Below are 110627 nucleotides of genomic sequence, written 5' to 3' on the forward strand. Positions count from 1 at the left end.
CGGGATGGTAGGAAGCCATCAGATATTGGTCGTCATCGCCGTCAAGCGGCGCGCGGCCGACATATTCGACCTTCACCTGAGCGGTGCCGGTGTTGGCATAGTCAAGCATCTGGGCAGCGCGCTCCGACACATCGATGATGCGGCCTTCGTGATATGGGCCGCGATCGTTGACGCGAACGATGACCGAACTGCCGGTCTTGAGGTTGGTGACGCGGGCATAGCTTGGCAGCGGCATGGTCGGGTGCGCTGCGGTCAGGTGGGTCATGTCGTAGACTTCGCCATTGGCGGTAAGCCGGCCATGGAAGGCGTCGCCATACCAGGAGGCCAGGCCGACCTTGGCGTAGCGCTTGTCTTCCTTCGGGTAATACCACTTGCCGCGGACCTGATAAGGTTTGCCGAGCTGATCCCTGCCGCCGCCACGTTGGATGCGCCCATTCTGGGAGATCACGCGCGGGCTTGCCTTCACGCCATATTCGGATTCGGCGAAATATTCCTTGGAGCGGGTCTTCTTGTAGACCATCGCTTTCGGCTCGGGCTGCGACGCACAAGCCGCCAGCAAGGCGGCCGACATGGCGAACAACGCGACTGCAGCAGCGCGACGAAGACGCGGTTGCGTCACAGCCTGCATTTTCCTGATGTCCCCTTCAGTCTTGCCTAGACGTCGTATCCAACCGTCGAAGAAGCCGAAACACTCACCCGACCAATACCAGCGACGCCTTCGAACCCCGATCCTTTGTGCGCAGGAATTGCTTATCACGGTATTAACCGATTGTGGCCGCAACCGGGCAAGATTGTGGCGTCTCCACCGCGAGAGCCCTCTGAAAAGTAACGATTTTCGCGCTTCCCGCGAGAGATGTGATGCCCTCTGCCACAGAGAGCCTGGCTTCGCTCCTGCCGGCGATACCTGCCCGTTGACAGGCTTTGTCGGGCAGCGGACCGACAGTCCGGAACAAAGAAATGCGCCGCTAGTTTCATCCGCAGGGCACTCGAACAGAAGGATGAGCATGATGAAAATGGCTTCATTGACAATCGCGATCGCAATGTCACTTTCTGCCGGGTCTGCGATCGCCGCATGCCCGGACAAGTCGGCTTCCAATGCCGGGACGGATGCCGAGCAGACCGCCGGCATTTCGAAAGATGGAACTCACGCGCCCTTAGAGGCCCCGAAAGCCACGGACAGCGCGGGCAAGCCAGCCGCCAAGGATGGCGCCACAATGCCATTGGCGGGCGCTGAAGGCGGCGGCGACAAGAATCTCGCAACCTCGCAGCAGGACATTGAGGCGCAGCAGCATGGTGATAAGGCCGCGGCGGCAAAGGCCGATGAAAGCTGCAAAGACTGAGGACCGCTCAGGCCGGAGCCAAATTGCAGCTTCGGCCTTCTTCACCAGCAGCTGTTCCCTTGGCGAACTAAACTTTTGGGGAAATACCGCAGCCGTCCCAAGAGGTTGGCCCTGTGAGGATTAACCCGCTCGCCCGGCTGCTTGGTGGTTCCGGTCGATAGCCGGATCGCGCCCTTGCCTGGGCCCCTGCATGCAAGCACTGCAGCGCCTCACATCTCGGGCAACGCGCGCGGCGGGCTTCTTCTTCATGCACCATTGGACCGCGCTAGTCCCGGCGCTCGATCCCGACACGCTCAGAGTCTGCCCAGGACAGCACGAAGCGACGCAGCGGTGGTTGACGCAGCCCACAATGCCGCTCTACAGGAATGAAGCGCGAACCAGCCGGGAACGCCTTCGGTGCCAATCCGGTGCCAACAGGCCAAACGAGTTGGCCCCGCGCTGCCCAAGTGGTTGATAAACCACGTTGGAGGAATGGCCGAGCGGTTTAAGGCACCGGTCTTGAAAACCGGCGTGGGTGCAAGCTCACCGTGGGTTCGAATCCCACTTCCTCCGCCAGACGTCGAATTATCCAGCCCGGAGACATGGGTAGCAGTTTGTACCTAAGACGCGATGACAACCTCGTGCTTGGTTGCAAGGTCCTCTGTTCCAAGTCGATATATCCGAACTGCGAGTCATCGTCTCGATCAGAGCGCCCGGTGCGTCAGGCTCACTTTGAAGTTCGGATGGATGACTGTCATTTCCTCTCGGGAGCGCTCCGCCGAACATCTCCATGGTCCTTTCAATGAGGCGATAGATAGTCAGGCTGCGCCGGCTGCAAGTCGCGGTCAATGGCTGGAGGAAGTGATCGTTGATGACACCGGCCGCCCCTGCATTCAGGCATGGGCGGCCGTCTTGTGGGGCGGGATGACGCGGCTCGATAAGCAGCCAGCCTGTTGGCGCTGGATCGCTCCAGCTTTCGTCACCTCCCCCAGTTCAGCCCGCGGTGCTTGGCACAGGCGTGTTGAGCAGCTGCTGTTCCCAGAGGTACGCGATGCCGCTGCCAGCGACGTGCTGCTTGAGCACTTCCGTCAGCTCCCCGACGTGCTCAGTCCGCGCCCAGTCGCGCTGCCATTCCGAGGCCAGCGCCAGCCAGGTCATCATGTTCGCACCGGCCGCGATCATGCGCTGGATGGCGACCTCGTGCGCTTCGACCGACGTGCCGCCCGAGGCGTCGGCGATGACCGTGACGTCCCAGCCTTCGCCCAACGCCTGGATAACCGGCATGGCGACGCAGATCTCGGTCCACAGGCCAGCGATGATGAGCTGCTTGCGGCCGGTCGCCTTGACCGCGTCCACGACCTTCCTGTCTTCCCAGGTATTGATGAACGTCCGGTCGATGACCTCCTGGCCGGGAAATACGTCGGTGATGTGGGGGAAGATCAGGCCGCCCCGATCGGCAACGACGCTCGTCAGGATGGTGGGAACGCCGAAGGCCTTCGCGGCCTTTGCCAAGGCCGTTGAGTTGTTGACCACTGCATGCGGATCGTGGCTGTTCAGGTTCGAGAGCTGGTAGGGCTGGTGGTCGATAAGAACGAGTACCGAATCTTCGGGACGAAGAAGCGAAGCAAGGCCGTTACGAGGGGTCATCAAGACTTCCTTTCTCTGCCGTCTGGACGGCATGGTTTTCGGGAGACATGCGCCAGCGGGCGACGTTGCCGAAACGCAATTTGCTGTTCCTTTTGGTGATGCGATAGTGCCATACTCAGGCAAGCTGTGTCGCGAAACGAGGAACGCCGATTGGACATCGAAGATCTGCAGACATTCGTCGTAGTGGCCGATGCCGGGGGCGTATCGGCCGCCGCCCGCCGACTCGGCGTCTCCAAGTCGATCGTCAGTCGGCGGCTCTTTCGGGTTGAGGCGGAGCTTGGCGTCCAGCTTCTTGCACGAACGACCCGCGGCGCCGCGCTCACGGAGGCGGGAATTACTTTCAGAGATCATGCGGCCCGAGCCAGCGCCGAGATTGATACGGCCAGGGAAGCGATCTTCCCCACCGGCGAGCTACGCGGCCGCCTGAGGGTTGCCATGCCGCTTACTTTCGGCGCGACCCATTTTGCCCCCGTGCTCGCGGAAATGGCGCGTCTGCACCCGAATCTTCACATCCATACTTCATACAGCGATCGCTTCGTCGATCTCATCGCAGAGGGTTTCGATTGCGCGATCCGGGGCGCCTACCTTCAGGACTCCAACCTGATCGCGAAGCGCGTCGGGCCTATCCATGGAAAGCTTGTCGCGAGCCCGGACTACATCAAAGCGCACGCATCACCCGAGACTCCGGACGAACTCGTCACCCATCAGGCCCTCATGCAGGGAACGGAAGCCTGGCAGTTCATGGATGGCGGCAAGATTGTTACGGTCCAGCCGCAGGGAAGATTCAAGGCCGACAGCGCCACGGCGCTTGCCGCGGCGGCGGCGGCGGGTCTCGGCATCGCCTGGCTCCCCGATTGCATTACACATGAACATGTGGCCTCCGGCGCGCTGGTCCCGATCATGACACGCTATCCGATACCTCCGGGAGCTGCGTATGTCGTACGCCCGCCGGGGCAGCATCCTACGCGGAAAGTGCGCGTGCTCACCGAGATGCTGATTGAGTATTTCAAACGCAACCCGGATCTTTGGGGTCTTGACGGCTAGGACACGAACGGTTCGAAGCCGTGTCAAACAACCGCGTTCGACGGTCCCATTGCTCCGAGCCGTTGCGTTCGGCGACATTGCTTGCACGTTCCGTGCGTTAGCGCCCTTACAGAGCCTTTAGCCTTTGGAAAGGGAGATGTGGTTCCTCTCGGAGGCGCAGACGACGCGCAGAGGCGAATCGATGGATATCTTTGGCATCAAGGCACTGTTGATCTGCGCGCTGATCTTCATTCCGTTCGAACATCTGTTTGCCGAGCGGCCGCAGAAGATCTTCCGCAAGGGGTTTGCTGTCGATCTGATTTATCTGCTGTTCAACGGCTTCATCATAAAGCTGGCCATCGTCATGATGGCGGCAGGCGCGCTCGGTGCCGCTGCGCTCCTTGTCCCGCCGGCGATAACGCAGGCCGTCAGCGGCCAGCCCGTCTGGCTGCAGGTTGCCGAAATCATCGTGATTACCGATATCGGCGTCTACTGGACACATCGGGCCTTCCACAAAATCCCCGCGCTTTGGAAGTTCCATGCCGTTCACCACGGCATTGAGGAACTCGACTGGCTCGGGGCCTTCCACAATCACCCCGTCGACGCCATCGTCACAAAGGCGATATCGCTGACGCCGATCTTTTTCCTCGGCTTCTCGGAAGCCTCGATCGCTGTCTTTTCGACCATCTACCTTGGACACACGCTGCTTGTGCATTCAAACGTGCGGATTCCGTTCGGCCCTTTGAAGTGGCTGATCGCCAGCCCGCAGTTCCATCGCTGGCACCATGCCAACCAGCGCGAAGCCTATGACAAGAACTTCGCCGGGCAGTTGCCTTTCCTCGACATGCTGTTCGGCACCTACAATCCCACCGGCGACAAGGTGCCGGAAAAGTACGGCGTCGACGATCCGATCCCTTCCACCTATTTCGGTCAGATCGGCTATCCCCTCCTGCGCCGCAGGAAGCTGCCGAACCGGGCAGTGCCGAACACCGAAGCCTGACAGCCCGACGGTGCGGTATCCACCCGATCCGCTTTCGGGCCGTGGAACGCCGAACCCCGGGAAGGCTTTTCGCTTCGAATCGGCTAAACCTTGAGGCATGAACGAAACCTCACTCTATGCGCCGGTGAAGCGGTTCCTCGAAAGCCTCGACTTCGTCGTCAAAGGCGAGATCGGCGGCTGCGATGTCGTTGCGTTGCGCGAGGGGGAGCCGCCGGTTGTCGTCATCTGCGAGTTGAAGCTGCAGTTCAATCTCGAACTGGTGCTGCAAGGTGTCGATCGCGCGGCGGCCTGCGACGAGGTGTGGCTGGCCGCGCGCATGTCGGCCCGCGGCAAGGGCCGCGAAAGCGATGCCAGGTTCCGCAATCTCTGCCGCCGTCTTGGCTTCGGCCTGCTCGGTGTGACCGCGACGGACCGGGTCGAGGTGCTTCTCAGCCCGATCGCGCCGGCGCCGCGCAAGAATGCCCGCCGGCGCTCTCGTCTGGTCGACGAGCACCAGCGCCGTCGCGGCGATCCGGTTGCCGGAGGAGGATCGCGCAATCCGATCATGACGGCCTATCGCCAAAGCGCCCTCGCCTGCGCTGCCGCCATGGTGGACGGACCCAGGCGGCCGCGAGATCTGAAGGCGGTGACGCCGATCGCGCCGAAAATCCTGCAGCACAATGTCTATGGCTGGTTCGCGCGCGTCGACCGCGGCCTTTACGATCTCACCGATGCCGGCCGTGCGTCTTTGGTCCGTTGGCCGCAGGCATCGCACGACGAATCCCGACACGCAATTTTGAACGCACCGGCCATATGATTGAAGATTCCCGCGGCGTCCGAGGCGGTTCGCTCGGTTGATTTCTCCGACAAAATATGTTGGTTGTCCCGCCCATGAAGAAGCTCTGCATGACCGCCTTGGCGTCAGTGACACTGAGTTTTCCAGCCAGCGCAATGGACAATGCATTGCGCGCCGGTCTGATGAAACTCGATCCCCAAACCCGTCTTGAACAGCGTTGCGACGCCGAAGTGCTCGACCGCATCACCCATGACGATCGCAAGTTCAAAGCCGATCGCGTCGTCGCCTACGCCTTCGCCACGCCCGAGATGGACGCCGATGCAATCAAGAGCTCGGGTGCTGCGTTTCGCAGCAAGGGGCAGTGGTACCGGCTGAAATTCAAGTGCCAGACCGCGCCGGACCATATGGAAGTTCTGCAGCTCCGTTACCGGATCGGGGACGAGATTCCAGAAGCCGACTGGGCAAAGTACAATCTCTACGATTGATTTGTGATCGGCCATGGTTTTGCCCGGCTGCCGGCGCTTGACGCAACGCTGCTTCGGTGATGCAGCCCCGCGTGATCCCTTGACGCCAGGGGACCACCAAGTTAGGGCCTCTGGATAATCGACGAACACTAGGCAAAATCAGCAAGGGCTTCCTGTCGATGGACATTTTTTTCAGCGCTGCCAGTCTGACCGCCCTGCTCCAGGTCATCGCCATCGACCTCGTGCTGGCTGGCGACAATGCGATCGTCATCGGCCTCGCCGCGGCCGGCCTGCCAGCCGAACAACGCAAGAAGGCGATTCTTCTCGGCGTGGTGGCGGCAACGGTGCTGCGCATCGGGTTTGCCGCAATTACCGTCAAGCTGCTGGCGATCGTCGGCCTGCTGCTCGCCGGCGGCATCCTGCTGCTGTGGGTCTGCTGGAAGATGTATCGCGAGTTGCGTACGTCGCATGCCGATGAATTGGAAGCGACCGAGGCACTGTCGAATTCGGACCTCAACAACGACCAGGCGGTCGCCGGCAAGACGAAGCGCAAGACCCTTGGCCAGGCTGCCTTGCAGATTGTCGTCGCCGATGTGTCGATGTCGCTCGACAACGTGCTGGCGGTGGCTGGAGCGGCGCGTGATCATTTTCCGGTACTGATCATCGGCCTGGTGCTGTCGATCGCCCTGATGGGGCTGGCCGCGACTTTCATTGCCAAGCTTCTGCATCGCCACCGCTGGATTGCCTATGTCGGCCTGCTGATCATTTTCTATGTGGCTGTGGACATGATCTATCGTGGCGCGGTGGAGGTTTGGCCGCATGTAAACGGTGCGGTCGGCTGAGGCTGGCGGACATCGGCATCTTCACTCCGTGGAAGCAAGACCGCCGTGCGTTTTGCCGCATCGCGGGCGTGCCCATACCAATGCCGCAATAAGTGTGGTACTGCGCCGGCAATCCTGAAAAGCCCGGAAACGCTCTATGTCCGCTCCACGCGTGAGTTTTGTCAGTCTTGGATGCCCGAAGGCCCTTGTGGATTCGGAGCGCATCATCACGCGCCTGCGCGCCGAAGGTTACGAAATCGCCCGCAAGCATGACGGCGCCGACCTTGTCGTCGTCAACACTTGCGGCTTTCTCGATTCCGCTCGCGACGAGTCGCTCAACGCCATCGGCTCCGCGCTTTCGGAAAACGGCCGGGTGATCGTCACCGGTTGCCTGGGCGCAGAGCCGGACGTCATTCGCGAAAAGCACCCCAATGTGCTGGCGATCACCGGGCCGCAGGCCTATGAGAGCGTGATGGCTGCCGTGCATGAGGCCGCGCCGCCTTCGCACGACCCTTATGTCGATCTTTTGCCGCCGCAGGGTGTCAAGCTGACGCCGCGCCACTACGCCTATCTGAAAATTTCCGAAGGCTGCAACAACCGCTGTACCTTTTGCATCATTCCGGCACTGCGTGGCGACCTCGTCTCGCGGCCGGCGGCCGATGTGCTGCGCGAGGCCGAGAAACTGGCCAAGGCTGGGGTCAAGGAACTTCTGGTGATCTCACAGGACACCAGCGCCTACGGCATCGACATCAAGTATCAGACGTCGATGTTCGGCGACCGTGAGGTGCGCGCAAAATTCCTCGATCTGTCCGAGGAACTGGGCAAGCTCGGCATCTGGGTGCGCATGCACTATGTCTACCCCTACCCGCATGTCGCCGACGTCATCCCGTTGATGGCAGAGGGCAAGATCCTTCCTTACCTGGATATCCCCTTCCAGCACGCTTCGCCGCAGGTATTGAAGAACATGCGCCGGCCGGCACACGGCGAAAAGACGCTCGAGCGCATTCGCGGCTGGCGTGAGGTCTGCCCGGATCTGGCCATTCGCTCCACCTTCATCGTCGGCTTTCCCGGCGAGACGGACGATGATTTCGAGATGCTGCTCGACTGGCTCGACGAGGCCAAGATCGATCGCGCCGGCTGCTTCAAATACGAGCCGGTCCGCGGCGCCCGCTCCAACGATCTCGGTCTCGAACAGGTTCCCCAGGAGATCAAGGAGGCGCGCTGGCACCGTTTCATGCAGCGCCAGCAGAAGATTTCGGCAACGCAGCTGGCCAAGAAGGTCGGCAAGCGCCTGCCGGTGCTGATCGACGAGGCGCATGGCACGTCGGCAAAGGGCCGCACCAAATACGACGCGCCCGAGATCGATGGCTCGGTGCATATCCAGTCGCGCCGCCCTTTGCGCCAGGGCGATATCGTCACCGTCAAGATCGACCGCGCCGACGCCTATGACCTTTATGGTTCGGCGGTCTGAGGGCCGTATTTACTACATCTGGCGATAGTTCAGCCTTTTAACCCGCTCAGCCGCGATCCGCTCTATGGTTTGCGGACCGGAGATGCGGGGGAATGCGGATGAACACCAGATCTGCGGAACAAAATTACATCGCGACGCTGGATTTGCTCAGGCTGGCGGCAGCACTTGCTGTCGTGTTCTTTCACTATTTCTTTCGCGGCGCGGCCGCCGAAGGCTACCTCGCGCAGGGCTATCCGCTTGCCGCACCGTTCGCCCTCTACGGCTATCTCGGCGTCAATCTGTTCTTCCTGATCAGCGGTTTCGTCATTGCCTGGTCGGCGGAAAACCGGAGCTGGGATCAGTTTGCGATCGCGCGGTTCGTTCGCCTCTATCCGGGTTTTCTGTTCTGCATGACGATCACCTTCGCAGTTCTCACCCTTGCCGGCACGCCGTTGCTTCCAGCCTCTTTCAGCCAGTATGTCGCCAACCTGTCGATGTTCGCGCCGGTCTTCGGCCAACCCTTCATGGACGGCGTCTACTGGTCGATCGTGCTTGAACTGGTGTTCTACGGATGGATCACGCTGGCCCTGTTCACCGGGCTCTTCCAGAAACGCAAGCTGGAGCTGATCTTCATCTGGCTGGCGATCTCGGCCTTGAACGAGTTCTTCATCGGCAGCGGCGGAGCCAGGCTGCTGTTCCTCACCGAGTTCGGCCCGTTCTTCGCCGCCGGCGTGCTGGTCCACCACATCCATTCGCATGGCCGTTCTGTGCCGGCCCTGCTGCTGCTCGCCGCCGCGTTCCTGATCTCCTGCGGAACGCTGTCGGTGACGCAGCGCTGGATGCTCGGCCACTACGGCATTGCCGTCTCCTCGGCCAATCTTGTCCTCGCCAACGCCGTCATGCACGCGGCCCTGATCGGCGCGGTGCTGCTGCGCCACCGTGTGAGGGCATCGGCGCTCACCCTGGCGCTGGGCGGGCTGACCTATCCGCTCTATCTGCTGCATCAGGAGATCGGCTATCTCGCCATCAATGCGGCAACGCCCATTGTCGGCAAATGGATTGCCGCCCGTGGTTGCGTCGTGCTCATGCTTTTCATTTCGTGGGCGATCTGGCGCACCTGCGAACGACCGGTACAGCGGTTGCTCAGGTTTTGGCTCGGCCGTGTGGTCGATGCCGGACGAACGCGGTTTCATCGCCCCTCTGCCGGCGCACAGCCCGCCGAATGAAGAAGGGCGCCTCGCGGCGCCCCTCCGTCTCATGTCTCGCGCTGGTTATTTCGGCAGCTTGTCGTCGACGCCCTTCACATAAAAATTCATGCCGAGCAGCGTGCCGTCGTCGGCGACTTCGCCATCCTTCAGCCATGGCGTGCCGTCCTGCTTGGCGATCGGCCCGGTGAAGGGATTCCAGCCGTCGGCGATCTTCTTTTCGGTGGCTTCGGCCATCGCCTTCACGTCGTCGGGCATGTTGGTATAAGGAGCGAGCTTGACGGCGCCGTCCTTGATGCCGAGCCAGACATTGCCCGGCTTCCAGGTGCCGTCGAGGGCTGCCTGGACCCGGCTGATGTAATAGGGACCCCAATCATCGGTGAGCGAAGTCAGCTGCGCCTTGGGCGCGAACTTGATCATGTCCGATGACTGCCCAAAGCCCTTCAGGCCCCGCTCCTCGGCCACTTGCAGGGCAGCGGTCGAATCGGTGTGCTGGACGATGATGTCGGCACCCTGGTCGAACAGCGCCTTGGCGGCGTCGGCTTCCTTGCCCGGATCGAACCAGGAATTCACCCAAACGATTTTGGCTTTGAAGTTCGGGTTGATCGACTGTGCGCCGAGCATGAAGGAGTTGATGCCCATCACCACTTCGGGAATCGGGAAGGAAACGATGTAGCCGGCAACGCCGGCCTTCGATTCCTTGGCGGCGATCTGGCCGAGCACGTAGCGGCCTTCGTAGAAACGCGCATTGTAGATGCCGAGATTGTCAGCGGTCTTGTAGCCGGTGGCGTGCTCGAACATCACCTTGGGGAATTTCTTGGCGACCTTCACTTCCGGGTCCATGAAGCCGAAGGAGGTGCCGAAGATGAGCTTGCAGCCTTCGCGCGCCAGGCGCTCGAAAGCGCGGTCGGCGTCGGGACCTTCCGAGACGTTTTCGAGATAGGCTGTTTCGACCTTGTCACCGAGCGCCTTCTCCACATCGAGACGGCCCTGGTCGTGCTGGTAGGAGTAGCCGAAGTCGCCGATCGGGCCGGTGTAGACCCAGCATGCCTTCAGCTTGTCCGCAGCTTCCGCCGTCACTGCCAGCGACATGGCGGCGGTCGTGGTCATCAGGGCAATAAGCAGTTTTTTCATTGTGTTACCTCTCTGAGTTAAGCCTTGGAGCTTCCCGTTTGTTTTTATTGTCAACGATCCGGAACGAATGGCTGCCCCAAGGAAGCCGGCGTGTTCATCATCGTCAGACGCTTGTTGCGCGAGATTAGAACGAGAACCACGATGGTTGCCAGATAGGGCAGCGAAGAAAGGAACTGTGAAGGCACCGGAATGCCAAAAGCCTGTGCATGAAGCTGGCCGATCCACACCGCGCCGAAGATGTAGGCGCCGGCCAGCACCCGCCATGGCCGCCAGGAGGCGAACACCACCAGCGCCAGCGCGATCCAGCCGCGGCCGGCGCTCATGTTCTCGACCCATTGCGGCGTGTAGACCAGCGACAGATGGCCGCCGGCAAGCCCGGCACAGGCGCCGCCGAAGATCACCGCGAGATAGCGATAGCGGATGACCTGGATGCCAAGCGCATGGGCCGAGGTGTGGCTGTCGCCGATCGAGCGCAGCGTCAGGCCGGTCCTTGTCTTGAACAGGAACCACATGACGGCCGCGGTGAGCGCGATCGAAATGTAGAAGATCGGGTCCTGACCGAACAGCAGCCTGCCGACGACAGGCATTTCCGTCAGGCCGGGAATGTAGAGGTTGGGCAGCCTTTCGCCGGGTTGGCCGACAAAGCTGGTGCCCATCATGCCGGACAGGCCAAGGCCGAGCAGCGTCAGCGACAGGCCGGTCGCCACCTGGTTGGTGGCCAGCGACAGCGTCATGACGGCAAACAGCAGCGAGAACACCGCGCCCATGGCGATTGCCGCCAAAAGGCCGATCCAGGGCGAGCCGGTGAGATAGGTCGCGCCGAATCCGCCGACAGCGCCCATGATCATCATGCCCTCGACGCCGAGATTGAGCACGCCGGAGCGTTCGACCACCAGTTCGCCGATTGCCGCGATCAACAGGGGCGTTGCCGCCGTGGCGATGGTCAGAAGGATGTTTACGGTGATGTCCATCAACGGGCTTCCTTTAACTTTGGCGCGGCTTCGAGTTTCGCGGCACCTTCCGGCTTGGTCAGCGCCAGGCCGACCAGGCGAATGCGGTAGTGGATGAGCGTGTCGCAGCCGAGCACGAAGAACAGCAGCATGCCCTGGAACACCCGCGCCACCTTGTCGGAGATGCCGAGCGCGCTCTGCACCGCTTCGCCGCCGAGATAGGTCAGCGCCAGCACCAGACCGGCGGCAACGATGCCGAGCGGGTTGAGGCGGCCAAGGAAAGCCACGATGATGGCGGTGAAGCCATAGCCGGGCGAAATGACAGGCTGCAGTTGCCCGATGGCGCCCGAGACCTCGGAGATGCCGGCGAGTCCCGCCAGAGCGCCTGACAGCAGGAAAGCAAAAAAGACCATGCGGTTGAGGCCGAAGCCGGCGAAGCGCCCTGCCCGCGGGCTTGAGCCTAGAACGCGCACCTCAAAACCTTTCAGCATGCGGCTCATCAGGATCCAGACCAGCACCGCGGCGACCAATGCGAAGACAAAACCCCAGTTTGCTCGCCCGGCATCCGGCATCAGCTCCGGCAACACGGCCGAATCGTTGAACTGGATAGTCTGCGGGAAACCATGGCCCTGCGGATCGCGCCAGGGTCCGCGCACCAGCCAGTCAAGGAAAAGCTGCGCGACATAGACCAGCATCAGGCTGGTCAGGATTTCGTTGGTGCCGAAGCGTGTCTTGAGCAGAGCCGGGATCGCGGCATAGGCCGCGCCGCCGACCATGCCGAGCAACAGCATCAGCGGCAGCACCAGCGGACCTTCGAACTGCGGAAATAGCACGGGAATCATCGAACCGGCAATGCCGCCGAGGATGAACTGGCCTTCGGCGCCGATGTTCCAGATGTTGGCCTTGTAGCAGACCGACAGGCCGACGGCGATCAGGATGAGCGGCGCTGCCTTGATCGCCAGCTCATGTAGCTGCCAGACCTGGCTGATCGGCTCGATAAAATAGATATTGAACGCGGTCAGCGGATTGACGCCGAGCAGCGCGAACATGACGGCGCCGGCAATGATGGTCAGCGCGAAGGCGATGAACGGCGACAGGGCCGAAAACAGCATGGAACGCTGCGGGCGTTTGACGAGTTCGAGGCGCATCATGCCGTCTCCAGCGAGTGTTCGGCGTGGCCTGGTTCGGCGCCGCCCATCAGCAAACCTACCTTTTCGAAGGTTGCCTCGGCGATCGGCATAGGCTTCGACAGCTCGCCATTGTGCATGACCGCGATCGCGTCCGATATCTCGAACAGCTCGTCGAGATCCTGGCTGATCACCAGCACCGCCGATCCGCTGCGCGACAACTCGATCAAGGCCTGGCGGATATGAGCGGCAGCGCCCGCATCCACGCCCCAGGTCGGCTGGTTCACCACCATGACGCTTGGCCGGCGGTCGAGTTCACGGCCGACGATGAATTTCTGCAGATTGCCGCCCGAAAGGGCCGCGGCCTCCGGATCCGGCGCACTCTTGCGTACATCCATCGCCTCGATGATGCGTTGGGACGCGGCTTGGATGGCACCGCTCTTCACCATCCCGCCGGAACCGACGAACGCCTTGCCGTCGGTGGCATGGCGCGACAGCAGCAGGTTTTCGGAAAGCTTCATGCGCGGTGCCGCACCGTGGCCGAGGCGCTCCTCCGGCACGAAGGCAGCGCCCAGCAGTCGGCGCCCGGTGATGGTGAGGCCGCCTGCGTCCTTGCCGCGAATGCGCACCGAGGATGCATCCTGCTGCGGCACTTCGCCGGAGACGGATTCGAAGAACTCGCCCTGGCCGTTGCCGGCGACGCCAGCGATGCCGATCACCTCGCCCGCCCGGACGTTCAGGCTGATGCCCTTGAGCGGGATCGAGAACGGCGTTGCCGGTTTGCGGCTGAGATTGCGGATTTCGAGCAGCGGCTGCGCCTTGTCGATGCCCTCGACCGGCGCGCGCACCACGGCCTGCACCTCGTTGCCGACCATCATGCGAGCCAGCGAAGAGGCGGTTTCCTCGCGCGGATTGCAGTGGCCGACAACCTTGCCGTGGCGCAACACGGTGGCGCGGTCGCAGATGCGTTTGACCTCTTCGAGCCGGTGCGAAATGTAGAGGATGGATTTGCCTTCCGAACGCAGGCGCTCCAGCGTCTCGAACAGCTTGTCGGCTTCCTGCGGCGTCAGCACCGAGGTCGGCTCGTCCAGAATGATGAGCTGAGGCGTTTGCAACAGGCAACGGATGATTTCGATGCGTTGGCGTTCGCCTACCGACAGGTCGCCGACCAGCGATTCAGGATCGAGCGGCAGGCCGTAGCTGAAGGAAAGCGCCCTCGCCTTCGCAGCGATGCTGTTGATCGGCGAGCCGTCGTCCAGCGACAGGGCAATGTTTTCGGCCGCGGTCAGCGCCTCGAACAGCGAGAAGTGCTGGAATACCATACCGATGCCGAGTTTTTTCGCGACGCCGGGACTGGAAATCCTGACGGCCTGCCCGTTCCAGAAGATCTCGCCGGCATTGGGCTCCAGCGAACCGAACAGCATCTTGACCAGCGTCGACTTGCCGGCGCCGTTTTCGCCAAGCAGGGCGTGGATCTCACCCCTGGCGATGTCGAGATCGATATGATCGCACGCCGTCAGCGTGCCGAATATCTTGGTGAGGCCACGAACCCCAAGCAGGTTCGTGCCGTCGTGATTTGCACTCACAGTGCCTCCCATCTGGTTAGCCAGACATGTTCTGTGTTCCCGCAGGCATGGTAGGCGCGGCCGGCTCTCATCGGAAAGCGGCACGCGTCTTGAAAGAGCTTCAAGAATTTCAGCGGAAATTCAAGGGATAGCAAGGCAGAACGAACTAAGGGATGAGAATGGTCGTCCCTGTGGTCCTGCGGCCCTCGAGGTCGGAATGCGCCTTGCCGGCGTCCTTGAGCGCGTAGCGCTGGTTGATCTTGATCTCGACCGCGCCGCTGAGCACGACCTCGAACAGGGCGGCGGCAGAAGCGTCGAGGTCCTCGCGTCTTGCGTTGTAGACGAACAGTGTCGGCCTCGTTGCGAACAGTGAGCCCTTCTGTGCCAGCAATGACATGCTGAATGGCGGTATGGGTCCCGAGGACTGGCCAAAGCTGACGAACATGCCAAGCGGCCGCAGGCAGTCGAGCGAAGCCGGAAATGTGTCGTTGCCGACCGAATCGTAGACGACGTCGCATTTTTTGCCACCGGTGATGGCGGCGACGCCGGCAACGAAATCCTGTTCCTTGTAGTTGATGACATGGTCGAAACCATGCGCCCTGGCGAGCTCGATCTTGTCGGACGAGCTGGCGGTGCCGATGACGGTGGCGCCGAGGTGTTTTGCCCATTGGCCGAGGATCAGCCCGACGCCGCCTGCCGCGGCATGGAACAGGATCGTGTCGCCGGCCTTCACCTTGAACGTCCGGCGCAGCAGATATTCCGCGGTCATGCCCTTCAGCATCATCGCTGCGGCCTGTTCGTCGCTGATGCCATCCGGCACCTTGACGACGCGGCTGGCATCGATGACGCGCTGTTGCGCGTAAGCGCCCGTCGTCACGGCATAGGCGATGCGATCGCCCGGATTCAGCCAGTCGACGCCCTGGCCGACCTCCAGCACCACGCCGGCGGCTTCGCTGCCTGGCACGAGCGGGAAGCCGCCAGGCGGCGGGTAGAGGCCAGAGCGATGGTAGACATCGATGAAATTGAGGCCGATCGCGGTGTGCCGGACCAGGATCTGCCCGGATCCCGGCTGGCCGGGGTCAGCGTCCTCATAGGTCAGAACTTCCGGGCCGCCATTGGCGTGAATGCGGATCGCTTTCGACATTGCTAGGCTTCCTGTGGGCTAGGCTTCCTGTGGGAGCGGCTGATCAAGCCTTTTTGGCACCGAGATTGGGAAAGAACTGCATGATGCCACCGATGCAGGCAAGGTAAAGCCCGGTGATGGTAATGCCGATCTTGGTGAAGGTGCTGACCTGTTCGCCCAGCACGCCGATCTGATCGTAGAAGGCAGCGAGTGCCGCCTGGGCCAGGGCGAGCGCGCCGAAAGCGCACCATAAGAGGGTCATCCCAAGGTTGATGCGCCGCAGCCGCACCACCCGCACCGGGTGGATGAAGTTGATCGGCACGAAAGTCAGGACGCCGGCCACCACCACCACAGCGAACGAAACCCATTGCCCGGGCTCGATGACGAACAGGGTGAACACCACCATGTTCCAGACCACGGGGAATCCCTTGAAGAAATTCTCCTTCGTCTTCATGCCGGTGTCGGCATAGTAGATGGCGCTGGACACGACGATGATCGCCGCCGACAGGAAAGACAGGCCCTCGCCCATGAAGCCGCGCTGATAGAGCGCGAAGGCCGGGATCAGCACGTAGGTCACGTAGTCGATGATGTTGTCGAGCAGTTCGCCCGACCATGTCGGCAGGATCTCCTTGACCTCGAGCTTTCTGGCGATCGGTCCATCGATGCCGTCGACGAACAATGCCAGCCCGAGCCACCAGAACATTGCGGTCCAGCGCTCTTCGCTCGCCGCCACAAGCGAGAGGAAGGCCAGGAACGAGCCTGATGCGGTCAAGAGATGGACGGAGAACGCCCGCGCCTGTGGCCAGGTGACCTTCTTCTTCGGCCTGGGAATCCGGTCCGTGATCTTTTTGGCGGCTTTTCGGGCCGTTGTGTTCTTGCTCACGGGCCCCGCCAATCCAGCTTGCAGATTTCGGCCGAACGGCCGGCGAAATTCCAGTTGCGGCCGAAAGCCCGCATCTTGCTCTTGTCAGACCTTGCCACGATAATCTCGGGCGCGATCCAGTATTCCGAATTGCTGATCACCGTATCCTTGCCGCGATCCTTGCCGGGGATGGGTGTCACCGCCCCGTCGATGATCTTCGGTATCTGGAAGATACGCGTCTTGTCACGCGTCTCATAGGTGATTGGCACCTGCTCGACGCCAAGGAATTTGCCGACGAGGATGGAGAGCAGCGATGTGGTTCCGCCTGCCTTGCCCGTGAAGATCTTGGTCAGCGCCTTGACCGCGTAGACCGAGGCTCGGCTGTCGATGAACAGGCCGGCGGTCCAGTTGCCGCGGCTCATGTAGCCGGGGATTTCCATGATCAGCCCGAGATTGAGGCCGGACAGATCGACCTCACCGAAATGGCCTGCATCGATACGAAACCCCGCCCAGGTCTGGCAATAGCCTTCGGTCGGCGGATGATTGCCAAGCGATAGCACGCAGGGGCAAAAAACCGTGCAATTGCAGGAGAGTACGAGCTCTCCCTTCATCGCCCAGCTCTGGTCTGCCATCGATTTTCCCCCACTCATAGCGAGACTACTAGCAGCGCGGCTGCCCAGACAAGCAGTATCGCACCGGCCAGCCGGGTTGGAACCCTGCTGGCTGTTTGTTTTTCGATCAGGGTGAACAGCCCGATCAACGCCATCCAGAAAATGTTCATGACGCCAACGGCGAACATCACCAGCATCAAGGCCCAGCAGCAGCCGAGACACCACAGACCTTGCGCGACACCGAGCCGAAAGATGTTAAGGGGCCTTGCGCTCCAGTTCGAAAACAGGACCGAGAACGGGTTCTTGCATTTCTTCAGGCAAGCTTCCTTGAGGCCGCTGAACTGGTAGAGGCCGGCAATCACGAGAGCGAGCGCACCGGCAAGGCCGGCGACCGGATCGAGCATCCCGGCTGATAAGGCGAATGCATGGGCGGCCAAGGTCAGCGCCGCGAACATCATTGAAGCGGCGAGCCAGACGCTTAGGTAACCGGCGACCAGCACCAGCGGGTGAACGACCGGTTCGCCCTTGATGCGAGCCGTGTCAGTGATTTCGCAATAGGTGCGGATCATCGGCGCCGCCGAAGGCAGCATCATCGCGACCGCCATCAGGAGCCACATGAAAACGAGCGCGCCGGCCTGCAAGCCGAGATCTGCGTCCAAGGGCACCGGTGAGAGGCACAGCACAAAGAACCGTTCCAGGAAATCGGGCAGCGGCAGTTGCGGCAGGCTGCGCAGGATCGTGTCGCCAGGGGCGCCGACGCCCGCAATCCCTGTTTCAGCCCCGCGGATTGCCATCGCCGCAAGAGACAGCCAGGCAAGCAGGATGCAAGCGGCGACAACGACGTTTACCGTGACGCGAGGATTGCGCGCGATGCCGGCCATGGCGCGGCCGGCGCGGTCGAGATGGCTGAAGTCGTCCTGCTGGCCGGTCATGACATCCGAATGGGCCGAATCGCCGCGTTGATCAAGCGGCATGATCTGACCTATATGCTCATCGAACGGCAGGTCGGGTGGACCGGCCTCGCATTGCAAGCCGGAAGCCGATCTTGGAGCATCAGCAAACTGCGCGGATACTGGTTGCCGGCACGGGGCCGGCAGGGCTGATCGCGGCGCTCGGTTTTGCCGCCGAAGGTTTCCCGGTGACGCTGGTCGGGCCGGAGCCCACTGCCCCCGACGGCCGCACGACGGCCCTGATGAACCCTGCCTTGAAAGTGCTCGACCGGCTTGGCGTGCTCGAAACCGTCAAATCCAAGGCGGCGCCCCTGAAAGTGATGCGCATCGTCGACGCCACCAGCCGGCTGATCCGCAGCCCGGTCGTCACCTTCCGTGCCAGCGAAATCGACGAGGACCAATTCGGGCTGAACCTTCCCAACAGCGTCCTCAACCCGGCACTCGCCAGCGCCGTTGCCGCGCATGCCGGCATCGACCGGCTGATGTCGATAGTGGCGAACTGGCGTCTCGATGCCGAGCACGCCCGTGCCGTCCTGGCCGACGGCAGCACGGTCGACGCATCGCTTGCGGTCGCCGCCGATGGGCGGTTGTCACCGGCGCGCCAGGCGGCCGGCATCTCGACCTCGGCCCGGTCCTACCCGCAGGCAGCTCTCGTCCTCAATTTCGGCCATAGCGGCGACCACGCCTTCACCTCGACCGAATTCCACACCGAGACCGGTCCGTTCACGCAGGTCCCATTGCCCGGCAATCGCTCCAGCCTGGTCTGGGTGGTCAAGCCCGAGACCGCGACCGACCTCGCCGCACTGGACGATACGACGCTTTCTCAGCGGGTTGAACAGCAGATGCAGTCGATGCTGGGCCGGGTGACGGTCGAGCCGGGCCGGCAGATCTATCCGCTTTCGGCGGTGACGCCACTGCGTTTCGCCCGAGATCGGGTGGCGCTGGTCGGCGAAGCCGCCCATGTGTTTCCGCCGATTGGTGCGCAAGGCCTCAATCTCGGCATCAGGGACGTCGATGATCTGGTTGGAATCGCTTGCGAAAATCGAGCCGACCCGGGTGCAGCCAAGGCGCTTGCGGCTTACGATTTCAAGCGCCGCCCCGATATTCTGGCGCGTAGCGGCGCGGTCAACCTGCTCAACATGTCGCTGCTTTCCGACATGCTGCCGGCCCAGATGGCCCGCGTGGCCGGGCTCGGCGTGCTCGGTGGCTTCGCGCCGCTTCGGGCTTTTTTCATGCGCGAGGGGCTTCGTCCCGGCAGCGGTTTTGCCGCGCTTGCCGGCGGGTTAGGGAAACAGGTCCGGCGCTAGGATATCGTGCCGGATCAGGTAGAGCAGCCCGGTGACGGTCACGACCGACAGGCAGGTTGTGATCAGCACACTGGCCGACGCGCGCTGTACCCAGACGCCATACTGCTGGGCGATGACGAAGACGTTGGTGGCGGTCGGCAACGCCGCCAGAAGCACCGCCGAGAAGACCCATGTCTCAGAGAAATTGCCGATCCAGCTCAGCACGACATAGCAGAGCAACGGGTGCAGGATCAGTTTCAGCGCCGCAATCGGAACCATCTCGTGCGGGACGCGATTGAGCGGCCTGAGCGCCAGCGTGACGCCCATGGCGAACAGCGCGCAAGGTGCGGCCGCCCGGGAAAGATATTCCAGAAATCGCTCCACCGGCACGGGCGGTCGAAAGCCGATATAGGCGGCGCCGACGCCCAGGGCGGTTGCGATGATGAACGGGTGCAGCACGATCTTGCGCACGACACCGAGCGCAAGCCGGAGAGGCGTGGTCTTGTCGTCGCCCGACAGCGCCATCATCATGGGCGCGATGGCGAAATGCATGATGTTCTCGAAACAGAAGATCAAGGCGACCGGCACAGCCGCCTCCTCGCCGAAGGCCAGCAATGCCAGCCCCGGTCCCATGTAGCCGATATTGCCATAGGCGGCCGCGAGCGCCTTGATGGTCGATTGCGCTATCTCGCCGCGCGAGGTCAGGATCGACCCCATGAACATCAAGGAAAATATCATGAAGGTCGAGACGACCGAACCGAAGATGAAGCGCCATTCCGTCAGGTCTTCGAACGGCGTCTTGGCAAGCAGTTGGAAGAAAAGTGCCGGCAGCGCGACATAGACGATGAACGTGTTCATCCAGCCGAGCGCCTCCAGCGGCTGCCTGGTGATGCGCGCCACCAGAAACCCGACAAAAATCAAGCCGAAGAACGGAAGAACAAGACCGATGACGTCAGACATTTTTATGCTGGTCCGAAACCCTGGCGCCGGGCTAGCCCGTTGCTTAATAGGGCGTCAAGCGCCTCGGGATTGAATTGATGCGCGGTCTGCGCCAAATAAGCCCAAGGAATTCAGTGGTGAGTACGATGAAAACAGCCAAATTCGCAATCGGACAGGTGGTTCGCCACCGGCTGTTTCCATTCAGGGGCATCATTTTCGATGTCGATCCGCAATTCGCCAACACCGACGAATGGTACGAAGCCATCCCCGCCGACGTGCGGCCGCACAAGGATCAGCCTTTCTATCATCTGCTCGCCGAAAATTCGGAGACCGAGTACATCGCCTACGTCTCCGAGCAGAATTTGCTTGAGGATCAGTCGGGGGAGCCGGTCCGGCATCCGCAGATCAAGGAGATGTTCGACAAGAAGCCGGACGGGCGCTACCAGCCGAAACGGCAGTCGAGGCATTAACCCGCGGAGAGATGGGCGCAAAAAAAGCGGGGCATGACCCCGCTTTTTTGTGGCTCGGCGATATCGGCCGATCAGTTGGCGGTCTTCGCCTTGTCCTGCTCTTCCTTGAGCTTCTTGGCGAAATCCTGGTTGTTCTTGGCGACGAAGTCCTGAAGCTTCTTCTGCCGGTCCTCGATGTCCGACTGCTGCAGCGCCGGTCCGTCATAGGCGCCGCTGAAGCCCTGCAGGGCGACCTTGATCGGATTGGGCTGGTTCTGGAAATTGACGGAGGTCAGAGTGATCGCCTGGCCCTTCTTGAACGCGGCGACGAGCTGATCGGTCAGCGGCACTTCCGCCACGCAACGATCCGGGAAGCAGATCACATAGTCGAGCTTCTGCGCCTTGCCGGTGTCGATCTGCAGGCCGATGCCGGGAGGCACCAGACGGCCGGTCGGGACCGTCACTTGGAACACCTTGCGGTTCACCTTGCCCTTCAGCTCGATCAGGCTGACGCCGGTGACCAGCTGGCCGTTGCCGGCGGTGGTGATGTTCTGGACATTGCAGATGTCGACGTCTTCCTGCTTGGTGCAGGCCTTGAACCAGCCTTGCGGAATCTGCTGTTGCTGCTGTGCGGAAGCAGCGGGAAGTCCTGCGCCGAGAAAGCCGACCACGCCAGCGGCCATGACCGACAGGCGGTACGCGTTGCTGTTCAGGCTCGTCATGTCGTGCACTTCCTCTCAAATGATCCCGGGACCGGCTTCTTCGTGCCGTGTGGTCCAGCTACCTGTTGCCGAAATGAGGCAACAGAATGACTTCGGAGGGCGTGTTACACTGCAAGCGAGGCCGAATCCAGCCCGGCGTCAGCAATTGTTGAACGCGCGGTTGGCCGGCGCGCAGCCGCCTCATGCTAGGGTGCACACCGAATCATCAAGCCGACCCAGTAAGGAGACGGTCATGGGCCGCGTTGTTGTTTGGCTGATCACCGGGATATCGTTTCTCGCCCTTTCGCATCAGCCGGCCGCATCGGAGCCGAAGCACGCTATCGCCATGCAGGGCGAGCCGGCGCTACCGCCCGGCTATACGCATTTCGATTACGTCAATCCCGACGCGCCGAAGGGTGGCTCGATCACCTATTGCGTCGTCGGCAGCTTCGACAATCTGAACCCTTTCATCCTCAAGAGCCTGCGCACGACGGCGCGCGGCATGATGGATACGATCTTCGGCAATCTGGTCTTCGAGCCGTTGATGCAGCGCAATGCCGACGAGGCTTTCACGCTCTACGGTTTGTTGGCCGACAGCGCCGACATGGACCCGGAGCGCAAGAGCATCGAATTCCATCTCAATCCGAAGGCCAAATGGTCGGACGGTCAGCCGGTGACGCCGGAGGACGTGCTGTTCAGCTATGACGTCTACACCGAGAAAGGCCGCCCGCCTTACAGCGATCGCATGGCCAGGGTCGCCAAGCTCGAAAAGACCGGCGATCACAGCGTGCGCTTCACCTTCAACGACAAGGCCGATCGCGAATTCCCGCTGATCATCGCGCTGACCCCGATCATCCCGAAGCACGCCTTCGACAAGGAGACTTTCGACAGGACGACGCTCAAGCCGGTGATCGGCAGCGGCCCTTATAGGATCGCGCAGGTGCAGCCCGGCCAGCGCATCGTGTTCAAGCGCAACCCGGACTACTGGGGCAAGGACGTCCCGGCCAAGCGCGGTTTCGACAATTACGACCAGATCACCATCGAGTATTTCCTCAACGCCAACGCCAAGCTCGAAGCGTTCAAGAAAGGCCTTTGCGCCATCGACGACGACAGTGATCCGGTGAAGCGCGAGCGCGATCTCGATTTTCCGGCCTTCCACAAGGGCGACGTCGTCGCCGAAACCTTCGACACCGGCATTCCGCCCGTGGTGACCGGTTTCCTGTTCAACACGCGGTTGCCGAAATTCGCCAACCCTGTCGTGCGGCGCGCGCTCGGCATGCTCTACGACTTTGAATGGGCCAACAAGAACCTGTTCGGCGGCAAATACACGCGCACGATGAGTTACTGGCAGAATTCCGAGCTTTCCGCGATCGGCCATCCGGCCGACGACAGGGAGAAAGCGCTTCTGGCGCCCTACCCCGGCCGCGTCCCGGCCGATGTCATGGACGGTACATGGCGGCCGCCGGTGACCGACGGATCGGGCCAGGACCGCCGCGTGCTGAAGGCAGCCTTCGATCTTTTGAAAAGTGTCGGCTACCACGTGCAGAATGGAACGATGCTCGATCCCGAAGGCAAACCCTTCAGCTTCGAAATCCTGACCGCATCGCAGGACGAGGAGCGCCTTGCCGGCATCTACCAGCGCACGCTGGAGAAGATCGGTATCGATCTCACCATTCGCAGCCTCGACGGCGACCAGATCCAGTCGCGCAAGCAGCGCTTCGATTTCGAGGTCCTGATCGGATCGAGCGGCTTCAACAATTCGTTGTCGCCCGGCATCGAGCAGAGCGGGCGCTGGAGTTCCGCCGCGGCCAGGACGGAAGGCTCGTTCAATCTCGCAGGCGTCGCCGATCCGGCTGTGGACGCGGCGATCGAGGCGATGCTGCGCGCCCGCTCCAAGGAGGATTATGTTGCCGCCGTTCGCGTTCTCGACCGGCTGCTGATCTCCGGCAACTACATGGTGCCGATGCAGCACAACACGCAGCAATGGATTGCCTACTGGAACTACCTGGAACATCCGCAAAAGACGCCCATATTCGGGTATCAACTGCCAACATGGTGGCGCAAACCCAACTGAGGGATCAGGAGATCGAGATGAGCGAATTGAACGCCATCACCGTCGATGTGGTGTCCGATGTCGTCTGCCCCTGGTGCTTCATCGGCCAGAAGCGGCTCGACAGGGCGATTGCCGCCGTCGGCGATGTCGACGTGCATGTCCGCTGGCGGCCGTTCCAGCTCGATCCGACCATTCCGCCTGAAGGCAAGGACCGCCGCGAATACATGCTGGCAAAATTCGGCAGTGATGAGCGCATCCGCGAGATTCACACCCGCATCGAGCCGCTGGGCGAAGCGGAAGACATTTCCTTTGTCTTCGACGCCATCAAGGTGGCGCCGAACACGCTCGATGCGCACCGGCTGATCCGCTGGGCAGGTGCCGCCGGCGAAGCCATTCAGAACAGGCTTGTGCGCCGGCTGTTCCAGCTGAATTTCGAGGAAGGCGCCAACATTGGCGATCATGCCGTGCTGGTCGAGGCGGCGCGAGAGGCCGGCATGGATGCGTCCGTGGTCGCCACGCTTTTGCCGACCGAGGCCGATGTCGAGGCGGTGCGCACCGAGATCGCCACCGCGTCGCGCATGGGCATTTCTGGCGTGCCGTGCTTCCTGCTCGAGGACAAGTACGCGGTCATGGGCGCACAGGATGCCGACACGCTGGCCGATGCCATTCGCCAGGTGGCCGCCGCCAAGGCGCGCGGCGAACTGGACAAGGCCGGCTGAGCCGACCGCCCTCTCCTCTCCGCGACAGCAGCAAACGTTACTTCACCGTCGCCTTGGCCTTGCTGATGAAAAATCCATGGCCGTTCGTGGCCGTGCAGGTCAGTCCCTTGGTTGACGACTGGCACGAGAACGGCCCGGCGCTCCAGCTGTTGCCGTAGCCAAGCTTGTCGACATCGCTGCAGCAGCCCTGCTCGCCTGGGTTTTTGATCAGAGTGGCTGGCCCCTTCGGACCCAGGATAATCGTGACGTAGCTCGGCTCGACGCGCGAGCAACTCAGCTCCGGGCCGCCATCCTTTGGCTCATAGGTGCCGGTGCCGCCTTTGGGCGTGTAGATGCAGCCGATGTTGCCGGACGGCGTGTTGAACTCGATCTGGCCTTCGGCGCTGGCCGGGATGCTCTGCGCGCCGGCATGCGCCAAAGGTACGAGGGGCAGCCAGGCGAAGTGGGACAGGATTGCGGCCGCGCGTGCAAGCATTGGGAGCTTCCTTGTTGGAGAACCGAATATGCATGAATGTCGACGATGCCGGGCAAGGTTCAATCCCAGGTGGATGAATTGTCAAACGCAGTCCCTCAGCTGACCGGACAAGACGGAACGCGCCGCTCGATCGATTCTCCCGTCACTTCCTGCCCCTGGCAAGGACGACCACGGCATTCCTGGCGAGTCACGAACCGCAAATTTTCGAGCTCTCTGGGCCGTCCGCAGTGAGAAAACCGATCGCTCGACACGACTTCGAGTTCACGAAACCGTGTGAAAGCCTTCCCCAGGGGAAGCTCCATCGACGGCATTTTATTGAAGATCAAGTATCTGAAATCAATATCGATATTCTGATTATTGCCGACCGTTGTCGCTAAATTTCAGCGTGTAATCTGTTGCCTCACGGCAACGGCTGCCGGGGCAATCCGGTCGGGCCGGTTTTAAATTAATGGAAAATGATCAATTGGTGTTACCATCCGTAACAAAAGAAAAAAGGTTTGGGCGGGATCGTGATTCGGGTCGGTAGACCATCGCAAGAGTCAGTACCGGAAAAAACACCTCGCGATGCCGCAGGGCGATCGCTTCTGACGCCGGTGTCGTCGATGCGCAGCTTCTGGGGCCTGATGCGGGCCTACTGGGTTTCCGACCGCTGGAAGGAAGCCTGGACGCTGACGCTGGTGATCGCGGTGCTCACGGCGCTGTCCAGCAAGGCCGGTGTCTGGTTCGCCGAAGCCTCCGGCGAACTGGTCAATTCGATCGCCTTCTTCCATGACGCCGCCAACACCACGCCGCTTCGCTCGCTGCTGATCAATGCCGGCGTCCTCGTGCTGCTGGTGGTACTCAAGGACGCTGGCTTTACCGGCGTCCGCAATCTTGTCTCGGCGACATTGCACCGCAAATGGCGCGGTTGGTTGGACAGCCGCTTCAATGAAGCGCTGCTGGATGGCAACCATACGCATTTCCATGCCCAGCATGCATCGACCGGCAGCGGCGCACCGGCCCCCGACAACATCGACCAGCGTGTCCAGGAATCCATCAAGGACATGACCGGGGGCGCCATCGGGCTCGCCATGGGCGTACTGGCCGTCGCCACCTCGCTCTTCTTCGTCGGCCAGAAGCTGCTCGAAAACTCCGTCGAGGTGAAGGGGCTGGAGTTCCTCGGCAGCTATGGCAGCGCCATCCTGGCCTTCCTGGCCGTCGCCACCTATGTGCCGCTGAACACATGGATCGCCGTCAAGCTCGGCGGCCTGCTCGAGCGCCTCAACGTCAGGATGCAGAAGGCCGAAGGCAGCTATCGCGGCGAACTGACGACGTTCCTGCGCCGCTCCTTCCATGTCGCGGCGTCTCAGGGCGAAGGCGTGCAAAGGACCATGCATGGCCGGCTCTATGTCGATATCGACGGCACCTGGACGCGGCTGAACATCGTCAACACCGTCTATATGTCGTTCGAGCTGATCTACAATTTCATCGGCGCCCGCATTGTCGCCTATGGACCGGGCCTCGTGCCGTTCATCCACAACCGCCTCGATCTGAAGGGCTATATAACCGGCTCCGAGCTGGTCAATTCTCTGATCGGCCAGTGTTCGTGGTTCATCCACGTCATGCCCGCCATCGCCACGCTGCGCGCCAACAGCCAGCGTGTCACCGAGTTGGCCAACGCGATCGAGAATGTCCAGCATCCGCAGGAATTCTACAGCCAGACCGGCCGCTCCGATTTCCACTACACCAGCCAGAACCCGGTTTTCGGCCTGACCATCCAGAAGCTCGAACTGGCGCATCAAGGCGAGGATGCGACGCCCTTCCTCAGCGCCGCCAATTTGCGCTTCCGGCGCGGCGAATGGACTTTCCTGAAGGGCGAGTCCGGCTGCGGCAAGACCTCGCTGATCAAGGCGATCAACGGCCTGTGGCCCTATGGCCGCGGCACCATCGTCTTCCCCGAAGGCGTGAAGAGTTTCTATGCCGCCCAGGAGGTCAAGCTGCAGCCTGTGTCGCTGAAGCAACTGGTCTGCCTGCCGGGCTCCGAGCACGACCATGGCGACGCGCAGGTGGCGTCGGCGCTGCACAAGGCCGGGCTTGGCGACTTCATCGAGCACATGGCCGACGAAAGCCGCGAAGGCAAAAGCTGGGACCAGGTGCTGTCGGGCGGCCAGAAGCAGAAGCTGGTGGTGGCTCGCATCGTGCTGCAGCAGCCGGGGCTGCTGTTCCTTGACGAGGCGACCGGCGCGCTCGACCCCGACGGCAAGGTCGCCTTCCACCAGGCCATCAAGGACAACTGCCCCGATGTCACGGTGATCAGCGTCATGCACGAAGCGGTTGCGCCGAGATCGATCAGCGGCAGCGAATTCTATCACAGCATCGTCGCGATCGCCGACGGCGTCGCCACCAAGAAGCCGCTGGTTCCGACCCTGCCCGCCGAACTCACCACCATTCTGGTGCAGCCCAGGCCGGTCCCAAGGCCGGTCGAAGACAAGTGGCTGCGTTTCTCGCGCCGGCTGAAGCAGAAATAACGGTTATTCCACCCCGGTCTGCCGAGGCGAACGGCGGCCGGCGATCACAGTCTCGCGATCTTGGCCGCTCGTCGGCATTTTCCCTCCTCACCGCGATTGACACGGCAAGGCGCGCTCCTATGTTGCGCCCGCTTGTAGATAGTAAAAACGCGAACCCGCAAGCGGAAAGGTCACCGCGCCATGCCTGGCGACAGTCACAGTCGAACGCAACAGCCGTCCGCCCTGACGTGACCTCACATGGTTCATGTCCTGCCGGACGGCAAGGAGTGAGCCATGAACGAATTTACCACGGTGGCAAGCGACGAAGCCGTCGCGATTGCCCGTATCCTAGCCAATGATCACGTCGCCGACATTGTCGAGGCCCTGAACAGGGAGCCTCGAGAGAACGCGACGGAACTGCTCTATGAAGTGACGTTCGAACGTCTGGTCGAGATCTTCGACCAGCCGGAACTCGACGGCGCGTCCGAACTCATGGAGGCGCTGCCGCGCGCCAAGGCGGGCAAGCTGCTCATCGCCATGTCGGTCGACCGCGCCGCCGACATCCTGCGCGAGCTGGAAGAGCCGGCCCGTTCCGAGCTGCTTGGCGGGCTTGCGCCGCCGCTGCGCGCAACGCTGCTCTCCATCCTCGGCTATCCCGAAGGCAGCGCCGCATCGATCATGACGACGGAGTTCGTCAGCGTGCCGTCGGACTGGACCGTCGGGCAGACGCTCGACTACATCCGCAAGGTCGAGCGGACGCGCGAGACCGTCTACGCGATCTATATCGTCGATCCGCAGACGCACCTGCTTGTGCGCTCGACGGGCCTGCGCCGGCTGATCACCGGTGAGCCTGACGATCCGATCATGACGGTGGCGCCGGATCACCTTCCGGTGACGGTCGGCCCGCTGACCGATCGCGAAACCCTGGCGCAGACGATTTCCAAATACGATCTGCTCGCCCTTCCGGTCGTCGACCATGGCAAGATCCTAGGCATCGTCACCATCGACGACATCATCGACACGATGGTCGCGGAGACGACCGAGGACGCGCACCGTTTCGGCGGCATGGAGGCGCTGGACGAGCCGTACATGAAGATGAGCTTCCGCGCCATGATCAGGAAACGCGGCGGCTGGCTGTGCGCGCTGTTCATCTCGGAGATGCTGACGGCCAACGCCATGCAGAGCTATGAGGGCGAGCTGGAGAAGGCGATCGTGCTGACGCTGTTCATCCCGCTGATCATGAGCTCCGGCGGCAATTCCGGCTCGCAGGCGACCTCGCTGGTCATCCGCGCGCTGGCGCTGCGCGAGATCGGTCTTGGCGACTGGTGGCGGGTGGCGCTGCGTGAGCTGCCCACCGGCCTGGTGCTGGGCGCCATGCTCGGCGTGGTCGGCGTCTGCCGCATCGCGCTGTGGCAATATATGGGCTTCTACGATTATGGCCCGCACTGGCCGCTGATTGCCACCACGGTGGGTGCTGCACTGGTCGGCATCGTCACCTTCGGTTCGCTGTCGGGGTCGATGCTGCCGTTCGCCTTGAAACGTATCGGCTTCGACCCTGCCAGCGCATCGGCGCCGTTGGTCGCCACGCTGGTCGATGTCACCGGGCTGGTGATCTACTTTTCGGTGGCGCTGGTGATCCTGCGCGGCACGCTGCTGTAGCGACTATCTCCGCCGTGGCATGACCTTGCCGCGGCGGAGTTCCTCAACCCGGATTTGCCGTCAATCGACGCGCGCGCCGTCCTTCACGCGATAGGTCGGCTTGTACATGGTGACCAGTTCTTCCGCCGCTGTCGGATGCACGGCCATCGTACGGTCGAAATCGTCCTTGGTGAGGCCGGCCTTCAGCGGGATGCCGAGCAGCTGCGCCATCTCGCCGGCGTCCGGCCCCAATATGTGGGCGCCAAGCACTTTCTTCGACGCGCCATCGACCACCAGCTTTATCAGCATCTTCTCGTCGCGCCCGGACAGCGTGTGCCGCATCGGCCGGAATGTCGCGCGGTAAATCTCGATGTCGGGGAAGCGCTTGACGGCGTCGTCCTCCGACAATCCGACAGTGCCGATCTCCGGCTGTGAAAAGACAGCGGTCGCGATCGTCTCGTGATCGGGCGCGGTCGGATTTCCCTTGAAGGCGGTTTCGATGAAGCACATCGCCTCATGGATCGCCACCGGCGTCAGCTGCACGCGGTTGGTGACGTCGCCGATCGCCCAGACGTTGTCGATGTTGGTGCGGGAATATTGGTCGACGGCGATGGCGCCGGTCTTGGTCATCTCCAGTCCGATGCCTTCCAGGCCCATATTCTCGGTGTTGGGAATGCGGCCGATGGCCAGCATCACCTGGTCGACGGTCAGCACCTCGCCGCCGCTGACGAGCGCGTCGAGCCGGCCGTCCGGCCGCTTGCGGATCCATTCGGACACGGAATGGCAGAGGATCCTTATCCCCTTTTTTTCCATCGTCTCGTGCAGCATGCGCCGCAGGTCCATGTCGAACCGGCTCAGGATCTCCTTGCCGCGATAGACCAGCGTGGTGTCGACGCCGAGACCGTGAAAGATGTTGGCGAACTCGACGGCGATATAACCGCCGCCCTCGATCATGATCGCCTTGGGCAATTCCGTGAGGTCGAAAGCCTCGTTGGAAAAGATGCAATGTTCATGGCCGGGCAGCGCCGGATGCGCCGCCGGGCGGCCGCCGGTGGCGATCAGGATCTGGTCTGCCGTGATGGTGCGATCCTCACCCAGAAGATGCACGACATGCGGATCGACGATCATGGCGCGCGAGTGGAAGGTCTCGCCGCCGGCGCCCTCGACGTTCCTGACGTAGATGGCCTCCAGCCGGCTGATCTCGCGATCCTTGTTGGCGACCAGCGTCTGCCAGTCGAAACTGGCTTCCGGCACCGTCCAGCCATAGCCGGCGGCGTCGGCGAAATGCTCGGGAAATTGCGAGGCATAGACATAGAGCTTTTTTGGCACGCAGCCGCGGATGACGCAGGTGCCGCCATAGCGATATTCCTCGGCGATGCCGACTCGCTTGCCGAGAGCCGCGGCGACACGCGCCGCCCTTACCCCGCCCGAACCGCCGCCGATGACGAAAAGATCGTAGTCGTAACCAGCCATGACGCGGCTCCCAGGCTTCAGAAATGTGTCAGACAGGTAGGCCGCAAACCGTCAAAAGAAAAGCCCGGACAGGCCGGGCTTCGCGGGAGGCCGCAAGGCCATTTGAAAATGCGGGGTCAGTTGTTGTCCGCGGGGGCCGCGCCATCGGCGGGCGCTGCGCCATCGGCCGGAGCGGCGGCTCCGGCGGCGGGCGCGGCAGGTGCAGCCTGCGCCTTTGCCTTGGCGGCTGCGGCCAGCGTTTCGCCGACCTGCTGGGCGAGATCGCGGCCGAGGCCGTTCTGCCAGATGTCGGCTGCCTTGACCAGTTCGCGGGTCACCGTCGGGCCGCTATCGAGCAGCTTCTTGCCCGAATCGGAATTGTAGAAGGCGGCGATGTCGGTCAGTTCCTTTTCGGAGAACACTTTTGCGTAGGCAAGTGCGGCTTCCTTCTCGAGGTCGGCGCGGCGCGAGGCCAGCGCCAGCGCCTTCTCGCTGATCGTCTTGCCGATCAGTTCCTGCATGTCCGGGTTCTTCTGGATCAGCTGCGATTCGAGCGCTGCGGCTGCCTGCGGCAGGATGTTGTCGAACGGGTCGGTCGCGTGGATCGCAGCGACCGCCGCGCGGGCGGCCTTCAGGTGCGATTCCGTGACATCCTGCGAAAACGCCGGCGAAGAAAAGGCGAAAACGGCCGAGGCCGCCAGAAGGACGGAAAGGCTGCGAACCCGGTTATGCAACGTCATGATCGGTAGAACTCCCTGGTTTTCGGGCGGCATGGACGGTTTGGATGCCGTCGCCGCCGGCGATGATGGCCGCTGAAGCCAGCCCGATGAAAAGACCATGCTCGACCACGCCCGGAATGGCGTGCAGAGCATTCGAAAGCGCTCTTGTATCCGGAATGCGGCCAAAAGATGCATCGAGGATAAAATGGCCGCCGTCTGTAACAAAAGCCTGGCCGCCCGTCATCCTCAATGTGACCGGCCCGGAAAGACCGAGCTTTTCAGCCGCTGCGGCAACCGCGATTTCAGTGGCGCGCAGGCCGAACGGATTGACTTCGATCGGCAGCGGAAAACGGCCGAGCGTCTCGACCATCTTGGAGCGGTCGGCGATGACGATCATGCGCTGGGACGCCGCGGCGACGATCTTCTCGCGCAGCAGCGCGCCGCCGCCGCCCTTGACCAGGGTCAGTTCCGGGTCGACTTCGTCGGCGCCGTCGACGGTGAGATCGAGCTCTGGCGTTTCCTCCAGCGTCGACAGCGGCACGCCAAGCTCGCGGCACAGCAACGCGGTGCGCTCCGAAGTCGGCACGCCGATGACGGTCATGCCGGTGGCGACCTTTTCGGCGAGCAGCCGCACGAACTCCTCGGCCGTTGTGCCGGTGCCGATGCCGAGCCGCATGCCGTCACTCACATGGGCAAGTGCTGCCCGCGCGGCTTCGACCTTCAACTGCCTTGCATCCATGTCGGTTATTGCCCCGGAAATTCGCTGCCGGGCTCGTAGCATTTTTGCCGGTCCGGTCAAAGCCCCAGGCGGCGGGTCCCCTAGGCGATGCCATTATAGGAATTATTTCCTTGACCGGTGAGTGCAGCTATGCTACATTTTTGCCCATGGTGCTGATTTGCGCCAACAACCGTCGAGCTGATCGTGCCGATCGCCATGGAAGAGAAGCTGCGCTTCGCTATCCGTGAAGGCGGCCGCACCGTCGGTGCCGGCATCGTCGTCACCATCAAGGAATAATCGAGCCCGGCATTCGCCGGATCGACAAGAAAAGGGCGGTCTTCGGGCCGCCCTTTTCTTTTGCGGGGCTATCGGTTGCGGCCCAGTCGGCCGAACCCTGTTGCAAGGCTCCGGGCCTCGACTAGTATAGGTTGCATCGAGGGGCTTTTTTCAAATGGTTCCAAGGCGGTTTTTCCATCGTCGGGCATTGTGGCCGCTGGCTCTGACCTGGCTGCTCGCATTGCTTGCCGCAGGCCCGGCAGCCTTTGCGGCGGATGCGGCGCCGGATCTTGGGCCGACGATGCGGTTCGGCATCGTTCGCAGCAACGCACCGGGGTGCGAGCCGATCTGCCCGGAATGGATATCGGCCGAGGGCTCGATAGAAGCCGGCACGCCGGCACTCTTCAAACGCATGCTGAAGACGCTTGGCGGCCGGAAACTGCCTGTTGTCGTCGATTCTCCCGGCGGCAATGTCGAGGCGGCGCTGACGCTTGGCCGGCTGATCCGCAAGAACAAGTTCGATATCGCCATCGGCAAGACGGTGTTTTCCAGCTGCCAGCCCGGTGCGAAGGGGTGCCAGGACCGTGACGCCCGCTACTTCGGCGATGTCATCGACTATGGCGCCATGTGCAATTCCGCCTGCCCTCTGATGTTTGCCGGCGGTATCAGGCGGGTGGCCGGCGAATGGGCCTATCTCGGCGTCCATCAGATCACCACGACCTACATTCGTACGAAATTGCAATACCGGACCACCTATCGCGTCGTGGGGGGCAAGAAGAAGATCCTCAACACAAAGATCGTCAGCCGCAAGAACGCCGGCAGCTACAAGACCTACGAGATGAGCAAGGCGGTTGAGAAAAAGCTGGCGGCCTACCTGAAACAGATGGGCATCGAACAAAGCATGCTCGAAACGATGAAGGGCACCCCGGCCAGCGAAATCCACCAGATCGCCCTCGACGACATGCTGGCGATGAAGCTGGTCACCAGCACGGACGCTGTGGGCCTGTTGACAGCGGCAAGCCTGTGCGAGCCCGGCCGCCTGGCCGCGAATTGCCGGGAGGTGCCGGGCAACAAGCCTGATGGCCTGACGGCGACCGCGGCCAAGCCAACGCCGCCGGCGATCGAACCCGAGGCGGCGCGGCGCGATGAAGACATGCGCTTCGTCGTCGTTCGCGGCACCAATCCACTCTGCAATCCAGACTGCCCGGAATGGATTTCGGCGGAAGGTGCGATCACCCCCCCGGACCCCGCAGAAGCTGCGCCAGCTGCTCGCCATGCTCGGCAAACGGCAACTGCCTGTCGTGATCAGTTCGAGGGGAGGCGACCTGCTCAGCGCCCTGGCGGCAGGACGGCTTATCCATGAAAAGAAGCTCGACGTCGCCGTTGGCCGCACCGATTTCGTCGGCTGTGACCCAGGAGCGTGGAATTGCCTGGCCAAAGAGGGCGCCTATGCCGGGCTGAGCATCGATGCCGGCGTGGAGTGCGATTCGGCCTGCGCGCTGATGCTTGCCGGCGGCATCAGGCGGTTTGTCGGTCCCCAGGCGCGGCTTAGCCTTTACCCGATGGGGCAAAAGCAGATGGTCAAGGCCTATCTCGAGGAGATGGCGATCGGTCCCGCCCTGTTCGCGGCGATCGAGCGGCGCTCGGTCGAGCGCCGGCTGGAACCCGGCATGATGCTGAAGGTCGGCCTGACGACCGGCCTGCAATCGGTCGACGCGCTGACCGGTGCCACCATTTGCGAGGCGGTGCCAAGACCCGAGAATTGCCGGATCCGGCCTTCCGCCAATGCCGAGGCTGATGCGCCGGCCAAATTGTAGACCGCGGCGAAGTCACGAACTGGCCATCGAGGCAGGTTGAGACACTTCCGATTGTTCCGCTATCGTCGCTGCTGGCGGCGCCAGGCAGCGGAGGATCGAGAATGAGCCAGGATATCCCGACACTCTACGAATGGGCCGGCGGCAGCGAGGCCCTGAACCGGCTGACCCAGACTTTCTACGACAAGGTGGCGCAGGATTCGATCGTCGGGCCGGTGTTCAAGACCATGTCGCCGGATCACCCCGCCCACGTCGCGGCCTTCATCGGCGAGGTTTTCGGCGGACCGAAAACCTACAGCGAGCAGTTCGGCGGCCACCGCGAGATGGTCATGCACCATCTGGGCAAGCATCTGAGCGAGGAGCAGCGCCGCCGCTGGATCAGCCTCCTGGCCGATGCAGCCGACGCGGTCGGCCTGCCCGACGATCCGGAATTCCGTTCGGCCTTCATGGGCTATGTCGAATGGGGATCGCGTCTGGCCAAGATGAACTCCAATCTCGGCGAGACCTGCGATCCGCAGACGGAACCGATGCCGGCCTGGGGCTGGGGCGTGCCGGGCGGCCCCTATCGGCCACCGGGTACGAAGTAGCTTCGGCTGCTATGTCGTTGCGAACGGACTGGTTGTCAGCCATCCCGATTTCTGGCGCAGGGGATTAAGGCGCGTTTGCTTGCAAACCGCTCTTTACAGAGCGTGCGGAAGCTTTTAGGAAGCGCCTTCTGCGCCGACATGCGCACGATACGGGCATAGCTCAGTTGGTAGAGCGGCGGTCTCCAAAACCGCAGGTCGTAGGTTCGAGCCCTGCTGCCCGTGCCATTTCCTGGAATGGCATTCAACGCAATGTTTCGCCATTTCGAAATGGCGTTTCAAAGCGATATTTCCATGGTCTGGCCTTTGAAAATCGGCGACCCGCTTGCCATATAGGGTCGATTGGGGCATAAGAGCGCCATAGCCGGGACGGAACGACTGGATGGTTCCGAGGCGGTGTTTGGTCATAAAGCGGAGACTTGCCACTTGCGTGGATCAAGAATCGGTTTTATGTAGACGAAACAGACACGCGACGCGTGGAGCTGGGAAACCGGCTTTACGCGTCTGATTTGCATGGGCGAAATGATTGCGCTGATTCGGCGCGAGATTGGGCTCAGGCGGCACGTCCCGGCCAGCGGGATCATCCAGGAGACCCGGCCAACGGGTCTTGAAGACAGAGCGGCATATGGCTTCGAAAACCACAAATCCTTTCGTCTTTCTCCAGCAGGTTCGCGCGGAGACCGCCAAGGTGACTTGGCCGTCGCGACGCGAAACGATGATCTCGACGGTGATGGTTCTGGCCTTCGCAGTGATCGCGATGATCTTTTTCTTCACCGCCGATCAGCTCATGGGCCTTGCGGTCGAACAGATTCTGGGCATCGGACGCTAAGTCCGGCGATTACGGAGAAGTCTTGAAATGACCGCGCGCTGGTACATCGTCCACGCTTATTCGAACTTTGAAAAGAAGGTCGCCGAGGATATCGAGAACAAGGCCAAGCAGAAGGGCCTGTCCGCCGACATCCACCAGATCGTGGTTCCGACCGAGAAGGTCGTCGAAGTTCGCCGCGGCCGCAAGGTCGATGCCGAGCGCAAGTTCTTCCCGGGCTATGTGCTGCTGAAGGCCAATCTGACCGATGCGGTGTTCTCGCTGGTCAAGAACACACCCAAGGTCACCGGGTTCCTGGGCGACTCCAAGCCGGTGCCGATCACCGAGGCGGAAGCCCAGCGCATCCTCAACCAGGTCCAGGAAGGCGTCGAGCGGCCCAAGCCCTCGGTCACGTTCGAGATCGGCGAAGCGATCCGCGTTTCGGATGGTCCCTTCGCGTCGTTCAACGGCTTCGTCCAGGAAGTGGATGAGGAGCGTGCGCGGCTCAAGGTGGAAGTTTCGATCTTCGGGCGCGCCGTGCCCGTCGATCTGGAATTCGGACAGGTCGAAAAGGGCTGATCCGAAATCCCTGACGCCGGTTTGGCGATCAGGGGAGGCGGCGCGGAAGCGCGCGGCCTGAGACGGTGGGAGGCGAGTGCGGCTTTAGCCGGCTGCGCGAACCGCACCACCAGACTGCAACCGCCGGCATGACCGGCATAGACAAAGGCAGGAAAAGAGATGGCTAAGAAAATTGCAGGCCAGCTCAAGCTCCAGGTGAAAGCGGGATCGGCGACGCCGTCTCCCCCGATCGGCCCGGCGCTTGGTCAGCGTGGCATCAACATCATGGAATTCTGCAAGGCGTTCAACGCGCAGACCCAGGAAATGGAAAAGGGATCGCCGGTTCCGGTCGTCATCACCTACTATCAGGACAAGTCCTTCACCTTCGTCATGAAGACGGCGCCGGTGAGCTACTTCCTGAAGAAGGCGGCGAACCTGACGTCCGGTTCCAAGGAGCCGGGCAAGGTCAAGGCCGGTACGGTTTCGCGTGACAAGGTCCGCGAGATTGCCACCGCGAAGATGAAAGACCTGAACGCAAACGACGTCGAAGCGGCCATGCGCATGGTCGAGGGCTCCGCCCGCTCGATGGGTCTGGAAGTGGTGGGCTAAGATCATGGCAAAGATTGCAAAGCGCGTATCGAAGACCCGCGAAGGCATCGATCCCAACAAGGCTTATGCCCTGGGCGATGCGCTGAAGCTGCTCAAGGACCGTTCCTCGGTGAAGTTCGATGAGACCATCGAAGTCGCCATGAACCTCGGCGTCGACCCGCGCCATGCCGACCAGATGGTCCGCGGCGTGGTCAACCTGCCGAACGGCACCGGCCGCTCGGTGCGTGTCGCCGTGTTCGCCCGTGGCGACAAGGCCGACGAAGCGCGCGCCGCCGGCGCCGACATCGTCGGTGCCGAGGATCTGGTCGACATCGTCCAGAAGGGCACGATCGATTTTGATCGCTGCATCGCCACGCCGGACATGATGCCGCTCGTCGGTCGTCTGGGCAAAGTGCTCGGCCCGCGCGGCATGATGCCGAACCCGAAGGTCGGCACCGTCACCACCGACGTTGCCGCCGCCGTCAAGGCATCCAAGGGCGGCGCCGTCGAGTTCCGTGTCGAGAAGGCTGGCATCGTCCATGCCGGCGTCGGCAAGGTCTCGTTCGACGTCAAGGCCCTGGAAGAGAACATCCGCGCCTTCGCCGATGCGGTGACCAAGGCAAAGCCGACTGGCGCCAAGGGCAACTACGTCAAGAAGGTGTCGGTCACCTCGACGATGGGCCCGGGCCTCAAGCTCGACGTCGCGACGCTCAACGCGTCCTGATAAGTTTTGATCGAGATCGGCCGGTAAACGGCTGATCTGCAAAGAATTCCGGGCCTCCGACCTAGTTGGCGGCCCGGTACCGGAAGCCGAGAGGTTTCCGGACATCCTGTCCGAGATTGCAGGCGGCCCAGAAGCCTTAATTCGATTTGGGCCTGCATGAGACGGGTGAAGACCGGACAACGGAGCGATTGCTCCAATGAAAGGTTCGAACCGTGTTTGCCTTTTGTCTGCGCATCGCCGGCTTGACTGTCGATGTGGCGAAAGGGGGCAGGATCCTCGAGCGTCGTTCGGGAGATCCGTTACTGGATGGCCCGGCCGACAAAAGGCAACCCGACGCCTGTCCTCGTCAATGGGATGTTCCCGTTAACAGGATTGGGGTCAACTGGAGATAGGCAGTGGACAGAGCGGAAAAACGCGAACTCGTCACGGGCCTGAACGGTGCGTTCTCGAACGCAGGTTCAGTGGTCGTGGCCCACTACGCCGGTATCACCGTCGCGCAAATGAACGACCTTCGGTCGAAAATGCGCGCCGCCGGTGGCACCGTCAAAGTCGCGAAGAACCGTCTCGCCAAAATCGCTCTTCAGGGCACGGACTCCGCATCGATCATCGAGCTGTTCAAGGGACAGACGCTGATTGCTTATTCGGAGGATCCGATTGCGGCGCCGAAGGTCGCGTCCGATTTCGCCAAGGGAAATGACAAGCTCGTCATTCTCGGCGGCGCAATGGGCACCACCTCGCTCAATGCCGACGGTGTGAAGGCACTCGCCACACTTCCGTCGCTCGATGAGCTGCGCGCCAGGCTGGTTGGCATGATCGCCACGCCGGCAACCCGGATCGCCCAGATCGTCAATGCGCCAGCGGCCTCGGTCGCGCGCGTCATCGGCGCTTACGCCCGGAAGGACGAGGCGGCATGAGGCCGTTCCTCGCTATCACAAACACACGTTCGAACCTTATGAAGGAACACAACAATGGCTGATCTCGCAAAGATCGTAGACGACCTTTCGAAGCTGACCGTCCTCGAGGCGGCCGAGCTGTCGAAGCTTCTGGAAGAAAAGTGGGGCGTTTCCGCCGCTGCTCCGGTGGCTGTTGCCGCCGCTGGCGGTGGTGCGGCCGCTGCTGCTCCGGTCGAGGAAAAGACGGAATTCGACGTCGTCCTCACCGAGGCAGGCGCTCAGAAGATCAACGTCATCAAGGAAGTCCGCGCCATCACCGGTCTTGGCCTCAAGGAAGCCAAGGATCTGGTCGAAGCGGCTCCGAAGCCGGTCAAGGAAGGCGTTTCCAAGGCCGACGCTGACAAGTTCAAGGCCCAGCTGGAAGCAGCCGGCGCCAAGGTCGACCTGAAGTAATCGTGAAAGCGGCGGGCGGCCTCGCGCCGTCCGCCACTCCCTTCGCCCGGAGGGAGCACGCGTAACGCGAGATCTACGAGAACCTCTTTCCTGAGGGCCGAAAACCGGCCCTCAGGAAACGGGTTTTCTCCCGTTCTAGCCGGCCGCCGACAGGCGCCGGGAAAACAGACAGAGGGTTGCCGCCAAGGTGGCCCAGAATGCAAGGCGAGCCGCGGCGAGGCTCGTCCCGAGTTTAGAGCTAAGGAGCGACGATGGCCCAGACCCAGACTTTCAATGGCCGCAGACGCGTACGCAAGTTCTTCGGAAAGATCCCGGAAGTTGCGGAGATGCCGAACCTCATCGAGGTTCAGAAGGCATCCTATGATCAATTCCTGATGGTGGCGGAGCCCAAGGGCGGGCGTCCGGACGAGGGACTGCAGGCTGTTTTCAAGTCGGTTTTCCCGATCTCCGATTTTTCCGGCTCCTCGATGCTGGAGTTCGTGAAGTACGAGTTCGAAGGACCGAAATTTGACGTTGACGAATGCCGTCAGCGCGACCTCACCTATGCCGCGCCGCTGAAGGTGACGCTGCGCCTCATCGTGTTCGATATCGACGAGGATACCGGCGCCAAGTCCATCAAGGACATCAAGGAGCAGGACGTCTACATGGGCGACATGCCGCTCATGACCTTGAACGGCACCTTCATCGTCAACGGCACCGAGCGCGTCATCGTCTCGCAGATGCACCGCTCGCCGGGCGTCTTCTTCGACCATGACAAGGGCAAGTCGCACTCGTCGGGCAAGCTTCTGTTTGCCGCGCGCGTCATCCCCTATCGCGGCTCGTGGCTCGACATCGAGTTCGATTCCAAGGACGTCGTGCACGCCCGCATCGATCGCCGCCGCAAGATTCCGGTGACGTCGCTGCTGATGGCGCTCGGTATGGACGGCGAAGAGATCCTGTCGACCTTCTACAACAAGATCACCTACAAGCGCGCCGGCGACCATTGGCGCATTCCGTTCAACGTCGAGCGTTTCCGCGGCCTCAAGGCCGTCGGCGATCTGGTCGATGCCGATACCGGCGAAGTCGTCGTCGAAGCCGGCAAGAAGATCACCGCCCGCCAGGCGAGGGCGCTTGGCGAAAAGGGTCTGAAGGCGATCAAGGCCACCGACGAGGACCTGCTCGGTAACTATCTGGCCGAGGACATCGTCAACTACGCCACCGGCGAGATCTTCCTCGAGGCCGGCGACGAGATCGACGAGAAGACGCTGAAGGTTCTGCTCGGCACCGGCGAAGACGAGATCAAGGTTCTCGACATCGACCACGTCAATGTCGGCGCCTATATCCGCAACACGCTCAACGTCGACAAGAACGAGAGCCGCCAGGACGCGCTGTTCGACATCTATCGTGTCATGCGCCCCGGCGAGCCGCCGACGCTCGAAACCGCCGAAGCCATGTTCAACTCGCTGTTCTTCGACAGTGAGCGCTACGATCTGTCGGCCGTCGGCCGCGTCAAGATGAACATGCGTCTCGAGCTCAAGGCCGAGGACACCGTGCGCGTGCTGCGCAAGGACGACATCCTGGCCGTGGTCAGGACGCTGGTCGAGCTGCGCGACGGCAAGGGCGAGATCGACGACATCGACAATCTCGGCAACCGCCGCGTGCGTTCGGTCGGCGAGCTGATGGAAAACCAGTACCGCGTCGGCCTGCTGCGCATGGAGCGCGCGATCAAGGAGCGTATGTCCTCGATCGAGATCGACACGGTCATGCCGCAGGACCTGATCAACGCCAAGCCGGCGGCTGCCGCCGTGCGCGAGTTCTTCGGTTCCTCGCAGCTGTCGCAGTTCATGGACCAGACCAACCCGCTGTCGGAGATCACCCACAAGCGCCGCCTCTCGGCGCTTGGACCGGGCGGTCTGACCCGCGAGCGCGCCGGCTTCGAAGTGCGCGACGTGCACCCGACGCATTACGGCCGCATCTGCCCGATCGAGACGCCGGAAGGCCCGAATATCGGTCTGATCAACTCGCTGGCCACCTTCGCACGCGTCAACAAGTACGGCTTCATCGAGAGCCCGTACCGTAAGATCGTCGACGGCAAGCTGACCAATGACGTCGTCTATCTCTCGGCGATGGAAGAGGCCAAGCACCATGTCGCGCAGGCCAACGCCGAGCTCGACAAGAACGGTGGTTTCGTCGACGAATTCGTCATTTGCCGCAGCGCCGGCGAAGTGATGATGGCGCCGCGCGAAAACGTCGATCTGATGGACGTGTCGCCCAAGCAGATGGTGTCGGTGGCCGCGGCCCTGATCCCGTTCCTGGAAAACGACGACGCCAACCGCGCTCTGATGGGCTCGAACATGCAGCGTCAGGCCGTGCCGCTGGTGCGCGCCGAGGCGCCGTTCGTCGGCACCGGCATGGAGCCGATCGTCGCCCGTGACTCGGGTGCCGCCATCGGCGCCCGCCGCGGCGGCATCGTCGACCAGGTGGACGCGACGCGTATCGTTATCCGCGCCACCGAAGATCTCGATCCGGGCAAGTCCGGCGTCGATATCTACCGGCTGATGAAGTTCCAGCGTTCGAACCAGAACACCTGCATCAACCAGCGTCCGCTGGTTCGTATGGGTGACCGGGTCAACAAGGGCGACATCATCGCCGACGGTCCGTCGACCGAGCTCGGTGATCTGGCGCTCGGCCGCAACGTGCTGGTCGCGTTCATGCCGTGGAACGGCTACAACTACGAGGACTCGATCCTCCTGTCCGAACGCATCGTCGCCGATGACGTCTTCACCTCGATCCATATCGAGGAGTTCGAGGTCATGGCGCGCGATACCAAGCTCGGACCGGAGGAAATCACGCGCGATATTCCAAACGTCTCGGAAGAAGCGCTGAAGAACCTCGACGAAGCCGGCATCGTCTATATCGGTGCGGAAGTTCAGCCGGGCGACATCCTGGTCGGCAAGATCACGCCGAAGGGCGAAAGCCCGATGACGCCGGAAGAGAAGCTTCTGCGCGCCATCTTCGGCGAAAAGGCATCCGATGTGCGCGACACCTCGATGCGCATGCCTCCGGGCACCTTCGGCACGGTCGTCGAGGTGCGCGTCTTCAATCGCCACGGTGTGGAGAAGGACGAGCGCGCCATGGCGATCGAGCGCGAGGAGATCGAACGCCTCGCCAAGGACCGCGACGACGAACAGGCCATTCTGGACCGTAACGTCTACGCGCGTCTTTCCGACGTGCTCGTCGGCAAGGAAGCGATCGCCGGACCGAAGGGCTTCAAGAAGGGCTCGACGCTGTCCAAGGATACGCTCGACGAGTATCCGCGTTCGCAGTGGTGGCAGTTTGCCGTGGAGAACGAAAAGCTCCAGAGCGAACTGGAAGCCCTGCGTGGCCAGTACGACGATTCCAAGAAGGCGCTCGAACAGCGTTTCATGGACAAGGTCGAGAAGGTCCAGCGCGGCGACGAAATGCCTCCGGGCGTCATGAAGATGGTCAAGGTCTTCGTGGCCGTGAAGCGCAAGATGCAGCCCGGCGACAAGATGGCCGGCCGTCACGGCAACAAGGGTGTCGTGTCGCGGATCGTTCCGGTCGAGGACATGCCTTTCCTCGAGGACGGCACGCATGCCGATATCGTGCTCAACCCGCTGGGTGTGCCGAGCCGCATGAATGTCGGCCAGATCCTGGAAACGCATCTGGGCTGGGCATGCGCGGGCATGGGCAGGAAGATCGGCGAGCTGATCGACACGTACAAGGCAGCCGGCGACATCAAGCCGCTGCGCAAGACGCTCGAGAGCTTCATCCCGGCCAACGACCGCAACGAGCCGGTTCGTGACTATGACGACGAGAGCATCGTTCGCCTCAGCGAGCAGATGCGCCGCGGCGTCTCGATCGCGACCCCGGTGTTCGACGGCGCGCATGAGGCTGACATCAACATCATGCTGGAGCAGGCGGGCCTGCACACATCAGGTCAGTCGCAGCTCTATGACGGACGCACGGGCGAGCCGTTCGATCGCAAGGTGACGATGGGCTACATCTACATGCTCAAGCTTCACCACCTCGTGGACGACAAGATCCACGCGCGTTCGATCGGTCCGTATTCGCTCGTCACGCAGCAGCCGCTGGGCGGCAAGGCGCAGTTCGGTGGCCAGCGCTTCGGCGAGATGGAGGTCTGGGCACTGGAAGCATACGGCGCCGCCTACACGCTGCAGGAAATGCTGACGGTGAAGTCCGATGACGTCGCCGGTCGTACCAAGGTCTACGAGGCGATCGTGCGTGGCGACGATACCTTCGAGGCCGGCATCCCCGAGAGCTTCAACGTTCTCGTCAAGGAAATGCGGTCTCTCGGCCTCAATGTCGAGCTGGAGAACACCAAGCTCGACGACAACCCTGTCCGGCTGCCCGATGCTGCCGAATAGGGGCGCGGCCGAGTAAACAAGACGTTCGGTCGCGGAAATCGCGACCGAACGCACCAAATTCTTCGGCCGGTGGCCGACACACGACGGCGGGCGTTTGGCCCGCGCTAGATGCAAGGGGTTTTCGAGGACCCCGAAAAGGAGAACGGCATGAACCAAGAGGTCATGAATCTCTTCAATCCGCAGGCGCCTGCGCAGGTGTTCGATTCCATTCGGATATCGCTTGCCAGCCCTGAGAAGATTCTGTCCTGGTCTTTCGGCGAGATCAAGAAGCCGGAGACCATCAACTACCGCACCTTCAAGCCGGAGCGTGACGGTCTGTTCTGCGCGCGCATTTTTGGCCCGATCAAGGACTATGAGTGCCTGTGCGGCAAGTACAAGCGCATGAAGTACAAGGGCGTCATCTGCGAAAAGTGCGGCGTTGAAGTCACGCTGTCGCGCGTTCGCCGCGAGCGCATGGGCCATATCGAGCTGGCGGCACCGGTCGCCCATATCTGGTTCCTGAAGTCGCTGCCGTCGCGCATCGGCACGCTGCTCGACATGACCCTGAAGGACATCGAGCGCGTCCTCTACTTTGAGAACTACATCGTCACCGAACCTGGCCTCACCGCGCTGAAGGAGCACCAGCTGCTCAGCGAGGAAGAGTACATGATCGCCGTCGACGAGTATGGCGAGGATAGTTTCACCGCCATGATCGGCGCCGAGGCCATTCATGACCTCCTGGCCGGCATGGACCTGGAGAAGATCGCCGGCGACCTGCGTTCGGAACTGGCTTCGACCACCTCCGAGCTGAAGCAGAAGAAGTATCTGAAGCGGCTCAAGGTCGTCGAGAACTTCATGGAATCCGGCAACCGCCCGGAATGGATGATCATGAAGGTGGTTCCGGTGATCCCGCCGGACCTGCGTCCGCTGGTTCCTCTGGACGGCGGCCGCTTCGCCACGTCGGATCTGAACGATCTCTATCGCCGCGTCATCAACCGCAACAATCGTCTGAAGCGGCTGATCGAACTGCGGGCGCCGGGCATCATCGTGCGCAATGAAAAGCGCATGCTGCAGGAAGCCGTCGATGCGCTGTTCGACAACGGCCGTCGCGGCCGCGTCATCACCGGCGCTAACAAGCGCCCGCTGAAGTCGCTGTCCGACATGCTCAAGGGCAAGCAGGGCCGGTTCCGTCAGAACCTGCTCGGCAAGCGCGTCGACTATTCCGGCCGCTCGGTCATCGTGACCGGTCCGGAGCTCAAGCTGCATCAGTGCGGCCTGCCCAAGAAGATGGCGCTCGAACTGTTCAAGCCCTTCATCTACGCCCGTCTCGACGCCAAGGGTTACTCCTCGACCGTCAAGCAGGCGAAGAAGCTGGTCGAAAAGGAGCGTCCGGAAGTCTGGGATATCCTCGACGAGGTCATCCGCGAGCATCCGGTGCTGCTGAACCGTGCGCCGACGCTGCACCGTCTCGGCATCCAGGCGTTCGAGCCGATCCTGATCGAAGGCAAGGCGATCCAGCTGCACCCGCTGGTCTGCACGGCCTTCAACGCCGACTTCGACGGCGACCAGATGGCCGTTCACGTGCCGCTGTCGCTGGAAGCGCAGCTTGAAGCCCGCGTGCTGATGATGTCGACCAACAACATCCTGCACCCGGCTTCCGGCGCGCCGATCATCGTGCCGTCGCAGGACATGGTTCTGGGTCTCTATTATCTCTCGATCGTCAACCAGAATGAGCCGGGCGAGGGCATGGTGTTTGCCGACATGGGCGAACTCCAGCACGCGCTCGAGACCAAGGCGGTGACGCTGCACTCCAAGATCAAGGGTCGTTTCCGTACGGTCGACGCCGAAGGCAAGGTCGTGTCGAAGATCCATGACACGACGCCTGGCCGCATGATCATCGGCGAGCTTCTGCCGAAGAACGTCAACGTGCCTTACGAGACCGCCAACCAGGAGATGACCAAGAAGAACATCTCCAAGATGATCGACACCGTCTACCGCCATTGCGGTCAGAAGGAGACGGTCATTTTCTGCGATCGCATCATGGCGCTCGGCTTCAGCCATGCCTGCCGTGCCGGCATTTCCTTCGGCAAGGACGACATGCTGATCCCGGATGCCAAGATCAAGCTGGTCTCCGACACCGAGGCTTTGGCCAAGGAATACGAGCAGCAGTACAATGACGGTCTGATCACGCAGGGCGAGAAGTACAACAAGGTCGTCGACGCCTGGGCCAAGTGCTCGGAAAAGGTCGCCGACGAAATGATGGCCCGCATCAAGGCGGTCGAGTTCGAGGACAATGGCCGTCAAAAGCCGATGAACTCGATCTACATGATGTCGCACTCCGGTGCGCGTGGCTCGCCCACCCAGATGCGCCAGCTTGCCGGCATGCGCGGCCTCATGGCCAAGCCGTCGGGTGAAATCATCGAGACGCCGATCATCTCGAACTTCAAGGAAGGCCTGACCGTGCTCGAGTACTTCAACTCGACCCACGGCGCCCGCAAGGGTCTGGCCGACACCGCCTTGAAGACGGCGAACTCGGGTTACCTCACCCGTCGTCTGGTCGACGTGGCGCAGGATTGCATCGTCAACTCCGTCGACTGCGGCACCGACAAGGGCCTCACCATGCAGCCGATCGTCGATGCCGGTCAGGTCGTCGCTTCGGTCGGCCAGCGCGTGCTGGGCCGTACGTCGCTCGACGACATCACCCATCCGGTGTCGGGCGAGATCCTGGTCAAGGCCGGAACGCTGATGGACGAGCGTGACGTGGAACAGATCGAAAAGGCCGGCGTCCAGTCGGTCCGCATCCGCTCGGCACTGACTTGCGAAGTCAGGGTTGGCGTCTGCGCGGTCTGCTACGGTCGCGATCTGGCCCGCGGCACCCCGGTCAACCAGGGCGAAGCCGTCGGCGTCATCGCGGCGCAGTCGATCGGCGAGCCGGGCACGCAGCTCACCATGCGTACCTTCCACATGGGCGGTACCGCGCAGGTGGTGGACAGCTCGTTCCTTGAAGCCTCGTATGAGGGCAAGGTCGAGATCCGCAACCGCAACGTGGTGCGCAACTCCGACGGCCAGCAGATGGTCATGGGCCGCAACATGGCGGTGCTGATCCTCGACGAAGCCGGCAAGGAGCGCGCCTCGCACCGCCTCACCTATGGTTCGCGCATCTTCGTGGACGATGGTGACAAGGTGAAGCGCGGCCAGCGTATCGCCGAGTGGGATCCCTACACACGTCCGGTCCTCACCGAAATCGAGGGCAGGGTGTCGTACGAGGATCTGGTCGACGGCATTTCCGTTCAGGAAACAGCCGACGAGTCGACCGGCATCACCAAGCGTGAGGTCATCGACTGGCGCTCGACGCCACGCGGCAACGACCTGAAGCCGGCGATTGCGATCCAGGACGCCAAGGGCAAGGTCGGCAAGCTGTCGAAGGGCGGCGACGCCCGCTTCCTGCTCTCGGTCGAGGCCATTCTTTCGGTCGAGCCGGGTTCGCAGGTTCGCCCCGGCGACGTTTTGGCGCGTATTCCGATGGAAAGCGCCAAGACCAAGGACATCACCGGCGGTCTGCCGCGTGTTGCCGAGCTGTTCGAGGCACGTCGTCCGAAGGATCACGCCATCATCGCCGAGATCGACGGCACGATCCGCTTCGGCCGCGACTACAAGAACAAGCGTCGCATCATCATCGAGCCGCATGACTCGACGCTTGAGCCGGTCGAATACCTGATCCCGAAGGGCAAGCCGTTCCATCTCCAGGACGGCGACGTCATCGAGAAGGGCGACTACATCCTCGACGGCAATCCTGCGCCGCACGACATCCTGGCGATCAAGGGCGTGGAGGCACTTGCTTCCTACCTCGTCAACGAGATCCAGGAAGTCTATCGTCTGCAGGGCGTGTCGATCAACGACAAGCACATCGAGGTGATCGTTCGCCAGATGCTGCAGAAGGTCGAGATCACGGTGCAGGGCGACTCGACCTACATTCCAGGCGATCATGTCGACGTGATCGAACTGGAAGAGGTCAACGAGCGTCTGGTCGAGGACGGCAAGAAGCCGGCCGAAGGCCTGCCGGTGCTGCTCGGCATCACCAAGGCATCGCTGCAGACGCCGTCCTTCATCTCGGCCGCCTCCTTCCAGGAGACGACGCGAGTGCTGACGGAGGCCGCGGTTGCCGGCAAGACCGACATGCTGCAGGGCTTGAAGGAAAACGTCATCGTCGGCCGGCTGATCCCGGCCGGTACCGGCGGCACGATGAGCCAGATCCGGCGCATCGCCACCTCGCGCGACGAACTGATCATCGACGAGCGCCGCAAGGCCTCGGGTGCGGAAGTCGCCGAGCCGATGCTGGCCGACATGACAACCGCCGCGCAGTAAGCGCGGCGGCAGGAATCTCAGGCAAAAAAAGGCCGTCGGGGCGACCCGGCGGCCTTTTTTCATTGCGTTGGAGCCGAACTTTGTGGCGGTGGCGAAGTGAGGAGCATCGTCTGGTGCCTTGTTTTGCAGGCTGGCGCCGCCCCTCATCTGCCTGCCGGCATCTTCTCCCCGTATAGTGACGGGGAGAAGGACGCCGTCGCTGACGATTTCGCCAATCGGCGACCTTGCAGGGCGAACGCCGGCGTCGCCATTGCCCCTTTCTCCCCGTCACTATACGGGGAGAAATGTCCGGCAGGACAATGAGGGGCGGCGCGCCCTTCGAAAATGATCCGGGAAGTGGGGATCGGAGCGAGGTCGCTCTTCACAGCCCATTGTCAATCGAAGAACGCCTCGACCACGTTGCGCTTGCCGAGCATGAAGGCGTCAGCGACATGCTGCAGCGGCGCCAGATCGACATCGGAGGTGCCGGCGCGGACGATCTCGGCGAAGCGCTTGTAGAGCATCGGGTACTCGGCCTCCGGCTCGTCATGAACCACCTTGCCGTCGATGGCGAGCTTCGAACCGCCGCCCGACAGCACCATCGCGCCCTTGTCGGTGTCGGCCAGGATGTCCCAGCTTTGCGGGCCTGTCTGCAGCCAGTCGAGGTCCATCGTCACCGGCAACCCGTTCGAGGTGCGGAAGGCGACGCGCGCGGCAACCGGGGAGGCGCGGTTTTCGGGAAAATCCAGCACCGCCGAGGTGATGAACATCGCCGGCAGGATATGGGTGGCAATCGACAGCGCGTTGATGCCGGGATCGAAGACGCCGAAACCGCCGGGAGCCCAGATCCATTCCTGGTTCGGGTGCCAGCGCCGCACGTCTTCCTTCCAGTTGATGGCGGCCGACCTGATCTTGGCCTTGTCGAGGAAGGCGCGTGCGGCCTCTACGGCCGGCGCATAGCGCGAGTGCCAGCTGGCGAACAGCGAGACGCCGTTCTGCGCGGCCAATATCTTGAGGTCCTCGACCTCGCTGACCGTGGCGCCAGGCGGCTTCTCCAGGAAGACATGCTTCTTGGCCATCAGCGCGGTGCGCGCCGCATCGTAGCGGAACTGCGGCGGCATGCAGAGCGACACGGCCTCGAGCTCGGGCACCGCATCGAGCATGGCTTCGATGTGAGGGAAATTCGGGATGTCATCCACCTTGCCGTGACGGCTGGCAGCCGCGATGAGGCGATAGTCCTGGTCTTTCGCCAGGGCCGGCAGATGCTGGTCGCGGACGATCTTGCCAACGCCGACGATGCCTATCTTGATGGGCTGGGACACGGCCGCTCCGTCTGTTTGATGATGGTGATGGTTTCTTACCAGAACACTTGCCCCGGGCAAGCCGAAGCCGAGAAGCCTAGCTCGGCCTTCCTTGAGGCGGCAGTGCACATTTTTGTCGGCTGGGAAGGCCTCGGTCGCCGATTCGTCTCGGCAGTCGATTCGAAAGCTGGACCGGGTTCGGGTTCAGATCGGCACGTCGAAGGTGACGATCGACACTTCGCCTTCGAGCGCGCCCTGGAAAGCGGAGATATGCGGCTCTTCGTCGGGGATGCCGTCCATGTCGCCGATCTGGTCGAGTTCGGCCTCGGCGTACCCTTCGGCGGCAAGCGATTCGAGTGCCCGGCGCACCGCCGAATCGTCGTCTGGCGCCACCAGCATGACGTGGACGCCTTCCGGTTTGCCGCCTTTTTTCTTCCACACCCGGCCGGTGATGATGGTGACCGGGCGTTCTTCATTGTCGTTCACGGGCCGATTCNGGCAGCGGGTGGGCGGGCGAGGGGGTTTTGACTGCTCATGCGGCCTTTTCGCATGAAGCAAGGCCGCGCAACAGCGCAAACCCATTCACTTTGCCTGAAGGCTTGTCACTTTCTTCCTCGCTCTTGCAAAAATGCGAAAGAAAATTACATGCGGTTTTCGCATGGCTGCCAAGCCTTGGTCGGCGCGCAATATTTAGTGCTCCGGGCTTGACGGTCCGCGGTCTTACGAGTAGAAGCCGCCCAGTCAGAACCGATGTGAGGCTCTCCCTTCCGAAGCGACACGCTTTGGAGTTTGCCTCAAACAGGGTTCGTTTTACGAGCGAAAAGACATTTCCGGCGTGCACGAAGCGGCTTCCGCTTCCTCTGCCTTTTGTTCGGGCAAGACCGCGAGGCGCGGTTTATGGCCCGAATTTGCGTATGGAAATGACGCTTTGAGCGGCCCTGACCGGGCGAGACACGGAATTGAGAGACAAGAGGGTTTAATGCCTACCGTCAACCAGCTGATCCGCAAGCCGCGCATTGCGCCGGTGAAGCGCAACAAGGTCCCGGCCATGCAGCAGAACCCGCAGAAGCGGGGCGTCTGCACGCGCGTCTATACAACGACGCCGAAGAAGCCGAACTCGGCGCTGCGCAAGGTGGCCAAGATCCGCCTGACCAATGGTTTTGAAGTGATCGGGTACATCCCCGGCGAAGGCCACAACCTTCAGGAACACTCCGTGGTGATGATCCGCGGCGGCCGCGTCAAGGATCTTCCGGGCGTTCGCTACCACATCATCCGCGGCGTGCTCGACACGCAGGGTGTGAAGAACCGCAAGCAGCGCCGTTCGAAGTACGGCGCCAAGCGTCCGAAGTAAGGGGCGTCCGAAGTAAGATTTTTCGGCCTTGGCGCTCCTTGGGTGCGTCGGGTTATGAGATTGAGAGACAAAAGCCATGTCGCGTCGTCACAGTGCAGAAAAGCGTGAGATCAATCCGGACCCGAAGTTCGGCGATCTGATCGTCACCAAGTTCATGAACGCCGTCATGTATGACGGCAAGAAGTCGGTCGCCGAGACCATCGTCTACGGCGCGCTCGACCAGGTTCAGTCGAAGACCAAGCAGGAGCCGGTCACCGTCTTCCATCAGGCGCTCGACAATGTCGCGCCTCATGTTGAAGTGCGTTCGCGTCGTGTCGGTGGCGCCACCTACCAGGTTCCGGTTGATGTGCGCCCCGAGCGCCGCCAGGCATTGGCCATTCGCTGGCTGATCGCTGCGGCCCGCAATCGCAACGAGACCACGATGGTCGACCGCCTCTCCGGCGAGCTGATGGACGCGGCCAACAACCGCGGCACGGCTGTCAAGAAGCGTGAAGACACCCACAAGATGGCTGAAGCCAACCGCGCTTTCGCGCACTACCGCTGGTAAAGCGCGAACGAGACTGAGAGGCAGTTACGATGGCCCGCGAATACAAAATCGAAGACTACCGCAATTTCGGTATCATGGCGCATATTGACGCCGGCAAGACGACGACCACCGAGCGCGTCCTCTACTACACGGGCAAGTCGCACAAGATCGGCGAAGTCCACGACGGCGCTGCCACCATGGATTGGATGGAGCAGGAGCAGGAGCGCGGCATCACGATCACCTCCGCCGCGACCACGACCTTCTGGAAGGCTCGTGACGGCAAGATGCACCGCTTCAACATCATCGACACCCCCGGCCATGTCGACTTCACCATCGAAGTCGAGCGTTCGCTGCGCGTGCTCGACGGCGCCATCGCGCTGCTCGATGCCAATGCCGGCGTTGAGCCGCAGACCGAGACCGTCTGGCGCCAGGCCGACAAGTACCGCGTTCCGCGCATGATCTTCTGCAACAAGATGGACAAGATCGGCGCCGACTTCTACCGCTCGGTCGAGATGATCGGTTCGCGCCTCGGTGCGCATGCCGTTGTCATGCAGCTGCCGATCGGCGCCGAGACCGAGTTCAAGGGCGTCGTCGACCTCGTCGAGATGAACGCGCTTGTCTGGCGCGACGAGACGCTGGGCGCTGCCTGGGATGTCGTCGAGATCCCGGACGACCTCAAGGCTCGTGCCGAAGAATACCGCGAGAAGATGATCGAGGCCGCCGTCGAAATGGACGAGACGGCGCTTGAAAATTACCTCGAAGGCAAGATGCCGTCGAATGACGAGATCCGCGCGCTGATCCGCAAGGGCACCATCGCGGTCAAGTTCTACCCGATGTTCTGTGGCTCGGCCTTTAAGAACAAGGGCGTGCAGCCGCTGCTCGACGCCGTCGTCGAATATCTGCCGTCGCCGGCCGATGTTCCCGCCATCAAGGGTGTCGATGCCAAGACCGACGCCGAGATCGAGCGTCACGCCGACGACAACGAGCCTCTGTCGATGCTCGCCTTCAAGATCATGAACGACCCGTTCGTCGGTTCGCTGACCTTTGCCCGCATCTATTCGGGCAGGCTCACCAAGGGCATCTCGGTCGACAACACCGTGAAGGGCAAGAAAGAGCGCATCGGCCGCATGCTGCAGATGCATGCGAACTCGCGCGCCGATGTCGAAGAGGCTTTTGCCGGCGACATCGTTGCTCTTGCCGGTCTCAAGGACACGACCACCGGCGACACGCTGAGCGATCCGCTGCATCCGGTCATTCTCGAGCGCATGGAATTCCCCGATCCGGTCATCCAGATCGCCATCGAGCCGAAGACCAAGAACGACCAGGAAAAGATGGGCCTCGCCCTTCACCGCTTGGCCGCCGAGGATCCGTCCTTCCGTGTCAAGACCGACGAGGAAAGCGGCCAGACCATCATTTCCGGCATGGGCGAACTTCACCTGGACATCATCGTCGACCGCATGCGTCGCGAGTTCAAGGTCGAGGCCAATGTCGGCGCACCGCAGGTGGCTTATCGCGAGACGATCACCCGCAGGCACGAGCAGGACTACACGCACAAGAAGCAGACCGGCGGTACCGGTCAGTTCGCTCGCGTCAAGATCGTCTTCGAGCCGAACCCGGACAGCAGCGAGTTCGAGTTCGAGACCAAGATCGTCGGCGGCGCCGTGCCGAAGGAATACATCCCCGGTGTCGAAAAGGGCATCAACAGCGTCATGACCTCGGGTCCGTTCGCGGGCTTCCCGATGATCGGCGTCAAGGCGACGCTGATCGACGGCGCTTACCACGATGTCGACTCCAGCGTTCTGGCCTTCGAAATCGCCGGCCGCGCCTGCTTCCGTGAAGCCGCACCCAAGCTTGGCGTGCAGCTGCTCGAGCCGATCATGAAGGTCGAAGTGGTGACGCCGGAAGATTACGTCGGCAGCGTCATCGGCGATCTGAACGGTCGTCGTGGCCAGATCCAGGGCCAGGAAGCGCGCGGCGTCGCCGTCGTCATCAACGCGATGGTGCCGCTCGCCAACATGTTCAAGTATGTCGACAACCTGCGCTCGATGAGCCAGGGCCGTGCGGCCTACACCATGCAGTTCGATCACTATGAGCCGGTTCCGACCGCAGTGGCTCAGGAAGTCCAGAAGAAATACGCCTAAGGGTTTCTTAGCCACCGGGTCGCGCTCCTTGCGCGGTGCCGGATCTGAAGAGCGAATAACAATTTCCCCTTAGCGGGTAGAATAGACGGAGAACGATTATGGCCAAAGGTAAATTCGAGCGTAACAAGCCTCACGTGAACATCGGCACGATTGGCCACGTCGACCATGGCAAGACGTCGCTGACGGCGGCGATCACCAAGTANTGGCGAATACAAGCGCTACGACCAGATCGACGCTGCTCCTGAGGAAAAGGCGCGCGGCATCACGATCTCGACGGCGCATGTCGAATACGAGACGGCCAACCGCCACTATGCTCACGTCGACTGCCCCGGCCACGCCGACTATGTGAAGAACATGATCACCGGTGCCGCGCAGATGGACGGCGCGATCCTGGTCGTGTCGGCTGCCGACGGCCCGATGCCGCAGACCCGCGAGCACATCCTGCTGGCSCGTCAGGTCGGCGTGCCGTCGATCGTGGTGTTCCTCAACAAGGTCGACCAGGTCGACGACGCCGAGCTGCTCGAACTGGTCGAGCTCGAGGTTCGCGAGCTTCTGACCAAGAACGAYTTCCCCGGCGACGACATTCCGATCGTCAAGGGTTCGGCTCTGGCTGCSCTGGAAGATTCCGACAAGAAGATCGGTGAAGACGCGATCCGCGAGCTGATGGCTGCGGTCGATGCCTACATCCCGACGCCGGTTCGTCCGCTCGACAAGCCGTTCCTGATGCCGATCGAAGACGTGTTCTCGATCTCGGGCCGRGGCACGGTCGTGACCGGCCGCGTCGAGCGCGGCGTGGTCAAGGTCGGCGAGGAGCTGGAGATRATCGGCATCCGTCCGACGACCAAGACGACCTGCACGGGCGTGGAAATGTTCCGCAAGCTGCTCGATCAGGGCCAGGCCGGCGACAACATCGGCGCGCTGCTGCGCGGCGTTGATCGTGAAGGTGTCGAGCGCGGCCAGGTTCTGGCCAAGCCSGGRACGGTGAAGCCGCACAAGAAGTTCGTGGCCGAAGCCTACATCCTGACCAAGGACGAAGGTGGCCGTCACACGCCGTTCTTCACCAACTACCGTCCGCAGTTCTACTTCCGCACGACSGACGTGACCGGCATCGTGTCGCTGCCGGAAGGCACCGAYATGGTGATGCCGGGCGACAACATCACGGTCGATGTCGAGCTGATCGTGCCGATCGCCATGGAAGAGAAGCTGCGCTTCGCTATCCGTGAAGGCGGCCGCACCGTCGGTGCCGGCATCGTCGTCACCATCAAAGAGTAATTTGGACTTAAACCGATCTGTCGCGGGCGCGGGAGTTGCCCGCGCCGCGCCAGAACAAGGAAGTGACGCATGAACGGACAGAATATCCGCATCCGCCTTAAGGCGTTTGACCACCGCGTGCTCGACGCCTCGACGAAGGAAATCGTGTCGACGGCCAAGCGTACCGGCGCAAACGTCCGCGGCCCCATTCCGCTGCCGACGCGGATCGAAAAGTTCACGGTCAACCGGTCGCCTCACGTCGACAAGAAGAGCCGCGAGCAGTTCGAGATGCGCACGCACAAGCGTCTGCTCGACATCGTCGATCCGACCCCGCAGACGGTCGATGCTTTGATGAAGCTCGATCTGGCCGCCGGCGTCGACGTCGAGATCAAGCTCTAAGGGAATGAGAGCGCGGTAAGGGGCGGTGCCCCTGGCCCGGAACTCTAAAGGAATTGAACCGATGCGTTCAGGTGTGATTGCAAAGAAGGTGGGAATGACCCGCATCTACAACGATGCCGGGGAACATGTTCCCGTCACCGTTCTCCTGATGGAGAACTGCCAGGTCGTGGCCCAGCGCACGCAAGAGAAGAATGGCTACACCGCCGTTCAGCTCGGCGTTGGCCTTGCCAAGGTGAAGAACACGTCGAAGGCGATGCGCGGCCATTTCGCGACCGCTTCCGTCGAGCCGAAGGCGAAGGTCGCCGAGTTCCGCGTCTCCGCCGACAACATGATCGATGTCGGCGCCGAGATCACCGTCGAGCACTTCGTCGCCGGCCAGAAGGTCGATGTGACGGGCACGACGATCGGCAAGGGCTTTCAGGGCGTCATCAAGCGCCACCACATGGGCGGTGGCCGTGCAACGCACGGTAACTCGGTTTCGCACCGTACGCACGGTTCGACCGGCCAGCGTCAGGACCCGGGCAAGGTGTTCAAGGGCAAGCATATGGCTGGCCACATGGGCGACACCCGCGTCACCACGCAGAATGTCGAGATCGTATCGACCGACGCCGACCGCGGCCTGATCCTGATCCGCGGTGCGGTTCCCGGATCGAAGGGCGCCTGGATCCTGGTCCGCGATGCGGCCAAGGTGGCACTGCCGGCCAATGCGCCGAAGCCTGCCGCGATCCGCGCCGTTGCTGCCGAAAGTGGCGCCAAGAACGAGGCTCCGGCCACAGAGGGAGCGGAATAATGGATCTCAAGATCACAACGCTGGGCGGCAAGGACGCCGGCAAGGTGGAACTCTCCGACGAGATTTTCGGCCTTGATCCGCGCGAAGACATCCTGCAGCGCGTCGTGCGCTGGCAGCTTGCCAAGAAGCAGCAGGGCACGCACAAGACCAAGGGTCGCGCCGAGATCGCGCGCACCGGCGCCAAGATGTACAAGCAGAAGGGTACGGGCCGCGCCCGTCACCATTCGGCACGCGCTCCGCAGTTCCGCGGCGGCGGCAAGGCCCACGGCCCGGTCGTTCGCAGCCACGAGCACGAACTGCCGAAGAAGGTTCGTGCTCTCGGCCTCAAGCATGCTCTCTCGGCCAAGGCCAAGAGCGCGTCGATCATCATCATCGACGAGCTGAAGCTGACCGAGGCCAAGACGAAGGCGCTGATCGCGAATTTCGCGACGCTGGGCCTGACCAACGCTTTGCTGATCGGCGGCGCCGAGCTTGACAAGAACTTCAAGCTGGCGGCGACGAACATCCCCAACATCGACGTGCTGCCCATCCAGGGCATCAACGTCTACGACATTCTGCGCCGCGGCACGCTGGTCCTTTCGAAGGCCGCCGTCGAGGCTCTCGAGGAGCGTTTTAAATGACCGACCTTCGTCATTACGACGTGATCGTCTCGCCGGCGATCACCGAAAAGTCGACCATGGCCTCCGAGCAGAACAAGGTCGTCTTCAACGTCGCCAAGAAGGCGTCGAAGCCGGAAATCAAGGCCGCCGTCGAAGCGCTGTTCGGCGTCAAGGTGATGGCCGTGAACACGCTTGTCCGCAAGGGCAAGATCAAGCGCTTCCGTGGCACGGTTGGCCGCCAGAGCGACGTCAAGAAGGCGGTTGTGACGCTGGCCGATGGTCAGTCGATCGACGTCGCGACGGGTCTCTGAGCAAGGCCGCGAGGACAGAACAATGGCACTGAAAAAATTCAACCCGGTAACGCCCAGCACCCGTCAGCTGGTCATCGTCGACCGCTCGGGTCTTTACAAGGGCAAGCCCGTCAAGGGTCTGACCGAAGGCCTGACCAAGTCGGGCGGCCGCAACAATCACGGTCGCATCACCGCCCGCTTCATCGGCGGTGGTCACAAGCGTTCGTACCGCATCATCGACTTCAAGCGCCGCAAGTTCGACGTCGTCGGCACGGTCGAGCGCATTGAATACGATCCGAACCGCACCGCCTTCATCGCGCTGATCAAGTATGACGATGGCGAGCTGTCCTACATCATCGCTCCGCAGCGTCTGGCTCCCGGCGACAAGATCGTCTCCGGTGAATCGGTAGATGTGAAGCCGGGCAATGCGATGCCGCTGGCTTCGATGCCGGTCGGCACCATCGTCCACAACATCGAGCTGAAGCCGGGCAAGGGCGCTCAGGTCGCCCGTTCGGCAGGTGGTTACGGTCAGCTGGTCGGTCGTGACCAGGGCATGGCGATCCTGCGCCTCAATTCGGGCGAGCAGCGTGTCGTTCACGGCTCCTGCATGGCCACTGTCGGCGCCGTGTCCAATCCGGACCACGGCAACATCAATGACGGCAAGGCCGGTCGCACGGTTTGGCGTGGCAAGCGCCCGCACAATCGCGGCGTGACCATGAACCCGGTCGACCATCCGCACGGCGGCGGCGAAGGCCGCACTTCGGGTGGCCGCCATCCGGTTTCGCCCTGGGGCAAGCCGACCAAGGGCAAGAAGACGCGGTCCAACAAGGCGACCGACAAGTTCATCCTGCGCTCGCGCCATCAGCGCAAGAGCTAAGAAGAGGTAACGCCAAGTGACTCGTTCGATTTGGAAAGGCCCCTTCATTGACGGCTACCTTCTCAAGAAGGTGGACAAGGTTCGTGAAGGTGGTCGCAATGAGGTGATCAAGATGTGGAGCCGTCGCTCCACCATCCTGCCGCAGTTCGTCGGCTTCACCTTCGGTGTCTACAACGGCCAGAAGCATGTTCCCGTCTCGGTGAACGAGGACATGGTCGGTCACAAGTTCGGTGAATTCGCTCCGACCCGGACCTATTACGGTCACGGCGCGGATAAGAAGGCGAAGAGGAAATAATCATGGGCAAGGCCAAAGCTCCGCGCAGGCTTGCTGATAACGAAGCGCGCGCCGTATTGCGCACGATCCGTATCAGCCCGCAGAAGCTGAACCTCGTTGCCGCGCTGATCCGCGGCAAGAAGGTCGCGACAGCGCTTTCCGATCTCGAATTCTCGGCCAAGCGGATTTCCGGCACGGTCAAGAAGACGCTGGAATCGGCAATCGCCAACGCGGAAAACAACCACGACCTGGATGTCGATGCGCTGATCGTGGCGGAAGCCTATGTCGGCAAGTCGATCGTCATGAAGCGGTTCCATGCCCGTGGCCGCGGTCGCGCCAGCCGTATCGAGAAGCCGTTCTCGCACCTCACGATCGTCGTTCGTGAAGTCGAAGAAAAAGGGGAGGCCGCATAATGGGCCAGAAAGTCAATCCGATCGGTCTTCGCCTCGGCATCAACCGCACCTGGGATTCGCGCTGGTTCGCGAACACCGGCGAGTACGGCAAGCTGCTGCATGAGGACATCAAGATCCGCAAGTATCTCGAGAAGGAGCTCAAGCAGGCTGCCATCTCGAAGGTCGTGATCGAGCGTCCGCACAAGAAGTGCCGCGTCACCATCCACGCCGCGCGCCCGGGTCTGATCATCGGCAAGAAGGGCGCCGACATCGAGAAGCTTCGCAAGAAGCTGATGGAGATGACGAAGTCCGAGACGCACCTCAACATCGTTGAAGTGCGCAAGCCGGAAATCGACGCGACCCTGGTCGCCCAGTCGATCGCCCAGCAGCTCGAGCGTCGTATCGCGTTCCGCCGCGCCATGAAGCGTGCCGTTCAGTCGGCGATGCGCCTCGGGGCCGAAGGCATCCGCATCAACTGCGCCGGCCGCCTCGGCGGCGCCGAGATCGCGCGCATGGAATGGTATCGCGAAGGCCGCGTGCCGCTGCATACTCTGCGTGCGGACGTCGACTACGGTACGGCCGAAGCGCACACGGCTTATGGCATCTGCGGCGTCAAGGTCTGGGTGTTCAAGGGCGAAATCCTTGAGCATGACCCGATGGCTTCGGAGCGTCGGGCCAGCGAAAGCGACGCAGCGCATGGCGGTGGTGGTGATCGCGAACGCGGTCGTCGTCGCGAAAACGCCTGAGACATTTAGGAATTTGGAGTTAGAACGATGCTGCAGCCAAAGCGCACAAAGTTCCGCAAGCAGTTCAAGGGCCGTATCCATGGTACCGCAAAGGGCGGCACCAACCTGGATTTCGGTGGTTTCGGGCTGAAGGCGCTTGAGCCGAACCGCGTCACCGCACGTGAGATCGAGGCGGCCCGCCGCGCGATCACGCGTGAAATGAAGCGCGCTGGTCGCGTCTGGATCCGTATTTTCCCGGACGTGCCGGTCACTTCGAAGCCGACCGAAGTCCGCATGGGTAAGGGCAAGGGTGCGGTCGACTACTGGGCGGCGCGCGTCAAGCCGGGCCGTATCATGTTCGAGATCGACGGCGTCAATGAAGAAACCGCCCGTGAGGCACTGCGTCTCGGCGCGGCCAAGCTCTCGGTCAAGACGCGCTTCGTGCAGCGCATCGCAGAATAAGGACGGGCTGATCATGAAAGCCGAAGACATCCGGACCAAGACCCAGGACCAGCTGACCGACGACCTGGCCAGCCTGAAGAAGGAGCAGTTCAACCTGCGCTTCCAGAAGGCCACCGGCCAGCTCGAGAAGACCGCGCGCGTGAGACAGGTCCGTAAGGATATTGCGCGTATCAAGACCATCGCTGCGGAAAAGTCCGCGGCTAAGAAGGCTTAAGGACGAAAACCATGCCAAAGCGCATTCTGCAGGGCACCGTCGTCAGCGACAAGAACGAGAAGACGGTTGTCGTCAAGGTCGAACGGCGCTTCACGCATCCCGTGATGAAGAAGACCGTGCGCATGACCAAGAAGTACAAGGCGCACGACGAGAACAACGCCCACAAGGTTGGCGATCAGGTGTTCATCCAGGAATCGAAGCCGATTTCCAAGGACAAGCGCTGGATCGTCGTGTCTTCGGACCAAGCCTGACCTCGGGCGTAAACAACGAATTTTGGACAGACCGGGGAGGGGCTTTGAGCCCATCCCGTTAGAAGAGAAGAAGGCGGCCAGTCATGATTCAGATGCAAACAAACCTCGACGTCGCGGATAATTCCGGCGCCCGTCGTGTCATGTGCATCAAGGTGCTGGGCGGCTCGAAGCGGAAATACGCTTCCGTGGGCGACATCATCGTGGTGTCGATCAAGGAAGCCATTCCGCGCGGCCGCGTAAAGAAGGGCGATGTGATGAAGGCGGTCGTGGTTCGCACGGCCAAGGACATCCGCCGCCCGGACGGCAGCGTGATCCGTTTCGACAAGAACGCGGCCGTTCTCGTCGACAACAAGAAAGAGCCGATCGGCACGCGTATCTTCGGACCGGTTCCGCGCGAACTCCGCGCCAAGAACCACATGAAGATCATCTCGCTCGCGCCTGAAGTGCTGTAAGGAGCCGGACCAATGCAAAAGATTAGAAAAGGCGACAAGGTCGTCGTGCTGGCCGGCAAGGACAAGGGCCGTTCGGGCGAAGTCCTCTCGGTGCAGCCGAAGGAAGACACCGCGCTGGTGCGCGGCGTCAACATGATCCGTCGTCACCAGAAGCAGTCCCAGTCCCAAGAGGGCGGGATCATCACCAAGGAAGCGCCGATCCAGCTGTCGAACATCGCGCTGGCCGACCCCAAGGATGGCAAGCCGACCCGCGTCGGTTTCATCTTCCAGAAGGACGGCAAGAAGGTGCGCGTCGCCAAGCGCTCGGGAGAAGTCATCAATGGCTAAGGCTCAATCCAAGCAGGCGACCGCGAACAACACGCCGCGCCTCAAGCAGGTCTACAACGAGACCATCCGCAAGGCGTTGCAGGAACAGTTCGGCTACGACAACGAGATGCAGGTTCCGCGCATCGACAAGATCGTGCTGAACATGGGCGTTGGCGAAGCGACCGCCGATTCCAAGAAGCCTTCGATCGCGGCCGAAGACCTGGCGATGATCGCCGGCCAGAAGGCCGTCGTCACCCGCGCCCGCAACTCGATTGCCGGCTTCAAGGTCCGCGAGAAGATGCCGATCGGCGCCAAGGTCACGCTGCGCAAGGAACGCATGTACGAGTTCCTCGACCGTCTCGTGAATATCGCACTGCCACGCGTCCGCGACTTCCGCGGGCTCAATCCGAAGAGCTTCGATGGCCGTGGCAACTACGCCATGGGCATCAAGGAACACATCGTGTTCCCGGAGATCAACTACGACAAGGTTGATCAGATCTGGGGCATGGACGTCATCGTTTGTACGACTGCGAAGACGGACGACGAAGCCAGGGCATTGCTCAAGGCTTTCAACTTCCCCTTCCGCCAGTAACGGCAGCGAGAAAAGGAAAAATCTGAAATGGCAAAGACCAGCTCAGTCGAGAAGAACAACAGGCGCCGCAAGCTTGCCGACCAGTACGGTCCCAAGCGCGCTGCCCTGAAGGCGATCATCATGGATCAGTCCAAGCCGATGGAAGAGCGTTTCCGCGCTCAGCTCAAGCTTGCCGCCATGCCGCGCAACTCGGCCAAGATCCGCATCCGCAACCGCTGCGAAGTCACCGGCCGTCCGCGCGCCTACTATCGCAAGCTCAAAGTATCGCGCATCGCGCTTCGTGATCTCGGCAATAACGGCCAGATCCCGGGCCTGGTCAAGTCGAGCTGGTAAGGAGGACATAACATGTCATTGAGCGATCCTCTCGGCGATATGCTGACCCGCATCCGCAACGCGTACGGCCGCAAGAAGTCGAGCGTTTCGACGCCGGCTTCGCGTCTGCGCACCCGCGTCCTCGACGTGCTGAAGGCTGAAGGCTATATCCGCGATTACAGCCAGACCGACTTCGACAACGGCAAGTCCGAAATCGAGATCGAGCTGAAGTATTTCGACGGCGCGCCGGTCGTGCGCGAAATCGCCCGCGTCTCGAAGCCAGGCCGCCGCGTCTATGTTTCGGCCAAGTCGATTCCGCAGGTCGCCAACGGCCTCGGCATCGCCATCCTTTCGACACCGAAGGGCGTGATGGCCGACCATGAAGCACGTGAACAGAACGTCGGCGGTGAGATTCTCTGCCAGATCTTCTGATCTGGCAGTTGACCGCAAAGTGGAATCCGGTCTCCGGATCGTTCCCGAAGACAGAGACCTGAAACAAGAGAAGTGACGAGGACAACAAAATGTCTCGTATTGGAAAGAAACCCGTTTCGCTGCCGCAGGGCGTGACCGCGACCGTCAACGGCCAGACCGTGACGGCGAAGGGCCCCAAGGGTGAGCTGAAGTTCGTGGTGAACGACGAAGTGCTGGTCAAGATGGAAGGCAGCGAGATCGCTGTCCTGCCGCGCGACCAGACCAAGACCGCCCGCTCCAAGTGGGGCATGTCGCGCACGCAGATCGTCAACATCCTGCAGGGCGTCAAGGACGGTTTCGAGAAGAAGCTCGAGATCACCGGCGTCGGCTATCGCGCGGCACTTCAGGGCAAGAACCTGCAGCTGGCGCTTGGCTTCAGCCATGACGTCGTCTATGAGACGCCGGCCGGCATCACCATTACCGTGCCGAAGCCGACCGAAATCACCGTGGCCGGCATCGACAAGCAGCAAGTCGGCCAGGTTGCGGCCGAGATCCGCGAGTATCGCGGTCCCGAGCCCTACAAGGGCAAGGGCGTCCGCTATGCCGGCGAGAAGATCGTCCGCAAGGAAGGCAAGAAGAAGTAGCGGGCCTGGCCTCGAGAAGTTGAGGCCAAGCCAAGAAGTGTAACGCCGCGGGGAGCGGTCGCGGGAGGCGCTTTCGCCTACCGCATATGGCGGCCCCCGTTTTTTGAAGGCAAGGAAGACCATCATGGGTACCAAGGAATCCACGCAGCGCCGCGCGCAGCGCGTCCGTCGTCAGATCAAGAAGGTCGCCGGCGAGCGTCCGCGTCTGTCGGTCCACCGCACGTCGAAGAACATCTACGTGCAGGTCATCGACGACGCCAAGGGCCACACCATCGCTGCCGCTTCGACGCTCGAGAAGGACCTCAAGGGTTCGCTCAAGACCGGCGCCGACACCGCCGCCGCCGCCGCGATCGGCAAGCTGATCGCCGAGCGCGCCACCAAGGCCGGCGTCAAGGAAGTCGTCTTCGACCGCGGTGCCTACATCTATCACGGCCGCGTCAAGGCGCTCGCCGAGGCTGCCCGCGAAGGTGGCTTGAGCTTCTAAGCATAGTCCCGAAAAGTTGCAGACTTTTCGGATAGGGATTATGCGAAGGAATTGATTTCGCCCCCGGTGACCGTTTCCCGATTTATTCGGGGCGAGGCACCGGATCTTATCAGCAACCGTGCTTCCGGAAAAAAACAAGGAACAGGATATGGCACAGGAACGTAGGGATGGCGGCCGCGGCCGCGATCGTGAAGAACGCGATGACGGCATGGTGGACAAGCTCGTCCACATCAACCGCGTCGCCAAGGTCGTCAAGGGCGGCCGTCGCTTCGGTTTTGCAGCACTCGTCGTCGTCGGCGACCAGAAGGGCCGCGTCGGCTTTGGTCACGGCAAGGCGCGCGAAGTGCCGGAAGCCATCCGCAAGGCAACTGAATCGGCCAAGCGCGACATGATCTTCGTGCCGCTGCGCTCGGGCCGTACGCTGCATCACGACGTCGAAGGACGCTGGGGTGCTGGACGCGTGCTGCTGCGCGCCGCCAAGCAAGGTACCGGCATCATCGCCGGTGGCCCGATGCGCGCTGTCTTCGAGACGCTCGGCATGCATGACGTGGTCGCCAAGTCGATGGGTTCGTCGAACCCCTACAACATGGTTCGCGCCACCTTCGACGCGCTGAAGAGCCAGATGCATCCCAAGGATGTGGCTGCTGCTCGCGGCATCAAGTATTCGACCCTTCAGGCCCGCCGCGGCAACGCCGTTGCGGCTGAAGAATAGTCGATCTGACCAGGGATTTTGACCATGGCCAAGAAAGCAACCAAGACCATCACCGTTGAGCAGATCGGTTCGCCGATCCGCCGTCCGAAGGAGCAGCGCGCGACGCTGGTCGGCCTCGGCCTCAACAAGATGCACAAGCAGCGCACGCTGGAAGATACGCCCTCCGTGCGCGGCATGATCGCTGCCGTCCAGCATCTCGTCCGCGTCGTGGACGAGGGCTGAGCCAGAGCGCAGGAGAACTCAGATGAAACTCAACGATCTGCGTGACAAGGACGGCGCGACGCACTCCAAGAAGCGTCTCGGCCGTGGTATCGGCTCCGGCTCCGGCAAGACCGGCGGTCGCGGCGTCAAGGGCCAGAAGGCGCGCTCCGGCGTCGCCATCAACGGCTTCGAGGGCGGCCAGATGCCGCTCTACCGGCGCCTGCCGAAGCGTGGCTTCAACAACATCTTCGCCAAGAGCTTCACCGTCGTGTCGCTGGCCCGCATCCAGGTGGCCATCGACGCCAAGAAGCTCGACGCCAAGGCGACCGTGACGGCTGAATCGCTGGTTGCCGCCGGCGTCATCCGCCGCGTCAAGGACGGCGTGCGCATCCTCTCGGACGGCGAGATCAAGGCGAAGCTCGCCTTTGACGTTGCCGGCGCCTCCAAGGCCGCGATCGAAAAGATCGAAAAGGCCGGCGGTTCGGTCAAGCTGCCGCAGGAAAAGGCAGCTGCCGAGTAACGGCAATTTGAAGCGCGATCGGCAGGAGTGGGATCCGTTTTTGCTCACGATTGCGCTTTGATCTGCTCAACGAGGCGGCCGCGTCAACGCGGCCGCTTGCATGTTTAGAGCCCGGAGCTTATCTCGTGAGCTTCGGTGAAACGCGCCGCCTGACCTCAGGGCCATCAAGCGTTACCAAGCGGAGAATCAGGCATGGCTTCGGCTGCTGAACAATTAGCCTCGAATCTGAATTTCTCGGCCTTCGCCAAGGCGGAGGATTTGAAGAAGCGCATCTGGTTCACGATCGGCGCGCTGCTTGTTTATCGCCTCGGCACCTACATCCCGCTTCCCGGTATCAATCCCGACGCCTTCGCCCAGGCCTTCTCTTCGCAGAGCAAGGGCGTGCTTGGCATGTTCAACATGTTCGCCGGCGGCGCCGTGCAGCGCATGGCGATCTTTGCGCTCGGCATCATGCCTTACATCTCCGCCTCCATCATCATGCAGCTGATGACTTCGGTCATCCCGTCGCTGGAAGCGCTGAAGAAGGAAGGCGAACAGGGCCGCAAGGTCATCAACCAATACACGCGCTACGGCACGGTGCTGCTTGCGCTGGTTCAGGCCTATGGCATTTCTGTCGGTCTGGAAGGCGGCAACGGCATCGTCAGCGATCCCGGCATGTTCTTCCGCATCTCGACCGTCGTCACGCTGGTCGGCGGCACCATGTTCCTGATGTGGCTGGGCGAGCAGATCACCGCGCGCGGCATCGGCAACGGCATTTCGCTGATCATCTTCTCCGGCATCGTCGCCGGCCTGCCGCACGCCATCTCCGGCACGCTGGAGCTTGGCCGCACCGGCGCGCTGTCGACCGGCCTGATCCTGGCGATCATCGTGCTGGCCGTCGTCGTCATCGCGCTCATCGTGTTCTTCGAGCGAGCCCAGCGCCGCTTGCTGATCCAGTACCCGAAGCGCCAGGTCGGCAACCGCATGTTCCAGGGCGATACCTCGCATCTGCCGCTGAAGCTCAACACGTCGGGTGTCATTCCGCCGATCTTCGCCTCGTCGCTGCTGTTGCTGCCGGCCACCGTCGCGGGCTTCTCGCAGACGGCCAACATGCCGGCCTGGGCCAGCACCATCCTGGCCGCGCTCGGCCATGGCCAGCCGCTCTACATGGCATTCTATGCGGCGATGATCGCGTTCTTCGCCTTCTTCTACACTGCGATTGTCTTCAACCCGAAGGACACCGCCGACCAGCTCAAGAAGCATTCGGGCTTCATCCCGGGCTATCGTCCGGGCGAGCGCACCGCCGATTACATCGATTACGTTCTCACCCGCATCACCGTCGTCGGCGCCATCTATCTGGTGCTGGTGTGCCTGTTGCCGGAGTTCCTGATCTCGGCGACTGGCGTACCATTCTACCTTGGTGGCACATCGCTTCTGATCGTGGTCAGTGTCACGCTCGATACGGTTGCGCAGATTCAGGGGCACCTGATTGCGCACCAGTATGAAGGCCTGATCAAGAAGTCGAAGCTGCGCGGGGGGAAGAAAGCCAGATGAGGTTGATATTGCTTGGGCCGCCAGGAGCGGGCAAGGGGACGCAAGCACAAAGACTGGTAGAAAAACACGGCATACCCCAGCTCTCGACGGGCGACATGCTGCGTGCTGCCGTCCAGGCAGGCACCGAAGTCGGCAAGCGCGCCAAGGCGGTGATGGATGCCGGTGAACTGGTGTCCGACGCGATCGTCAACGCGATCGTCGCCGAGCGTATCGATCAGCCCGACTGCGCCAAGGGGTTCATCCTCGACGGTTATCCGCGGACCCTGGTGCAGGCGGATGCGGTCGAGCAGATGCTGTCGGATCGCTCCCAGGGCCTCGACGCCGTCATTGAGCTCGTGGTCGACGACAAGGCCCTGGTTGGCCGGATCGTCAAGCGCGCCGACGAGGCGCAGGCCGCCGGCCTTCCCGTTCGCAAGGACGACAACCCGACCGTGTTCGAAGAGCGCCTGAGGGAATACTACAAGAAGACGTCGCCGCTGATTGGCTACTACTATGCCAAGGGCAAGCTCCGCAGTGTCGACGGCATGGCCGATATCGACGCCGTGACGGAACAGATCGAAGCGGTGCTCAAGGACGCAGTGCGGGGAAATTAACGATTGCACTTGACGGAGGCGGTTCGCTGCGGTATGGCGGCCCGTCTTCCTATCAGGCATGAGCTTTGCTTGTCCGCAAGGGCAAGGCAGCCGCATTGAACTGGAAACTCCCGCATGGGCCGGCCTCCACCGGACGCGGGGCAACTTAAGACAGCGCCGTGCCCGCCTCGTTTTTGAGGATTGGCCGGCCCACATGGAGAAGGGAAGAACATGGCTCGTATAGCCGGCGTCAACATTCCGACCAACAAGCGCGTTGTCATTGCGCTTCAATACATTCACGGCATTGGCAAGCGGTTCGCCCAGGAGATCGTCGACAAGGTCGGCATCCCGGCCGAGCGCCGCGTCAACCAGCTGACCGACGCGGAAGTGCTGCAGATCCGCGAAACCATCGACCGCGATTACCAGGTTGAAGGCGACCTGCGCCGCGAAGTCTCGATGAACATCAAGCGGCTCATGGACCTCGGCTGCTACCGCGGCCTGCGTCACCGCCGCTCGCTGCCGGTCCGCGGCCAGCGCACGCATACCAATGCGCGCACCCGCAAGGGCCCGGCCAAGTCGATCGCCGGCAAGAAGAAGTAATTTTTTAGGGGAATAAGGGAGTAGGGGAGTAAGGCAGTAGGGAATGCCCGCCAGTCGGGTCGCACTTTTCCCTACTCCCTTACTGCCCTATTCCCCTACTCCCTTACGAAGGTGGAGCCGCTGGCATTACGGCGGTGTAGAGATCAACTGAAAGGACTATCATGGCCAAGGAAGCCGCTCGTGTTCGCCGTCGCGAACGCAAGAACATCTCGTCGGGCGTTGCCCACGTCAATTCGACCTTCAACAACACGATGATCACCATCACCGACGCGCAGGGCAATTCGATTGCCTGGTCGTCGGCCGGTGCCCAGGGCTTCAAGGGTTCGCGCAAGTCGACCCCGTTCGCTGCCCAGATGGCTGCCGAGGATGTTGCCAAGAAGGCCCAGGAACACGGCATGCGCATGCTCGAAGTCGAGGTCTGCGGACCCGGCTCCGGTCGTGAATCGGCACTGCGCGCCCTGCAGGCGGCCGGCTTCACCATCACCTCGATCCGTGATGTGACGCCGATCCCGCACAATGGCTGCCGCCCGCGCAAGAAGCGTCGCGTCTAAGCATTTACCGAACGCCGCGCGAGCGCCTTTGGGCGCTCCTCCGCGGCATTCCAGGTCGCCCGCCACGATTGGATGGTGGCGGGTCAACGGAAGGAAAGCATCATGATCCAGAAAAATTGGCAGGAACTGATCAAGCCGAACAAGATCGAGTTCTCGTCGAAGAAGAAGACGCTGACCACGCTGGTCGCCGAGCCTCTCGAGCGTGGCTTTGGCCTGACGCTGGGCAACGCGCTGCGCCGCGTGCTTCTGTCTTCGCTGCGCGGTGCGGCTGTTACCGCCGTGCAGATCGACGGCGTTCTGCATGAATTCTCGTCCATCGCCGGCGTGCGCGAGGACGTGACCGACATCGTCTTGAATATCAAGGAAATCGCCATCCGCATGGAAGGCGATGGTCCCAAGCGCATGGTCGTTCGCAAGCAGGGACCGGGTGCTGTTCTTGCCGGCGACATCCAGACGGTTGGCGACGTCGAGATCCTCAACCCCGACCACGTCATCTGCACGCTGGACGAAGGCGCTGAAATCCGCATGGAATTCACCGTCGACACCGGCAAGGGTTACGTGCCGGCCGACCGCAACCGCGCCGAAGACGCGCCGATCGGCTTGATCCCGGTCGACAGCCTTTATTCGCCGGTCAAGAAGGTCTCCTACAAGGTCGAGAACACCCGCGAGGGCCAGGTTCTCGACTATGACAAGCTGACCATGACGATCGACACCGACGGTTCGATCACCGGCGAGGACGCGGTGGCTTTCGCCGCCCGCATCCTGCAGGACCAGCTCGGCCTGTTCGTCAACTTCGACGAGCCGCAGAAGGAAGTCGCCGCCGAGGCCGTCACCGAGCTCGCCTTCAACCCGGCGCTGCTCAAGAAGGTCGACGAACTCGAGCTTTCGGTGCGTTCGGCCAACTGCCTGAAGAACGACAACATCGTCTATATCGGCGACCTGATCCAGAAGACCGAAGCCGAGATGCTGCGCACCCCGAACTTCGGCCGCAAGTCGCTGAACGAGATCAAGGAAGTCCTGGCGGCGATGGGCCTGCACCTCGGCATGGAAGTGCCGGACTGGCCGCCGGAAAACATCGAAGACCTCGCTAAGCGTTACGAAGACCAATATTGAGCATGAATTCCAAGGATGGGCGGCGTGGGCCGCTCGATCCGACGGTCATGCGGAAAACCATCAGAGGCCACGGCCTCTTGAACAACTGAAGAAGGAAAAGAGCCATGCGCCACGGTTTCAAAGGCCGTCGCTTCGCACGAAGCATTAGCCATCGCAAGTCGATGTTCGCCAACCTCGCCGTGTCGCTGCTCGAGCACGAGCAGATCGTCACGACCTTGCCGAAGGCGAAGGACCTGCGTCCGATCGTCGAGAAGCTGGTGACGCTCGGCAAGCGCGGCGACCTGCATGCCCGCCGCCAGGTCATTGCCCAGATCGGCAATGAAGGCGTCGTCAAGCGTCTGTTCGACACCATCGCGCCGCGCTACGCCAACCGCAATGGCGGCTATCTGCGCATCATGAAGGCGGGCTTCCGTCACGGTGACAACGCCGCCATGGCCGTCATCGAGTTCGTCGATCGCGACGTTTCGGCCAAAGGCGCCGGCGACCGCGCTCGCATCGAAGCCGAAAGCGCTGACGCGGACGCCGCAGCCGCATAAGGCTCGGTTTTCCCAAATGAGTTCAAAGGGGCCTGCGGGCCCCTTTTTTGTTTGCCGATGTTTGCTGTCCATCGGCCAGCGCCAGGTACTGGCTTCCGCTCAACAGCTTCCAATCGAATGCACCCGGTACCTCTTCAGTCTTCGGGTAAGGATATGAATAGATACTGTCGAGGACGGCTCGAGAATCGATTTTCGCCATCGCTTGCGACGGGGAGGAGGCCTTCAAATAGGTTTCGGCATCTTGGTTGCCGATGAAGTCGGCAGCCACATGAAAATTTATCTGAATCGGTCCGGCGCAGATGTTCATCCCGATGTCATGGCCGGATGCCGCGTAGAAAACCTTGGCCTGATCTGGAGTCCAAAGGCCGGCACCCAGGAACTCTGATGGCTTTGTCTTTCCGCTGAACCCGTCCAGGGAGAGTGCAAAGCGAGTGGTGAGAGCCTCCAAATCGCCTTTGAGGTAACTGGCCTGCTCAATTTGAAACCAGTTCATCTGGCGAGGCGGCGTGATATCAAAGGAAATTTCGAGCTTTCCGAACGTCCAGTAATCTGGATCGACATGCTCAGGCATGCCGAGCACTTCGACAATCTCGGCCATTGTCATGTCGGGGGAGATCGGCCCCAAGCTACCGGTCTTCAAAAAGTCACGGAAAGACAGGAGTTGTTTTTTCATCAGGGCCACGAGGTTTTCGGTTTCAAGGTCAGCTGTAGCTGTTTTGCTGCCCAAAATAGTCGGATTTCAGCGGCTTAGCCTTTCATTTTGCACAATCGTCGGGACAATGCCCCCGAACTTGCCTTGGAGGATTCGCGAATGCGCGCCAGAAGACTGCCCCTTGTTCTGCTTTTCGCCATCATGGCGTTTGCGGCCGCACCGGTGGTCAGGCAGGCATTGGCCGAGGAGACGAAGACCGATCCCGGCCTGTCCGATGTGCTGACCGACCTGCTGCATGGCGTGGAAGGCGAAAACGCCACGGCTGGTCCCGACAAGCGCGTACCCTTCGGCCGCGAGGAGGTGCAATTGTCGTTTGCGCCGCTGGTCAAGCAGACAGCCCCGGCCGTGGTCAACGTCTATGCCTCGCAGACGGCCAAGGTCACGTCGCCTTTCGACGGCGATCCGTTCTTCGAGGAATTCTTCGGTCGCTCGCAGCCGCGTGCACAGTCTTCGCTCGGCTCCGGCGTGCTGGTCGATCCGACCGGCGTCGTGGTCACCAATTACCACGTCATCAAGGATGCCGACCGGGTCAAGGTGGCGACCGCTGATGGGCGTGAGTTCGACAGCAAGGTGCTGCTCAAGGACGAGACACTCGACCTCGCCGTGCTCAAGATCACCTCGGACAAGCCGTTTCCGGTTATCGCCATCGGCGATTCCGACGCGCTTGAGGTCGGCGACCTGTTGCTGGCCATCGGCAACCCCTTCGGCGTCGGCCAGACCACCACCAGCGGCATCGTCTCGGCACTGGCCCGCAGCCATATCGGCGTCTCCGATTCCAGCTTCTTCATCCAGACCGACGCCGCCATCAATCCTGGCAATTCCGGCGGCGCGCTGATCAACATGGGCGGCCAGCTGGTCGGCATCAACACCGCCATCTACAGCCGCAGCGGCGGTTCGATCGGCATCGGCTTCGCCATTCCCTCGAATATGGTCCGCGCTTTTGCCGACGCGGCCAAGGCCGGGCTCGACTTCTTCGAGCGGCCCTATATCGGCGCCGAGTTCGAAGCGGTGACGCCGCAGATCGCCGAATCGCTCGGCATGGAGAAGCCGACCGGTGCGCTGGTCTCGTCGGTCGAAGCGACCGGTCCGGCCGGCAAGGCAGGACTCAAGCCCGGCGACGTGGTGCTGCAACTCAATGGCAAGCCGGTCGAGAGCATCGAGGCGCTGGACTACCGGATGGCGACGCTGTCGATCGGCACCACCGCCAATTTCGCGGTTTTGACCAAGGGCCAGCAGGCGGCGATGGATATTGCGCTGGAGCGTGCTCCGGAAGGCATGAAAGCTGCCGAGGTGACGCTGCATGGCCGCAGCCCGTTTTCGGGCGCCAAGGTCGCGGAGCTGTCGCCCCGGCTCGCGCAGCGGCTTGGCCTGCGCACGGACATCAAGGGCGTCACCGTGGTCGACATCAACCGCGATTCTCCGGCCGCCGATTTCGGCTTCCAGCCGGGCGACATCGTGCGCGAGGTGAACGGCACCACCATCGATACCGCGGCGACCCTGGAGTTGGCGGCCAGGACGGATACGCGCTGGTGGCGCTTTACCGTCGAGCGTGGCGGGCAGATAATGCGTCAGGTGTTGCGTTATTAGGGCTGGGTTCCGTGCATTCGGGCTCATGCTCCAACGAAAAAGAAGTGCATGGCCGATCTGTTCAGCGTCGATGAACCGGAAAAGACCCCGCCCGGGCGGCCGCTGGCCGACAGGCTGCGGCCGAGAAACCTTGGCGAGGTCGTCGGCCAGGAGCATCTGACCGGCCCTGACGGCGCGCTGACCCGGTTGATCGGTTCCGGCTCGCTCGGCTCGATGATCTTCTGGGGGCCGCCCGGCACCGGCAAGACCACCGTGGCGCGCCTGCTTGCCGGCGAAACCAGCCTGGCCTTCGAGCAGATATCGGCTGTCTTTTCCGGCGTCGCCGACCTGAAAAAGGTGTTCGAAGCGGCCAAATTGCGCCGCACCAATGGCCGCCAGACCTTGCTGTTCGTCGACGAGATCCATCGCTTCAACCGTGCCCAGCAAGACAGCTTTCTCCCGGTCATGGAGGACGGGACAGTCGTGCTGGTTGGCGCCACGACCGAAAACCCGTCCTTCGAACTGAATGCCGCTTTGTTGTCACGCGCGCGCGTTCTGGTCTTCCATTCGCTTGGCGAGGAGAGCATCTCCAAGCTGATGGTGCGGGCGGAGGAGACCGAGGGCAGGGCGCTGCCGCTCGACGACGAGGCGCGGACCATGCTCATCCGCATGAGCGATGGCGACGGCCGGGCCTCGCTGACGCTCGCGGAAGAAGTCTGGCGGGCAGCCAAACCCGGCGAGGTCTTCGATCCCCAGGGACTGCAGCGCATCGTCCAGCGCCGCGCGCCGATCTACGACAAGGGCCAGGACGGCCATTACAATCTGATCTCGGCGCTGCACAAATCGGTACGCGGTTCAGACCCTGACGCGGCTCTCTACTATCTCGCACGCATGTTCGATGCCGGCGAGGATCCGCTCTATCTAGGCCGCCGGCTGGTGCGCATGGCGATGGAAGACATCGGCCTTGCCGACCCGCAGGCGCTTGTCGTCGCCAATGCCGCCAAGGATGCCTATGATTATCTTGGCTCGCCCGAGGGCGAGTTGGCGTTTGCCGAGGCCACCGTCTATCTCGCCACCGCGCCCAAATCCAACGCCGTCTACAATGCTTTCAAGGCTGCCACGCGGGCCGCGAAGGAACACGGCTCGCTGCTGCCGCCCAAGCACATCCTCAACGCACCGACAAAGCTGATGAAAGAGGAGGATTACGGCGCCGGCTATCGTTACGACCATGACGAGCCGGATGCCTTTTCGGGGCAGGATTATTTTCCCGAGAAGATGGGCCGCCAGACCTTCTATGATCCGCCCGAGCGCGGCTTCGAGCGCGACATCAGGAAGCGGCTCGACTATTGGGCGAAGCTGCGCAAGGAGCGGGAGTAGCAGGCTTGCGTGAGGCCGTTGACCAGATCCACCAGGCAGCCAGCCGGCCACGATAGCAGGGCCGTTGTGTGGTAACCCAAAAAACCTTATCAAGGCGCACGACCGGGCGGTGGTCGTTGCCGTGATTTGGGCACTTCATTCGCAACAGGATCGCGCTCCGCGCGTGGAAAAATGACAAAAACCCTTCGCAAGTCCCTTCGCAAATTCGCCATTGCCATCCCGCTTCTCGCCCTTGGCTTCTATTTCATTCCCATCCTGACGACGATCTTCATCATCTGCGGCCTGATCGACGTGCTGCGCAACGACCGCAAGGATCTGTCGCTGTTCTCAGGCTATTTTCTCGGCAACGGCCTGTTCACCTGGCTGCTTTCGCCGTTCAATCTGCTGGTCGACCTCTTGTGCTACAGAAATCCAGGTGTCTGGAAGCTGGAGCAGTTTCCCGCCGACTATCAGCGCGAGGTCAACGAGGTCCTGGACATCTTCAAGGCGCGCAAGGATGAGATCATTGCCGATATCGACGCCAATTTCGGCGCCGGCCGGCGCGGCATGTATGTCTACCAGTGGTACGGCAAGCACAGGATCGACAACGTCGCCGAGTTCAACAAGGATTTCAAATACATCAAGACCATAGCCGTTTCCGTCTTCAGCAAGCGCGAATCGACCTCCTGGCATTTCGGCCCGCTGCGGCTCAGCCTGCGCATTCTCTACAATCTGATCCCGGTTAAGTCGGAGATTTTCGTCGAGTGCGGCAACGTCAAGAATTATTGGTACGACAATCCGCTGTTCATCTTCGACGACACGCTGCTGCATCGCTCGGTCAACGAGTATGACGGACGCCGCTACTGCGTGTTCATGGACATCATCCGGCCGTCTCCGGTTCCCAGACTGATCGCGGGCATGCTCTCAATCGTCTCGGTCAGCGTCGAGCGCATCAATTCCATGTTCTACAAGAACTGGAAGATGATCGGTTCGACCAAGCCGAAGAATGCCGAGACGACCTGAGCAGGCAATCGCTCAATGCAGCTGGCGGCATCGGCTGAATTTGAATAGCCCGGGGAAGTACCGAAGATGTTCAATCTGCTTCTCGTCGTCGTCGGTGGCGGCATCGGCGCCGGAATTCGTCACCTTGCCAACATCGGCGCGCTGCGTTTTGTCGGCCCCAGCTATCCCTGGGGCACGATGGCCATCAACATCATTGGCTCCTTCGCCATGGGGCTGTTCATCGCCTCCATGATGCGCCGTGGCGGATCGAACGAGGTCAGGCTGTTCGTTGCTACCGGCATTCTCGGCGGCTTCACCACCTTCTCCGCCTTTTCGCTCGATTTCGCGACGCTGTGGGAGCGGGGAGCCACGCTGCCTGCGCTGGGTTATGCCCTTGCCAGCGTCATTGGCGCCATTATCGCCCTGTTTCTGGGACTTTGGCTCGCAAGAAGCCTGCCTTAGTGCTATTGCCGCGCCAAGAACAGGCCGAGCTTCGCTCGGGAAACGGATAAGCGACAAAAAACATGGCAGGCGTTGAACAGATCACGGTGGAGGCCGGCGAGGCGGGCATGCGGCTCGACCGCTGGTTCAAGACCCATTTCCCGGGCCTTGGTTTCGGCCATTTGCAGAAGCTTCTGCGCTCCGGCCAGATCCGTGTCGATGGCGGTCGGGTCAAGGCCGACACCCGTGTCGAGCCCGGCCAGATGGTTCGCGTCCCACCGCTCGAGGTCGACAAGAAGGGCGAGAGTGCGCTGACCGGCCACTCGATCCGCAACCAGGGTGATGCCGATGTCCTGTCGAAAATGCTGATCCATGAAGATCCCAAGGTTTTCGTCTTCAACAAGCCGGCGGGCCTTGCGGTGCAGGGCGGCTCGGGCGTCACCCGCAATGTCGACGACATGCTGGAGGCCTGGCGCAGCCAGAAGGGCGAGAAGCCCAGACTGGTTCACAGGCTCGACCGCGACACTTCGGGTGTTCTGGTCGTCGCCCGCACCCGGCTGGCCGCCATGAAGCTCTCGGAAGCGTTTCGCGCCCGCGAGACCAAGAAGACCTATTGGGCGCTGGTCAAGGGCGTGCCGCCCAAGCGCGAGGACAAGATCTCAACCTGGCTGATCAAGGAGCCGACGCCGGACGGTGACCGCGTGCGGGTCGCTGCGCATGGCGAAAAGGGCGCCGATCACGCCGTCTCCTACTACCGCATCATCGAGCAGGCTGCGCAGACGATGACCTGGCTTGAAATGGAGCCCTATACGGGCCGCACCCACCAGCTTCGTGTCCACGCCGCCTACATCGGCTGCCCGATCCTGGGCGATCCGAAATATTTCGAGGCCGACACCAACTGGGACTTTCCAGGGGGCATTCAAAACCGCCTGCATCTGCACGCCCGCCGCATCATCATTCCGCATCCCGACAAGGGCGTCATCGATGTCACCGCGCCAATGCCGCCGCACATGCGCCAGAGCTGGAACCTGATCGGCTTCGACGACGCCAGCGCGGAGGACTGATCGTGAGCGGCGCCAGTGACGCGCTCGACCGGCGCGACACGGTCGACATGGCCGCCGCCGCCATCATGGTCGGGCTGACCTTTTCCTGGGGGTTGAATTACGTCGCCGCCAAGATCTCCTACGCTGGCTATGACCCGGTCTTCCTGTCGATCGCGCGCTCGATCATCGGCGGCCTATGTGTCTTTGCCTGGTGCCGGTGGCGCGGCATCGCGCTTTTCACGCGCGACGGGACCTTGCTCGCCGGCATCGTGGTTGGCGCGCTTTTCGGCATCGAGTTCCTTTGCCTTTATGTCGGCCTGGAGCATACGACCGTTGCCCGCAACACGCTGCTGGTCAACACGATGCCGTTCTGGATGCTGCTCGGCGGCCATTTCCTGCTCGGTGAGCAGATCACATTGAGGAAATTCCTTGGCCTGCTGCTGGCCTTTGCCGGCCTTGTCGCGGTGTTTTCCGACAAGCTTGGCGGCGGCGGAGACATGCTGTTCGGCGATCTGCTGAGCCTTGGCTCCGGATTCTTTTGGGCTTTGACCAACATCCTCATCAAGCGCTCGAAGCTGGTCGAGGCGAGCGCCGAGAAGCTTCTGCTTTACCAGCTCGCCGGGGCAGCGATCGTCGGGGTCTTGGTGCTGCCTCTCGCCGGCCCGCCCGTTCGCGACCCAACCGTGCTGCCGACCTTGGCGCTGCTCTTCCAGGCTGTCTACATCGTCGCCTTCACCTATGTGCTGTGGTTCTGGCTGTTGCGGCGCTATCCGGCGTCAGGCCTGTCCAGTTTCACTTTCCTGTCGCCGGTTTTCGGCGTGCTGTGCGGCGCCATGTTCTTGAATGAGCCGCTGACCATGCGCATTTTCCTGGCACTTGGCCTGATTGCCGCCGGCCTGATCATCGTCAACCGGCCGGTGCGCAAGCTGACGCCGGTGTAAGAGAGACCTTCTATGCGTGATATCCTGAACGACCTTGAAGCCGGCAAATATCTTTCCGACCCGGATCCTGTGCGCCGCGCCCAGATCCAGATGAAGACGCCTGTGCCGAAACGCTTCTACAAGACCGTCTCGGTCGCGCCGGTGGAGGAGGGGTTTGCCGTGTATCTCGACGGCAAGCCGGTGCGCACGCCCGGCAAGGCGCTGCTGGCGGTGCCTACCGAAGCGGCAGCCGCGCTCGTCGCCGACGAGTTCGCCGCCCAAAGCGAGACCATCAATCCGGTGACGATGCCGGTGATGCGCCTCGTCAACACCGCCATCGACGGCGTCGCCAGCGACCCGCAGGCGGTGCTGGAGGACATTCTGCGCTTTGCCTCGTCCGATCTGCTCTGTTACCGCGCCGACGCGCCGCAAGGGCTGGTGGAGCGGCAAAACCAGCATTGGGATCCGGTGATCGACTGGGCGAGGGCACTCGGAGCCCGCTTCAATCTGGCCGAGGGCATCATCCATGTCGAGCAGCCGCGTGAGACCATCGCGGTGCTGGGCAGCCATCTTGCCCAGCGAACGGAGCCGCTGCGGCTCGCCGCCATCCATGTGATGACGTCGCTCACAGGTTCGGCGCTGCTGGCGCTGGCTGTCGATTTCGGTGAACTCGATGCCGATTCTGCCTGGGCCGCTGCCCATGTCGACGAGGACTGGCAGATCGAGCATTGGGGGCAGGATGCGGAGGCCGTAGCCCGCCGCGCGGCTCGCAAGCACGACATGATGGCTGCTGTCGGCCTGCTGCAAGCGCTCAAGGGCTAAGGGGTTTTCCCAGCTCGCCCGGTTTCATCCCGCAGTGCACCTAATACCAAAGTCATAATCCCAAAGACGCGCTGCCTTTGGCGGGCGCTTTCTGTCATTTTTCTCGAATGGCTGTCGTTGAGTCCGTGCTCGGAGGAGAGCGCGGACGGTGTCGCGCAGCATCGAGAACGGGTCTCACGGGAGGATAACGAAATGGCAATAACATCGACCGCCGGCGGAGCAAGCCGCGGCATGACGCGGGAGGAGAAGAAAGTCATCTTCGCTTCCTCGCTCGGCACCGTTTTCGAATGGTATGATTTCTATCTCTACGGCTCGCTGGCAGTGTTCATTGGTTCGACCTTTTTCAGTCCAGCCATCCCGGAAGCGACCCGCAATATCTTCGCGCTGCTGGCTTTCGCCGCAGGCTTCCTGGTGCGCCCGTTCGGCGCATTGCTGTTCGGCCGCATCGGCGATCTTGTCGGCCGTAAATATACCTTCCTCGTCACCATGACGATCATGGGCCTGTCGACCTTCCTGGTCGGCTTGCTGCCTGGCTATGCGACCTTGGGCATCGCAGCTCCGGTGATCCTGATCATCCTGCGCATGCTGCAGGGCCTGGCACTGGGTGGCGAATATGGCGGCGCGGCCACTTACGTCGCCGAACATGCGCCGGACAACCGGCGCGGCTACTACACCTCGTGGATCCAGACCACGGCGACGCTCGGCCTGTTCCTGTCGCTGGTTGTGATCCTGATCGTACAGGCTTCATTGAGTAAGGAAAACTATGCTGCCTGGGGTTGGCGTATTCCGTTCATCGTGTCTTTCCTGCTGCTCGGCATCTCGATCTGGATTCGGCTTTCGCTTTCCGAATCTCCGACCTTCCAGCGCATGAAGGATGAGGGCAAGGGCTCCAAGGCGCCGCTGACGGAAGCCTTCGGCCAATGGAAGAACGCCAAGATCGCACTGCTGGCGCTGCTCGGCCTCACCGCCGGTCAGGCCGTGGTCTGGTACAATGGCCAGTTTTACGCGCTGTTCTTCCTGACCAACGTGCTCAAGGTCGACGCGCAGTCGGTCAACATCATGATCGCGATCGCCCTGGCGGTCGGCTCGATCTTCTTCGTCGTCTTCGGCTGGCTCTCCGACAAGATCGGCCGCAAGCCGATCATCATGGCGGGCCTTGCCTTAGCGATTGTATGCACCTTCCCGCTGTTCAAGGCACTGACCTGGGCTGCCAATCCGGCGCTTGCCACAGCCCAGCAGAACACGCGGGCGACGGTGACGGCGGCACCTGGAGATTGCAAGTTCCAGTTCAATCCGGTGGGTACCGCGAAGTTCACGACATCCTGCGATATCGCGACCTCGTTCCTGACCAAGAACTCGGTTCCCTATGACGTCGTGTCGACGGCCGCCGCCGGCACACCCGCATCTGTCAAGATCGGCAACGAGACGGTCGAGTCCTATGACGCCATCGCCGCCGGCGATCAGGCCAAGACCAAGGAAGCCGCCTTCATCAAGGCCGTCAACATGTCGCTGCAGGACGGCGGCTATCCACTGAAGCGCGCGGCAGCCAAGGTTGCGGACCAGAAGCTCGATGCGTTTGTTGCCGCCAACCCGGAACTGAAGCTGGACGCCGCTGCCATCCGTGCCGGTGAGAAGGCGACGGTGCCGATCGACCAGGCAGTCAAGGACAAGCTGCTGACCACCGACGAGGCGGCGGGCGCACCCGAAGTCACCGTCTACAACATTCCGGGTGGTGGCGCGTTCGCGATGTTCGCCGATCCTGCAGCAGTGAACTGGCCAATGACGATCGGCATCCTGTTCATCCTGGTGCTGTTCGTGACCATGGTCTATGGGCCGATCGCGGCGATCCTGGTCGAGATGTTCCCGACCCGCATTCGCTACACCGGCATGTCGTTGCCCTATCACATCGGCAATGGCTGGTTCGGCGGCCTGCTGCCGGCAACCGTGTTCGCGCTCAGCGCCTACAAGGGCGACATCTACTATGGCCTTTGGTATCCGGTGGTGATCGCGGCGATAACGCTGGTCATCGGCATGATCTTCGTCAAGGATACGCTCGGCACCGACCTGCACGCCAAGGAGTAGGCAGGCCCGGTGTTCAAAAGAAAGCCCGGCGCGAGCAATCGCGCCGGGCTTTCTCTTTTCAGGTCAATTCGTTGGCGAGGGCTGCTGCCCTTTGTGTCAGCTCTTGCGGCCCCGGGTCTCATCCTCGATGGCTGCCTCATGGTACCAGCCGTCGCCGAAGTCTGCGCGGGCACCACGCAGCGAGGCAAGCTCTGCCGCAAACTTAGCCTTGCCGCTCAAATTTGAGGCAGTGGCGCGCGCTGCCGCCGGGAACATCAAAATCTTGGCCGACGGTCGTGTGGAAATGATTTCCATTGCCGGGTTCCTTTCTTCTGCCGAACCTTTTCGATTCAACTTGATCCGAAGATAAGGTCTGCAATCAAGTTAGGCAATATGCCTATGAAAAGATCAGCAATTGCATACTATTTGTGCAAAGAACGACTGTGATTGATCGGAACGCATCGCTTAGGCGGATCACCGATTTCGAGTGGGTACCGGGTCAATTTTGCCGCACCCTTCACACCAAGAATGGCACACGAATTGCATTTTAAGAATGCGGCAGGCCGGCTGCTGACGGCAGACGCATGTCGACGCCGTTCAGTGTTCGGTGATCAAGCAACGAGAGGCTAGAATGACGAAATACAAGCTCGAGTATATCTGGCTCGATGGATATACCCCGGTCCCCAACCTTCGCGGCAAGACGCAGATCAAGGAATTCGCCGAATTCCCTGATCTCGAGCAGTTGCCGCTGTGGGGCTTCGATGGTTCCTCGACCCAGCAGGCCGAAGGGCACAGCTCTGATTGCGTGCTGAAGCCGGTTGCGGTCTATCCGGATCCCGCCCGCACCAACGGCGTGCTGGTCATGTGCGAAGTCATGATGCCCGATGGCGTCACGCCGCATGCCTCCAACAAGCGCGCCACCATCCTCGATGACGAGGGCGCCTGGTTCGGCTTCGAGCAGGAATATTTCTTCTACAAGGACGGCCGGCCGCTCGGCTTCCCCGAGAGCGGCTATCCCGCACCCCAGGGTCCGTACTACACCGGCGTCGGCTATTCCAATGTCGGCTCCGTCGCGCGCCAGATCGTCGAGGAGCATCTCGACCTCTGCCTCGCCGCCGGCATCAACCACGAAGGCATCAACGCCGAAGTGGCCAAGGGCCAGTGGGAATTCCAGATTTTCGGCAAGGGCTCCAAGAAAGCCGCCGACCAGATGTGGATGGCCCGCTATTTGATGCAGCGCCTGACCGAGAAGTACGGCATCGACATTGAATACCATTGCAAGCCGCTCGGCGACACCGACTGGAACGGCTCGGGCATGCACGCCAATTTCTCGACCGCCTATATGCGCGAAGTCGGCGGCAAGGCCTATTTCGAAGCGCTGATGGCTGCCTTCGACAAGAACCTGATGGATCACATCGCCGTCTACGGCCCGGACAACGACAAGCGTTTGACCGGCAAGCACGAGACCGCGCCGTGGAACCGGTTCAGCTATGGCATTGCCGACCGTGGCGCCTCGATCCGCGTGCCGCATTCCTTCATCAAGAGCGACTACAAGGGTTATCTGGAAGACCGCCGTCCGAACTCGCAGGGCGACCCCTACCAGATCGCCTCGCAGATCCTGAAGACGATCGCCTCGGTTCCGGCAAGCGCTCAGGTTTCGGCCGCCGCGTAAGCGTTTCGGGCTGCATGACAAGATGACCCCGGCGTTTCGCGCCGGGGTTCTTTTTTGGCCGTTACCCGGCTGACGGCATTCCTGGTAAAACATACCCAGAAAAAGTCAGGGAATTCACGCGGTCGCAAATCGCCCGGAAGTTCTGGCCGCAGCCATGTGAGCCTCCGGCGATCACTCCCTATAAAGCCCGGAAAAGCGCCTTTTCCAGCCCTTATCTGGGGCAATGGACCTTCCATAAGCATCTGTTCATACAGCAGAATCGGTCATTCGCGGCCCGGCTTGCAGCGTTGACAGATCACGCTACGGCATGCGTATTCGCAGGCCTTGGGGTTACGTCACGCAATGCTGTTCGGACGGGCGGGGTTTTCTGAACGGCGGCATTGGCGTGGGCGCCGGACGAGCGGTCACTGTAGCCTGAGACAGTGCTCCGCTCGCTCCTGGCTCCAACGTTGGCGACCGACCGGCCGCCTTGATCTTCACTGGACATCGCCGAGTAGTGATTGAAGTCACCGGACCGACGCTCAAGCCGGCCGCTCCTATGGACCAGTAGGTCCAAATCCGGCTGTCCATGCGCGGCTGCCGCGCAGGCGAGACATGCCGATCGGCTGGCAATTCCTATTGGAGCGCAGCAAAAAGCCCTTGAAAGAGGGAAGTCTTTCAAGGGCTTGGTTATTATGGAGTATCTTAGTCTGAGATTGAAGCCTCAGACGGAGTAGTACATGTCGTATTCGACCGGATGCGGGGTCATTTCGAAGCGCATCACTTCGGCCATTTTCAACTCGATGTAGCTGTCGATCTGGTCGTCGTCGAAGACGCCGCCAGCCTTCAGGAAGCCGCGGTCCTTGTCGAGGCTTTGCAGGGCTTCGCGCAGCGAGCCGCAGACGGTCGGGATCTTCTTCAGTTCCTTCGGCGGCAGGTCGTAGAGATCCTTGTCCATCGGCTGGCCGGGATGGATCTTGTTCTTGATACCGTCGAGGCCGGCCATCAGCAGCGCGGAGAAGGCGAGGTAGGGGTTCGCGCCCGGATCGGGGAAGCGGACCTCGACGCGCTTGGCCTTCGGCGACGAGCCGAACGGGATACGGCAGGACGCCGAGCGGTTGCGCGCCGAATAGGCGAGCAGAACCGGCGCTTCGTAACCCGGCACCAGGCGCTTGTAGGAATTGGTCAGCGGGTTGGTGAAGGCGTTGATCGCCTTGGCATGCTTGATGACGCCGCCGATGAAGAACAGGCAGCTTTCCGACAGACCGGCATATTCATTGCCGGCGAAGGTCGGCTTGCCGTTCTTCCAGATCGACATGTGGACGTGCATGCCCGAGCCGTTGTCGCCGAAGATCGGCTTCGGCATGAAGGTCGCCGTCTTGCCGTAGGCATTGGCGACCTGGTGCACGACATATTTGTAGATCAGCATCTTGTCGGCGTTACGTACCAGTGCGTCGAACTTGATGCCGAGTTCGTGCTGGGCCGCCGCCACCTCATGGTGGTGCTTTTCGACCCGCACGCCCATCTCGGCGAGCACGGTCAGCATTTCCGAGCGCATGTCCTGCGCGCTGTCGATCGGCGGCACCGGGAAGTAGCCGCCCTTGACGCGCGGACGGTGGCCGAGATTGCCGGTCTCGTAGTCGGTGTCGTCGTTCGACGGCAGTTCCGTGGAGTCGAGCTTGAAACCGGTGTTGTAGGGATCGGCCTTGTACTTCACGTCGTCGAAGACGAAAAATTCGGCTTCCGGGCCGACATAGATGGTGTCGCCGATGCCTTCGGCCTTCATGTAAGCCTCGGCCTTCTTGGCCGTGCCACGCGGATCGCGGTTGTAGGATTCACCCGAAACCGGATCGAGGATGTCGCACAGGATGACCATGGTCGACTGGGCGAAGAACGGATCCATGTGGACCGTTTCCGGGTCGGGCATCAGCACCATATCGGACTCGTTGATGGCCTTCCAGCCGGCAATCGACGAGCCGTCGAACATCACGCCATCGGCGAACATGTCTTCCTCGACCTCGATGACATCCATCGTCACGTGTTGCAGCTTGCCCTTCGGGTCTGTGAAGCGCAGGTCGACGAATTTCACGTCGTTGTCCTTGATCTGCTTCATGATGTCTTTGGCTGTCGTCATGTCGTGTATCCCTGTGTGATGACTTTTTTTGTTGATGACGTTTTCAGGAGGATGGGGCGGTCAGGTCAGACCGCGTCCATGCCCGTTTCGCCGGTGCGTATCCGCACGACTTCCTCGATGTTGGAGACGAAGATCTTGCCGTCACCGATGCGGCCCGTCTGGGCCGCCTTGCGGATGGCCTCGATCGCGCCTTCGACCGCGTCGTCGCCGAGCACGACCTCGATCTTCACCTTGGGCAGGAAATCGACGACATATTCGGCGCCGCGATAGAGTTCCGTATGGCCCTTCTGACGACCGAAGCCTTTTGCTTCGGTGACAGTGATGCCTTGCAGTCCGGCTTCCTGAAGCGCTTCCTTCACTTCGTCCAGCTTGAATGGCTTGATGATCGCTTCGATCTTTTTCATGTAAAAAGTGGCCTCCACTGCCAAAAAAACGGGTTGTGACCCCCCGCTTGCGCCTCCATCAAGCACGAACTGTGCCAATTCAGCGGATTCTAAGCGGTCTCATAAGATTTCAAAGCCGCGCCGCACCGGGATGCAAATTCGCGTCATTCGCTGCACCGGAAGCGGCATGGGCTGCCAGAGCCTACACAGCGCCAGCACCCGCGTCCGCACAAAAATCAGGCATATCGCCTATCCCGCAGGCAATTTTCTGCCCGCGATGCCTTGGTGCCGACGTTATGGCTGCAGATCTCGGCAACTCCCCCTTGTTTGCTTAGGATCGAAATTGGACAATGCTTGATAGCATGCGGATCGGCAATCCATGAGCAACGAACTTCTTTCCCCGGCCGAAATGAGCGAGGCTGATCGGCTGACGATCGCGGCCGGTCCGGCCGATGGAATCAGCCTGATGCGGCGCGCGGGCGAAGCGGTCGCGACCGAGGTGCTCAAGCGCTATCCCTCGGCAAAGCACATCCATGTGCTCTGCGGGCCCGGCAACAATGGCGGCGATGGCTATGTCGTCGCACGCCTCCTGGCCGGCAGCGGCGTCGGCACAACGATCTGGTCATCCGGAGCGCCGAGGCCGGAAAGCGATGCGGCGCTCGCCGCCGCGGAATCCCTGGTCAAGTCCCGGCCGCTGTCTGATTTCGACGCCGAGTTCGGCTCGATCGTGATCGACGGGCTCTATGGGGCAGGGCTGTCCAAGCCGCTGTCCGGCGATGCCGCGAAAGCCGTCGATACCGTGACAGCCCTGCGCCTGCCCGTGGTCGCGATCGACCTGCCGTCGGGCGTCTCGGGAGCCAGCGGCGAAATATTGAGCAGGGCGTTTCGCGCCGAGGTCACCGTCACCTTCGCGCGGAAAAAGCCCGGCCACTTGCTGCTGCCGGGGCGCGGGCAATGCGGTGAAATCGTGCTCGCCGATATCGGCATCGATGACGGCATCATCGCCCAGCTCGCTGTCTCAACCTTCGAAAATATGCCGGACCTGTGGTTGCGGGAATTTCCGGTGCCGGCGGTTGACGCGCATAAATACAAGCGCGGCCATGTCGGCGTCTTTTCCGGCGGTCCCAGTGCTACCGGCGCGGCGCGGCTGTCGGCGATGGCCGCCGCGAGAAGCGGGGCAGGGGCGGTCACCGTGCTATCGCCTGGCAATGCCATGCAGGTGAACGCGACACACCTCACCTCGATCATGCTGCGAGAGGCGGGGTCACTCGAGGAGGTGCAGGAATTTCTGACGGCGCGCCATCCCGAGGCGCTGGTGTTTGGACCGGGACTCGGGCCAAAGCCCAAGGTCGGCGATTTCGCCCTGCAACTGATCAAGACCTTGGCGGAGGGTGCACGCGCATCGCAAACTGCAAACCACGGAGGAGCGATCGTGCTTGATGCCGATGCCATCACCTCTCTGGCCCATCAGCCGCAGGCGCTGTTCGAAGCCGCCCGTCAGCCAAACGCTCCAGCGTTGGTCATCACGCCGCACGAGGGTGAATTCGGCCGCTTGTTCCCAGATATCGCCGGGGACAAAACCATGTCGAAATTGGACAAGGCGCGAGCGGCTGCCGCGCGGGCCAACGCAACGATCGTCTACAAGGGCGCCGACACGGTCGTAGCTGCGCCTGATGGCAAGGCAGCCATCAATTCCAATGGTGCGCCGTGGCTGGCCACAGCCGGGTCAGGCGACGTGCTGTCGGGCATCATCGCCGGTCTGCTCGCACAAGGCATGCCGCCCTTCGAGGGCACCTGCGCGGCGGTGTGGCTACACGCTGAAGCCGGCAGCCGGTTCGGACCCGGCCTGATCGCCGAGGATCTGCCGCTGGCGCTGCTGCCGGTGTTGCGTGAACTCTTCGACGCGCGCACGGCTGTTCTATGAAACGCGCCCTGGCTCCGTTGCTTGCCACCCTCATCGCTGTCTTCATGGCGTCGACGGCGCGCGCCGAAGGCCCTGTAACCGTCGTCGACAATCCGGCGGTGCTCGCCGCGCTCGATGCCGGGGGTTTCGGCTTCGCCGATGTTTTGGGGGTTGACGGCGAGGACGGTCTAAAGACGCTCTACGGCGAGGCGCCCGCCTATCACGCCATCGTCGACATCGTTGCCTCCGATGTTGCAGCGCTCCGCGCCGAGATGAAGGATGGCGGGCGGCCGCTCCACGAGGTGACAGACGGCAATGTCGGCCGCATCATGGATATGCGCTGGCTGAAGACCGATGCCGCGCGCTTCCGGCTGGTCGGCGTCGTCAACCGGCTCGACCGTCGCGATTTCACGCTGCTGCAAGGCGACAGGAGCTGCGGCGAGGTGCGCTTCATCTACCGCCTGGCCTACAGTTTTCGCAAGAACGGCAAGCTGCAGGCATCGCGCCTGCCGTTCAATTTCAATGCCGTCTACAGCGCCGCTCCCGATGCCGATGGCGGCTGCGTCGGCACTGCCGGACGCTGGGCGCCACAGCTTGACGAGAGCGTCGATGCCGGCTGGCTGACCGGCGGGCCGCTGGAGAAGGCCGGGCTGACCTTCAAGCAGCTGGAGCTCAACGCGCAGGTGGTGCGCTTCCCGTCCGGCCAGGAAACCGAGTTCGGCGGGCAGGCGGCCTATCTCATGCGGGTATTCGGCATCGATGGCGCTGCTATCAGCGAGAAGCCGCTGGAGAACACGCCCGACACCGCACGGCTCTCGCAGGACGCGGCGCTGAAAGCACGGCTTGCCGCCTATGTCGGCGCCAATTTGCCGGCGGTTGACGAAGGCGTCTATGAAATCCCCGACGAGTTCCTGGCCAGAAAGATCATATCATGGTCGACCTTCGGCAGCGCGCGGCAAGCCAATCATCCGTTTACGCAATTATTCCAGCCCAAGGAATTCGCATCGCTCGATTATTCCGCGTTGAAACTGCTGCGCACGCCGGAAGCGCTGGTCGAGCGGCTGGACAATGGCGCCTGCCAGGGTTGCCATCAGGCCGGTTCGACCGCCGGTTTCCATTTCATCGGGCTAGACGACAAGACAACATCGCCGCTGAACCGCATCGAGGTCGGGATTTCGCCGCATCTTCATGCCGAGATCCCGCGGCGCCAGGCGCGGCTCGCCGCCACGGCCGAAGGCAAGCAGCCGAACCGCTTCCGTCCGCTCTCCTTTGCGCCGCCGGCGGTCTGGACGAACGCCGACGCGGTCGACTATGCGCCGGCCGAGATGGCCATGCCGTGCCTGATGCCGGAAGATGCGACCCGCTTCGGCGCGACCTGGCAATGCGACGGCGGCACCGTCTGCACGCCGCTGGCCACCGCTTCAGGCGTGCACACGAAACTGGCGCAATGCCTGCTGCCCAAGGACAGCGAAAAAATGTTTTCCGGCCACCCCTGCCTGACCGGCTCGATCGCCAGCAACGCGGCGCAGCCTTTCAACGACCGCTATAGCAAATCGGGCCAATTCGCGGCCTTCGCCCCGGACATTTCCCGTACCGCCTACACCTGCCGTCCGCCGAAGATCGGCGTGCCTGGCGGCATCGCCTATCGCGGCTGCGACGACAAGGACCGCGACTTCGCGGCCTTCAAGGCCGGCAAGCCGATGCCGAACGAGATCTGCGGGCTGGTCGGCGGCAAGAAATTCGACATCTGCGTGGCCACCAACAATTTCGACCAATGCCTTGGCGGCGCCGTCAATCGCGGCAACCGGCCGGCCTGTTCGGCCGATCATTTCTGCCGCGAGGACTATATGTGCCAGTCGCTGCCGCCTGACACGCCGGGCATCGGCAAGGTGAAAGGCATCGGCTTCTGCTCGCCGACTTACTTTATCTTCCAGATGCGCATCGACAACCACGCAACGCCATGGGGCAGCCCCGTGCGAGCCACCATGGGAGCGGGGTTTAGTGCGGCGGAAGAGGAGTGAGCTACAGCTTTGGCAGCAATTCCGGGCGGCACCTACCGATCCAGATAGGTGGCGATTTTCGACGTCCACTCGCTATCGAAATGATGGACCCGCTCCGCAACAATTTCACTGCTCAGCAGGCTCGACAGGGCAGAAATCGAAACCGGTTCTATTGTGGGAGCCGAGTTGTATCCAAGCGCAGCCAGACGTTCCGACCATGGTGGATGGTCCGCGTTTTCGTCATCTGGGGCATCCCAGGCCCTTTGGGCATATTCTTGCAGGATGGGGCGGTTCGATAGCTCATTGGAAGCCATCAGAACCCGATCAAGCGGCGGACGAGGCGGGACCATCGTGCCAAGCAGTTCACGCTTGAGAGGAGTGTAAACCCTGTCATTGAAAAATGCATCGGCAGCGGCGATCAAGAGCAGCGCGCGCGCTGCTTCGTGAGAATCGCCTGACCTTGCCGCATGGCGATCGGCATCGATTTCCGCTCGTCGCGACAATCGTATCTCTTCGCGTTCCAGTGATTGAGAGAGCGGACCCAGCAGCAAGTAGAACAGGCTTCCGGAAACGGTTTTTCCTGGGGGAGCGTAGTCGAAGACCAAATCGAAACTTTTGTCGAGTTCGGCGAGATTGAGCCCGCCGTTCGTATCCTTGTTTTTCAAATGTGCGTCTTCGTGAGCCAGAATCGTGGCGAATGCTTTGTCGTCGGTCACCGCGAGCAATGGAATGCCTACGGTCAAGACCGCCCGACGGCCGAGCAGACCGAGAAATGGACGCTCTTCCCCTATGCTGGCGTTGAGGCTGTCGCTCAGAACGATCGTGGTTCGGCTGGCGCGATGTTTGCCAGCGATGCTTTCCCACACGGCCCATAGCTGGGGAGCCGAATCCTGAGAGATGCCTTGCACCGGGCTGGGGCGAAAGCCGGCAAACAGTGCCCCGATCAACAGCACAAAAGCCAGCATCGCGGCCGGTATGGCGATGACACCACCTGCTATTACCATGAGCGGATGCCGGTCAAGCAACAACAGCCACAGAAGCACCGGGCAGAAAAGCGGGAGAGCGAAAAGCAGGATGGCGAACCTGCCAAAGCGCGTTCCCATATAGAGGACCAAGCGCGACATCGATGCCTCACAGCGGGATGTTGTCGTGCTTCTTCCAAGGGTTCTGCATATCCTTGTTGCGCAGCATGCGCAGCGCGCGCGCGATGCGGCGGCGGGTCGAATGCGGCATGATCACCTCATCGACATAGCCGCGCTCGGCGGCGACGAAGGGCGACAGGAAGCGATCTTCGTAAGCCTTTGTATGGGCTGCGATCTTTTCGGCGTCACCGATGTCCTTGCGATAAATGATCTCGACCGCGCCCCTGGCGCCCATCACCGCGATCTGCGCCGTCGGCCAGGCATAGTTCATGTCGCCGCGCAGATGCTTTGACGCCATCACGTCATAGGCGCCGCCATAGGCTTTGCGGGTGATGACGGTGATCTTCGGCACGGTGGCCTCGGCATAGGCGAACAGGAGTTTCGCGCCATGCTTGATCAGCCCGCCATATTCCTGCGCGGTGCCGGGCAGGAAACCGGGGACATCGACGAAGGTGACGATCGGTATCGAGAAACAGTCGCAGAAGCGCACGAAGCGCGCCGCTTTGCGGCTGGCATCCGAATCGAGCACGCCGGCCAGCACCATCGGCTGGTTGGCGACGAAGCCGACGGTGCGACCCTCGACACGCCCGAACCCGGTGACGATGTTCTTGGCGAAGTTCTGCTGGATCTCGAAGAAGTCGCCTTCGTCGGCAACTTTCATGATCAGTTCCTTGATGTCGTAGGGCTTGTTGGCATTGTCGGGAATCAGCCGGTCGAGCGACAAATCATGGTCGGTGACCGACTGGTAGCATTCGATCTCGGGAAGCTCCGATGTGTTGGAAGCCGGCAGCAGGTCGACCAGCCGGCGCATCTGCAACAGCGCCTCGACATCATTGTCATAGGCGCCGTCGGCGACCGAGGATTTCGTCGTGTGGACGGAGGCGCCGCCCAGGCTCTCGGCGGTCACCGTCTCGTTGGTCACGGTCTTCACCACATCCGGTCCGGTGACGAACATGTAGGAAGTGTCGCGCACCATGAAGATGAAGTCGGTCATGGCAGGCGAATAGACGTCGCCGCCGGCGCATGGGCCCATGATGACGGAAATCTGCGGAATGACGCCGGACGCCAGCACGTTGCGCTGAAAGATCTCGGCATAGCCGCCGAGTGCCGCGACGCCCTCCTGGATGCGCGCGCCGCCAGCATCGTAGAGGCCGATGATCGGCGCCCGGTTGCGCAGCGCCATCTCCTGCACCTTGATGACCTTCTCGGCATGCGCTTCCGACAGCGAGCCGCCGAACACGGTAAAATCCTTGGCGAAGAGGTAGACCGGGCGGCCGTTGACCGTGCCCCAGCCGGTGACGACGCCGTCGCCGGCGATCTTTGTGTTCTCCATGCCGAAGTCGGTCGAGCGGTGCTCGACATACATGTCGAATTCCTCGAACGAGCCCTCGTCGAGAAACACCTCGATGCGTTCGCGCGCGGTGAGCTTACCCTTCTTGTGCTGGGCATCGATGCGGACCTGGCCGCCACCCATGCGGGCGATCTCGCGGCGGCGCTCGAGTTCCTTGAGAACGTCTTTCATCGATTACCTCCCAAGCCAGTGGCATTTCGTGGTAATCGTGCCGGCAAGCGAGCGCAAGCGCCGCTTGCGCCACGGGTTTTGTTGCGCTGCAGCATGACGCCCCTTGCATTTGGCGGCGAACTCAGCCATATGCAGCCCATAGGCGCTTGGGCCGGGAACGAATCCGGCCTTCTCGACAAATGAGACTGGTTGCGTCTGTTTTCCCTCTTTCCGGTATATCGGCCCTTTTTCCGGTAAATCACAAAGCGGCGAAAAAGCCCCGTGGCATGATGCCTGCGGGCACGACAGCGCAGCCGAGTGGACGAATACGTCCGCCCGCCTTGTCGTTCATCACAGATTTTTCGACGGCAGGTTGCGCCCTGCCGCCATCGATGTTTGCGGCCAGAAGCCGCGTGAAAGAAGATTATTTTGACCAACGAAAACACTTTGCCCGGTAGCACTGCGGAACTCACCGGTTTCGCGGCACTGGGTATTACGGGCGCGCTGCTCAAGGCCACCCACAACGCCGGCTTCGCCGAGCCGAAGCCGATCCAGGCACAGGCGATCCCGCCTCAGATGGAAGGCCGTGACATTTTCGGCATCGCCCAGACCGGCTCCGGCAAGACCGCGGCCTTCGCGCTGCCGATCTTGTCGAAGATCATTGCGCTTGGCACCAAGCGCCGGCCGAAGACGGCGCGTGCGCTTATCCTGGCGCCGACGCGCGAACTCGCCGTGCAGATCGAAGACACGATCAAGATCCTCGCCAAGGGCGCGCATGTCTCGACCGCGCTCGTGCTCGGCGGCGTGTCCCGCTTCAGCCAGGTGAAGAAGGTTGCTCCCGGCGTCGACATCCTGATCGCCACGCCCGGCCGGTTGACCGACCTTGTGCGTGAGGGCGACCTCGTGCTTGCCGACACCAAATGGCTGGTGCTGGACGAAGGCGACCGCATGCTCGACATGGGCTTCATCAACGACGTCAAGCGTATCGCCAAGGCGACGGCGCCCGACCGTCAGACGGTGCTGTTCTCGGCGACCATGCCCAATGAAATCGCCGAACTGGCCAAGGGCCTGCTGAAGAACCCGATCCGCGTTGAAGTCGCGCCGCAAAGCACGGCGGCGGCCGAGATCGTGCAGGGCGTGGTCTTTGCCCGCACCAAGCAGAAGCGCCAGGTTCTGTCGACGATGCTCGCCGACGAGGCGATGAAGTCCGTCATCATCTTCTCGCGCACCAAGCATGGTGCCGACAGGGTGACCAAGGACCTCGAGCGTGACGGCTTCAAGGCCGCCGTCATCCACGGCAACAAGTCGCAGAATGCCCGCCAGAAAGCGCTGAACGATTTCCGCGACGGCTCGGTGCGCATTCTGGTGGCGACCGACATTGCGGCGCGCGGCATCGACGTCCCCGGCATCAGCCATGTCGTGAATTTCGACCTGCCTGATGAAGCCGAGAGCTACGTCCACCGCATCGGACGTACCGGCCGCAACGGCATGGACGGCATCGCGATCACGCTTTGCGATCCTTCCGAGAACAGCAAGCTGCGCCAGGTCGAGCGCATCATCCGCACCAAGCTGCCGATCGTTGCCGACCATCTCGGCAGCCCGGATCCGGTGCGCAATCCGGCTGAAAAGAACGAGCGCTTCGAGCCGGCCAATGATCGCAACGACCGCAATGGCCGTCGCGACGGCAGGCGGCCCGGTGGCGAGAACAAGGGCAACGGCTTTGGCAAGAAGCGCTTCGGCGACAAGCCTGCCTTCGCAGGCGAGCGCAAGCCGGAAGGCGCCAAGCCGGCCTTCAAAGGCAACAACAAGCGCCGCTTCGGCGGCAAGCGTCCGGCAGCGCGGGCTGCGTAAGTAGCCAGCGTTGTAGTCAGTCAAGCTCAGGCTGGCTGATTGCCGGGACAGACAAGGAAAGGGCGGCTGAAGCGATGCTTCGGTCGCCCTTTCCGTTTGCCTACTTCACCACCGCTTCGATCCAGACGGCGATCCTTTGCGCCAGAAACGCCGTGGTCGACGGCGACAGCGCGTCGCCGGCAATGACGTGATTGTCCGGGTCGCCGGTGTCATCGACCGGAACCAGTTCATGCGGCGCGCCCCAGCGCCCGGCAATCTCGCGGGTGCGGTCGGCCCGCACCACTTTGTCCGAATCAGAAAAGATGAACAAAGCAGGGATGGTCGCCTTCTCCACCGGCGCGCCATAGGCAAGCTCGGTCAGCGCCTGCATCGGCAAGGTTGCTTCGATCGGATAGCGGGTGGTCCAGAATTCTTCATTCAGCGCGTTGCGCGGCACGAAGCTGTGTTCCTTGCCGGCGACCAGCCTGGCAATTTGTTTGCCCCACGGCATGGTCAGGATCTCGGCGCCCGAAGCCTTGACGCCGAAGTTCGGCGAGATGAACGCAATCGCCGCCACCTCGTCCGATACACCGGGCTGCGTTGCCGCCCAGACCGCCAGCGAGCCGCCGGTCGACGTCGAGATGACGATCACCTTGTCGCCGATCGCCCGGCCGATGGCGAGCGCTTCCTCATAGTCGTTGATCCAGGCGTTGATGCTGCCTTGCGTCATCGCCGCGCCATCCTGCCCGTGACCGGTGAGCCGGGTGTAGAAGAGATTGGCATCAAGCTGTTCCGCCACTTCGTCGGGCAGCGGGCGGACCTCGCCCTTCGATGCGGAAAAGCCGTGGATGTAGACGATCGACAGCGGCGTCCTGGCATGCACCAACGGATCGGCCCAGACGATCTCTTTTTCCAGCCCGTCACGGATTCCGGGGATGGCGGCTTCCGCCTTTGCCACATAGGCCTGCGGATCGTCAGCGATGAGCGAGGGATCGAAACGGATCGTGGTGTCGACGCGAACGCGCGGGCCGAGCACGAAGGCCAGTGCGAGAATGGCGATGAGGCCCAGCACAGCAAGCACGATCCGTCGCCCCATCGCAGACTCCACGCAGCACTTGTCTCAACCATGACCAAGGCGGCCCGAAACGGTGGGCCTGCTAATTTCGCCGGCGGCCTATTCGATCGGGGGCTTGCGGTCGTAATGCAGCGGCCGCGCCTTCCAACTGGTCATCAGGCTGATAAACCCTCTGCACAGCGGCCTCGGCAGCAGGCCGAGCAGTTTCAGGGGCCAGCTGGTCCGGCGCGGGAAATGGACTTCGAAGCCGCCGGACTTGATGCCCCGCGCCATGCGGCGCGATGCGCGGCTGACCGGCATCAGTCCCGGCATGGGCAGCATGTTCTTCTCGGTCAGCGGGGTGTCGATGAAGCCGGGATTGAACACCTGGATACGCACGTTCATCTTGTCGAAATCATACTTCAGCGACTCGGCCAGGATGTTGATCGCCGCCTTGGTGCCGCCATAGGCGGCCGTTGTCGGCCAGCCGAAATAGGATGTCACCGAGCCGACCAGCACGACATGGCCGCGCGCCCGCACACGCATGCGTTCGACCGCGGGCACGAGGCCGTTGATGATGCCGAAATAATTGACCTCGAAGGACCGGCGAAAGTCGTTGACGACAAGATTCTCCCCCGGCGTCGAAATGTAGTTCCCTGCATTGAAGATGGCGAGCACGATGGGACCGAGCTCCTTCTCGATCGCGGCGACGGTTCTTGCCATGCGCGGCTCGTCGGTGACATCGCAGGGAAAGGCCGTGACACTGCCCGGCATCTGCGCGGTCTCGACGACGAGCGTGTCGATCGGATCGTCGTCAAGCGCCGTCACCGCGACCGCATAGCCCTGGGAAGCAAGATCCCTGGCCAGCGCACGGCCGATGCCGCTTGAGCCGCCCGTGATCCAGGCGACGCCGTGCTTCGGGTTAGCCCGGTAGAGTGTCATGCTGCGCCCTGTCGACTTGTTGGTGCTTTGCTCTAGAGCGGTTCACCGTTTCACGGAAACGGCGAACTGCTCTATCTCCTTGTTTCTACGCAATTCCGGACGGAAAACCGTTTCACACTTTTCCTGGAATTGCTCTAGCGGTGAAGAAATCGAATGAAAAGCCGCTTTTCAACGTCAGCCGGAAATGAACAGTGGCGCAAGAGGCCAGCCTCGGGAAGCGCCGACGCAACAACAGCACTGCAAATGCGACTGGACCAGACAAATTCTTGCCTTGAAACCGCAGCTTCGGGTTTCTAGGGTTTCGGCGCACCTACACAAGGAATCCTGAATGCCCCGTTCTGTGATCGACGCGATCGGCAACACTCCTCTGATCCGCCTCAACAAAGCTTCGGAACAAACCGGTTGCGAGATCCTGGGCAAGGCCGAATTCATGAATCCGGGCCAGTCGGTCAAGGATCGCGCGGGCCTGTTCATCATCCGCGACGCCGAGAAGCGCGGGCTGCTGAAGCCCGGCGGCGTGATCGTCGAGGGAACGGCGGGCAATACCGGCATCGGGCTGACGCTGGTCGCCAAGGCGCTCGGCTACCGGACCGTCATCGTCATTCCCGAGACGCAGAGCCAGGAAAAGAAGGACACGATCAAGCTGCTCGGCGCTGAGCTGATCGAGGTGCCGGCCGTGCCCTACAGGAATCCCAACAACTACGTGAAACTGTCGGGGCGGCTGGCCGAGCAACTGGCAAAGACAGAACCGAACGGCGCCATCTGGGCCAACCAGTTCGACAATGTCGCCAACCGTGACGGCCATATCCGCACCACCGCGGAGGAGATCTGGAGCCAGACCGGCGGCAAGGTCGACGGTTTCGTGTCGGCGGTCGGTTCTGGCGGCACGCTGGCCGGCGTCGCCTCCGGACTGAAGGCCAAAAGCCGGGATGTGAAGATCGCGCTCGCCGATCCGCTGGGGGCCGCGCTCTATTCTTTCTACACCAGCGGCGAGCTGAAGTCCGAAGGCAGCTCGATCACCGAAGGCATCGGGCAGGGGCGCATCACCGCCAATCTCGAAGGGTTCACGCCGGATTTTTCATTCCAGATCCCCGATGAGGATGCGCTGCCGATCGTCTTCGACCTGATCCAGGAAGAGGGCCTTTGCGTCGGCGGCTCGACCGGCATCAACATAGCCGGCGCGATCCGTCTGGCCAGGGAACTAGGTCCCGGCCACACCATCGTGACCATTCTTTGTGATTATGGCACGCGCTATCAATCAAAACTGTTCAACCCGGAATTCCTGCGCGAAAAGCAGCTGCCGGTGCCAGGCTGGATGGAACTGAAGAGCACAATTCCGGTGCCGTTCGAAAAGGTCGCGTGATGGCAAACAGGACGGACGCCCTGTTTCGCGACGATGCCTATCTGCGGACGGCGGACGCAACGGTCGTTGCCGTCAACGATCGCGGCGGTATCATCCTCGACCGGACGATCTTCTACGCCACTTCGGGCGGCCAACCGGGCGATACCGGGTATCTCGAACGTGGCGACGGCAGCCGTATCATCATTGCCGCCACCCTCACCGGTGAGATCAAGGACGAGATCATACACGTGCCGGCGCCGGAGCAGGCGGTTCCGCAGCCCGGCGAGGCGCTGAGGCTGGCGATCGACTGGGAGCGGCGGCATCTCCTGATGCGCATGCACGCGGCTTGCCACCTGCTTACCGTCGTCTGCCCGTTCCCGATCACCGGTGCCTCGGTTTCCGAGGACGACAGCCGTGTCGACTTCGACGCTCCGGATGCCGGCTTCACCAAGGAGGACGTCACCGCCGGGCTGATGGACCTGGTGCGGGCCGATCATCCGATCTTTGTCAGGCTGATCAGTGACGAAGACCTGGCCGCCAATCCCGGCCTGGTGAAATCCAAGAACGTTCGGCCGCCGGTGGGCACAGGCAAGATCCGCCTGGTCTGTATCGGCGACAACGCATCGGTGGACAGCCAGCCCTGCGGCGGCACCCATGTGAAAAGCACCGCCGAAGTCGGCGAAATCCACATCGGCAAGATCGAGAAGAAGGGCCGCGAGAACCGGCGCTTCCGCATCCGCTTTGGGCCGATGCCGGCAAACTGAACAGGACAGTGATCGCCAAAAAGCGAGCAGGAGAACAAAATGGCCGAGGACAGCCCCTTCACCGTCGACGCAGACTGGCTGCAGCAACGTCTCGGCGAGCCGGGCCTGACGATCATCGACGCATCCTGGTATCTCCCGGCGCAGAAGCGCGATGCGCGCGGCGAGTATGAGTCGGCCCACATCCCGGGCGCACGATTTCTCGATCAGGATGCCGTTTCGGGCCCGGATTCGCCCCTGCCGCATACCTTGCCGTCGCCGCAGCATTTTGCCCAGTATGTCGGCGCCATGGGCGTTTCGGCCGATGACACCATCGTCGTCTACGACGGCCCGGGTTTCTTCTCCGCACCCCGGGCGTGGTGGATGTTCCGGGTGATGGGCGTCTTTCAGACCTATATTCTGGAGGGCGGCTTCGATGGCTGGAAAGCCGCCGGCAGGCCGGTGACGGCCGAACCGACCAAGATCGCGCCAAGCGTGTTTCATGCCGATTTCGACGCCGGGCGCGTCGCTGGCCTCGCCGACATGCGCGGGATCGTCGACACCAGGGCGAGCCAGATCGCCGACGCCCGTGGACCGGGCCGCTTCACCGGCACTGAACCTGAGCCGCGCGCGGGTATCCGCTCCGGCCATATGCCCGGCGCGCGCAATCTGCCCTATTCGGCGCTGTCGGAAAATGGCGAGCTGCTGTCGAAGGACCGCCTGCGCAAGGTGATCGAGGAGGCCGGCATCGATCTGGCGAAACCTGTCGTCACTTCATGCGGTTCCGGTATTACCGCGGCGGTGGTGACGCTGGCGCTGGAAACGCTTGGCCATACGAACAACAGGCTTTACGACGGCTCCTGGACGGAGTGGGGCGGGCTTTCCGACACGCCCGTGGCGACCGGCCCCGTTGTGACCGGCAAGGAATGAAGACGATGGAAAACGGCGCGCTGGAAGACATCGAAGTCACGGTGACGTTCCTCGAGATGCATGTGCCTCCGGCCTATTCGCCGCCTGTGCCGTATAACCGTCAGGTCGCGCTGCTGAAGACCAAGGACATTCCGCTGCATTTCTACCGCTATCTGATGGACCGGGTGGGGCGCAAATGGCACTGGGTCAATGTGCTGAGGCTGGATGACGACGAGCTTTCCGCCGGCATCCATCGTGAGGATCGCGACATCAGGGTGCTTTACCTCGACGGCGCGCCCGCCGGCTTCTTCGATCTCAAGCCGCATCTGCCGGAAGAAGTCGAGCTCGCCTATTTCGGCATGATGGAACATGCCACCGGGCAAGGCATCGGCCGCTGGTTCCTGGGCTCCGCGATCGCCGCCGCATGGTCGCATGGGCCGAAGCGGGTGACGGTGCAGACCTGCACGCTCGATCATCCGGCGGCTCTGCCGCTCTACCAGAAGCTCGGCTTTGCACCGGTGGCGCAAAAGAGGGAAATCGTCCATCCGCTGCCTTTCACCGAGCGTGCGGCCAGCGTCATGCGGCCCTAGCCGGAAGCTGACACCAGCTCTAATCTGAACCCGCCGTTCATCGGCCCTTCAGGCTGTTTTTGGCATGTTGCCGGCACCATCAATGCGGCCAAGGCCGAAGGAGACGAAGACATGCTGACCCGCCGTACACTTGCCGCCGCGCTGATCGCGGCAATTGCCATGCCAAGCCTGGCCGCAGCCCAGGCGACAACGCCTTCGGCCGCGACGATCGAGCGGAAGCTCGAGGCGGCGCCGCGGGTGAAATTGCGGCCGGACGAGCGCGTCACCATCCGCGAATTCAAGCGGCGCCCGGATTTGCGCCGCATGGCCCGCTCGATCGATATCCAGTCGATCAACTTCGCCTTCGGTTCGGCGGCTATTGCCAACTCGCAATACGACAAGATCGAGACCATTGCCGACGCGCTGCGGCGCATCCTGCGCCGCGATCGCGGCGCCCGGGTGCTGATCGAGGGCCACACCGACGCCGTCGGCTCCTTCCAGTCGAATCAGGCTCTGTCCGAACAGCGCGCCGCTTCGCTCAAGCGCACATTGGTGCGCGAATTCGGCGTGCCGGGTCATGCTCTCGAGACAGTCGGCTATGGCGAAGAGTTTTTGCTGGTGCAGACGCAGAACGAAAACTGGCAGAATCGCCGGGTGACACTGCGCCGCTTCGACGATTTCATCCGTTGAGCCGCAGCTCTGAATTTTAGTTAGCCGGCGCCTTCGACGGGACTTGATGAGAGCCGGTCGCCGACGGGCGACCGGCTCTTCGATATCTGGCAGGAATCGGGTGGCGGCGAGAGTTCAAAGGGATAATTTCCGGTAGACCACACCGGAGATTTTCCATGACCATCCAGTTCAAAGCTTTGCCGACCGAAGGTGTCAGGACGCTGCAGCGCGGCGGGATCGATGCTTATGGTCAAATGCCCGAGCGAAAGATCTCCGACGGTGACGGCATGCCTTGCCGGCATTGCTTGAAGAACATCGCCGCCGGCGATGCCTATCTTGTTCTGGCGTACCGGCCATTCCCGCAGCTTCAGCCCTATGCTGAAACGGGGCCGATCTTCCTGCATGGCGAGGAATGCGACCGCGCTGCCGAGAGCGAGGCGCTGCCCGAGATTCTCGAAAGCCCCGACTACATCGTGCGCGGCTATGGCAGGGATGATCGCATCGTCTATGGCAGCGGCGGCGTCATCCCGACCACGGCAATTGCTGCACGGGCCGAGACGCTGTTCGAACGCGACGAGATCGCCTACGTCCATGTCCGTTCGGCGCGCAACAATTGCTACCAGTGCCGCATCGAGCGCGCTTGAGGCTGAGACTAGCCGCTGGAAACAGTTGTCGTACTGCCGTCGCATATGCGCGATAGAAAGCCATTGTCGATCGATTTGCCGACCGCGGATGAACCGGCGGTAAATCTCGACATCGAGGAAGCGGGGCTTTGGCTCCGCTTTTTTGTTGCCTGCGTTTGGCGCGGAAAGATTCGAGCAATAAAAAAAGCCCGCCGGCATGGCCGACGGGCTGCAACTGTTTGGCTGGAGGGCCTTTTAGTTGAACTTGTACTTCGCGCCGAGACGCACGGTGTGGAAAGAGGAAGTCGAGGTAAGGGTGTCGTCGGGTGCGCCGAATTCCGAAGAAAAGTCCTTCTCGGCGAACTGCGAATAGCGATATTCGAGGCCAACGGTGACATTGCTGGACAGAGCCGTTTCAAGGCCGCCACCAACCGAGAAACCGCTGGAACCCCAGTCGAGAATGTCGCCGATCGGGTCGGAAGCGTTCAGATCGAAATGCTGCCAGCTGTAGCCGGCAAGCGCATAGGCAAGGGTCGATTCGTTCATCTTCATGCCGACGCGGCCCAACACATCGAACCCATAGTCTGTATCGACGTTGATCGATCCGCCGCCGAGCTCCAGTTCGGAAGTCATGCCGGAGTAGCGTGCATCGACCATGACGCCTGCGACCCAGCTGCCGAAGTCATGATCGTAGCCGACGTTCAGTTCACCAAAGGCACCTTCGCCACCGAGACCATTGAATTCCAGGCCGCCGAGCGGCGGAACGTTGATTTGGTGCACGGACGCACCGGCACCACTAGCGCCGCCGATATAGAATCCGGTCCAGTTGTAGGCTGGCGTCTCGAATGCAGCGCCGCCGCCGTTCTGGGCACCGAACCGGTAATTGGCTGCGATCTGGAAAGTATGGCGCGAGGTGTCAAGATTCAGGAGACCGTCCGGAACCCCGACAATGCCAGCCTCGGAAAGAAGATCGTCCTTGGTCCCGAAGCCCGTATAGCGATACTCAGTCTTGATCGTCCAATTGCTGTTGATGGCCGTTTCGATGCCACCTCCGACAAAATACCCGCTCTGATCCCAATCAAAGTCGAAGCCGGCGTTCGTATCGAGCTTGTACTTCTGCCAGGAATAGCCACCCAGCACGTAGCCCAGAGTGTTCGGCGTCAAGAGGTAGCCGAGACGCAGGCCAGCGTCGAAACCGTAGGTTTCCTTGATCGAAGCGTCGAACCCCGTAATGTCCAGCGTGGTCTTGATGTTGCCCACGTGAGCGTCCAGCAGACCGCCGATGAGGAACCGGGGCGAGACCATATAGTCATAGCCAACCGTCAGCTCACCATAGACGCCTTCGCCACCAATGCCGTTCAGCGAGATTGGAATAAAATCGCTGCCGAGCTCGTGTACGTTGGCACCGGCACCGACGCCAAAACCAACGTAGAGGCCGCTCCAGTTAAAGCCGGCAGCTTCTTCTACCGGCTGGACGACATCTGCTGCATGAGCAGCAGACATCAAAGCCACAGCAGAAACAGCACCAAGAAGAAAAGATTTCGCGGATGTGCGAATGAACATATGCCCGTACCCCAATGAGTAAACCCGGAATGTCTCTAGCAGGGAGTCGGCCGGTACGGGAATGACAAATATGCAACAATGATGAGCAAAGTGCCGTTGCGTCACATCTTTCGACGCCATGCTTTGCCTGAAAAACAGGCTCGCAAGAAAAAACCCGCCGGCATGGAACCGGCGGGCTGGATTGAAAGGAGCTGTTTTCGCGAAAATCAGGCGGCGAGAACGGCTTTCGGCTCGACCAGTTCGTAGCCGAGCGCCTCGGCGACTGCCCGGTTGGTGATCTTGCCCTTGTGGACATTGAGGCCGTTGCGCAGGTGATGATCGTCGACCAGCGCCTTCAGGCCCTTGTCGGCGAGCTGCAGGCCGTAGTGAAGCGTCGCGTTGTTGAGCGCGTGGGCCGAAGTGACCGGCACGGCACCAGGCATGTTGGCGACGCAATAGTGGATGACGCCGTCGACCTCATAGGTCGGCTCGGCATGAGTGGTGGCGTGCGAGGTCTCGAAGCAGCCGCCCTGGTCGATGGCGACGTCGACCAGCACCGAGCCTTTCTTCATGCCCGACAGCATTTCGCGCGAAACCAGTTTTGGCGCCGCGGCACCCGGGATCAGCACCGCGCCGACGACGATGTCGGCTGAAAAACACTCTTCTTCCAGCGCCTCGACAGTCGAGTAACGGGTGTGGACGCGGCCGGCGAAGAGGTCGTCGAGCTGGCGCAGGCGCGGGATCGAGCGGTCGATGATGGTGACGTCGGCGCCAAGGCCGGCCGCCATCCTGGCCGCGTGCAGGCCGACGACGCCACCGCCGAGCACGGTGACCTTACCGGGCAGCACGCCGGGCACGCCGCCGAGTAGCACGCCGCGGCCGCCATTGGCCTTCTGCAGCGCCGTGGCGCCGGCCTGGATCGACAGGCGTCCGGCAACTTCCGACATCGGCGCCAGCAACGGCAGGCCGCCACGGTCGTCGGTCACGGTCTCGTAGGCGATTGCCGTCACGCCGGACGCAAGCAGGCCCTTGGTCTGCTCCGGATCCGGAGCAAGGTGAAGGTAGGTGTACAGGATCTGGCCTTCGCGAAGCTGCGCCCATTCGCTGGGCTGCGGCTCCTTGACCTTGACGATCATGTCCGACCTGGCGAACACCTCGGCGGCCGTCTTGGCAATCGTGGCGCCGGCGGCGCGATAGGCGTTGTCATCGGCGCCGATGCCGGCACCGGCCCCGGTCTCAACCAGCACTTCGTGGCCATGGGCGACATATTCGCGGACCGAGCCGGGGGTGAGGCCGACGCGGTATTCGTGGTTCTTGATTTCCTTGGGGCAGCCGACGCGCATTTTCTTCTCCTGATCCGGCCCTTTGGGCTCGTTCCCTGTATGGATGGAGTGAACCACGAATCGTTGCGCAGGTGTTTGCGAATGCGCTTGCGCCAACCGGCAGGTTTCGATAATCGTTGCGCGAAATAGCTGGATATTCGCAGGATTCACGAAAAATGCGGCTCGACAGGATTGATATCGCCATTCTCGAGGCTTTGCAGAAGGATGGCAGGATACCCAATGCGGCACTGGCCGAGAAGGTCGGCCTGTCGCAGTCGGCCTGTTCGCGCCGGCTCGACAATCTGGAGAAATCCGGAACCATCCGCGGCTATCATGCCCGGCTTTCCAATGCAGCACTCGGCCACCAGATGACGGCGATCGTGCACATATCGCTGTCGGGACAGTTCGAGAAGACGCTCTCGGATTTCGAGGCGGCGATCAAACGCTGCCCGAACGTGCTGTCCTGTCACCTGATGTCGGGCGAGTACGACTACATCCTGCGGATCGCGGCGAAGGATCTCGTCGACTATGAGCGCATCCACAAGGAATGGCTGTCGGCGATGCCGCACGTGACCAAGATCAATTCGTCCTTTGCGCTACGCGAAATCGTCGACAGGACCGCCATGGGCATGAAGCCGGAAATGGCCTAGGCTGCGTTGATATTCAGGTGATGCCGGCCTGCAAATGGTAGCTCCATGCGCTTCCGGTGCTCGCGTACGAAAAGTACGCTCCGCTCCCGTTCTCGGAAGCGACCATTTTCGACTCGGCCTGACCTGAATCTCAGCACAGCCTGGACTAGCTGGCCTCCGTTACCACCCGATCCATCGGGATATCGTGCGGCTGCGGGTAGATGGTCGCGATGCGTTGCAGCTCGTAGCCGACGCCGATGACCAGCGGCTTGAACGGCATCGCTGCCAGCGTGCGGTCGAAGAAGCCGCCGCCATAACCCAGGCGGTAGTTCTGGGGATCGATGCCGACGATCGGCGAGATGACGATGTCCGGCAGCACCGGATCGCCCTCGGCCGGCATCGGGATGTTCCAGACACCTTTCTCCAGCCGGTCGCCCGCTTTGTAGGCGCGGAAGATCAGCGGCTGCCCCTTCTCGATGACGATGGGCAGGGCGGTGCGGCCGCCGCGTTCGTTTATGGACGCCATCCAAGGCCGCAAATCCGGCTCGCCGCGAAACGGCCAGTAAAGACTGACCATGCGCCCGGCGATCTCGCCAATGATCGCGTCGAGGCCATCGGCGATGCGTTGCGACATTACCGCTCGCGCGTCGGCCGAAACGGCGAGACGCGCAGCGATCAGCCGTTCGCGTTCGGCCTTGCGCCAGCGTCTCACATCGATCCAGTCGCTCGAAGGCGCACGGAATTCCGGATCGAGCTCGTGCATGAAACAGGGCGGCGAAGAATACTGCGCCGGAGCATCGTCGTCACGATCGTTGGCCATGCCTCACCTCATCGCGTGTTCGATGACGCTATACCTCGCGATACGATACAACATGTGCATTCACGACATGGAACGACGAGTCTCGGGCACCGTCCATCTGTTGTTGCATTGCACAAAAATACCTACATCCAGGACAGGCAATCTTGCCATCGGGGTGAACGAAATGAATGAAGCCAGGCATCATGTCGTCGTTGTCGGCGCGGGTTTCGGCGGTCTCGAGTTCACCCGTGCACTTGCTGGCGCTCCCGTGCGCATCACCATGATCGACAAGCGCAACCATCACCTCTTCCAGCCGCTGCTCTACCAGGTGGCGACGACGGCGCTGGCCACCTCCGAGGTTGCCTGGCCGATCCGCCACCTCCTGCGCAAGCGCAAGGATGTGACGACGCTGCTCGCCAATGTCACCGGTGTCGACCGCGCCGGCAAGCGCGTGCTGCTCGATGACAGCAGCGCGGTCGCCTACGACACGCTGGTGCTCGCCACCGGGGCCCGCCACGCCTATTTCGGCCACGACGAATGGGAGCCTTTCGCCCCGGGCCTGAAGACGCTGGAGGACGCCACCAGCATTCGGCGGCGAATTCTGCTGGCCTTCGAGCAGGCCGAGCGGGAGACCGATCCGGCCAAACGCCGGGCGTTGCTGACCATTGCGATCGTCGGCGGCGGGCCGACCGGCGTCGAGCTTGCCGGCACCATCATCGAGCTGGCGCATGACACGCTGCGCGGCGAATTCCGCAACATCGACGCGCGGCAGACGCGTGTGGTGCTGATCGAGGCCGGCGACCGCATTCTGGCCAATTTCGCACCGAAACTTTCCGACTATGCCAGCAAAGCGCTCGAGCGGCTCGGTGTGACGGTCGAGCTTGGCCGGGCCGTCACGCGCTGCGACGCCGAAGGTGTTGTGTTTGGCGATAAGCAACTGGCAGCCCGAACGATCCTGTGGGCAGCCGGCGTTGCCGCTTCGCCGGCCGCTGAATGGCTGGGAGCGAAGGCGGACCGCGCGGGCAGGGTGCTGGTCGAGCCCGATCTGACTGTATCTGGCAGCCCGGAGATTTTCGTCATCGGCGACGCCGCCCTTGTGCTGCGGCCCGATGGCCGGCCGGTGCCCGGCGTCGCGCCTTCCGCCAAGCAGGAGGGCCGACATGTTGCGGCCACCATCAAGGCCAGGCTCGGCGGCGACACGACCGCGCGTCCTTTCCACTACAGGCATGCCGGCGATCTCGCCACGATCGGCAAGCGCGCCGCGGTGATCGATTTCGGCTGGCTCAAGCTGACCGGCCGGGCGGCCTGGTGGCTGTGGGGAGTGGCGCACATCTATTTCCTGATCGGTTTTCGCAACCGGCTTGCGGTTTCGCTGAGCTGGCTATGGATTTACGCGACAGGCCAGCGCAGCGCGCGGCTGATCACCCAAGGCGACGACGACAAGGGCTGATTTCCTCGCCCCGATCGTTCATCGGCACGTCATCCGTTGCTGATCGAGTGGCGGCTTCATGCGCGCGACTTGTTGAATGGACTTAAGCAGGTTTCAGAGCGAAGTTCGCTTCGGGGCAGGGCTTGTCAGTTGTCGAAGGAGAAAACATGTCGCAACTGCTCCATCCCATATCCCGCCGCGATCTCCTTGCGGGCGCCGCCGCAGGGGCACTGATCATGCTGCATCCGTTCTCCGCCCGCGCTCAAGCCAACCAGGCCCATCTCCGGATCATGGAGACCACCGACATCCATGTGAACGTGCTGCCTTACGATTACTACGCCGACAAAACGAACGACACGCTGGGCCTGTCGCGCACGGCGTCTCTCATCGATGCTGTGCGCAAGGAAGCCGTGAATTCGATGCTGATCGACAATGGCGACCTGCTGCAGGGCAATCCGATGGGCGACTACATCGCCTATGAGAAGGGGCTGAAGGACGGCGACCTGCATCCGATCATGAAAGGCATGAACCTGCTTGGCTACGAGTGCTCGACGCTGGGCAACCACGAGTTCAACTACGGCCTGTCGTTCCTGGATAAGGTGCTGGCCGGCGCCAATTTTCCCTTCGTCTGCGCCAATTTGATCCGCGGCACCGAGCTTGCCGCGAACCCGCGCGACGACAAGCTCTATCTCAAGCCCTATGTCATCCTCGACAAGAAGATCAAGGACGGTTCGGGCGCCGAGCAGCCGATCAGGGTCGGCATCATCGGCTTCGTGCCGCCGCAGATCATGGTCTGGGATCTCAAGAACCTCGAGGGCAACGTCAAGACGCGCGACATCGTCGAGGCGGCCAAGGCCTGGGTGCCGCAGATGAAGGAGGAGGGCGCCGACATCGTCCTTGCGCTCTCGCATTCCGGCATCGACGTGAAGCAGGGCGACATGATGGAGAACGCCTCGTTCTTCGTCGCCGGCGTCGACGGCATCGATGCGGTGTTCACCGGCCACCAGCATCTGGTGTTCCCCGGCAAGAAGGATTTCCAGTCGCTCGACGGTGTCGACACGCAAAAGGGCACGCTGCAGGGCAAACCCGCCGTCATGGGCGGTTTCTGGGGCTCGCATATGGGGCTGATCGACCTGATGCTGGAGCGTGACGGGTCGAAATGGAAGGTCGTTTCAGCCACCTCCGAAGCGCGGCCGATCTTCGAACGCCTCGACAACAAGAACAAGCCGACTGTCCCGGACGACAAGCGCATCATCGCGGCCCTCGAACAGGACCACCAGGCGACGCTGGCCTATGTGCGGCGTCCCGTCGGCAAGACCTCCGCGCCGCTTTATTCCTATTTCGCGCTGGTCGCCGACGATCCGTCGGTGCAGGTCGTCAGCCAGGCGCAGACCTGGTACCTCCGGGATATCCTCAAGAACACGCAATGGAAGGATGTGCCGCTGCTGTCGGCGGCCGCGCCGTTCAAGGCCGGCGGGCGCAACGGCGCCGACTACTATACCGACGTGCCGGCGGGCGACATCGCCATCAAGAACGTTGCCGACCTCTATCTCTATCCCAACACCGTGCGTGCCGTCGAAATCACCGGTGCGCAGGTTAAGGAATGGCTGGAAATGTCGGCCGGCATCTTCAACCGGATCGAGCCTGATAAGGCCGACCAGGCCCTCATCAACACTGATTTTCCGTCCTACAATTTCGACGTCATCGACGGCGTCACCTACAAGATCGATCTGTCGCAGCCGTCGAAATACGATGCCAAGGGCGGGCTGGCCAACGCTGGCGCCAATCGCATCGTCGACCTGAGTTTCGATGGGAAGCCAATTGATCGCAATCAGAAATTCGTCGTTGCGACCAACAATTACCGGGCTGGCGGCGGCGGCAATTTCCCCGACATCAATGCCTCGAAGATCATCTACGAGGCGCCGGACACCAATCGCGATGTCATCGTCCGCTATATCGTCAGCGAGGGCACGATCAATCCGTCGGCGGACGACAACTGGTCGTTCGCACCGCTGCCTGGAGCCAGCGCCGTCTTCGAAACCGGCCCCAGGGCCAAGGATTTCATCGCGCAGGTGAAATCGCTGAAGATCGAACCGGCGGGCGAGGGCGAGGCGGGCTTCGCGAAATACCGCATCCTGCTTTGAAGGGTAGCTTCGAGGCGGCTCGATCCAAGCCCCTTACGGCGTGGATTGATCCGAGCCGAAACGTTCCTTGATGTCAGGCATGACGAGATCCAGCGCATCCGTGGAAATGCTGCCGGAATAGCCGTCCGGCAGTTGCTTGATCAGTTCGGGATCGTCGAGCCCTTGCGAAAAGTCGCCGCCGGAATAAGGGCCGAGCAGATAGACGCGGCTGTCGACTCCTTGCATGCGATCGAGAAACCGGTTCGGCCACCCCCACATCCATTTCGCGACGTTGACGGGGATGAGCAAGGTGCCTTTGCGGCAGGCATCCGGAACGTAGCCGGTCCAGCCAATTGCGGCATAGCGCAGGATGCATTGCGTCAGCGATGCGCGGCTTAGCGTATGCATGTCCGGCAGCGCAGCCTTGACCGCGGCAATCGGCTTGTCGCCGCCATAGACCGAGAGATAACCGCGCTCGGCTGGTGCCAGCGTGGCAAGCCATGCGGCCAGCTTTTCGCCTTCGCCCGGATCGTTGCTCTTGACGTTGATGTTGAAGCGGCGGGCCGGGAAGTGCGTCAGAACCTCATCCAGGGATGGCATCATGCCGATACCTTTGCCGCGGAATGGAAAGGTCTTGCCGCCATCCGCCGTATAGCCATAGCCGACATCGAGGGCCTTCAACTCGGCCATGGAATGGCTGCGCGTTTCTCCCGTGCCTTCCGTGCGGCAATCCAGCGTCCAGTCATGGAAGACGGCGAACTTGCCGTCCGTCGTCGGGTGAACATCCAGTTCGAGCGCGTCGGCGCCCAGCGCAAAGGCGGCCTCCATCGAGGGAATTGTGTTTTCGAGGTAGCCATGGCGCGGCGGCAACATGTGACTGGCGGTACAAGTCTGTCCTGTCATGCCTGCGCGCAAATAGTCCTGGGCAAGGCCGCGATGGGCAAGCATCTCCGGCTTGCCGGCGGGGCGATTCGATAACAGCGAGGTGTTGTTGAGCCAGATGCCCACCGCAGCGACAACAATGACGCCGAAGAAGATCGTCCGTCTGCGCATCAGGTGATTTCCGATTCGTCCGTCCTGCGCGGCATTCTGCTTCGCGATCGGACTTTTTGACGGCGACGACGCGGCTATGTCGCGATCATGCTCGACATAGACCGTTCAAGAGCGTGTCGGCTTACGCCCTGTAGACCACCTGGCGCACGTCGATGTAGCTGGCGCGGAAGCCAGCCTCGCAATAGTGCAGGTAGAACTCCCAGAGCTTCTTGAAGCGGTCGTCGAAGCCGAGCGGGACGATCTTTTCCCATGACGCCCAGAATCGGTGGCGCCACTCGGCAAGCGTGCGCGCGTAGTCGTCCGGAAACACGCGCTCGCGCAGATGGGCAAGGCCATGATCCTTGCCGAGCGCCTTCAGAATCGACGGCGTCGGCAGCATGCCGCCCGGGAAGACGTAGCGCTGGATGAAATCCGGCCTTGCGCGATAGGTGTCGTAGGCGGCTTCGTTGATGGTGATGATCTGCAGGCCGGCGGTGCCGCCAGGCCTCAGACAGGCCTTCATCTTGCCGAAAAACACCGGCCAGTATTTCTCGCCGACCGCCTCGAACATCTCGATCGAGGCGATGCGGTCATAGGTGCCGGTCTCGTCGCGATAATCCTGCAGCTTGATGTCGACCTTGTCGGCAAGACCAGCCCTGGCGATGCGAGCCGTGGCAAAATCGTGCTGCTCGCGGCTGATCGTCAGCCCGGTCACGCGGCAGCCGATCTCGCGCGCCGCGAATTCGGCGAAGCCACCCCAGCCGCAACCGATTTCCAGCACATGGTCCTTCGGACCGATCCCTGTATCCTTCGCCAGAGCGCGATATTTGGCGGCCTGGGCGCCTTCCAGGTCGTTGGCACCGGTCGTGTAGAGCGCCGAGGAATAGGTCATGCTCGGATCGAGCCATTCCTTGTAGAAGGCGTTGCCGAGGTCGTAATGCGCCGAGATATTGCGTTTCGAACCGGTGCGCGTGTTCTGGTTGAACCAGTGGCGGATGCGCTGGACGGTGTTGATCAGCCAACTGGTGCCGCCCGCGATACGCTCGCCAATGACCGAATTGACCACGAACAGCTCCAGGAAGCTGGTCACATCAGGGCTTTCCCAATCGCCGTCCATATAGGATTCGGCAACACCGATCGTGCCGCCGGAAAAGGCGCGGCCGGGCAAGCGCCAATTCTTCAGCACCAGTTCGGCATCTGGGCCAGGTCCCTTGCCGCCGACGAGCACGGCACGGCCGTCCGGCAGCCTCACCCTGAGCGAACCGCGAGGCAGGTTCATCGCCGCCGACAGCACCATGCGCGCTTTCGCCGGCAGACCTTTGACGATCTCCGCGAAGTTGAATTCATCGAGCCTGACCGCGTCGCTCAATGCTACGCCAACATGTTCCTTTTGCGCCATCTCATGCCCCTGGATTTCCGCGGTGTCGGCGCAAATTGCCGGGCCACGGTTCTCTTGGATCATTCGCCAGCTTCGAACGCCGCCGCGACCGGTTCGTCGGCGAGCGGGCTCGAACGAAGTGCGCGCCCCCTACCAGAGCTTCAGCGCTTCCCGGTGAATCCGTGCGACAATCTTCCACGTCATGCGGGGAAACTTCAAGGGGCAGGCTGCAAGCGGGGCTGTGCCAAGCAGATTGCTCCCGCCGGCGGGCATCTGTGCCTGTGCACAGCCAAGGCGCAGCGCGTCAAAAAACGCCTATGACCGCAGAATTCCTTGTGCGATAGATTTAGCCATGCGTTATGTAATCGTCATTGCCGCCATCGCATTTTTTTTGATCTGGGATGGCATGTACAATCAGGGCCGCTATCTCGACACCGCTGTGAGAGAGCTTAGTCATGTTGTGCGATATGTTACCAGCAAAGCTTAACTCCAGTGGCAGCAGCCGCGACATCCTTGTCGATTGACGCCAACGTCCTGCCGTCACAAAAGACCCCGGCACTTTGATCGAGGAGGCGGGGTTGATCCGGCATATCGTTTTCTTCAGCGCGCGGCGAAAAGAGGATGTCGAGGCTGTGCGCACCGGCTTGCTGGCGCTCGGCGACATTCCTCATTCCAGCCTGTTCGAGGTCACGCTCAACACCAAGGTGGATCCGCTGTCGGATGAGGTCGATGTGGTTGTCTATGCGGAGTTCGTCGATGACGCCGCGCTGGCCGCCTACAAGGCGCACCCGCTCTACGCGCAGACCACCAGCAAGGTCAAACCGATGCGTGAACTGCGCTATTCCGCCGATGTAGTCGCGGGGAGCTGATCGAACCTTGCTCCAGGGGCGCCTTTCGACGTCCGGTGAATTGACGGGCGAACTGGCCGGTATTGCGATCAAGTCTTGAACGGCTTTGCGGAATGATGCACATCGCGCCTGCATGACCAAAACCGCAGCCGCAGGCACCCATCCGCTCGATCATCTGGTGCTCCCGACGCACAGCCTCGATGTGGCGCGAGCCCGGCTCACCGCGCTTGGCTTCGTCGTTGCCCCGACCGGAATCCATCCGTTCGGAACGGAAAACTGCTGTGTTTTCCTGGCCGACGGCACCTATCTCGAACCTTTGGCGGTCGGCGACGAGCAGGTGGCGGCAAAGGCTATCGCAGACGGCAATGTCTTCGTCGCGCGTGATCGCGCCTATCGCGACAGCAACGGCGACGAGGGATTTTCCGCCATTGTTCTAGGCACGGGCAATGCCGATGCCGACCATGCACGCTATGTCGATGCCGGCATCTCGGCGGGAGACATGCTGGGTTTTTCGCGCGCCTTCACCGACCCTGCCGGCAAAAGCGACATCGCGTCGTTCAAGCTCGCCTTTGCGGCCGGAGCCGAAGCCACGGACGCCTTTCTGTTTGCCTGCGAGCGGGTCAACGCGCCTGATGTGGATCGCACGGCTTTGCAGGCCCACGCCAACGGCGCGACCGGAATTGTCGAGATCTTGGCGGTCAGCGATGCGCCCGGAAAGCAGCATGGGCTGATTTCCGTGGCGGTGGATGATCCGGCCGCCGACGGGCAGGGCGGCATTTTTCCCTTGCCGAATGCGGATTTGAGCGTGCTTGACCGCGCGGCTTTCACCGCGCGCTTCGGCCTGCCGGCCGGCGCGCCGACAGATCTACGCTTCGCAGCGGTGGTCTTTTCGGTCCGGAACGCCGATGTGACATCGAGGCTGCTTGCAGCCAATTCCGTCCTACACAATATAGCGGGCAATGATATCGTCGTGCGGCGTGCACCCGGACAGGGCGCGGCCTTTATCTTCCGGGAGATCCCATGAGCAAGCCGCAAGCGTCCAATTCGATGGCGCCCAATTCGTCTGTAGCCGTCGGCAATGTCGTCTTCGACAACAGGGCGGCTTTGTCCCTGATCGCCGGCCCGTGCCAGTTTGAATCGCGCCAGCATGCCTTCGACATGGCCGGCGCACTGAAGGAACTGACCGGCAGGCTCGGCATAGGCCTCGTCTACAAGACCAGCTACGACAAGGCCAACCGCACCTCGCTGTCGGCGACGCGCGGCGCCGGCATGGACGCAGCCCTTCCCGTCTTCGACGAACTGCGCAAGGAATTTTCGCTCCCCGTGCTGACCGATGTCCACACCGAGGAGCAGTGCGCCATCGTCGCGCCGCATGTCGATGTCCTGCAGATTCCGGCTTTCCTGTCGCGCCAGACCGACATGCTGGTCGCCGCGGCGAAAACCGGCAAGGTGATCAATGTGAAGAAGGGGCAGTTCCTCGCCCCCTGGGACATGAAGAACGTCGTCGCCAAGATCACCGGTTCCGGCAATGCCAATGTGCTGACCACCGAGCGCGGCGCCTCCTTCGGCTACAACACGCTGGTCTCCGACATGCGCGCTCTTCCCATCATGGCCGAGATCGGCGCGCCGGTGATCTTCGATGCCACCCATTCGGTGCAGCAACCGGGCGGGCAGGGCGGCATTTTTCCCTTGCCGAATGCGGATTTGAGCGTGCTTGACCGCGCGGCTTTCACCGCGCGCTTCGGCCTGCCGGCCGGCGCG

Annotated in this window: 108 protein-coding genes, 2 tRNA genes and 3 pseudogenes (1 of these 113 running past the window's edge); 82 read left to right on the forward strand and 31 right to left on the reverse strand. The window is 62.0% G+C overall.

Features of this window, described 5'->3' with window-relative positions; genetic code table 11:
- Window positions 1-628, reverse strand: the 5' portion of a protein-coding gene (locus EJ079_RS24115) for a septal ring lytic transglycosylase RlpA family protein (RefSeq protein ID WP_127810367.1). It extends 605 nt beyond the left edge of the window; only the first 628 of its 1233 coding nucleotides appear in the window; it begins with the start codon at window positions 626-628; its stop codon lies off the left edge, out of view.
- Between the two features lie 376 nt (window positions 629-1004).
- On the opposite strand from EJ079_RS24115, the gene EJ079_RS24120 reads away from it, so the two are divergent.
- A complete protein-coding gene (locus tag EJ079_RS24120; RefSeq protein WP_127409082.1) occupies window positions 1005-1340 on the forward strand; it encodes a hypothetical protein in 336 nt (111 codons plus the stop codon).
- Window positions 1341-1805: 465 nt separating this feature from the next.
- Window positions 1806-1895, forward strand: a tRNA-Ser gene (locus tag EJ079_RS24125).
- Window positions 1896-2312: 417 nt separating this feature from the next.
- On the opposite strand, the gene EJ079_RS24130 is transcribed toward EJ079_RS24125, so the two are convergent.
- Window positions 2313-2966 carry a hydrolase gene (locus EJ079_RS24130; protein ID WP_127395985.1) on the reverse strand — a complete coding sequence of 218 codons (654 nt, stop codon included), beginning with the start codon at window positions 2964-2966 and terminating at the stop codon, window positions 2313-2315.
- 150 nt (window positions 2967-3116) lie between these two features.
- Here EJ079_RS24130 and EJ079_RS24135 point away from each other — a divergent pair, with 150 nt between their 5' ends.
- The 7 genes from EJ079_RS24135 (at window position 3117) to EJ079_RS24165 (ending at window position 9725) form a co-directional block, all read left to right on the forward strand.
- Window positions 3117-4010, forward strand: coding sequence for a LysR family transcriptional regulator (locus EJ079_RS24135; RefSeq protein WP_127810368.1), 894 nt, complete (start codon window positions 3117-3119; stop codon window positions 4008-4010).
- A gap of 181 nt (window positions 4011-4191) precedes the next feature.
- Window positions 4192-4989 carry a sterol desaturase family protein gene (locus EJ079_RS24140; RefSeq protein ID WP_127380380.1) on the forward strand — a complete coding sequence of 266 codons (798 nt, stop codon included), beginning with the start codon at window positions 4192-4194 and terminating at the stop codon, window positions 4987-4989.
- Between the two features lie 97 nt (window positions 4990-5086).
- Complete coding sequence (locus EJ079_RS24145; protein WP_127810369.1) at window positions 5087-5785, forward strand: DUF2161 domain-containing phosphodiesterase; 699 nt, start codon at window positions 5087-5089, stop codon at window positions 5783-5785.
- 56 nt (window positions 5786-5841) lie between these two features.
- Complete coding sequence (locus tag EJ079_RS24150; protein ID WP_164873846.1) at window positions 5842-6249, forward strand: DUF930 domain-containing protein; 408 nt, start codon at window positions 5842-5844, stop codon at window positions 6247-6249.
- Between the two features lie 158 nt (window positions 6250-6407).
- Window positions 6408-7070 carry a TerC family protein gene (locus EJ079_RS24155; protein WP_127271063.1) on the forward strand — a complete coding sequence of 221 codons (663 nt, stop codon included), beginning with the start codon at window positions 6408-6410 and terminating at the stop codon, window positions 7068-7070.
- A gap of 136 nt (window positions 7071-7206) precedes the next feature.
- A complete protein-coding gene (rimO, locus tag EJ079_RS24160; RefSeq protein ID WP_127380321.1) occupies window positions 7207-8520 on the forward strand; it encodes a 30S ribosomal protein S12 methylthiotransferase RimO in 1314 nt (437 codons plus the stop codon).
- A 98-nt stretch (window positions 8521-8618) separates the two neighbouring features.
- Entirely contained in the window at window positions 8619-9725 is a 1107-nt protein-coding gene (locus tag EJ079_RS24165; protein ID WP_127810371.1) for an acyltransferase, read from the forward strand.
- A 45-nt stretch (window positions 9726-9770) separates the two neighbouring features.
- Here EJ079_RS24165 and EJ079_RS24170 read toward each other — a convergent pair whose 3' ends face one another.
- From EJ079_RS24170 to EJ079_RS24205, 8 genes are all read right to left on the reverse strand, one after another.
- Complete coding sequence (locus EJ079_RS24170) at window positions 9771-10838, reverse strand: BMP family ABC transporter substrate-binding protein (protein ID WP_127323146.1); 1068 nt, start codon at window positions 10836-10838, stop codon at window positions 9771-9773.
- A 50-nt stretch (window positions 10839-10888) separates the two neighbouring features.
- Window positions 10889-11809 carry an ABC transporter permease gene (locus EJ079_RS24175; RefSeq protein WP_127268999.1) on the reverse strand — a complete coding sequence of 307 codons (921 nt, stop codon included), beginning with the start codon at window positions 11807-11809 and terminating at the stop codon, window positions 10889-10891.
- Window positions 11809-12939 (reverse strand): ABC transporter permease, encoded by a 1131-nt coding sequence (locus tag EJ079_RS24180; RefSeq protein WP_127269000.1) that lies wholly within the window; start codon window positions 12937-12939, stop codon window positions 11809-11811. The genes EJ079_RS24175 and EJ079_RS24180 overlap by 1 nt, the downstream gene beginning before the upstream one ends.
- A complete protein-coding gene (locus EJ079_RS24185) occupies window positions 12936-14513 on the reverse strand; it encodes an ABC transporter ATP-binding protein (RefSeq protein ID WP_164873847.1) in 1578 nt (525 codons plus the stop codon). Before EJ079_RS24185 ends, EJ079_RS24180 begins: the two co-directional genes overlap by 4 nt.
- A 133-nt stretch (window positions 14514-14646) precedes the next feature.
- Complete coding sequence (locus EJ079_RS24190) at window positions 14647-15624, reverse strand: quinone oxidoreductase (RefSeq protein WP_127810373.1); 978 nt, start codon at window positions 15622-15624, stop codon at window positions 14647-14649.
- Between the two features lie 43 nt (window positions 15625-15667).
- Entirely contained in the window at window positions 15668-16486 is an 819-nt protein-coding gene (gene pcsA, locus EJ079_RS24195) for a phosphatidylcholine synthase (RefSeq protein WP_023811884.1), read from the reverse strand.
- Entirely contained in the window at window positions 16483-17097 is a 615-nt protein-coding gene (locus tag EJ079_RS24200) for a DUF1326 domain-containing protein (protein WP_127810374.1), read from the reverse strand. Before EJ079_RS24200 ends, pcsA begins: the two co-directional genes overlap by 4 nt.
- 14 nt (window positions 17098-17111) lie before the next feature.
- On the reverse strand, window positions 17112-18050 hold the full coding sequence (locus tag EJ079_RS24205; protein ID WP_127810375.1) for a DUF2182 domain-containing protein: 939 nt from the start codon (window positions 18048-18050) through the stop codon (window positions 17112-17114).
- Between the two features lie 71 nt (window positions 18051-18121).
- Here EJ079_RS24205 and EJ079_RS24210 point away from each other — a divergent pair, with 71 nt between their 5' ends.
- Complete coding sequence (locus EJ079_RS24210) at window positions 18122-19333, forward strand: UbiH/UbiF family hydroxylase (RefSeq protein WP_127810376.1); 1212 nt, start codon at window positions 18122-18124, stop codon at window positions 19331-19333.
- Here EJ079_RS24210 and EJ079_RS24215 read toward each other — a convergent pair.
- A complete protein-coding gene (locus tag EJ079_RS24215; RefSeq protein WP_127810377.1) occupies window positions 19310-20272 on the reverse strand; it encodes an AEC family transporter in 963 nt (320 codons plus the stop codon). The genes EJ079_RS24210 and EJ079_RS24215 overlap by 24 nt on opposite strands.
- 125 nt (window positions 20273-20397) lie before the next feature.
- On the opposite strand from EJ079_RS24215, the gene hspQ reads away from it, so the two are divergent.
- Window positions 20398-20721 (forward strand): heat shock protein HspQ, encoded by a 324-nt coding sequence (gene hspQ / locus EJ079_RS24220; protein ID WP_164762658.1) that lies wholly within the window; start codon window positions 20398-20400, stop codon window positions 20719-20721.
- Window positions 20722-20792: 71 nt separating this feature from the next.
- Here the strand turns inward: hspQ and EJ079_RS24225 are convergent, their stop codons facing one another.
- Complete coding sequence (locus EJ079_RS24225) at window positions 20793-21422, reverse strand: invasion associated locus B family protein (protein WP_127270670.1); 630 nt, start codon at window positions 21420-21422, stop codon at window positions 20793-20795.
- 232 nt (window positions 21423-21654) lie between these two features.
- Here EJ079_RS24225 and EJ079_RS24230 point away from each other — a divergent pair, with 232 nt between their 5' ends.
- Both EJ079_RS24230 and EJ079_RS24235 read left to right on the forward strand, forming a co-directional pair.
- A complete protein-coding gene (locus EJ079_RS24230; protein WP_127810378.1) occupies window positions 21655-23475 on the forward strand; it encodes an extracellular solute-binding protein in 1821 nt (606 codons plus the stop codon).
- Between the two features lie 17 nt (window positions 23476-23492).
- Window positions 23493-24173 (forward strand): DsbA family protein, encoded by a 681-nt coding sequence (locus tag EJ079_RS24235; RefSeq protein ID WP_127810379.1) that lies wholly within the window; start codon window positions 23493-23495, stop codon window positions 24171-24173.
- A gap of 37 nt (window positions 24174-24210) precedes the next feature.
- Here EJ079_RS24235 and EJ079_RS24240 read toward each other — a convergent pair whose 3' ends face one another.
- Window positions 24211-24648 carry a hypothetical protein gene (locus tag EJ079_RS24240; protein WP_127810380.1) on the reverse strand — a complete coding sequence of 146 codons (438 nt, stop codon included), beginning with the start codon at window positions 24646-24648 and terminating at the stop codon, window positions 24211-24213.
- Between the two features lie 602 nt (window positions 24649-25250).
- Between EJ079_RS24240 and EJ079_RS24245 the strand changes: the two genes are divergently transcribed.
- Together EJ079_RS24245 and mgtE are read left to right on the forward strand one after the other, a co-directional pair.
- Window positions 25251-27155: an ABC transporter ATP-binding protein/permease gene (locus EJ079_RS24245; RefSeq protein WP_164873848.1), complete on the forward strand. Its 1905-nt coding sequence runs from the start codon at window positions 25251-25253 to the stop codon at window positions 27153-27155.
- Between the two features lie 273 nt (window positions 27156-27428).
- On the forward strand, window positions 27429-28793 hold the full coding sequence (gene mgtE, locus EJ079_RS24250) for a magnesium transporter (RefSeq protein WP_127810382.1): 1365 nt from the start codon (window positions 27429-27431) through the stop codon (window positions 28791-28793).
- A 60-nt stretch (window positions 28794-28853) separates the two neighbouring features.
- Here mgtE and gor read toward each other — a convergent pair whose 3' ends face one another.
- The 3 genes from gor to rpiA all read right to left on the reverse strand — a co-directional run bounded on the left by gor (window position 28854) and on the right by rpiA (window position 31682).
- Window positions 28854-30245, reverse strand: a complete 1392-nt coding sequence (gene gor, locus EJ079_RS24255) for a glutathione-disulfide reductase (protein WP_127810383.1) — start codon at window positions 30243-30245, stop codon at window positions 28854-28856.
- 116 nt (window positions 30246-30361) lie between these two features.
- Window positions 30362-30964 carry a DUF2059 domain-containing protein gene (locus tag EJ079_RS24260; protein WP_127318742.1) on the reverse strand — a complete coding sequence of 201 codons (603 nt, stop codon included), beginning with the start codon at window positions 30962-30964 and terminating at the stop codon, window positions 30362-30364.
- Complete coding sequence (rpiA, locus tag EJ079_RS24265) at window positions 30951-31682, reverse strand: ribose-5-phosphate isomerase RpiA (RefSeq protein WP_027036598.1); 732 nt, start codon at window positions 31680-31682, stop codon at window positions 30951-30953. The genes EJ079_RS24260 and rpiA overlap by 14 nt, the downstream gene beginning before the upstream one ends.
- A gap of 171 nt (window positions 31683-31853) precedes the next feature.
- Between rpiA and EJ079_RS24270 the strand changes: the two are divergent.
- From EJ079_RS24270 to rpoC, 12 genes and pseudogenes are all read left to right on the forward strand, one after another.
- Window positions 31854-31958 (forward strand): annotated as a pseudogene (locus EJ079_RS24270) (elongation factor Tu); the annotation flags it as partial.
- Window positions 31959-32112: 154 nt separating this feature from the next.
- Window positions 32113-33754: pseudogene (locus EJ079_RS24275) on the forward strand (hypothetical protein).
- 101 nt (window positions 33755-33855) lie between these two features.
- Complete coding sequence (locus EJ079_RS24280) at window positions 33856-34338, forward strand: group II truncated hemoglobin (RefSeq protein WP_127810384.1); 483 nt, start codon at window positions 33856-33858, stop codon at window positions 34336-34338.
- 149 nt (window positions 34339-34487) lie between these two features.
- A tRNA-Trp gene (locus EJ079_RS24285) sits at window positions 34488-34563 on the forward strand.
- Between the two features lie 397 nt (window positions 34564-34960).
- Complete coding sequence (gene secE, locus EJ079_RS24290) at window positions 34961-35164, forward strand: preprotein translocase subunit SecE (protein WP_013531408.1); 204 nt, start codon at window positions 34961-34963, stop codon at window positions 35162-35164.
- Window positions 35165-35191: 27 nt separating this feature from the next.
- Window positions 35192-35719 (forward strand): transcription termination/antitermination protein NusG, encoded by a 528-nt coding sequence (nusG, locus tag EJ079_RS24295; RefSeq protein WP_013531409.1) that lies wholly within the window; start codon window positions 35192-35194, stop codon window positions 35717-35719.
- Window positions 35720-35878: 159 nt separating this feature from the next.
- Window positions 35879-36307: a 50S ribosomal protein L11 gene (gene rplK, locus EJ079_RS24300; protein WP_013531410.1), complete on the forward strand. Its 429-nt coding sequence runs from the start codon at window positions 35879-35881 to the stop codon at window positions 36305-36307.
- 4 nt (window positions 36308-36311) lie between these two features.
- Entirely contained in the window at window positions 36312-37010 is a 699-nt protein-coding gene (rplA, locus tag EJ079_RS24305; protein ID WP_013531411.1) for a 50S ribosomal protein L1, read from the forward strand.
- 395 nt (window positions 37011-37405) lie between these two features.
- Entirely contained in the window at window positions 37406-37924 is a 519-nt protein-coding gene (gene rplJ, locus EJ079_RS24310) for a 50S ribosomal protein L10 (RefSeq protein WP_013531412.1), read from the forward strand.
- A gap of 54 nt (window positions 37925-37978) precedes the next feature.
- Window positions 37979-38356: a 50S ribosomal protein L7/L12 gene (rplL, locus tag EJ079_RS24315; RefSeq protein ID WP_023762907.1), complete on the forward strand. Its 378-nt coding sequence runs from the start codon at window positions 37979-37981 to the stop codon at window positions 38354-38356.
- Window positions 38357-38607: 251 nt separating this feature from the next.
- A complete protein-coding gene (gene rpoB, locus EJ079_RS24320) occupies window positions 38608-42744 on the forward strand; it encodes a DNA-directed RNA polymerase subunit beta (RefSeq protein ID WP_127295769.1) in 4137 nt (1378 codons plus the stop codon).
- A gap of 147 nt (window positions 42745-42891) precedes the next feature.
- Complete coding sequence (rpoC, locus tag EJ079_RS24325) at window positions 42892-47088, forward strand: DNA-directed RNA polymerase subunit beta' (protein WP_013531415.1); 4197 nt, start codon at window positions 42892-42894, stop codon at window positions 47086-47088.
- Between the two features lie 374 nt (window positions 47089-47462).
- Here rpoC and EJ079_RS24335 read toward each other — a convergent pair whose 3' ends face one another.
- Together EJ079_RS24335 and EJ079_RS24340 are read right to left on the reverse strand one after the other, a co-directional pair.
- Complete coding sequence (locus tag EJ079_RS24335; RefSeq protein ID WP_127810385.1) at window positions 47463-48389, reverse strand: Gfo/Idh/MocA family oxidoreductase; 927 nt, start codon at window positions 48387-48389, stop codon at window positions 47463-47465.
- Between the two features lie 183 nt (window positions 48390-48572).
- Window positions 48573-48854, reverse strand: a complete 282-nt coding sequence (locus tag EJ079_RS24340) for a transcriptional regulator (RefSeq protein WP_013531420.1) — start codon at window positions 48852-48854, stop codon at window positions 48573-48575.
- Window positions 48855-49347: 493 nt separating this feature from the next.
- On the opposite strand from EJ079_RS24340, the gene rpsL reads away from it, so the two are divergent.
- From rpsL to rplQ, 31 genes and pseudogenes are all read left to right on the forward strand, one after another.
- Window positions 49348-49719, forward strand: a complete 372-nt coding sequence (gene rpsL / locus EJ079_RS24345; protein ID WP_006333356.1) for a 30S ribosomal protein S12 — start codon at window positions 49348-49350, stop codon at window positions 49717-49719.
- Between the two features lie 76 nt (window positions 49720-49795).
- Entirely contained in the window at window positions 49796-50266 is a 471-nt protein-coding gene (gene rpsG, locus EJ079_RS24350; protein WP_008875664.1) for a 30S ribosomal protein S7, read from the forward strand.
- A gap of 29 nt (window positions 50267-50295) precedes the next feature.
- Window positions 50296-52386 carry an elongation factor G gene (fusA, locus tag EJ079_RS24355; RefSeq protein WP_027027748.1) on the forward strand — a complete coding sequence of 697 codons (2091 nt, stop codon included), beginning with the start codon at window positions 50296-50298 and terminating at the stop codon, window positions 52384-52386.
- A gap of 98 nt (window positions 52387-52484) precedes the next feature.
- Window positions 52485-53658 (forward strand): annotated as a pseudogene (gene tuf, locus EJ079_RS24360) (elongation factor Tu).
- Between the two features lie 69 nt (window positions 53659-53727).
- The gene (gene rpsJ, locus EJ079_RS24365; RefSeq protein ID WP_010909272.1) at window positions 53728-54036 is read left to right on the forward strand and encodes a 30S ribosomal protein S10; all 309 of its coding nucleotides are present in this window, start codon (window positions 53728-53730) and stop codon (window positions 54034-54036) included.
- Window positions 54037-54097: 61 nt separating this feature from the next.
- Window positions 54098-54826 carry a 50S ribosomal protein L3 gene (gene rplC, locus EJ079_RS24370; RefSeq protein WP_013531422.1) on the forward strand — a complete coding sequence of 243 codons (729 nt, stop codon included), beginning with the start codon at window positions 54098-54100 and terminating at the stop codon, window positions 54824-54826.
- Window positions 54826-55446: a 50S ribosomal protein L4 gene (gene rplD / locus EJ079_RS24375; protein WP_013531423.1), complete on the forward strand. Its 621-nt coding sequence runs from the start codon at window positions 54826-54828 to the stop codon at window positions 55444-55446. Before rplC ends, rplD begins: the two co-directional genes overlap by 1 nt.
- A complete protein-coding gene (locus tag EJ079_RS24380; RefSeq protein WP_013531424.1) occupies window positions 55443-55736 on the forward strand; it encodes a 50S ribosomal protein L23 in 294 nt (97 codons plus the stop codon). The genes rplD and EJ079_RS24380 overlap by 4 nt, the downstream gene beginning before the upstream one ends.
- A 22-nt stretch (window positions 55737-55758) precedes the next feature.
- On the forward strand, window positions 55759-56592 hold the full coding sequence (gene rplB, locus EJ079_RS24385; protein ID WP_024505067.1) for a 50S ribosomal protein L2: 834 nt from the start codon (window positions 55759-55761) through the stop codon (window positions 56590-56592).
- A 16-nt stretch (window positions 56593-56608) separates the two neighbouring features.
- Window positions 56609-56887 carry a 30S ribosomal protein S19 gene (rpsS, locus tag EJ079_RS24390; protein WP_006205463.1) on the forward strand — a complete coding sequence of 93 codons (279 nt, stop codon included), beginning with the start codon at window positions 56609-56611 and terminating at the stop codon, window positions 56885-56887.
- Between the two features lie 2 nt (window positions 56888-56889).
- On the forward strand, window positions 56890-57279 hold the full coding sequence (gene rplV, locus EJ079_RS24395) for a 50S ribosomal protein L22 (RefSeq protein ID WP_006205462.1): 390 nt from the start codon (window positions 56890-56892) through the stop codon (window positions 57277-57279).
- A complete protein-coding gene (rpsC, locus tag EJ079_RS24400; protein WP_013531426.1) occupies window positions 57279-58004 on the forward strand; it encodes a 30S ribosomal protein S3 in 726 nt (241 codons plus the stop codon). Before rplV ends, rpsC begins: the two co-directional genes overlap by 1 nt.
- 27 nt (window positions 58005-58031) lie before the next feature.
- Window positions 58032-58445: a 50S ribosomal protein L16 gene (rplP, locus tag EJ079_RS24405; protein WP_013531427.1), complete on the forward strand. Its 414-nt coding sequence runs from the start codon at window positions 58032-58034 to the stop codon at window positions 58443-58445.
- A gap of 13 nt (window positions 58446-58458) precedes the next feature.
- Complete coding sequence (gene rpmC / locus EJ079_RS24410; protein ID WP_006205459.1) at window positions 58459-58659, forward strand: 50S ribosomal protein L29; 201 nt, start codon at window positions 58459-58461, stop codon at window positions 58657-58659.
- An 11-nt stretch (window positions 58660-58670) separates the two neighbouring features.
- Complete coding sequence (gene rpsQ, locus EJ079_RS24415) at window positions 58671-58910, forward strand: 30S ribosomal protein S17 (protein ID WP_010909280.1); 240 nt, start codon at window positions 58671-58673, stop codon at window positions 58908-58910.
- 83 nt (window positions 58911-58993) lie between these two features.
- Window positions 58994-59362 carry a 50S ribosomal protein L14 gene (rplN, locus tag EJ079_RS24420; protein WP_006205457.1) on the forward strand — a complete coding sequence of 123 codons (369 nt, stop codon included), beginning with the start codon at window positions 58994-58996 and terminating at the stop codon, window positions 59360-59362.
- 12 nt (window positions 59363-59374) lie between these two features.
- Window positions 59375-59689: a 50S ribosomal protein L24 gene (gene rplX, locus EJ079_RS24425; protein ID WP_013531428.1), complete on the forward strand. Its 315-nt coding sequence runs from the start codon at window positions 59375-59377 to the stop codon at window positions 59687-59689.
- Window positions 59682-60260 (forward strand): 50S ribosomal protein L5, encoded by a 579-nt coding sequence (gene rplE / locus EJ079_RS24430; RefSeq protein ID WP_127270613.1) that lies wholly within the window; start codon window positions 59682-59684, stop codon window positions 60258-60260. Before rplX ends, rplE begins: the two co-directional genes overlap by 8 nt.
- Window positions 60261-60287: 27 nt before the next feature.
- Complete coding sequence (gene rpsN, locus EJ079_RS24435; RefSeq protein ID WP_013895695.1) at window positions 60288-60593, forward strand: 30S ribosomal protein S14; 306 nt, start codon at window positions 60288-60290, stop codon at window positions 60591-60593.
- A gap of 12 nt (window positions 60594-60605) precedes the next feature.
- On the forward strand, window positions 60606-61004 hold the full coding sequence (rpsH, locus tag EJ079_RS24440; RefSeq protein ID WP_013531431.1) for a 30S ribosomal protein S8: 399 nt from the start codon (window positions 60606-60608) through the stop codon (window positions 61002-61004).
- Window positions 61005-61093: 89 nt separating this feature from the next.
- Window positions 61094-61627, forward strand: a complete 534-nt coding sequence (gene rplF, locus EJ079_RS24445; protein ID WP_127810386.1) for a 50S ribosomal protein L6 — start codon at window positions 61094-61096, stop codon at window positions 61625-61627.
- Between the two features lie 124 nt (window positions 61628-61751).
- Window positions 61752-62111: a 50S ribosomal protein L18 gene (gene rplR, locus EJ079_RS24450; protein WP_027038735.1), complete on the forward strand. Its 360-nt coding sequence runs from the start codon at window positions 61752-61754 to the stop codon at window positions 62109-62111.
- 148 nt (window positions 62112-62259) lie between these two features.
- Window positions 62260-62823, forward strand: coding sequence for a 30S ribosomal protein S5 (gene rpsE, locus EJ079_RS24455; protein ID WP_127810387.1), 564 nt, complete (start codon window positions 62260-62262; stop codon window positions 62821-62823).
- A gap of 24 nt (window positions 62824-62847) precedes the next feature.
- Window positions 62848-63045 (forward strand): 50S ribosomal protein L30, encoded by a 198-nt coding sequence (gene rpmD, locus EJ079_RS24460; RefSeq protein WP_006205449.1) that lies wholly within the window; start codon window positions 62848-62850, stop codon window positions 63043-63045.
- Between the two features lie 22 nt (window positions 63046-63067).
- Window positions 63068-63544 carry a 50S ribosomal protein L15 gene (gene rplO / locus EJ079_RS24465; RefSeq protein WP_013531434.1) on the forward strand — a complete coding sequence of 159 codons (477 nt, stop codon included), beginning with the start codon at window positions 63068-63070 and terminating at the stop codon, window positions 63542-63544.
- A gap of 192 nt (window positions 63545-63736) precedes the next feature.
- Window positions 63737-65077 (forward strand): preprotein translocase subunit SecY, encoded by a 1341-nt coding sequence (secY, locus tag EJ079_RS24470; RefSeq protein WP_027038734.1) that lies wholly within the window; start codon window positions 63737-63739, stop codon window positions 65075-65077.
- A complete protein-coding gene (locus EJ079_RS24475; RefSeq protein ID WP_013531436.1) occupies window positions 65074-65670 on the forward strand; it encodes an adenylate kinase in 597 nt (198 codons plus the stop codon). Before secY ends, EJ079_RS24475 begins: the two co-directional genes overlap by 4 nt.
- Window positions 65671-65880: 210 nt before the next feature.
- Window positions 65881-66249, forward strand: a complete 369-nt coding sequence (gene rpsM / locus EJ079_RS24480) for a 30S ribosomal protein S13 (RefSeq protein ID WP_013531437.1) — start codon at window positions 65881-65883, stop codon at window positions 66247-66249.
- Between the two features lie 161 nt (window positions 66250-66410).
- On the forward strand, window positions 66411-66800 hold the full coding sequence (rpsK, locus tag EJ079_RS24485; RefSeq protein WP_006205444.1) for a 30S ribosomal protein S11: 390 nt from the start codon (window positions 66411-66413) through the stop codon (window positions 66798-66800).
- 102 nt (window positions 66801-66902) lie between these two features.
- A complete protein-coding gene (locus EJ079_RS24490; protein ID WP_023812081.1) occupies window positions 66903-67913 on the forward strand; it encodes a DNA-directed RNA polymerase subunit alpha in 1011 nt (336 codons plus the stop codon).
- A 104-nt stretch (window positions 67914-68017) separates the two neighbouring features.
- Window positions 68018-68449, forward strand: coding sequence for a 50S ribosomal protein L17 (gene rplQ / locus EJ079_RS24495; RefSeq protein ID WP_013531439.1), 432 nt, complete (start codon window positions 68018-68020; stop codon window positions 68447-68449).
- Window positions 68450-68471: 22 nt separating this feature from the next.
- Here rplQ and EJ079_RS24500 read toward each other — a convergent pair whose 3' ends face one another.
- Entirely contained in the window at window positions 68472-69176 is a 705-nt protein-coding gene (locus EJ079_RS24500) for a hypothetical protein (protein ID WP_127396165.1), read from the reverse strand.
- Window positions 69177-69260: 84 nt separating this feature from the next.
- Here EJ079_RS24500 and EJ079_RS24505 point away from each other — a divergent pair, with 84 nt between their 5' ends.
- The 8 genes from EJ079_RS24505 (at window position 69261) to EJ079_RS24540 (ending at window position 78393) form a co-directional block, all read left to right on the forward strand.
- The gene (locus EJ079_RS24505) at window positions 69261-70748 is read left to right on the forward strand and encodes a DegQ family serine endoprotease (protein WP_127810388.1); all 1488 of its coding nucleotides are present in this window, start codon (window positions 69261-69263) and stop codon (window positions 70746-70748) included.
- A gap of 48 nt (window positions 70749-70796) precedes the next feature.
- On the forward strand, window positions 70797-72104 hold the full coding sequence (locus tag EJ079_RS24510; protein WP_127810389.1) for a replication-associated recombination protein A: 1308 nt from the start codon (window positions 70797-70799) through the stop codon (window positions 72102-72104).
- Between the two features lie 171 nt (window positions 72105-72275).
- Entirely contained in the window at window positions 72276-73106 is an 831-nt protein-coding gene (locus EJ079_RS24515; protein ID WP_127396447.1) for an aspartyl/asparaginyl beta-hydroxylase domain-containing protein, read from the forward strand.
- A gap of 66 nt (window positions 73107-73172) precedes the next feature.
- Window positions 73173-73547: a fluoride efflux transporter CrcB gene (gene crcB / locus EJ079_RS24520; protein ID WP_127810390.1), complete on the forward strand. Its 375-nt coding sequence runs from the start codon at window positions 73173-73175 to the stop codon at window positions 73545-73547.
- A 62-nt stretch (window positions 73548-73609) separates the two neighbouring features.
- Entirely contained in the window at window positions 73610-74590 is a 981-nt protein-coding gene (locus tag EJ079_RS24525; protein WP_127271590.1) for an RluA family pseudouridine synthase, read from the forward strand.
- Between the two features lie 47 nt (window positions 74591-74637).
- Complete coding sequence (locus tag EJ079_RS24530) at window positions 74638-75510, forward strand: DMT family transporter (RefSeq protein ID WP_164873986.1); 873 nt, start codon at window positions 74638-74640, stop codon at window positions 75508-75510.
- Window positions 75511-75522: 12 nt separating this feature from the next.
- Window positions 75523-76311, forward strand: a complete 789-nt coding sequence (locus EJ079_RS24535; RefSeq protein ID WP_127810392.1) for an ATP12 family chaperone protein — start codon at window positions 75523-75525, stop codon at window positions 76309-76311.
- 192 nt (window positions 76312-76503) lie between these two features.
- Window positions 76504-78393 (forward strand): MFS transporter, encoded by a 1890-nt coding sequence (locus tag EJ079_RS24540; RefSeq protein ID WP_127396443.1) that lies wholly within the window; start codon window positions 76504-76506, stop codon window positions 78391-78393.
- Window positions 78394-78489: 96 nt separating this feature from the next.
- On the opposite strand, the gene EJ079_RS24545 is transcribed toward EJ079_RS24540, so the two are convergent.
- Window positions 78490-78687 carry a DUF2735 domain-containing protein gene (locus EJ079_RS24545; RefSeq protein WP_127396442.1) on the reverse strand — a complete coding sequence of 66 codons (198 nt, stop codon included), beginning with the start codon at window positions 78685-78687 and terminating at the stop codon, window positions 78490-78492.
- Window positions 78688-79003: 316 nt separating this feature from the next.
- On the opposite strand from EJ079_RS24545, the gene EJ079_RS24550 reads away from it, so the two are divergent.
- A complete protein-coding gene (locus EJ079_RS24550; RefSeq protein WP_127260164.1) occupies window positions 79004-80044 on the forward strand; it encodes a glutamine synthetase beta-grasp domain-containing protein in 1041 nt (346 codons plus the stop codon).
- A 703-nt stretch (window positions 80045-80747) separates the two neighbouring features.
- On the opposite strand, the gene glnA is transcribed toward EJ079_RS24550, so the two are convergent.
- Window positions 80748-82157, reverse strand: coding sequence for a type I glutamate--ammonia ligase (glnA, locus tag EJ079_RS24560; RefSeq protein ID WP_027038720.1), 1410 nt, complete (start codon window positions 82155-82157; stop codon window positions 80748-80750).
- A 65-nt stretch (window positions 82158-82222) separates the two neighbouring features.
- Window positions 82223-82561 (reverse strand): P-II family nitrogen regulator, encoded by a 339-nt coding sequence (locus EJ079_RS24565; protein ID WP_006205430.1) that lies wholly within the window; start codon window positions 82559-82561, stop codon window positions 82223-82225.
- A 358-nt stretch (window positions 82562-82919) separates the two neighbouring features.
- On the opposite strand from EJ079_RS24565, the gene EJ079_RS24570 reads away from it, so the two are divergent.
- Window positions 82920-84464 (forward strand): NAD(P)H-hydrate dehydratase, encoded by a 1545-nt coding sequence (locus tag EJ079_RS24570; protein ID WP_127810393.1) that lies wholly within the window; start codon window positions 82920-82922, stop codon window positions 84462-84464.
- Entirely contained in the window at window positions 84461-86464 is a 2004-nt protein-coding gene (locus tag EJ079_RS24575) for a hypothetical protein (RefSeq protein ID WP_127810394.1), read from the forward strand. Before EJ079_RS24570 ends, EJ079_RS24575 begins: the two co-directional genes overlap by 4 nt.
- Window positions 86465-86496: 32 nt before the next feature.
- Here EJ079_RS24575 and EJ079_RS24580 read toward each other — a convergent pair whose 3' ends face one another.
- A complete protein-coding gene (locus EJ079_RS24580) occupies window positions 86497-87567 on the reverse strand; it encodes a M48 family metallopeptidase (RefSeq protein ID WP_127810395.1) in 1071 nt (356 codons plus the stop codon).
- A gap of 7 nt (window positions 87568-87574) precedes the next feature.
- Window positions 87575-89107, reverse strand: a complete 1533-nt coding sequence (locus EJ079_RS24585; RefSeq protein ID WP_127810396.1) for an acyl-CoA carboxylase subunit beta — start codon at window positions 89105-89107, stop codon at window positions 87575-87577.
- A 408-nt stretch (window positions 89108-89515) separates the two neighbouring features.
- Here EJ079_RS24585 and EJ079_RS24590 point away from each other — a divergent pair, with 408 nt between their 5' ends.
- Window positions 89516-90937: a DEAD/DEAH box helicase gene (locus EJ079_RS24590; protein ID WP_127810397.1), complete on the forward strand. Its 1422-nt coding sequence runs from the start codon at window positions 89516-89518 to the stop codon at window positions 90935-90937.
- 100 nt (window positions 90938-91037) lie between these two features.
- On the opposite strand, the gene EJ079_RS24595 is transcribed toward EJ079_RS24590, so the two are convergent.
- Window positions 91038-92012, reverse strand: coding sequence for an alpha/beta fold hydrolase (locus EJ079_RS24595; RefSeq protein ID WP_127810398.1), 975 nt, complete (start codon window positions 92010-92012; stop codon window positions 91038-91040).
- Window positions 92013-92090: 78 nt separating this feature from the next.
- Window positions 92091-92912, reverse strand: a complete 822-nt coding sequence (locus tag EJ079_RS24600; RefSeq protein WP_023812065.1) for an SDR family oxidoreductase — start codon at window positions 92910-92912, stop codon at window positions 92091-92093.
- A gap of 328 nt (window positions 92913-93240) precedes the next feature.
- On the opposite strand from EJ079_RS24600, the gene EJ079_RS24605 reads away from it, so the two are divergent.
- From EJ079_RS24605 to EJ079_RS24630, 6 genes are all read left to right on the forward strand, one after another.
- Window positions 93241-94275, forward strand: coding sequence for a cysteine synthase A (locus EJ079_RS24605; RefSeq protein ID WP_127810399.1), 1035 nt, complete (start codon window positions 93241-93243; stop codon window positions 94273-94275).
- Window positions 94275-95018 carry an alanyl-tRNA editing protein gene (locus EJ079_RS24610; RefSeq protein ID WP_127810400.1) on the forward strand — a complete coding sequence of 248 codons (744 nt, stop codon included), beginning with the start codon at window positions 94275-94277 and terminating at the stop codon, window positions 95016-95018. Before EJ079_RS24605 ends, EJ079_RS24610 begins: the two co-directional genes overlap by 1 nt.
- A gap of 39 nt (window positions 95019-95057) precedes the next feature.
- The gene (sseA, locus tag EJ079_RS24615) at window positions 95058-95924 is read left to right on the forward strand and encodes a 3-mercaptopyruvate sulfurtransferase (protein WP_127810401.1); all 867 of its coding nucleotides are present in this window, start codon (window positions 95058-95060) and stop codon (window positions 95922-95924) included.
- 5 nt (window positions 95925-95929) lie between these two features.
- The gene (locus EJ079_RS24620) at window positions 95930-96493 is read left to right on the forward strand and encodes a GNAT family N-acetyltransferase (RefSeq protein ID WP_127272758.1); all 564 of its coding nucleotides are present in this window, start codon (window positions 95930-95932) and stop codon (window positions 96491-96493) included.
- A gap of 111 nt (window positions 96494-96604) precedes the next feature.
- On the forward strand, window positions 96605-97162 hold the full coding sequence (locus EJ079_RS24625) for an OmpA family protein (protein WP_127810402.1): 558 nt from the start codon (window positions 96605-96607) through the stop codon (window positions 97160-97162).
- Window positions 97163-97317: 155 nt separating this feature from the next.
- Entirely contained in the window at window positions 97318-97785 is a 468-nt protein-coding gene (locus EJ079_RS24630; protein ID WP_127273685.1) for a DUF1203 domain-containing protein, read from the forward strand.
- A 234-nt stretch (window positions 97786-98019) separates the two neighbouring features.
- Here EJ079_RS24630 and EJ079_RS24635 read toward each other — a convergent pair whose 3' ends face one another.
- Both EJ079_RS24635 and ald read right to left on the reverse strand, forming a co-directional pair.
- Window positions 98020-99327, reverse strand: a complete 1308-nt coding sequence (locus tag EJ079_RS24635) for an outer membrane beta-barrel protein (RefSeq protein ID WP_127810403.1) — start codon at window positions 99325-99327, stop codon at window positions 98020-98022.
- A gap of 206 nt (window positions 99328-99533) precedes the next feature.
- Window positions 99534-100649 (reverse strand): alanine dehydrogenase, encoded by a 1116-nt coding sequence (gene ald, locus EJ079_RS24640; protein ID WP_023812057.1) that lies wholly within the window; start codon window positions 100647-100649, stop codon window positions 99534-99536.
- Between the two features lie 155 nt (window positions 100650-100804).
- On the opposite strand from ald, the gene EJ079_RS24645 reads away from it, so the two are divergent.
- The gene (locus tag EJ079_RS24645; protein WP_127269076.1) at window positions 100805-101278 is read left to right on the forward strand and encodes an Lrp/AsnC family transcriptional regulator; all 474 of its coding nucleotides are present in this window, start codon (window positions 100805-100807) and stop codon (window positions 101276-101278) included.
- Window positions 101279-101423: 145 nt separating this feature from the next.
- Here EJ079_RS24645 and EJ079_RS24650 read toward each other — a convergent pair whose 3' ends face one another.
- Window positions 101424-102077: a 5-formyltetrahydrofolate cyclo-ligase gene (locus EJ079_RS24650; protein WP_127810404.1), complete on the reverse strand. Its 654-nt coding sequence runs from the start codon at window positions 102075-102077 to the stop codon at window positions 101424-101426.
- A 163-nt stretch (window positions 102078-102240) separates the two neighbouring features.
- Here EJ079_RS24650 and EJ079_RS24655 point away from each other — a divergent pair, with 163 nt between their 5' ends.
- Both EJ079_RS24655 and EJ079_RS24660 read left to right on the forward strand, forming a co-directional pair.
- Window positions 102241-103506 (forward strand): NAD(P)/FAD-dependent oxidoreductase, encoded by a 1266-nt coding sequence (locus tag EJ079_RS24655; RefSeq protein ID WP_127810405.1) that lies wholly within the window; start codon window positions 102241-102243, stop codon window positions 103504-103506.
- Window positions 103507-103652: 146 nt separating this feature from the next.
- On the forward strand, window positions 103653-105629 hold the full coding sequence (locus EJ079_RS24660) for a bifunctional 2',3'-cyclic-nucleotide 2'-phosphodiesterase/3'-nucleotidase (RefSeq protein WP_127810406.1): 1977 nt from the start codon (window positions 103653-103655) through the stop codon (window positions 105627-105629).
- A gap of 33 nt (window positions 105630-105662) precedes the next feature.
- Here EJ079_RS24660 and EJ079_RS24665 read toward each other — a convergent pair whose 3' ends face one another.
- Window positions 105663-106661, reverse strand: a complete 999-nt coding sequence (locus tag EJ079_RS24665; protein ID WP_127810407.1) for a glycerophosphodiester phosphodiesterase family protein — start codon at window positions 106659-106661, stop codon at window positions 105663-105665.
- A gap of 121 nt (window positions 106662-106782) precedes the next feature.
- Window positions 106783-108039: a cyclopropane-fatty-acyl-phospholipid synthase family protein gene (locus EJ079_RS24670; RefSeq protein WP_127811396.1), complete on the reverse strand. Its 1257-nt coding sequence runs from the start codon at window positions 108037-108039 to the stop codon at window positions 106783-106785.
- A 557-nt stretch (window positions 108040-108596) separates the two neighbouring features.
- On the opposite strand from EJ079_RS24670, the gene EJ079_RS24675 reads away from it, so the two are divergent.
- From EJ079_RS24675 to kdsA, 3 genes are all read left to right on the forward strand, one after another.
- Window positions 108597-108887, forward strand: a complete 291-nt coding sequence (locus tag EJ079_RS24675; RefSeq protein WP_127323248.1) for a Dabb family protein — start codon at window positions 108597-108599, stop codon at window positions 108885-108887.
- Window positions 108888-108999: 112 nt separating this feature from the next.
- Window positions 109000-109890: a VOC family protein gene (locus EJ079_RS24680; protein WP_127810408.1), complete on the forward strand. Its 891-nt coding sequence runs from the start codon at window positions 109000-109002 to the stop codon at window positions 109888-109890.
- A partial coding sequence (kdsA, locus tag EJ079_RS24685; RefSeq protein ID WP_245481726.1) for a 3-deoxy-8-phosphooctulonate synthase occupies window positions 109887-110627 on the forward strand: 741 nt, incomplete at its 3' end. The genes EJ079_RS24680 and kdsA, both read left to right, overlap by 4 nt.

Origin of the sequence: Mesorhizobium sp. M7A.F.Ce.TU.012.03.2.1 (genome assembly GCF_004006095.1) — a bacterium.
In the GTDB taxonomy this organism is placed as follows: Bacteria; Pseudomonadota; Alphaproteobacteria; order Rhizobiales; family Rhizobiaceae; genus Mesorhizobium.

What these genes read in the sequence shown, in the direction of transcription:
- gor (WP_127810383.1), bottom strand. Translation starts at nt 30,245, where the DNA reads ATGGCTGGTTACGACTACGATCTTTTCGTCATCGGCGGCGGTTCGGGC.
- EJ079_RS24505 (WP_127810388.1), top strand. Translation starts at nt 69,261, where the DNA reads ATGCGCGCCAGAAGACTGCCCCTTGTTCTGCTTTTCGCCATCATGGCG.
- mgtE (WP_127810382.1), top strand. Translation starts at nt 27,429, where the DNA reads ATGAACGAATTTACCACGGTGGCAAGCGACGAAGCCGTCGCGATTGCC.
- rplL (WP_023762907.1), top strand. Translation starts at nt 37,979, where the DNA reads ATGGCTGATCTCGCAAAGATCGTAGACGACCTTTCGAAGCTGACCGTC.
- secE (WP_013531408.1), top strand. Translation starts at nt 34,961, where the DNA reads ATGGCTTCGAAAACCACAAATCCTTTCGTCTTTCTCCAGCAGGTTCGC.
- fusA (WP_027027748.1), top strand. Translation starts at nt 50,296, where the DNA reads ATGGCCCGCGAATACAAAATCGAAGACTACCGCAATTTCGGTATCATG.
- EJ079_RS24635 (WP_127810403.1), bottom strand. Translation starts at nt 99,327, where the DNA reads ATGTTCATTCGCACATCCGCGAAATCTTTTCTTCTTGGTGCTGTTTCT.
- EJ079_RS24475 (WP_013531436.1), top strand. Translation starts at nt 65,074, where the DNA reads ATGAGGTTGATATTGCTTGGGCCGCCAGGAGCGGGCAAGGGGACGCAA.
- EJ079_RS24580 (WP_127810395.1), bottom strand. Translation starts at nt 87,567, where the DNA reads ATGTCGCGCTTGGTCCTCTATATGGGAACGCGCTTTGGCAGGTTCGCC.
- EJ079_RS24655 (WP_127810405.1), top strand. Translation starts at nt 102,241, where the DNA reads ATGAATGAAGCCAGGCATCATGTCGTCGTTGTCGGCGCGGGTTTCGGC.
- rplX (WP_013531428.1), top strand. Translation starts at nt 59,375, where the DNA reads ATGCAAAAGATTAGAAAAGGCGACAAGGTCGTCGTGCTGGCCGGCAAG.
- crcB (WP_127810390.1), top strand. Translation starts at nt 73,173, where the DNA reads ATGTTCAATCTGCTTCTCGTCGTCGTCGGTGGCGGCATCGGCGCCGGA.
- rimO (WP_127380321.1), top strand. Translation starts at nt 7,207, where the DNA reads ATGTCCGCTCCACGCGTGAGTTTTGTCAGTCTTGGATGCCCGAAGGCC.
- rpsM (WP_013531437.1), top strand. Translation starts at nt 65,881, where the DNA reads ATGGCTCGTATAGCCGGCGTCAACATTCCGACCAACAAGCGCGTTGTC.
- rpsJ (WP_010909272.1), top strand. Translation starts at nt 53,728, where the DNA reads ATGAACGGACAGAATATCCGCATCCGCCTTAAGGCGTTTGACCACCGC.
- EJ079_RS24280 (WP_127810384.1), top strand. Translation starts at nt 33,856, where the DNA reads ATGAGCCAGGATATCCCGACACTCTACGAATGGGCCGGCGGCAGCGAG.
- rplO (WP_013531434.1), top strand. Translation starts at nt 63,068, where the DNA reads ATGAAACTCAACGATCTGCGTGACAAGGACGGCGCGACGCACTCCAAG.
- rplV (WP_006205462.1), top strand. Translation starts at nt 56,890, where the DNA reads ATGGGCAAGGCCAAAGCTCCGCGCAGGCTTGCTGATAACGAAGCGCGC.
- EJ079_RS24625 (WP_127810402.1), top strand. Translation starts at nt 96,605, where the DNA reads ATGCTGACCCGCCGTACACTTGCCGCCGCGCTGATCGCGGCAATTGCC.
- rplQ (WP_013531439.1), top strand. Translation starts at nt 68,018, where the DNA reads ATGCGCCACGGTTTCAAAGGCCGTCGCTTCGCACGAAGCATTAGCCAT.
- rpsK (WP_006205444.1), top strand. Translation starts at nt 66,411, where the DNA reads ATGGCCAAGGAAGCCGCTCGTGTTCGCCGTCGCGAACGCAAGAACATC.
- EJ079_RS24525 (WP_127271590.1), top strand. Translation starts at nt 73,610, where the DNA reads ATGGCAGGCGTTGAACAGATCACGGTGGAGGCCGGCGAGGCGGGCATG.
- rpsG (WP_008875664.1), top strand. Translation starts at nt 49,796, where the DNA reads ATGTCGCGTCGTCACAGTGCAGAAAAGCGTGAGATCAATCCGGACCCG.
- rplD (WP_013531423.1), top strand. Translation starts at nt 54,826, where the DNA reads ATGGATCTCAAGATCACAACGCTGGGCGGCAAGGACGCCGGCAAGGTG.
- rpsH (WP_013531431.1), top strand. Translation starts at nt 60,606, where the DNA reads ATGTCATTGAGCGATCCTCTCGGCGATATGCTGACCCGCATCCGCAAC.
- nusG (WP_013531409.1), top strand. Translation starts at nt 35,192, where the DNA reads ATGACCGCGCGCTGGTACATCGTCCACGCTTATTCGAACTTTGAAAAG.
- EJ079_RS24610 (WP_127810400.1), top strand. Translation starts at nt 94,275, where the DNA reads ATGGCAAACAGGACGGACGCCCTGTTTCGCGACGATGCCTATCTGCGG.
- EJ079_RS24130 (WP_127395985.1), bottom strand. Translation starts at nt 2,966, where the DNA reads ATGACCCCTCGTAACGGCCTTGCTTCGCTTCTTCGTCCCGAAGATTCG.
- EJ079_RS24680 (WP_127810408.1), top strand. Translation starts at nt 109,000, where the DNA reads ATGACCAAAACCGCAGCCGCAGGCACCCATCCGCTCGATCATCTGGTG.
- EJ079_RS24670 (WP_127811396.1), bottom strand. Translation starts at nt 108,039, where the DNA reads ATGGCGCAAAAGGAACATGTTGGCGTAGCATTGAGCGACGCGGTCAGG.
- rpoB (WP_127295769.1), top strand. Translation starts at nt 38,608, where the DNA reads ATGGCCCAGACCCAGACTTTCAATGGCCGCAGACGCGTACGCAAGTTC.
- EJ079_RS24205 (WP_127810375.1), bottom strand. Translation starts at nt 18,050, where the DNA reads ATGCCGCTTGATCAACGCGGCGATTCGGCCCATTCGGATGTCATGACC.
- rpsN (WP_013895695.1), top strand. Translation starts at nt 60,288, where the DNA reads ATGGCAAAGACCAGCTCAGTCGAGAAGAACAACAGGCGCCGCAAGCTT.
- EJ079_RS24530 (WP_164873986.1), top strand. Translation starts at nt 74,638, where the DNA reads ATGGCCGCCGCCGCCATCATGGTCGGGCTGACCTTTTCCTGGGGGTTG.
- rplR (WP_027038735.1), top strand. Translation starts at nt 61,752, where the DNA reads ATGGGTACCAAGGAATCCACGCAGCGCCGCGCGCAGCGCGTCCGTCGT.
- rplP (WP_013531427.1), top strand. Translation starts at nt 58,032, where the DNA reads ATGCTGCAGCCAAAGCGCACAAAGTTCCGCAAGCAGTTCAAGGGCCGT.
- EJ079_RS24620 (WP_127272758.1), top strand. Translation starts at nt 95,930, where the DNA reads ATGGAAAACGGCGCGCTGGAAGACATCGAAGTCACGGTGACGTTCCTC.
- EJ079_RS24200 (WP_127810374.1), bottom strand. Translation starts at nt 17,097, where the DNA reads ATGGCAGACCAGAGCTGGGCGATGAAGGGAGAGCTCGTACTCTCCTGC.
- EJ079_RS24150 (WP_164873846.1), top strand. Translation starts at nt 5,842, where the DNA reads ATGTTGGTTGTCCCGCCCATGAAGAAGCTCTGCATGACCGCCTTGGCG.
- EJ079_RS24575 (WP_127810394.1), top strand. Translation starts at nt 84,461, where the DNA reads ATGAAACGCGCCCTGGCTCCGTTGCTTGCCACCCTCATCGCTGTCTTC.
- sseA (WP_127810401.1), top strand. Translation starts at nt 95,058, where the DNA reads ATGGCCGAGGACAGCCCCTTCACCGTCGACGCAGACTGGCTGCAGCAA.
- rplE (WP_127270613.1), top strand. Translation starts at nt 59,682, where the DNA reads ATGGCTAAGGCTCAATCCAAGCAGGCGACCGCGAACAACACGCCGCGC.
- EJ079_RS24225 (WP_127270670.1), bottom strand. Translation starts at nt 21,422, where the DNA reads ATGACGAGCCTGAACAGCAACGCGTACCGCCTGTCGGTCATGGCCGCT.
- rpoC (WP_013531415.1), top strand. Translation starts at nt 42,892, where the DNA reads ATGAACCAAGAGGTCATGAATCTCTTCAATCCGCAGGCGCCTGCGCAG.
- EJ079_RS24170 (WP_127323146.1), bottom strand. Translation starts at nt 10,838, where the DNA reads ATGAAAAAACTGCTTATTGCCCTGATGACCACGACCGCCGCCATGTCG.
- EJ079_RS24260 (WP_127318742.1), bottom strand. Translation starts at nt 30,964, where the DNA reads ATGACGTTGCATAACCGGGTTCGCAGCCTTTCCGTCCTTCTGGCGGCC.
- EJ079_RS24565 (WP_006205430.1), bottom strand. Translation starts at nt 82,561, where the DNA reads ATGAAAAAGATCGAAGCGATCATCAAGCCATTCAAGCTGGACGAAGTG.
- EJ079_RS24380 (WP_013531424.1), top strand. Translation starts at nt 55,443, where the DNA reads ATGACCGACCTTCGTCATTACGACGTGATCGTCTCGCCGGCGATCACC.
- EJ079_RS24145 (WP_127810369.1), top strand. Translation starts at nt 5,087, where the DNA reads ATGAACGAAACCTCACTCTATGCGCCGGTGAAGCGGTTCCTCGAAAGC.
- rpsE (WP_127810387.1), top strand. Translation starts at nt 62,260, where the DNA reads ATGGCACAGGAACGTAGGGATGGCGGCCGCGGCCGCGATCGTGAAGAA.
- rplK (WP_013531410.1), top strand. Translation starts at nt 35,879, where the DNA reads ATGGCTAAGAAAATTGCAGGCCAGCTCAAGCTCCAGGTGAAAGCGGGA.
- secY (WP_027038734.1), top strand. Translation starts at nt 63,737, where the DNA reads ATGGCTTCGGCTGCTGAACAATTAGCCTCGAATCTGAATTTCTCGGCC.
- EJ079_RS24510 (WP_127810389.1), top strand. Translation starts at nt 70,797, where the DNA reads ATGGCCGATCTGTTCAGCGTCGATGAACCGGAAAAGACCCCGCCCGGG.
- rpsC (WP_013531426.1), top strand. Translation starts at nt 57,279, where the DNA reads ATGGGCCAGAAAGTCAATCCGATCGGTCTTCGCCTCGGCATCAACCGC.
- rplN (WP_006205457.1), top strand. Translation starts at nt 58,994, where the DNA reads ATGATTCAGATGCAAACAAACCTCGACGTCGCGGATAATTCCGGCGCC.
- ald (WP_023812057.1), bottom strand. Translation starts at nt 100,649, where the DNA reads ATGCGCGTCGGCTGCCCCAAGGAAATCAAGAACCACGAATACCGCGTC.
- EJ079_RS24165 (WP_127810371.1), top strand. Translation starts at nt 8,619, where the DNA reads ATGAACACCAGATCTGCGGAACAAAATTACATCGCGACGCTGGATTTG.
- EJ079_RS24665 (WP_127810407.1), bottom strand. Translation starts at nt 106,661, where the DNA reads ATGCGCAGACGGACGATCTTCTTCGGCGTCATTGTTGTCGCTGCGGTG.
- EJ079_RS24550 (WP_127260164.1), top strand. Translation starts at nt 79,004, where the DNA reads ATGACGAAATACAAGCTCGAGTATATCTGGCTCGATGGATATACCCCG.
- EJ079_RS24630 (WP_127273685.1), top strand. Translation starts at nt 97,318, where the DNA reads ATGACCATCCAGTTCAAAGCTTTGCCGACCGAAGGTGTCAGGACGCTG.
- EJ079_RS24650 (WP_127810404.1), bottom strand. Translation starts at nt 102,077, where the DNA reads ATGGCCAACGATCGTGACGACGATGCTCCGGCGCAGTATTCTTCGCCG.
- EJ079_RS24595 (WP_127810398.1), bottom strand. Translation starts at nt 92,012, where the DNA reads ATGGGGCGACGGATCGTGCTTGCTGTGCTGGGCCTCATCGCCATTCTC.
- hspQ (WP_164762658.1), top strand. Translation starts at nt 20,398, where the DNA reads ATGAAAACAGCCAAATTCGCAATCGGACAGGTGGTTCGCCACCGGCTG.
- EJ079_RS24185 (WP_164873847.1), bottom strand. Translation starts at nt 14,513, where the DNA reads ATGGGAGGCACTGTGAGTGCAAATCACGACGGCACGAACCTGCTTGGG.
- EJ079_RS24190 (WP_127810373.1), bottom strand. Translation starts at nt 15,624, where the DNA reads ATGTCGAAAGCGATCCGCATTCACGCCAATGGCGGCCCGGAAGTTCTG.
- EJ079_RS24645 (WP_127269076.1), top strand. Translation starts at nt 100,805, where the DNA reads ATGCGGCTCGACAGGATTGATATCGCCATTCTCGAGGCTTTGCAGAAG.
- rplB (WP_024505067.1), top strand. Translation starts at nt 55,759, where the DNA reads ATGGCACTGAAAAAATTCAACCCGGTAACGCCCAGCACCCGTCAGCTG.
- EJ079_RS24180 (WP_127269000.1), bottom strand. Translation starts at nt 12,939, where the DNA reads ATGATGCGCCTCGAACTCGTCAAACGCCCGCAGCGTTCCATGCTGTTT.
- glnA (WP_027038720.1), bottom strand. Translation starts at nt 82,157, where the DNA reads ATGACGACAGCCAAAGACATCATGAAGCAGATCAAGGACAACGACGTG.
- EJ079_RS24245 (WP_164873848.1), top strand. Translation starts at nt 25,251, where the DNA reads ATGCGCAGCTTCTGGGGCCTGATGCGGGCCTACTGGGTTTCCGACCGC.
- EJ079_RS24155 (WP_127271063.1), top strand. Translation starts at nt 6,408, where the DNA reads ATGGACATTTTTTTCAGCGCTGCCAGTCTGACCGCCCTGCTCCAGGTC.
- EJ079_RS24605 (WP_127810399.1), top strand. Translation starts at nt 93,241, where the DNA reads ATGCCCCGTTCTGTGATCGACGCGATCGGCAACACTCCTCTGATCCGC.
- EJ079_RS24585 (WP_127810396.1), bottom strand. Translation starts at nt 89,107, where the DNA reads ATGAAAGACGTTCTCAAGGAACTCGAGCGCCGCCGCGAGATCGCCCGC.
- rpsQ (WP_010909280.1), top strand. Translation starts at nt 58,671, where the DNA reads ATGCCAAAGCGCATTCTGCAGGGCACCGTCGTCAGCGACAAGAACGAG.
- EJ079_RS24235 (WP_127810379.1), top strand. Translation starts at nt 23,493, where the DNA reads ATGAGCGAATTGAACGCCATCACCGTCGATGTGGTGTCCGATGTCGTC.
- rpmD (WP_006205449.1), top strand. Translation starts at nt 62,848, where the DNA reads ATGGCCAAGAAAGCAACCAAGACCATCACCGTTGAGCAGATCGGTTCG.
- EJ079_RS24140 (WP_127380380.1), top strand. Translation starts at nt 4,192, where the DNA reads ATGGATATCTTTGGCATCAAGGCACTGTTGATCTGCGCGCTGATCTTC.
- EJ079_RS24600 (WP_023812065.1), bottom strand. Translation starts at nt 92,912, where the DNA reads ATGACACTCTACCGGGCTAACCCGAAGCACGGCGTCGCCTGGATCACG.
- EJ079_RS24490 (WP_023812081.1), top strand. Translation starts at nt 66,903, where the DNA reads ATGATCCAGAAAAATTGGCAGGAACTGATCAAGCCGAACAAGATCGAG.
- rpmC (WP_006205459.1), top strand. Translation starts at nt 58,459, where the DNA reads ATGAAAGCCGAAGACATCCGGACCAAGACCCAGGACCAGCTGACCGAC.
- rpsL (WP_006333356.1), top strand. Translation starts at nt 49,348, where the DNA reads ATGCCTACCGTCAACCAGCTGATCCGCAAGCCGCGCATTGCGCCGGTG.
- rplC (WP_013531422.1), top strand. Translation starts at nt 54,098, where the DNA reads ATGCGTTCAGGTGTGATTGCAAAGAAGGTGGGAATGACCCGCATCTAC.
- EJ079_RS24230 (WP_127810378.1), top strand. Translation starts at nt 21,655, where the DNA reads ATGGGCCGCGTTGTTGTTTGGCTGATCACCGGGATATCGTTTCTCGCC.
- EJ079_RS24240 (WP_127810380.1), bottom strand. Translation starts at nt 24,648, where the DNA reads ATGCTTGCACGCGCGGCCGCAATCCTGTCCCACTTCGCCTGGCTGCCC.
- EJ079_RS24120 (WP_127409082.1), top strand. Translation starts at nt 1,005, where the DNA reads ATGATGAAAATGGCTTCATTGACAATCGCGATCGCAATGTCACTTTCT.
- EJ079_RS24515 (WP_127396447.1), top strand. Translation starts at nt 72,276, where the DNA reads ATGACAAAAACCCTTCGCAAGTCCCTTCGCAAATTCGCCATTGCCATC.
- rpiA (WP_027036598.1), bottom strand. Translation starts at nt 31,682, where the DNA reads ATGGATGCAAGGCAGTTGAAGGTCGAAGCCGCGCGGGCAGCACTTGCC.
- rplF (WP_127810386.1), top strand. Translation starts at nt 61,094, where the DNA reads ATGTCTCGTATTGGAAAGAAACCCGTTTCGCTGCCGCAGGGCGTGACC.
- EJ079_RS24215 (WP_127810377.1), bottom strand. Translation starts at nt 20,272, where the DNA reads ATGTCTGACGTCATCGGTCTTGTTCTTCCGTTCTTCGGCTTGATTTTT.
- EJ079_RS24535 (WP_127810392.1), top strand. Translation starts at nt 75,523, where the DNA reads ATGCGTGATATCCTGAACGACCTTGAAGCCGGCAAATATCTTTCCGAC.
- EJ079_RS24540 (WP_127396443.1), top strand. Translation starts at nt 76,504, where the DNA reads ATGGCAATAACATCGACCGCCGGCGGAGCAAGCCGCGGCATGACGCGG.
- EJ079_RS24660 (WP_127810406.1), top strand. Translation starts at nt 103,653, where the DNA reads ATGTCGCAACTGCTCCATCCCATATCCCGCCGCGATCTCCTTGCGGGC.
- EJ079_RS24570 (WP_127810393.1), top strand. Translation starts at nt 82,920, where the DNA reads ATGAGCAACGAACTTCTTTCCCCGGCCGAAATGAGCGAGGCTGATCGG.
- EJ079_RS24545 (WP_127396442.1), bottom strand. Translation starts at nt 78,687, where the DNA reads ATGGAAATCATTTCCACACGACCGTCGGCCAAGATTTTGATGTTCCCG.
- rplA (WP_013531411.1), top strand. Translation starts at nt 36,312, where the DNA reads ATGGCAAAGATTGCAAAGCGCGTATCGAAGACCCGCGAAGGCATCGAT.
- EJ079_RS24175 (WP_127268999.1), bottom strand. Translation starts at nt 11,809, where the DNA reads ATGGACATCACCGTAAACATCCTTCTGACCATCGCCACGGCGGCAACG.